The sequence below is a fragment of the Bacteroides sp. 1_1_14 genome (genome assembly GCF_000162515.1).
Taxonomy (GTDB): domain Bacteria; phylum Bacteroidota; class Bacteroidia; order Bacteroidales; family Bacteroidaceae; genus Bacteroides; species Bacteroides thetaiotaomicron.
Map to the genome: position 1 here is coordinate 57,672 of NZ_GG774708.1, position 115,343 is coordinate 173,014.

Below are 115,343 nucleotides of genomic sequence, written 5' to 3' on the forward strand. Positions count from 1 at the left end.
GTTTTTGATAATATAGGAAACAAATTGAATGCTAAGAATATTGCCGACTATTTTAAAAGTCAGCAACGGAAAGTGGATATCAATACGATTTACAATTATTTAGATGCTTTAAATAATGCTTTTGTGATACAACGTATTCCACGTTATGACATCAAGGGCAAAGAAATTTTGCAAACTAATGAAAAGTATTTTGTGAGTGACCTTTCGCTCATCTATTCTGTGATGGGGTATCGGGACCGGTTAATTGGGGGAATGCTCGAAAATTTGGTTTGCATGGAATTGAAACGCCGCGGATACGAAGTATATGTAGGTAAACAGGATGAAAAAGAAGTTGATTTTGTAGCCATTAGGCGTGAAGAGAAAATATATGTGCAGGTTACTTATCAACTTGGCTCGCAAGCAACCATCGACCGTGAGTTTGCCCCTTTACTGGCAATTGATGATCATTATCCTAAATATGTGGTTAGTATGGATGATCTATGGCAAGATAATATTGAAGGGGTTAAGCATCGGCATATAGCCGATTTTCTACTTGATGAGTGGTAAAGACGGACTAAAGCTTTAGTCCGTCTAACAAATCTAAATAAATCCCGATAGCCTCTTCTATCTCTTTCAGCATAATATACTCTTCGGCTGTATGTGAACGTGAAGAGCGTCCCGGACCGATCTTTACCGACGCAAAGGACATCAATGCCTGATCTGACAAAGTCGGGGAACCGAAAGGTATGCGTCCCATCTTCACCGCTTTCTGTACGAACGGATGTTTCTCATCAATTCGTGAAGAGTTGAGGCGGAACGAGCGGGCTTTCGCATCGCAGGCTATATGCTTCCTGATCTCTGCAAATAAATCTTCGTTGGAGTAAAGTTCATTGCTTCGGATATCGACAACAAATGTACATTTATCGGGAACTACATTGTGCTGAGTGCCCGCATTGATGACCGTAACGCTCATTTTTACCGGCCCGAGTAAAGGCGATTCTTTCTCGAAACGATAATCACGGAACCAGGCGATATCGTTCAATACCTTATAAATGGCATTATCTCCTTCATCGCGTGCGGCATGTCCGGCTTTTCCCGTAGCAGTTACATCCAATACCATCAACCCCTTTTCGGCAATGGCAGGTTGCATTTCCGTAGGTTCGCCTACGATAGCGAATGAAACAGGGGGTAACCCCGGCAATACACTTTCAATTCCATCCTTACCCGAAACTTCTTCTTCGCAGGAAGCCAGATAGATGAGATTGTAATTTTGAGAAGTGCGACATAGTTGCAGGAACACCTGTAAGAGCGAAACAACACTGGCTCCGGCGTCGTTACTGCCCAATCCGTATAATTTACCGTTTTCCTCGCGGGGTGTGAAAGGGTCTTTGCGCCAGCCATTTACGGGTTTTACCGTGTCGATATGAGAATTGAGCAGGATTGTCGGCTTTTTAAGGTCGAACATAGGACTGAGGCACCAAACATTGTTTCCCTTGCGTCCGGTCTGCATCCCTTCGGCTTCGATATAATTTTGCAGGAAATCAGCGGCTTGCGTCTCTTCCCGACTGATGGACGGAATGCTGATTAGTGATTTCAACAGGCTTACAGCTTCGGCTGTCATGGTTGGAATATCGTATTTCATATACAAACTTGTTAATTTAGAGCTTAATATTTGCACAAAGATACTCGTTTTGCGCAATAGTTTCAAATAAAACTAATACCTTTGTACCATATTTATCAATACAAAGAGTATGACTTATCATCATTTATCTGTCTTGGTCCACCGTCAGGCTGAAAAGTATGGCGACAGGGTAGCATTGAGATACCGCGACTATGAGACAGCACAATGGATTCCGATTACCTGGAATCAATTCTCCGGAACTGTACGACAGGCTGCTAATGCTTTCGTTGCGCTAGGAGTGGAGGAACAAGAGAATATCGGTATTTTTTCACAGAATAAACCTGAATGGTTCTATGTCGATTTCGGCGCATTTGCCAATCGCGGGGTTACTATTCCGTTCTATGCAACGAGTTCACCCGCACAGGCACAATACATTATCAACGATGCGCAAATCCGTTATCTTTTTGTAGGCGAACAGTATCAGTATGATTCTGCATTCAGCATCTTCGGCTTTTGTTCCTCGTTACAACAACTGATTATTTTCGATCGTTCGGTAGTAAAAGACCCGCGTGATGTCTCTTCCATCTATTTTGATGAGTTTATGGCAATGGGCGAAGGATTGCCGCATAATGAGGTGGTGGAAGAACGTACCGCACGTGCTTCTTACGATGATCTGGCTAACATCCTTTATACTTCTGGTACGACGGGAGAGCCGAAGGGAGTAATGTTGCATCATTCGTGCTATCTGGAGCAGTTCCATACGCATGACGAGCGTTTGACGACAATGACCGACAAGGACGTTTCTATGAACTTCCTTCCGTTGACACACGTATTCGAGAAGGCATGGTGCTATCTTTGTATTCATAAAGGAGTACAGATTTGCATCAACCTTCGTCCGGCAGATATCCAGACAACCATTAAAGAAATTCGCCCGACACTGATGTGCAGCGTACCCCGTTTCTGGGAAAAGGTATATGCCGGTGTACAGGAGAAGATCAATGAAACGACAGGATTGAAGAAGGCGCTGATGCTGGATGCCATCAAAGTCGGCAGAATCCATAATCTGGATTATCTTCGGTTGGGAAAGACCCCTCCGGTGATGAATCAACTGAAATATAAGTTCTACGAGAAGACCATTTATTCTTTGCTGAAGAAGACGATCGGTATTGAGAATGGAAATTTCTTCCCGACAGCCGGTGCAGCCGTGCCCGATGAAATCAATGAATTTGTTCATTCGGTAGGAATCAACATGGTGGTCGGCTATGGACTGACAGAATCTACGGCTACGGTATCATGTACTTTGCCGGTAGGTTATGATATCGGTTCGGTAGGTGTGGTATTGCCGGGACTGGAAGTGAAGATAGGCGAAGACAATGAAATCCTGCTCCGTGGAAAAAGTATAACCAAAGGATATTATAAAAAGGCGGAGGCTACTGCCGCTGCTATCGATGCTGACGGCTGGTTCCATACAGGCGATGCCGGTTATTTCAAGAATGGGCAGTTATTCCTGACAGAGCGCATTAAGGATTTGTTTAAGACATCGAATGGTAAATATATTGCTCCGCAAGCATTGGAAACCAAACTGGTGATAGACCGTTATATTGACCAAATCGCTATTATCGCAGATCAGCGGAAGTTTGTTTCTGCCTTGATCGTTCCGGTGTACGGGTTTGTCAAGGACTATGCGAAGGAGAAAGGAATCGAATACAAAGATATGGCCGAACTGTTGCAGCATCCAAAGATTGTCGGTCTGTTCCGTGCACGGATAGAGACCTTGCAACAGCAATTTGCGCATTATGAACAGATCAAACGTTTCACATTACTTCCTGAACCTTTCAGCATGGAGCGTGGAGAATTGACTAATACATTGAAGTTGAAACGCTCAGTGGTTTCTGAAAACTACAAAGAACTGATTGAGAAGATGTACGAAGAATAAGGCTTTTCTCGGTCTGGCCTGATGATAAACGATAAACGGTGAACAAGCTGCATATTTGGCAAGCTGTTCACCGTTTGTTCTTTGTGTATCAATAGGCTATGTGTCTGCTATTTTATGGAGAACACTATGCTTTAGTAACCGAAGATTTGTTCCTGAGTGAGTTCTTCGATAGGACCTACCGCTTTCAGCTTATTCATGTCAAGGTCTTTCTTGTCTCCCAAGATGCAATACACATACGTGCGTCCTTTCACCCATTCCTTTTGGAAATCAACGATATCTTTCAATGTCATAGTCTGCACGTCATTATAGAGTTTGATGCGCGGATCTACGCTTTGTCCCAAATCCTGTGCATTGATATAAGTCCAGATAATATCGCTTTTGATGATGCGGTCGGTACGCATGCGGTTGATTAATCCTTCTTTTGCCAATTTGAAGGCTGCTTCGGATTCTGGCATATTGTTGATAATATCGTTGAACGTATTGACGGCATCAATCATCTTGTCATTTTGAGTTGCAATCTGGGTACGTATCGTATATGGATACTTCAGATAGCTTGGCGGCATTATACCCGCCCATGCGGAATAAGCCAGTCCGCGTGTTTCACGCATTTCCTGGAAGACGATGGAGTTCATGCCTCCGCCGAAATATTCGTTATATAATTCGCGGGTAGGTTCGATAGCCGGATCGTATTTCTTATCAAGATTGGAAATTTGCGCCATATAGATCTGTTTGGCTTCATAAGGAGCTACCAGTACTTTGGTCGCCGGTGTTTCAAGATAAGAAAACTCGTTTCCTGCAGGAATATCTTTCAGAGTAGCCGGTACCTGGTGATATTGGTCGATGGTAGCCAGCAGGTCTTTGCTGCTGCTAGGACCATAATACAGGATACGATGTTTGTAGTTGTTCTGATTATGAATCCGGTCAACCAGTTCCTGTGGATTCATGCTGGCGAGCTCTGCTTCCGTCAGTAAATTGGTGGCGGGAGACTTCGGACCGTACATCGCATAATTCATCAGGCGGGAGAAGTTCTGTCCTTGATTCAGTTTGGCATCTGCACGGGCTTTCAGTATATCTCCGACCAGATTGTTGTAAGCTTCCTTATTTACTTGTGCGTCTGCCAGTAACTTTTCGAATAGTTGCATGGCAGCCGGCATATTCTCATTCAGACCGGAAAGAACCACGTAGGTGCGTTCGTTGCCCGGAGAAACGTAGAAAGTACACGCCAGACGATAGAACTCGCTCTTCAGTTCTTCCGGTGTCATGTCGGAAGTGCCCAGATATTCAAGGTAGTCGAAAGCCGTTCCCAATGCCTTGTCGTTGTTGTTACCCATATCGAATACGTAGATCAGTTGGAAAAGATCGTTGGTAGTATTCTGCTTATAGAGTACCGGAATATCGGATTTCGCTGTCAGCTGGCTCATATCTTTCTTGAAGTCGAGGAATACAGGTTCGATGGGCTTTACTGCATTCTCCTGTATGGAGGTAAGGAATGGACTTGCCACATCCCGGTTGGATACGATGGGAGTAATCTCCGGTTTTGTCATCTTCTTCTCGTTCGGGTCCTTGCCTTGTTTCTTGTAGACAACGGCATAATTATCCTCCTTCAGATATTTATCGGCAAAGGCCACGATATCCTCTTTGGTCAGTTTAGCCATGCGGTCGATGGCGGTTACTTCGTCCTCCCAGTTTGTTCCGTTAATGAATGAGTTGACGAATATGTCGGCACGTCCTTCATTGCTTTCCATGCTTTGGAGCTCGTAGAGCTTGAAGTTGTTGATATTGGCTTGCAGCATCTTCTCATCGAACTCTCCGGCACGAAGTTTCTTTATTTCGTTCAGCAAGAGGTCTTTGACTTCTTCCAGCGTTTGTCCCTGTTTGGGAAGTCCGCCCAATATGAAGGCTGAGTAATCTGCCAGTCCCATCGGGTAACCGTAGCTGTTCAGCACCTTCTGCTGCTGGTTCAGATCAAGGTCGATGAGTCCTGCCTTTCCATTGTATAATACTTGCGAAACAACTTGCAGAACCTCGAAATCCTTGCTGGCCAATCCGGGGAATCTCCATGCCAGTGCAACGCTTTCCGCATCAGGACCTAATACCTCTTTAACTACAGGTGCGGTGATCGGATCTTCTTTCGGCAGATTCAGTTTGGGAAGTTCCGGATTCGGCTTCAAGCCTCCGAAGTATTTATCTATCAAGGCAATGGTTTCATCTGGGTCTAAATCTCCGGACATACAGATCGCCATATTATTGGGAACGTACCATTGTTTATAGTAATTCTTGATATTGGTGATGGAAGGGTTCTTCAGATTCTCCTGTGTACCCAATACGGTTTGTGTTCCATAAGGATGCTTGGGGAAGAGAGAGGAGAAGATCGCCTCCTGCACTTTGCTGTTGTCCCGGGTCAGAGACATGTTTTTTTCTTCGTATACAGCTTCCAGTTCCGTATGGAAACCGCGGATGACATTATTCTCGAAGCGGTCTGCCTGAATCTTTGCCCAGTTCTCTATCTGATTGGAGGGGATATCTTCCTGATAGACAGTCTGGTCATACCATGTGTAGGCGTTGCTGCCGGAAGAACCGATAGCAGCCATCAGCTTGTCATATTCGTTGGGAATGGCGTATTTGGATGCTTCGTAAGAGAGGCTGTCGATGGTGTGGTAGATCGCTTTGCGCTCTGCTTCGTCCGTCGTCTGGCGGTATATCTCAAATTGCTGTTCAATTTGGTCCAATAGTGGTTTTTCGGCAGCATAATCCTGTGTGCCATACTTGTCGGTACCTTTAAACATCAGGTGTTCAAAGTAGTGTGCCAGTCCGGTCGTTTCTGCCGGGTCGTTCTTTCCGCCCACCCGCACGGCGATGAATGTTTGAATGCGGGGAGTTTCCTTGTTTACAGTGAGGTAAACTTTTAATCCGTTGTCCAGTGTGTAGATGCGGGCTTTCAGCGGGTCATTGGGCACTGTCTCGTAGCTATACTTCTTTTGTGAGCTACAACTGCTCATCACTAATGCAAGGAAGAGCGATAAGCATGAAAGTTTCAGGAGTTTGTTCATATTGTGACAACATTTTAGTGACAGAAACAAAGGTAGCGGAATTTTTCTTACCTTTGCACCGAAAAGAGAAATTTGTAAATTGTAAATGATAAAATTGTAAATCACATGATTACTATTGAACAACTTAAAGACGTGAAAGAGCGCACTGATGCGCTGAGGAGGTATCTTTGACATCGACGGGAAGAAAATTCAAGTCGAAGAAGAGCAACTAAGAACGCAGGCGCCGGGATTCTGGGATGACCAGAAGAAAGCGGAAGCCCAGATGAAACTGGTGAAAGACCTGCAAAAGTGGATTGACGGCTATAATGAAGTCAAGACGCTGGCGGACGAACTGGAACTGTCGTTCGATTTTTATAAAGAAGAATTAGTGACTGAGGGAGATGTGGACGCGGCTTATGCGAAAGCCAGTGAAGCGGTGGAAGCACTCGAACTCAAGAATATGCTGCGTGATGAAGCCGACCAGATGGCCTGTGTGTTGAAAATCAACTCCGGTGCGGGTGGTACGGAAAGTCAGGACTGGGCATCTATGTTGATGCGTATGTATCTGCGCTATGCTGAAACGAACGGTTACAAGGCTACTATCGCCAACCTTCAGGAAGGGGATGAGGCAGGAATCAAAACCTGTACCATCAATATTGAGGGAGATTTCGCTTATGGTTATCTGAAAGGAGAGAACGGCGTTCACCGTCTGGTGCGTGTTTCTCCGTACAATGCGCAAGGCAAGCGCATGACATCGTTTGCTTCCGTGTTCGTCACTCCGTTGGTGGACGACAGTATCGAAGTGAATATTCTGCCTGCCTGCATTTCATGGGATACATTCCGAAGCGGTGGTGCCGGTGGCCAGAACGTTAATAAGGTGGAATCCGGCGTTCGTCTGCGCTATCAGTACAAAGACCCTTATACGGGAGAAGAAGAGGAAATCCTTATCGAGAATACCGAAACTCGTGACCAGCCGAAGAACCGTGAGAATGCAATGCGCCAGTTGCGCTCTATCTTATACGATAAAGAATTGCAGCACCGCATGGCAGAACAAGCGAAAGTGGAAGCCGGTAAGAAGAAAATCGAATGGGGATCGCAGATTCGCAGCTATGTATTCGATGACCGTCGCGTGAAAGACCATCGTACCAACTATCAGACTTCGGATGTAAACGGAGTGATGGATGGTAAAATCGAGGAATTCATCAAAGCCTATCTGATGGAATTTTCATCGCAGGAATCATAAAAACAAAAATTAGCGAGTGTTATTTTTGGAAAGTTAAAAGATTTGTTTTTACTTTGTTAGCGTTGAACTTTAAAGCTAACATTATGGGTAAAAGTAAGAGAAAAGTAGCACATAGTAAGAAAGAGGAGGAGCAGGCCCAGCGGGTAGTCAAGATAGTATTTGTTTCACTCATTATTTTGGCGCTGATTATGCTGATCGCATATTCCTTTTTCGGCTGATTGATTCACCACAGGTTACACAGTTTTGCATGGACAGGGACACGTTGATTGTCGACGGTGAATATCCATGCTGACGAGGGTAGTCCGTGGTGAATTCTTTTTTTGTAACCCCTTTGTTATCCGTGTAACAGTATTGTAACCATTCTGTAATTTCACCGTATCTCTTTTGTAATCTCTCCGTATCTTGCTCATTGTACCTTTGCCGCGAATTAAGTAGCAAACAACTGAATGAGTAGAATTACAACAACCGTCGCCCTGCTTTTGATGGCGACAGCAGCCTGCGGACAGGCTAAAGAAGATGCCGGGGATGGCAAACAGCTGGATAAGCAGACCATGGAACTGAAAGATTATTTGCCTGAAATTCATGGGACAATCCGGGGAAAATATGAGTTTCAGACAGAAACCAACGAAAGCCGTTTTGAAGTGCGGAATGCCCGCTTCAGTGTTTCGGGAAATGTACATCCGATTGTTGCCTATAAAGCGGAGATCGATTTGTCCGACGAGGGTTCCATCAAGATGCTTGATGCGTATGCCCGTGTATTTCCTGTCAAGGACCTGAATTTTACGATTGGTCAGATGCGTGTACCTTTCACGATCGACGCCCATCGTTCTCCCCATCAGCAGTATTTTGCCAATCGTTCTTTTATAGCCAAGCAGGTGGGCAATGTGCGTGATGTCGGCTTCACCGGTTGTTATACACAAAAAGAAGGTCTTCCTTTTATCCTTGAAGGTGGATTGTTTAACGGCTCCGGACTGACTAATCAGAAGGAATGGCATAAGACCTTGAATTATTCGATAAAAGCACAGTTGCTGCCTAATAAAAATTGGAATCTCACTTTGAGCACTCAAATGATAAAGCCGGAACATACCCGTATTAATATGTATGATGCCGGCATCTACTATCAGAATAATCGTTTTCATATCGAAGCGGAGTATTTGTATAAAATGTATGGACACGAAGCGTTTAAGGACGTTCATGCGGTCAATAGCTTTGTGAATTATGATTTGCCGTTGAAAAAAGTATTCAATAAGATTTCTTTTCTGGCCCGTTATGATATGATGACTGACCACAGTAATGGGCTGGCGGACAGTGAGACAGGTGTTTTGAAGATAAACGACTATGCCCGTCATCGTGTGACAGGCGGTATCACGCTGAGCCTTTCCAAAGCTTTTATTGCCGATCTCCGTCTCAACTTTGAGAAGTATTTCTATCAGAAGTCCGGAGTTCCCAAAGAATCGGAGCGTGATAAAATCGTTATTGAGTTTATGACGAGATTTTGATTTTTAATTATCTTTGTGCTATGGCACAAGAAATAGAACGTAAATTTTTAGTTTCCGGTGATTTTAAATCCTTTGCTTTTGCGCAGAGCCGGATTATGCAGGGATATATTTGCAGCGCCCGTGGTCGGACGGTGCGGGTTCGTATTCGTGACGATAAAGGTTATCTCACTATCAAAGGTGCTTCCAACGAATCGGGTACCAGTCGCTATGAGTGGGAAAAGGAACTTCCCCTGTCCGAAGCGGAAGAACTGATGAAACTTTGCGAACCGGGAATGATTGATAAGACCCGTTATCTGGTACGTAGTGGCAATCATGTCTTCGAAGTAGACGAGTTCTACGGTGAGAATGAAGGACTTATTGTGGCTGAAGTAGAGCTGGGCACGGAAGATGAGGCGTTTGTCAAGCCCGGGTTTATTGGCGAAGAAGTGACCGGGGATGTACGCTACTATAACTCTCACCTGATGAAAAAACCGTATAAAACGTGGTGAATGTTAACAAATAAGCTGTATATTTGTTCCTAGTACTAAAAGAGCAGTATATGGAACAGTTGTACAATTATCTACCGAGAGAACTGATAACTTTCGTTCTGGTTACTTTATTTTCTTTACTTATCGGACTGTCACAACGACGGATCAGTCTGAAGCGTGAAGGGGAAACAACTCTCTTCGGGACTGACCGTACATTTACTTTCATTGGTATTCTAGGCTATTTGCTCTATATACTCGATCCTACGGATATGCGTCTGTTTATGGGTGGTGGTGCTGTGCTCGGTTTATTGCTGGGCTTGAACTATTACGTCAAGCAGTCTCAATTCCATGTTTTTGGTGTAACGACCATTATTATTGCACTGATTACTTATTGTCTGGCTCCTATTGTTTCTACCCAGCCTTCCTGGTTTTATGTGATGGTGATTGTGACGGTGCTTTTATTGACGGAGCTTAAACACACTTTTACGGAGTTTGCCCAGCGGATGAAGAACGATGAGATGATTACGCTGGCAAAGTTCTTGGCTATCAGTGGTATCATATTGCCTATGTTACCGCACAAGAACCTGATTCCGGATATTAATCTCACTCCTTATTCTATTTGGCTGGCAACGGTTGTCGTCTCCGGTATCTCGTATTTGTCTTACTTGCTGAAACGCTATGTGTTTCATGAATCGGGAGTATTGGTTTCCGGCATTATCGGTGGATTATATAGTAGTACTGCCACAATTTCGGTATTGGCCCGTAAAAGTAGAAAGGCTTCCGAGCAGGAGGCGAACGAATATGTAGCTGCTATGCTGCTTGCGGTCAGCATGATGTTTCTGCGTTTTATGATATTGATTCTGATCTTTAGCAGGGAGATATTTACATCTATCTATCCTTATCTTTTGATTATGTCTGTGGTAGCTGCCGTTGTTGCGTGGTTTATCCATTCCCGTCATCGACGCTCCAAGGATATGACCGATGAGTCGGAAGATGAGGACAGCAGTAACCCGCTCGAATTTAAAGTTGCTCTGATTTTTGCCACTCTCTTCGTTGTGTTTACAGTGCTGACGCACTATACTTTGGTTTATGCGGGTACAGGCGGATTGAATCTGCTTTCTTTTGTATCCGGACTTAGTGACATTACTCCTTTTATCTTGAACCTTTTGCAGAATACAGGGAGCGTAGCTGTACTGGTTGTTGTGGCTTGCAGTATGCAGGCTATTATCAGTAATATTCTGGTGAATATGTTTTATGCTTTGTTTTTTGCAGGGAAAGGTAGTAAGTTACGTCCCTGGATTTTGGGAGGATTCGGGACGGTGATCGGGGTAAATCTTGTGTTGCTTCTGTTCTTCTATTTGTAGAAAAGGGGGGCATCTTTTTTGTTGCCGAATACATTCAATGGAACTGGCTTATATTTTGTTTTTTTGAATAAAGAAGCTATCTTTGTATTTAGATATAATAGTATCTGAATAGTACTGTTTTTTAATTAATTGAATACAATTGTATGCCTTTATTTTATAATTTTGATGTAGAGAGACCCGAAGAGTTGCTGGCAATTCTGGCTCAGAATCTGCAGAAACGCAGGCTTGAGAAAGGACTTTCCCGAGAAGCTCTTACCGAACTTAGCGGAGTTCCGACGCCTACTATTGCCAAGTTCGAACAAAAGCATACTATTTCATTGGCATCCTATGTGGCATTAGCAAAAGCACTGGGTTACTCTAAAGCTATCAAGGAACTTTTATCTGAACCGCTGTTTAGTACAATGGAGGAGTTGGAAATGATTAATAAGAATAAAAACAGAAAGAAGGGGCGTAATGAAATCAGTAAATAAACTGATAGTAACCTATCATAGTAGAAGTGTTGGAACTCTCAGTATGACACCTGATAATCGGCTATGCGCATTTCAGTATGATAGAGAGTGGTTGGCTAATGGGTTTTCTATCTCTCCGCTTGACTTGCCTTTAAAACCTGATTTGTTTATTGCTAAACCACAACCTTTTTGGGGAAACTTTGGTATTTTTGAAGACAGTCTCCCTGATGGATATGGGCGTTATTTACTTCATCGTTTACTCAAAAAACAAGGGGTGAATGATAGCGAGCTAACTCCCTTGCAACGGTTGAGTATAGTCGGAACATCAGGGATGGGAGCTCTTTGTTATATACCGGAGACATACATTGGCGAAGAAAAATCTCTTCCGACACTAGATTGCCTTCAGCAAATGGCATTGGACATACTGTCAGAGAAATCGTATGAGGATGAAGAGGTACTTTACTTTAATAGTGGCAACTCAGGTGGATGCCGCCCTAAATGTTTACTTCACGATACAGAAGGAGCTTGGTTGGTGAAGTTCAGGCATACATATGATCTGAAAGATATGGGAGCGATGGAGTATCGTTATAATGAAGTCGCTCGTAAATGTGGCATAACAGTACCGGACTTTAAATTGATGGACGGAAAGTATTTTGCTACCAAACGTTTTGATATTGAAAATGGTATTAGGTATCATATTGCTACGGCAGGGGCACTACTTAATGAATCTATTATGCAACCCAGATTGGATTATAAGACTTTACTGCACTTGGTTGGTTATCTTACCCAAGACCCTAAACAGGTAGATGAAATGTTCCGGCGTATGGTCTTCAATGTCTTAACGGATAATAAAGATGACCATGCCAAAAACTTTAGTTTCATTTATAAAGAGGGGAACTGGGCGTTAGCTCCGGCTTATGACTTGACCCGATGCAATAACGGATATAATGGAGAACATGCTACCTCTGTTAATAATCATGGTAATCCTACTATAGAAGATATGCTGATTGTTGGAGAGAGCATTCGTATTCCTCGGAAAAAGGGAAAAGAGATGATATTGACTATTGCAGAAGGGTGTGCTGAGTTATTATCTAAGGATTATAGTGCCGCTGCTTTTTGACACCCTTCTGTTTTGCTCATATTGGGGGATGCTATAATCCCCAATCACTTTTATTGTAACTTCGTTCTACCTCATTCTCAATGTTATCGGGAAGATTGTGGAAGAAGTCGATTCCTGTCTTTTCTTCAAGTTCGTCAATTGAAAGGGCATAAGATGCATAATTATTGTTACTGTATGATTTATGTTCAAACCAAAAGCCTATTGCTTTATATTGACCATTTTTTAGTGATAAAATAGCCATATAGAAATATTTGGGAACTGGAATAGTGTTATTTGTTTTAAGATATTTGATAATATTGTTATTATCAATAGTACCTCCTTTGGCTACATAAAGGGTATCTTGATCGTTAGTTATGTTCCCCCATGTCTGTACTTTCTTTTCTAAACTTGCCCATATGCCGCCGTTGAATCCGTCTTGTATCTGTGGGTTCATATTGGACATATAAAAAGTTTGTTTGTTAGCCGTTGCAGAGTATTGTCTGTCTGACGAAGCAACCAGATGTCCTCTGCTGTAGCCTGAACCAGTATAATCACCATCGTGTGTTCGATATTGTGATGGAATGCTGGGATCATCACTAAAGTCTCCTGCACGTCCGACTTTATTGTCAGGTGTTGAGGTGCTGAAAGTAAAAGCTACCCAACGTGAACTTTTTTGAGTACAATCATATTCAAAACTGTAAGTTATTACTTCTTTACCATTATATTGCGTAGTATGGGTGATGAATAAATTATTATTTGCCTTGTTTAATGCTGGAATTTCAATTCTTCCTGCATATCCCGATGGATTAGGATCCGGATCAGGCTCTTCACCATTTCCTCCTTTTTGGGTGATCGTTATATTTTCACTCTTTCCATTAGATGTTACGGTGATAACAGTATAACGTTCATCATCATCATTAGCGGATACAGAACAGATGGTAGAGGCATTCCCGTTTCCCTCTTTGTTATTTATTGTGCACCAACTATCCTGACTAGATGCAGTCCACTTACCGTCTGTCTTTATTTGTAGAAAGAAACTGCCTCCCTTTGCGGAAACTTCATTGTTTTTAAGGTCTGTACTAACACTTAATCCGCCAATATTATCTGTTGGATCATTGTTGTCGCTACCACACGCTGCAAACAGGGTAGGGAGTAGTACTAATAGTAAGGTTTGGATGAATTTATGTTTCATAAGTTAACTGTTCGTTAGTCTTTAATCTCTTTGATTAAATAAATAATGGTTGGCAAGTGGTCGCTATATCCGTTAAGCCATACACCTCCGGCATGTGTTCTTTTGGGATATCCTTTGTACTTTCCTTCTTTTTGGAACATATAATCTCTTCTAAAGATTTCGTTTCTGTAATATTTCAGTGTACTTCTGTCATTACCTAATAAATTTCCTGTAAATACGATCTGATCAAACAGATTCCATTTACCATCATACATTAAAGTACCGTTACCCTTCTTTAAAGTGTCCCACCAGGGATTATACAAATCATGTTCCTTTGTATCTTGAGTTTTGCGTTTTGCTCCTAATGCAACAGCCATACTTTTGTCCATTGGATCGTCATTCATGTCTCCCATGATGATGACCTTTGCATTTGAATCCTCATTTAATAAAGAATCTTTTAAGGCTCGGACTTGTTCTCCTGCTCTTTCCCGAGCGGGTGATGCGGCTGCACGTGAAGGCCAGTGATTTACGATAAAGTGCACCTTTTCACCGGCAAGTGTACCGCTGGCAATAAGGAAACCACGGGTTTTATAGGTAGTATCATTATTCTCATAAATATATGGAGCGAGTTTGCTGGCAGTGAGGTGAAAGAATTTCGGATTGTAGAAAAATGCACAGTCCACACCACGCCGGTCCGGACCTTCATAATGAACAATTTCGTATCCTCTGTCGGATAAAGCAGGTTGTTTGAGTAGATCTTCCAATACTCTTCTGTTTTCAACTTCCGACATACCGATAATAGTTGGTCCTAATGGTAATTTGTCTGTCGATAGCTGACTTAATATTTCAGACATGTTTTTTAGCTTCGCTTCATATTTCATGGAGTTCCACTTATTTTTACCATTTGGTAAATATTCAAAGTCGTTTTTGCCCGCGTCATGAATTGTATCGAACAGATTCTCAAGGTTATAAAACGCTACGCTGTAAAGAGCATACTTTTTCTCCTGTGAATAGCTTGTTATCGAAATAAACAGTAACAGGCCCCATACCGTTAAAAACTTTTTCATTATTTATCTATAAATTAGGTTTCTGAATATTACATTGGTTTGACAAATATCTAAAAAGAAAACGGAAAAACAAGTATTATCACCTATTTTTTCTTTGTTTTTTCTTGTAATATCCCTTTTTTTTTGTTGTTTTGTACTCTCGCTGTAATATAACTGTGAATTTTCGTGCTACAAATTAACACTAATAATAATTTAAATTATGAAACAAAGATTAGGAATAGTGATTGCATTGTTTTGTCTTTCGCCAGCTATTTTTGCTCAGCAGAAGGCCGAAAAGAATGCACGTGAAGATAATGCTTCTTTCACATTCACTGAATCGCAATTGAATGAAGATGATGATGCAGCTCAAAGTGCATCTGCTTTTGTCTCTTCCAACAATGATGTGTACCTTTCTAATGTCGGCTACTTGTTTAGCCCGATGCGTTTTCGCGTCAGGGGCTATAATTCGCAGTACAGCGATACGTATATTAATGGTGTTCTGTTCAATGATGTAGAAACCGGTCGTTTCAGCTATGGAATGATTGGAGGATTGAACGATGCGACACGTAATAAAGAAGGTATCGGTGCTTTTGAAATTAATAATTTCACCTTTGGCCCTATCGGTGGAGCTACTAATATCAATATGCGTGCCAGTCAATATGCAGCAGGATCAAAATTAAGTCTCTCCGGCTGTAATCGTAACTATATTCTGAGAGGTATGTATACCTATTCTACAGGTTTATTGAAGAATGGCTGGGCATTTACAGGTTCTCTCGGATATCGTTGGGCTAACGAAGGTGTTATTGAAGGTACATTCTATAATGCGTTCTCTTATTTTCTGGCAGCAGAGAAAGTCTTTAATGACAAACATAGCTTGTCTATAGCTACATGGGGGGCTCCTACAGAAAGAGGACAGCAAGGTGCCTCTACAGAAGAAGCTTATTATCTGGCTAATAGTCACTATTACAATCCAAACTGGGGTTATCAGAATGGTGAAAAGCGTAACTCACGTGTTGTACGCTCTTTCGAGCCTTCTGCTATCGCATCTTGGGATTTTGATATCAATAAAGAAATGAAGCTGAAGACAAGTGCAGGATTCAAATATAGTAATTATGGTACAAGTGCACTTGGATGGTCGGGCAATGCTGCCGATCCTCGTCCGGATTATTATAAGAAGTTGCCTAGTTCTATCTTTAATGTATATGATAAGTCGACAGTGCCGAGTGAAGATGAGTTGAATCTGTTCAATGAAGTAACAGAGCGCTGGAAAACCAGTAAGTCTACTCGTCAAATTGATTGGGATCAGATGTACTTTGCCAATCAGCAGGCCAATGCATTGGGAAAAGAGACCTTGTATTATCAGGAAGAACGTCATAATGACCAGTTAGCTTTCAATTTCAGTTCGATCTTCAATCATACGATTGACCAGCATAATAGCTATGTGGTCGGTTTAGCTGTGAATACTACTAAAGGTATGCACTATAAGAAGATGAAGGATTTGTTGGGTGGTGATTTATATACAGATGTTGATAAGTTCTCTGTCCGTGATTATGGTTATAACTCTTATGTGATTCAGAATGACTTGGACAATCCTAACAGACGTATCGGTGAAGGTGATAAGTTCGGTTATGACTATAATATCTTTGTAAATAAACAAAATGTATGGGCGCGTTATCAGGGTGATAACGATGGACATTTCAATTATTTCGTATCAGGTAAGATCGGATCAGCGCAAATTAGCCGTGATGGAAAGATGCGTAATGGTCGTGCTCCTAAGAAATCTTTGGGAAGCAGTGGCACAGCTAAATTCCTGGAAGGTGCAGTGAAAGCTGGATTTACATATTCTATTAACGGTAATCATTCATTGATCCTGAACGCCGGTTATGAGAACCGTGCTCCGTTGGCATATAACTCATTCATCGCTCCTCGTATCAAGAACGATTTTGCACATGGTTTGAGAACAGAGAAGATTTATAACGGTGAATTGACTTATCGTTTCAATACTCCTATTGTTTCAGGACGTGTCACTGGATATTATACTCGTTTTAATGATCAGGTTGAAATGGATGCTTTCTACAATGATAATGAAGCTCGTTTCACTTACCTTTCTATGAGCGGAATTGATAAGGAAAATTGGGGTGTGGAAGCTGCTGCAACTTTTAAACTCATGTCCAATCTGTCATTGACAGCTATCGGTACGTGGTCTGATGCCCGTTATATGAATAATCCTACGGCTGTTCGTACTTATGAAAGTGAAAGTGAATCTAATATTGACCGCGTTTATTGTAAAGGACTTCGTGATAACGGAACACCGTTGTCTGTATATAGCCTCGGACTGGACTACAGCGTGAAAGGTTGGTTCTTTAACGTAACAGGAAATTATTATCACCGTGTTTATCTGGACTTCTCTACTTACCGTCGTTTAGGTAGTGTATTAGGAAAGTATTCTGATGGCGCTGTAGATGCTAATGGTAATCCGGTAGGCTACAATGTACCGGAGCAGGAAGAATTGAATGGTGGTTTCATGCTTGACGCTTCTATTGGTAAATATATTCGTTTGAAGAATGGAAAGAGCCTGAGCATTAACCTTAGTGTGAACAATATTCTTAATAATACGAACTTGCGTACTGGTGGATATGAGCAGAACCGTGATGATAGCTATGATGACGGAGAAGCACGTACATATGTTTTCTCTAAGAACTCTAAGTACTATTATGCTCCTGCTTGCAATGCTTTCTTGAACATTGGATATAGATTCTAAATAAATGGGCAAATTAATACAAGGAAATGATATGAAAAAGATAACATTTATTTTATCTGCCGCGTTGTTGCTGACATTAGGCGTTTCGTCATGTATGGACGACTTTGATACGCCTGTGACAGGGAACGCTTATGGTAATAACACTATAAAAGAGCAACGGACTATTTCGATTGCTAATCTGAAGGAAAAATACAGTTCAGTAATTTCGGCAAATCAGTTTCAGACAGTTACTGAAGAAACTCGGATTTCCGGTGTAGTAGTAGGTGACGACGAAAGTGGAAATATCTACAAACAGCTGATTGTGGCTGATGAAACAGGAGCTATTGTGGTAGGTATTAACTCTACTGGCATTTATGCTAATTGCCCTGTTGGACAGAAAGTGGTGATTGACTGTGAAAACTTGAATGTGGGTGGATACGGAATGCAAGCTCAGATAGGTACTACCTACAAAGGAGCCATTGGACGTATGGACCTGGCTGTATGGTTGGATCATGTCAGAGTAATCAATAAACCTCAATTGTGGTATGACGAGCTTATTCCGATGGAACTTACCGGCGCTCAGCTGAAAGCTTATGATAAAGACTTGGCGCCTGTACTTGTGATGTTCAAGGATGTTACAATTAAAGAAGCGGATGGTACTGCTACTTTTGCTCCTGAAGATTTGAAGGATGGTGGTAACGGAGTAAACCGTACATTGGTGTTGGATGATAATTCAACATTGACGTTCCGTACCAGCACTTATGCTAATTTCTCAACCGAAGTGATGCCGACAGGTAAAATTAATGTGATAGGTATTCTGAGCCGTTATAATAGTACATGGCAAATTGTAGCTAGAACATATAGTGATATTCAAAGAAATAACTAATAAAATAAATATTCAACTATTATGAAAAAGATTCTAAATGCTTTATTCTTGACTATAATAACGTTAGTCACATTTAGTTGTAGTGATGTTCCTGCTCCTTATGATATCAATGGAGGAGGAAACGGCGAAGGACCTGCCTTGACCGGAGATGGTACGAAAGAGAATCCATATGACATAGCAAGTGCTATGGCCAAGCAGGATAATTCAGAAGCTTGGGTGATGGGGTATATTGTAGGTAATATTACAGACAAAGATATTAAGACTGAATCTGTATTTGCGCCTCCTTTTACAAATCCTGCAAATATATTGATTGCTGCTGATGCTGATGAGACTGATTATAAGAAATGCATTCCGGTTCAGCTTGTAGGAGGAACAGATGTTCGTACAGCTTTGAATTTAAAAGATAATGAAGGAAATTTAGGTAAAGCTGTTGTAATTAAAGGACAGTTAACTAAATACTTTGGAGTTGCTGGTCTTAAAAATCCTACTGCTGCAGTTCTTGATGGCAAAGATATTGGTGATGGTGGTGGTACTGATCCGGAACCGCCGACTGGAACTGTTCTCTTTGAAGAAACATTTGCAGCCAGTCAGGGTGCATTTACAATAAATAATGTTCAACTTCCTGAAGGCTCTACATTTGTTTGGCAATGGTCTGCATATAATGAAAGTGGATATATGAAAGCAAGTGCTTTTGTTAACAATCAAAATAAAGCAGCCGAAAGTTGGCTTATATCTCCTTCTGTTGATTTAACTAAGTCGTCTGATGCTACACTTGTATTTGATCATGCCTATAAGTTTGCTGCCGATAAAACAAAAGATCTAACATTATGGGTAACAGAAACAGGAAAGGATGCTTGGGCACAGATAGCGATTCCGAATTATTCAGATGGAGCTAGTTGGACGTTTGTGTCATCGGGTAATATTAGTTTGAAAGATTATGTAGGCAAGAACATACAGTTTGCTTTTAAGTACGTTAGTACAACAGAGGCTGCTGGTATGTGGGAAGTTAAGAATGTTAAGGTGGTAGGTGATGGTGATGTTCCAAACCCGCCTGTTGAAGGTGATAAGATTTTTACTGAAACTCTTGGTGCGTTGGTTAGTGCAACTACTGCCTTTGCTGATTTCCAAAATTGGGATAATAAAGACTTGACTTTTAGTGCTACAGGAAAAGTTGATATTCGTGCTATAGCTCATAGAACAGAGGAAAATAAAACAGAAAAAGATAATAAAGTAAACAATATTTGGTTCCCAGCTAATGGAGATACTGAGTTTTCAATTTCTAAAATTAATGCTGCTGGTTATAAAAAATTCGTATTGCTTTATGAAGCAGCTTCTAATGTGTTTGATGCTGGTACCTCTATTGATCTAAATGTTTTGAAAGTTGCATTTAATGGTACCGAACTAACGGTTCCAAGTAAAATTGTTAGTAAGGATAATAATGATGCGAATGTATTCTATGAAATGCAAGTGGATATTAATATCGCAGGTACTGCAAACTCTACATTGAAGTTCTTTGCTGCTGGTACTGACAATACTAAGGGATTACGTCTTTATAATATAAGATTATTAGGTGTAGAGAAAGGCGGTACTGATCCGGAACCGTCAACAAATTTACTTGTTAATCCAAGTTTTGAGACGTGGACTGAAACAAATCCTGATAATTGGGGACGCACTTCAGTGACGAATGTTACTTATGAGAAAAGTGCAATTGCAAAGACTGGAACTAATGCTGTTCTTTTAAAAGGTAATGGTAAAAATGCACGTTTCGGTAGTAGTGATATTACTTTAGCAGCAGGTACATATACTCTTTCTGTTTTCTCAAAAAGGATATCTGCTGCAGAAACTGAACTTAGAATGGGTTATGTTCCGATTAAAGATGACGGTACACCTAATAGTAGTAGTTATAAGTATTTGGATCCAGCAGATAAACTTACTGATGACTGGGAACAGTATACTCATGAATTTACTTTAGATGCTGAAACTAAAGTTTCGATTTTCTTTGCGAGTTCAAAGAGCAATGTAGCAGAAAGAGATTTTTTTAATAGATGATATTTCTTTGACTAAAAAGTAGTAATTAATATAGCTAAAAAATTAAGGGGAGTAATATACTCCCCTTAATTTTCAATAATGATGAATAGATTTAATTATTTGATAATTTTTCTTTTAGGGATACATAGTTTAACTTTTATCTCTTGTGATAGTGATGAAGCGGAAAATAGATTGCTAGAAGCCTCTGGACCTATTGAATTTCCTGCTTTACGTAATGGTGCTGATGATATATTTCTATCTCCTACTACAACATTTAGTGGAGAGAAGGTTACCACCTATAGTATGGAGTATGACAAGAGTAAAAAGCACGCTCGTTGGGTAGCCTTTAAATATTATAATGTAACAGGGCAAACAAATTGGAACCGTAATGATTGGAAAAAGACAGAATGGGGTGGTGATCCCTGGCAATCTGATCCAAATATTCCCCAGGCTGATCAACGGGTACAAAGTGACTTTGGAAAGCAAGGCTATGATCGTGGGCATATTTGTGCTTCTTCAGACCGTCTTTATTCAAAAGATGCCAATGAGCAAACTTTCTATTATAGCAATATGAGTCCGCAGAAGAATTACTTTAATACAGGTGTTTGGAGTGATTTGGAAGGAAAAGTTCGTACTTGGGGACGAAGTAGTACTTTTCGTGATACTCTGTATGTCGTGAAAGGTGGGACTATAGATAAAGAAAATCAAATATGGACATATATTGGTGGAGATAAATCGAAACCTGTTCCTAAATATTATTTCATGGCATTACTTTGTAAAAAGGGGGAAACTTATAAAGCCATTGGTTTTTGGCTGGATCAAAGTACTACAGCAAAGCCTGCATTATCTGAATGTGCTAAAACAATTGACGAACTGGAAGAATTAACAGGTTTGGATTTCTTTCATAATTTACCGGACAACTTAGAGAATGCTGTAGAATCTAAGTACGCAATATCTGCTTGGACCGGACTGCAATAGAATAAAACTTGTTTGTTATAGATATAATTAGACCTTCATCTTCCACTTCTTCCTATCGATAGGAGATTAAAGTGGGGGATGAAGGTTTTGGGTTATATAGGAATATGCTCTGATAGCTTAGTGTTATTGAACTCATATTTAAATAAGACATAGATTAGTTGTATAATGGTTTTATAACTTTTGTCTATTACTGATCTTCATCCACAATTTTTCCCACCATCCACTTTCAGCTTTACTTAGCATATCAGAGGTTATCGTGATTATCTTTTCTCTTAACTTGTTCTGTTTGGTTGCCATCGCATACTGCCTTTCCAGCACTGAAATTCTATGCTTTTTGTATTGAAGGTCTTTTTCTTGTAGCTCAATGACTTCCATATACAGTTTACACACTTCAGACTGATTGATACAGAGTTGTTCTAGTGTGCGGATATATCCTGTTGTGGGAAGATTCTTGCGCAGGTATATAAATCTCTGAAGGCTCTTTTCGTCAATGATAAGAGTAGTCTCTGTGAAAGATGCGGTGATTGCTTCCATTTCTGCCCACAAACAGATGTCTTCTTCTTTGACTCCGTACTTGTGCGCCGCTTCGTCTATGCTAATCCATTTCGGCATAGTGTTTCTTTGTTTATGCGTTTAACAAAAAGAGCGAATAACTCTTGCCAAGCATGGTGCAACAAACATCCCTGCATTTTGCTTTCTAGTCGGAGGGTTATGGGGTATGGGGATTATGTAGGGGAACCGACCGGATACAAAAAAGACATGGATGCTGTTGAACCATTATCCGGTCTTGAGGTCTTAGCAAAACCCTTAGAAAGATAATGATAACAACAGACATCCACGTCAATCGTTTATATATAACACATCTATAACTGATATGTTGATATACAGCCATCCACGTGGAGTATCTGTTGTATCATCCCTCTTCTAAATGAAATTGCTAAGTTTCAAGACCGAGAGATAATACGTTATTTACTCCAATTAAGTTGTAAAAACCACTACCCGCTTATTACATCTCGCTGATGCGCAGAAAGTGTACAGCAAAGATATATGTTTTTTCGGAATAAAGTGGGAGAATGGGAATAAATAAAAGAAGTCTGGTATTTAGAATGATTTTTTGTGTTTAGATGATGTTATTTCAAGGTGTTGTTTGCCATTAGTAGCACTTAGCGCATTTATCTCCTTCGTAAAGCAACGCTTTGTATCTTCAAAAGCAATGCTTTATGGTTGCTAAAGCATTGCTTTAAATAACCATACGGTAGATGTTACGAGTGTCGTCTTCACCTTCACTTTTTCCTCTCAACCTTTTATTTATCAGTGATCTCGGGTGAAGGGTCGGCTATTCACCTAGTGAGTGGAGAAAACATTGTAAGTGTTTGAAATAAACTATCAATGGTTTGAAACAAACATTGGGAAGAAAAAAATAATCTATTAGCATCTTTTTATTAGGTTATAGCTAATACGAATATCATTATAGCAAAAACAAATTAGCTTATAGCAAAGTGAACGATGTCTTTATGATTACATATGAAAATTGGGTGAAGGATCGGTGAAGGGCGATATGCTTCACCCGTTATCACTTATGAATAAAAGGTTTCGAAGAAAAGGTGAAGGCTACCCTTCTATTTGAAAATTTATAGTATGACGTATAAAAGCATCTGGCTTTGATGGGAAGGGGGCGTTTAAGTGTAAGAATTTCTAACATTACACAGCTCATACAAGTTACTTGGTATATGGTTGATGCAAGCTCAAGAGAAGGGAAATCAAGGTGATGCCTGCATGGAAGTGGATGTGCAATAAAATGAAAAACGATTCTCTGATATATCAGGAATTACTTGATATTAATGGCAAATAAAATATGGGTTCTAAATATAATACCTTTTAGTGTACAACTTAATCTCTTTTAGTGAATGAATTAATTCGTCTGCCTATAGGCAAAGTTGCGTTTGCCTATAGGCAACCTTTCGTCCGGCTATAGGCGGACGAAAAGATGCCTATAGCCGGACGAATTAATTTATGAATGCGGTGACGTTATTTTCTACAGAGAAAACCTTTATTCAATTATGCCGTTGTTCTTAAGATTTTGAAGATGTATTTATAATGTGCAGCCAAGAAAGACCTCTGCCATTCTATGACCTAGAAATCGGTTTCTCTTTTCGTATAATCTTTTTTATCTCTTCTTTTACGATTCTTAACTCCGAAGATTTCGTAACCATAAAGAAACCATCTACTTTTACCCCGTATTTGTAAGAAATTGAAAGAAACTTCGTCTAATAAACTAAAAACTAAAACGATTCCAAACATGAAACACAGATTGTTGCTACTATTACTATTCGTGTTCACCGCAGTGATGACAGGTTGGGCACAAAACTCTGCTACGCCGTCCTATACTGTCAAAGGGGTACTTTTGGATTCACTGACTCAGGATGGAGAACCATACGCTACTATTAAGATTACTAAAAAAGGAGCACCGGACAAGGCTGTCAAGATGGCGGTGACGGGTGCCAATGGTAGGTTTCAGGAGAAACTGAATGTAGGTGCGGGAGATTACGTCATTACTATTTCTTCGATAGGCAAGGCGCCCGTCACGAAAGAGTTCACTTTGAAACCATCGGTTAGAGTCATTGATTTGGGGACAATGCTCTCCGCTGAGGCTAATAATGAATTGAAAGGAGTGGAAGTCGTGGCGCAAAAGCCTTTGGTCAAGGTGGATGTAGACAAGATAGAGTATAATATTGAGGATGACCCCGACTCGAAATCGAACAGTATATTGGAGATGCTTCGAAAAGTGCCTTTAGTGACAGTGGACGGAGAAGACAACATACAGGTGAATGGTAGCAGCAGCTTTAAAATACACGTCAACGGGAAGCCCAACAATATGATGAGCAACAACCCGAAAGAGGTGTTGAAGAGTATGCCCGCCAATTCCATTAAATATATCGAGGTGATAACATCGCCCGGAGCTAAATATGACGCTGAAGGAGTGGGAGGTATTTTGAATATCGTAACAGTAGGCGGTGGATTCGAAGGATATACGGCAACATTCCGGGCAAATGCCAGCAACTACGGTGCCGGTGCCGGCGGCTACGCAATGGTGAAGCAGGGGAAAATGACTGTCTCTGCCAATTACAACTTTAATTACAATGACCGGCCCCGTGGATATTCGGACAGCTACCGTGAGAACTATGAGTCGGATACGGAAAAATATCTTGAATCAAATAGCAGTTCCAAGTCGAAAGGCAACTTCCAGTATGGAAACCTGGAAGGCAGTTATGAGATCGACACCTTAAGGCTGCTGACGGTGGCTTTTGGAATGTATGGCAGCAATAGTAAAAATTATGGCGATGGATTTACCACCATGTATGGTGCTAACCATGAGGACATAGCCTACAGCTACCGGACCGGCAATCATGGAGATGGCTCCTGGTATTCCATCAATGGAAACATCGACTATCAGCGCACGTCCAGAAAGAACAAGCAGCGGATGATCACTTTCTCCTATAAGATCAATACGCAGCCTCAGACAAGCAATTCTAATACTGGCTATGAAGATATTCACGCCAAAGAGGAGGTGGACGACCTCGTGAAACGGTTGCTGTTGAAAAACAGCCAGTCGGACGGCAAAACGAATACCATGGAACAGACCTTCCAAGTGGACTATACGACTCCGATAGGCGAGTTGCATACCGTGGAGGCAGGTGCGAAATATATCTTCCGCCGCAATACCAGTGACAACAAACTATATGAAGCAGCCGGAGGAAGTGACGATTATTTATATAACGAAGACCGCAGTAGCGACTATCGTCATTTGAATCATATTTTAGCCGCTTATCTCGGATATACATTGAAATATAAGGATTTCACCTTCAAGCCGGGAGTGCGCTATGAACAGACTGTGCAGCGGGTGAAATATATCGTTGGACCGGGTGAGAATTTTCACACGAACTTCAGCGATCTGGTGCCATCCGTTTCTCTTGGCATGAAGCTCGGCAAGACTCAAAACATGCGTGTCGGTTATAATATGCGTATCTGGCGTCCGGGCATCTGGAATCTGAATCCTTATTTTAATAATCTGAATCCGATGTTTATCACCCAAGGTAACTCGAACCTGAAAAGTGAAAAAAGCCATGCGTTCGACTTGTCTTATAGCAATTTTAGTGCGAAGTTCAATATCAATGTGTCGCTGCGCCATTCTTTCAACAATAACAGTATTGAGAATATAAGCCGGTTGATTACGGCGCCCGAAGGGGAGATGTTTGACAATGATCCCACGCACATAGCACCGGAAGGGGCCTTGTACAGCACTTATGCCAATATAGGAAAGAGCCGGAACACCGGAATGAGCCTTTATCTGAACTGGAACGCATCTCCTAAAACGCGCCTGTACGTCAATGGCCGTGGAAACTACAGCGATTTGAAAAGCGAAGCGCAGGGATTGCACAATTATGGATGGAACGGTTCTTTCTATGGTGGCGTCCAGCATACTCTTCCGTTGAAAATACGGTTAAGTCTGAATGGTGGCGGTAGTACTCCTTATATTAATCTACAGGGAAAAGGTTCCGGCTATTATTATTATAGTTTGGGTGCGAGCCGTTCTTTCCTGAAAGATGAGCGTTTGAGCCTGAATGTGTATTGCAGTAATATATTTGAGAAATACAGAAGCTATAACAATCATACGGAAGGTGTAAACTTCCTGTCAAAGAGCAGCAGCAAGTGGCCGAGCCGTAGCTTTGGACTCAGTATCAGCTACCGGATTGGTGAACTGAAAGCTAGTGTGAAGAAAGCTGCCCGAAGCATCAATAATGACGATGTGAAAGGTGGTGGCGGCGAAGGTGGGAATACAGGTGGAGGAGGTGGTCAGTAGACCACTTCCACGCACGCTGTGATTTCTTTATTTCTGCCTTACATCCTGCTTATTGGTATTGAAACCTAACTTGGTAAGTCCTGCCTGTACATCGGGATGACTCATGAAGAGTTTCCATAACAGCCCTGTCCGGTAATTCTCGATCATGACTGCAATTGGTCCCTGGTCGATGGCAAGGTAACGTTGCGGATACCAGTTGTCTGTTTCGCTGAAAGCATCGTAGAATCCGAAAGGACCGAAGACTTTGTCCCCCATATTATACAGGTGGCGCATCACTTGCATCGAATATTCCGGTGTATAGACGATGGATGAAAGGGCGGCGGTGGGAGAGATAACCCCTTTGTCATCCTGTTCATTCGGTGAATGAGCAGCGTATCCATCGACGGAATAGCTGGCAGTCAGTCCCCAGCAGTCCGGTCCGAAACCTTTGTAGTGTTTGGGGTTGCGGATGCAGTAAGCACGGTTCACTAATGTCAGATTGCGCATTTCGTGGAAGTAGCTGGGACAGTATTCGTCTTTCAGACCGACGGGGTCGAGTCCGAGGAAGGAGTATTGTGCCCAGAAAAGCGGTCCGGCTTCCGTGCCCTGATAGCGGAGATGCAGTTCGATGCCTTCCACTTTATGCGGGGAGACGATAGCTCCGTTCTGCGCCCAGCCATCGTGATAGACGGCTGCCGGTACTCCGTGGGTAGGAGAGGCTGCGGCGAGGATATACATAATCATACATTCGTTGTACCCATGTATGGGGAAGTCCATTTCCCAGCCATAGGTGGGGCTCCAGTGCCAGTATAGCACATTTTGGTCACCGTTGCGGTACCAGTTCCAGTCAACGTCTTTCCATATTTGGTCAATGCGTGCTGCCAGTGCTTTTTCTTTCTCATTACCGTTGATGTAATACTGGTGTACGGCGAGCAGTCCTTGCATCAGGAAGGCAGTTTCTACCAAGTCACCTCCGTTATCCTTCTGTCCGAAAGGTTTCACCTTTCCTGTATCGCCATACCACCAGTGCGGATATGCTCCGTGAAAACGGTCCGCTTTTTCGAGGAAGGAGACGATGCGCTCCATTCGTGCCAGACCTTCTTCGCGGGTGACGTACCCCCGGTCTATTCCGGCAAGGATAGCCATGATGCCGAAGCCGCTGCCGCCGGAAGTGACTACATTGGCATCATTCTGCGGATATACCCCGTCTACATGATACCGTTCGGGGGCAAGTCCGCTGTTGGGCTCGGCACCTTCCCAAAAGTAGAGAAAGGTGCGGCGCTGAACGGTGTCCATCAAGGCATCGTCCGTGAGCTCGGAACTGGCGGTGGCTGCTCCGCCGGTCTTGTTTTTGCAGGCTCCTGCTGTCAGTATCAGGCAGAGGAGCGAAATATAGAGAGATAATTTTTTCATTGATTGTGGATTTAAATGAGAGAATAAAATTTAGGCACGGATTACACGGATTTCACGGTTTTAAGAGATTTCGCAGTTAAAGACCGTGTGAATCCGTGTAATCCATGCCTATTGTACGATTTTTATTTTAGCGTGAATCGTGCGGATTTCACGTCCCGGCTGTTTGTTCCGATCATTACTTCAAATTCACCCGGTTCTGCTACTAGTTGCAGGTCGTAGTTGTAATATCTCAGCATTTCCGGCGCAATCTTGAACCGTACAATTTCCGACTGTCCCGGTTCAAGGAATATCTTCTGGAAGCCTTTCAGCTCTTTCACCGGACGGGTAGTGCTGCCGACGAGGTCACGGATATAGAGTTGTACTACTTCCGATCCCGGCCATGTGCCAGTATTGGTGACCATTACTGCTGCCGTCAGTTCTCCCGTCATGTCGATGGTAGAACGGCTCAGGTCGATATCACCGTAAGAGAAGGTAGTATAAGACAGTCCGTATCCGAATGGGTAAAGCGGCTCATTGTCCACATCCAGATAATTGCTGCGGAACTTTTCGAACCACTTGCCTTGTGCCAGCGGGCGTCCCGTATTCTTATGTGCATAATACAGCGGAATCTGACCGACATTCTTCGGGAAACTCATTGTCAGTTTTCCACCCGGATTGACATATCCGAAGAGTGCGTCGCCGATGGCATAAGCAGCTTCGCTGCCTCCGAACCATACGTTCAGAATAGCAGGTACGTGTTCCTGTTCCCAAGTCAGCGTCAGCGGGCGACCTGTGAATAATACCAGTACGACAGGTTTTCCGGTTTTCAGCAACTCCTTCAGCAGGTTTTGCTGTACATCCGGAATGTTCAGGTCTGTACGGCTGCTGCTTTCTCCGCTCATCTCGGAAGATTCTCCGAGAGCCGCAATGATAATATCCGACTGATTGGCTACCGTCAATGCTTCGTTCAGCAATTGCTCGTCTGTCCGGTTGTCACGGTTTAGTGAACGTCCGAACATCGTGGCACGTTCTTCGTAAGAGGCGTCGCTGATCAGATTGCTCCCTTTGGCATATAGGATGTTTGCTTTTCCGGCAGTCATCTCTTTCAAGCCTTCTACCAGTGACGGACAGCGGTCGAGTACGGCAGCTACGCTCCATGTACCCGGCATGTTTGTCCGGCTGTCGGCCAACGGACCTATCACGGCGATGTTACCTTTCGGGTTAAAAGGAAGAAGAGGTTCGGCAGGAGTTCCCGGACGCAGGGTCACGTTGTCATTCTTTAAAAGAACAAAGCTTTCTGCGGCAATTCTGCGGGCAGCGTCTCGGTGCGCTTTCGTAAAGATATCACGTGCCGGACGTTTTAAGTCGCAGTACTTGTAGGGATTGTCAAACAATCCCAGTTTATATTTTGCTTCCAGGATACGGCGGCAGGCAGTATTCAGTGTTTCCATAGAAACTTTGCCTTCCTGAATGGATTTCTTGAGTGTGCTGACAAAGCCTTCGCTCACCATATCCATGTCTACTCCGGCATTGATGGCACGTGCGGAAACCGTTTGCAGGTCGCCGATACCGTGGTCGATCATTTCGGAGATTCCGGTATAGTCGGTTACCACAAATCCGTTGAACCCCCACTGACCACGCAGTACGTCCGTCATCAGCCACTTGTTGGCGGTAGCGGGCACACCGTCTACTTCGTTGAACGAAGCCATTACACTACCTACACCGGCTTCTACAGCCGCTTCGTAAGGCAGCATATATTCATTGAACATCCGCTGGCGGCTCATGTCTACCGTGTTGTAGTCACGTCCGCCTTCTCCTGCGCCATACAGTGCAAAGTGTTTTACGCATGCCATAATTTCGTCATTCCGTTGCATGTTCTTTCCCTGATAACCGAGTACCATCGCTTCGGCAATCATGGCTCCAAGGAAGGGATCTTCACCGCTGCCTTCGGAAACACGTCCCCAACGAGGGTCGCGTGAGATGTCCACCATCGGGCTGAATGTCCATGAGATACCGTCAGCACTGGCTTCTATGGCTGCGATACGTGCCGATTCTTCTATGGCGGTCATATCCCAGGTGCAGGATAATCCCAGCGGGATAGGGAACATGGTTTCGTATCCGTGAATGACATCCATACCGAATAGCAAGGGGATGCCCAGACGGGATTGTTCTACCGCCTGTTTCTGCACATCGCGTATTTTTTCTACTCCTTTCAGATTGAACAAGCCTCCTACTTCGCCCCGTTTGATTTTGGCGGCGATGTCGCTGCTTTTGGCTTGTCCCGTAGTGATTTCTCCGGTGACAGGTAGGTTCAACTGACCTATCTTTTCTTCCACCGTCATCTTTTTCATCAATGCGTCGATGAAGCGGTCCATGTCTTGTGGCGACTTTTGCGCTGCCGCACTCAGGAAGCCGGCAGCGAGCAGCAGAAGTGAAAAAAATATTTTCTTATTTATCATATCGTTCTATCAGTTTGATTTGAATATTAATTAATAATCCGGATTCTGTACCAGTACTCCTTTGGACTTGTCAATTTCTGACTGAGGCAAAGGCAATAATGCGTTCTTATCCTGGTAGTTTACTTTCCCGGCAGCGTGCAATACTTCCGAGGCGATCCCCCAACGTACAAGATCGTAGAAACGGTCGGGCTCCAGCCCGAGTTCCACGCGGCGTTCGTGGCGGATGGCTTCCCGCAATTCTCCCTGATCGTTGGTCGTTATTTGGGGTAGTATATTCGTATTGGTGCCTCTGGCACGTGCGCGTACCATTTCCAGATAATCCACTGCTTCTCCGGGGATATTCTTTTCGTTGGCAGCTTCGGCAGCCATCAACACTACATCCGAATACCGGATCAGGCGGATGTTGACCCAATATCCTTTGTTGGTGTATTCCTTACGCAGTGCGGGGTCGGTATAAGCTTTTTTGTTGAAGTAAGCTCCCATAGCCGGAGAGACGGGGGATTCACCATAAGGTTCGTTGGTGTTTTCCGGGGTGATCGGTTCATCGTCCGTTTTGCGGAAGTAGAGCAGGGTGGCGTTTTTACGAGGATCACCTGTCTCGTAGGCGTCTGCCATCAACTGGGTTGCCATGTGCCATCCCCAGCCTAAGTCCCACTGACCGGCTCCGCGAACGCCTTGCACTTCGCAGAATTGGCTGCCGATAACGTCACTCTGTGGAAGGGCGGCAGTGGCGGTACATTGCAGTTCGAATATAGAACCGCCGCTGTTCTCTCCGTCGTCGGTGAATATTTCGTTATACGGAGTTTTCAGATTATATAAACCTTTGTTGATAACGTCTGTAGAGGCTTTGTACATGTTGTCCCAGTCACTGCGCATCATATAGGTGCGGGCATGAAGTGAACGGGCAGCTCCCCAAGTCAGGCGTCCGGTATATTCGGTGCTCCATGTTTCGGGCAATGATTCTTCCGCAGTTTTCAGGTCGGTATCGATCTGCTCATAGATTTTATTGGCGGTAGTCTTCGGAATGTTGGCTTCCGAGGCATCGTTGATCTTGTAAGTCACTAAAGGTACTTCGCCAAAAGCTCTCACTAGATTGAAGTAACAATAAGCACGGAAGAAAGAAGCTTCCCCTTTGTTGATGATATCTTCGGTTTCTGTTTGTCCGGCAGTCTCTTTCTCGGCAATGGCGTCGAGGATATCATTACACTGGTAGATGATGGCGTAATTCTTTCCCCAGTATGAACCTAGCAAACCGTTGGTCGGGGTGTATAAGAAGTCATCGTACATTTCGGCTACATCCGATCCGTCACTCGGGATACTTCCTTTCTCGGAGTCTTCGGAGCGTAGATAATGGATAGCAATGGCGGGAGTACCGGCGGTGATGTCGAAACTTCGCATCATGGTATAGACATTGTAGATTTTACCGTTGACCAGCGCATTGGGATTATCGTCTTCGGTGAATTGTCCCTGCGGACTCCGGTCCAGAAAGTCGCTGCAACTGCTTATCAGCAGAGCGGAAGCGGCAATAAAGGTGGAAAAAAGATATTTATTTAGTTTCATACAATTATAGATTTGATTCATTAAAGTTATATTCCGCATGGAAACCTGGCTGTGGCACCTTGCCACCCGCATGGAAACCTGGCTGTGGCACCTTGTCACCCGCATGGAAACTTGGGTGTGGTACCTTGCCACGCCACTAGAAGGTCAGGTTGATGCCGAAGGTGTAGACAGCAGGTACGGGGTAGCTGCCGTCGTCTACTCCGAAGGTGGTGGCGCTACCTCCCAGTTCCGGTGTGTAGCCGGTGTTGTGCTTCCATGTCTTCAGGTTCTGTATGTTGACATAGACTTTCAGTGCCTGCAAGCGTATTTTAGCAAGGAGGGCCTTGTCGAACGAGTAAGCAAGTTGCACGTTACGGATACGGAAGAAGCTGCCGTCTTCGATATAATACTCCGAATTCAGGTTGTTGATAGAATGTTTGGAGTTCAGCAACGGCTGGCTGTTGGAGGTACCTTCTCCGTGCCAGCGGTCCATGCGCTGTGACAGATAGTTGAACTGTGCAAAGTTATAATTGTCCCAGGTACGGAAAATTTCATTACCGTGCTGTCCCATCATATCGATGCCCAATGACCAGTTCTTGTAGTTTACTCCGAGAGAAAGACCATAGGTGAAATCCGGTGTCGGGTTACCTATCATTGTACGGTCTTCCGGGGTAATCTTACCGTCTCTGTTCACGTCGGCGAATTTCAGGTCACCGGGAGTGACTGTGGCAAGGGTATTTTCGGGTGATGCATCGATGTCGGCTTGCGACTGGTATACGCCTGCCACCTTGTAACCGTAGAAGAAACCGATAGGATAGCCCGCCATCGTGTAACTTTGCTGTTTGTCTCCGGCGATAATGGAGTATCCGTCCTGAACGAGGCTCTTCACCTTATTCTTGATGGTGGTCAGGTTGGCGCTGACAGAGTATCCCCAGTCACCGATCTGGTCACGCCAGCTGGCTGCCATTTCAACACCCATGTTTTCGATTTCTCCCAAGTTGCCGATGCCGGGTACTGTTCCGGAGATACCGGGCACTTCGGCAAGCAAGTCTTTGGTCCTTTTCTTATAATATACTCCTTCGAAGTGCAGACGGTTGCGCAGCACGTTCGTTTCGAAACCTGCTTCCCAAGCTTCTACTTTTTCCCAACGCAGATTGGGGTTGGGCAGATAGGAGAGCTGGTAACCGGGATAGATAATGGACGGCTTGCCGAAAACAGCCGAGTAAGCATTTGACAACAGCGGTTCGGCGGGATAGGCCCTGTCCAGATTCTGATTGCCTAATGTACCGTAAGATGCTTTGATTTTCAACATATCGAGCCATTTGATATCCTTCATGAACTCTTCTTCGGTCATCAACCAACCGCCGCCTAGTGAGAAGAAGTTCTGCCACTCATTGCCGGTGTATGAGAAGGCGGAAGAACCATCGCGACGGAACGAACCGTTGAACAGGTATTTTCCTTTGTAGTTGTAGATCACACGTGCCAGCATGGATACCGTAGTCCGTTCCCATTGGGTACTTCCGTTGGTAGCTGTTGCGGCATCACCGATGCTGACAAACCATTTGTCCGGATCGTCAGGAATCACCAGACCGACACCTTGCTTGCGTGCTCCGTCCAGTCGGCTCAGTGAATTGTAATACGTCGTGAAACCGGCTGTAGCGGTCAGGTTATGATTGCCGTGATCAAAACTATTGGTGTAAGTCAATAGATAGTCACTCTGCACTTTCGTTTCATTTTCCTTGAACTGGCTGACTTCTGTCTTGCCGGTTCCCAATGTAACTACATCTCCTGCGGCAGTATCGTCATACACCTTCATGATAGGCAGATAAGTACGTCCGTTGTTGGAAGCATAGTCCATAGAGAACATCGCTTTGAAGTTGAAATGTTTCAGGAAGTCCACTTCGCCATAGATATTACCCGATGCCCGGTAGTTTTCGGCTTTGGTCGTATTAGCTTTCAGATCGACGTCTACCATCGGATTGTTGATCTGTGCTTTCTGAAATTCGGGCAGAACGCTGTACAGGCCATATTCCTTATTGTATACCGGTGCGATAGGGGCAGCACGAAGAGCGCCAAGCACCTGTTTGGAGTCTGCCGGAAGCGTGCGTGCTCCGTTGAACTGGAAGCCGACTTTCAGAAAGTCCGTGATCTTGTAGTCATTACTTGCATTGATAGTCACTTTGCTGAACTTCTCATGCTTAATGTTTCCCTGTTCGTGAGAGTAACCTACGCCCAGATAGAAACTGTGTTTCGGCGAAGCTCCGGTAATACTGATATTATTGTTGGTGATGAATGCAGTCTGGAAAATCTCATCTTGCCAGTTGGTGTTCGCGTTCCAGCCGCTGAAGTCGAACGGAGTGTCCTTCTGATTGGCAAGCTGTTCGCTGTATAGCTCCTGAAATTGCGGACCGTTGACCAAATCAACCTTATCTACTACTTTCTTGAAACCGAAAGAGGTATTAATGTTAACCAGTGTCTGTCCTTCTTTGGCTTTCTTGGTGGTGATGATGATGACGCCATTCGCACCGCGAACACCGAAGATAGCCAGTGATGACGGGTCTTTCAGGATCTCCATAGATTCGATGTCCTCCGGATTAAGGAAGTTGATATTGTCATTGAATAGTCCGTCTACCACGTACAACGGTTTGTAGCCATTGATGGAGTTTGTACCACGGATACGGATTTCGGGGTCGGCACCGGCACGTCCGGAGTTTACGATTTGTACACCTGCCACTTTTCCTTGTAAGGAAGATAATGGGTTCGTTGCAGGCTTGTTGGCAATTTCTTCTCCTTTGATGTTGGTGATAGAACCTGTCAAGTCTCTTTTCTTCGCGCTACCGTATCCGATAACGACTGTCTCGGCTAGTACCTGCGAATCTTCTTTCAGGGTGACGTTGATCACACTCTGTGCTCCTACCTTGACACTCTGTGTAGTCATTCCTACATAGGAGAATACCAGTACGTCTTCTGGTGTGACAGAGATTGAATACTTACCGTCCATATCGGTGATGGTTCCGGTGGAAGTTCCTTGTACGAGCACCGATGCACCGATCAGCGGTTCATTGGCGGCATCTGTTACCGTACCGGTCACTGTCTTTGTCTGTGCAAAGGCGGATACGGAGGTCAGCAACAAGCAAGTGAGCGCCACTATGCTCTTAAACCTGATGGTTTTCTTCTGAAGATCTTGTAAAAGTCTAGTCCTCATTGCATTAAATTTTTCCATTCGTTACTATTTAGGTTGAAGTTTATTCTGCCGTCTTCCGGCGAAAGTAACAAAGTGAACAAATGAAAGGCAAAAAAGATTAGGGAAAGAGAGAGAAAGGGCAATTTTAACATTGTAATTATGATGTGTGAAAAAATTATTTGTCTTTTTGTTGCTTGTTTGTTTTATTCTATTTACATTTGTAAAACGAAACGAACTATGAAGCTACTTCTTTCTTATATTATAGGGTTGTTCCTGATTTTGTCTCTCTCTGCTTGTCATGATGGAGGTAATGCAACTACTCTTTTACGTCAGGCAGACTCACTGATGCAAGAGTTCCCCGATAGTGCCCTGTCTCTCCTCGAATCCATTTCTCATCCTGAAAAGTTATCCGGCTCTGAAAGAGCTGATTATGCTATATTTTTGACACGGGCAAGGACTAAGTTGTATGTTCATGAGTCAAGTGATTCATTGATTCGGTTTGCAGTAGATTATTATAAAAGAAGTTGGAATAATGAGCGTAAGATGCAGGCCTATTATTATCGGGGTTGTGTGTATCGAGACATGCGGTGTATGGATTTGGCAGTGAAAGATTTCTTGCAAGCATTAAAGGTAATTCCTAAAGAGAGCGAGTATCTTTATTTGGGGGCCATTTATGAGAATCTGGCGGGATGTTATGCGGAACAAAATCTTTATAAGGATGCTATGCACGCCCATCATAAAGCGCATGAAATTTATATTAAGCAAAAGAAAGATGATGGTCTATTTTATGCTGTTAGAGGGATAGGGTATGTTTTTATGCTTCAACATCAATTGGATAGTGCTTTGGTCTATTATCAAAAAGCATTGGATGTTGCAGAGAATATAGGGGAAGATTATTATAAATCTATAATATTGAGTGAATTGGGAATTTTGCATAATGAAAAAGGGGAATTTCAAAAGGCTAACCAATATCTTTCTGCATCTATATCTTCTGCACCAACTGGTACTAATTTATTTTCTGAATATCTTCGAAAAGGTTGTATCTTACGTAATATCCATCAAATGGACTCTGCACGGTATTATTTGAATTTGAGTAAATCTTCTCCTTATATATTTAACCGTGGAGGAAGTTATGGAGAATTATATAAATTGGAGAAAGAAGAGAAAAATTATCCAGCAGCTATAGCGGCAGCTGATTCTTTTATTTATTATCTAGATTCAATTTATGATACAACAAAGGCAGCTGAGATAACTCGTTTGGCTGATCAATATGAAATCGAATTTTATCAGCAAAAAATTGCGGGAAGATATAAAATTGAGGTCTTATCACTTTTGCTGTTATTTATTATTGGAGGAGCGATTTCTCTTTGGATTGATAAACGTCGAAAAAAGAAGTATCTTGAGTTACAAAATCAATTAATGAAGAGTCGTACAGATATTCTATCTGGGGACTTTGAGGATCAGGGTAATGCTGAATCTGATTTTATGAGGATGTTGGAGCCGAGTTTAGAACTTTGTCTTCAGTTGTTTCGAAGGACAGAAACCCATGAGAAACTTCTTTCTTTGGAGAAAAAGATGGGCGTTGCTACCTCTTTGAGTATTCATGAAGGACAGATGATTTGTGAAAGCATTTATGAAACTTTTGGCGACATTATGCTTAAATTGAAAATTCAATATGCTGATTTAACTAAAGAAGACTTGCTCCATTGCGTATTTTTCTTATTGGGTTGCTCCAAAGAAACAATCTTATTATGTACACGTGCTTCTGAAGGAGCATTTAAAAGTCGGAAAAGTCGCATGAAGATTAAGTTAGGAGAAGAATTCTTTGAATGGATGACTATACGCCAATATCTTGTCTCATAGGTGTTTATGTTGGATTGTGACATTCCTGTAACTTTTCTGTAACTTGCAGTCGAGATCCATAGTTATCTTGTAACTTTATTGTGACCAGGCATCTGAATTTATTTAAATCTTATCCCTTACATTTGTACCATAACCAATAAAAATAAGTATTATGAAAGCAAAACTATTATTATTACTTTGTTGCTTATTTGCGATTGAAGGATGGGCAAATTCAAATGATATTCATTTACTAAAAGATAGCCGCTCTAATCCTATGGGAATACCTATTCAACCTACTTATGAGAAATGTGCTATTCTCTCTAATATTCTTAATGTAAGCTTCGGTAGAGCAAAAGATTATGCTATCATTACTGTAACGAATAAAGCTACAGGTGAAATTGTACATTCCAAAACTTATCACAACACTAGCATTGTCATGATTGATATGTCTTCTTGTGAAAAAGGAGAATATACTATTCATATAATTTTGAATGATTGTTTGTTGGAAGGTACATTTACTGTACAGTGAAACTGAACTGAATAAGGTAATGGATAAATGTACTTTTAGTCTTAGTGACAAGAAGTAACTTTTTGTGTTCCTTTTCTGTATAGTCGATATTTCTAATTGTAAAATATTAAGTTAGAGGAAGGAGGTAATTTCCTTTGGGATCTGTTATTTATTATTGTTGTAACGTATTTATCAACCTTTAAATTCAATCGGTTATGAAAGCAATTTTTTTTATGTTTTTATTATGTTGTATTTGCTGCTTATCATGTTCGGATGAGCAAAATACTCTTTCAGAAGAACAGAATGTTATTGAGAATAAGACTTTTGAAAAAGTGAGTAGTTTAGAATTGAAACAACAACTACTGGATTACTTGAATAATTCGGTAAAAACAAGAACTACTTTTAATAATGCTGAAATGAATTACGATTTAGGTATGCAAGAAATTTTGCGTCCACAAATCCAAACCTTTGGGGAGGAAATGATAGTTGTACGAAGTAAAATGGATGCTAATAATATAATGGCATTTTATAAAGAGAATGGTGTTATTGAAAACTGTCTTATAATTGAATGTGCACAAAATGCTGAAGATGCACTTGAAGAAACTATGTTCACATGTTATGATAGTAACAATATTCCTATTTTTAAAGCAATGGTTAATAAAAGAAATAATACATGTAATGTTCTTGAAATATATGATGGACTTGACGATCTGACAGCCCGTGGTGGAAATTGGGGGTGCAATGTATCTCTTGGCTTGGCTGGTGCTTTATGGTCAACCGCTTTTGGAATGGTTACGGCTGGTGCGGGATTTGTCGTGGCGGTTGGTTGGTGTGTGTTACAAACTTGGCTATGTAGCTCCCGTGTAGTCTCTCGCCCTCCAACGGAAATACAAATAGATACAATAGAATTTAAGCCGATGGAAAGAGATGATGATAGTATAGCGAGAGACACAATAGGTAAACTATTGCCCCTGCGTTGATAATTATTTAATATGTACAGTAAATGAGAAATAATATCAAATTAGCATTGTTTTATATTTTAATATTAGGTCTGTTCTCCATTCTTTTATGTACAGAAAATAGTATTTGGTTTTCTGCTTCTATTGCAATGATTTGTACATCAACGGGAGTTTGCATAGGACAACTTATTAAGAAAAGAAAACGATTTCATGCTAGTACTGACAAATTATGGGTTCTATCAGGACTGTTTTTATTATCTATCATAATTTCATTATGCATTTATTTCTTTTTTGATAATACCCCCAATAAAGTGACATATATTTTACTGATGAATCTAGTTCTAGCTTTAGGTTCTATATTGTATATCTATATCACTAGAGAAAAAACATAAAATAATTAGTCGTATGAATTGATAATTAGAATATTTCAATTCATACGACTTTTCAAATATAGTATTATGAGAAAACTTATTTTATTTTTCCTATTTGTGTTTTCTGTTACAGTAGGATTTGCACAGAGTTTTTCCGGAGATAAACTGTTTATTTCGGTAGATGGTGGAAAAGGTGTATTGTTCGGTAAGTCAAACTTGTCACCTTTTGGTGTTAATTATCGTGGGGAATACAATGGAGGCTTGATGTGTAATGTGAAGACACTCTATCGAATTGATAAATTTTGGGTTGCCGGATTAAAGTTTAATCTCTCCGGTACTTCTGCCAATTATACACTTGATGATGAAACGAATGTAGCTGACAATGTAGAACTTTGGTATTTAGGACCGCAACTTGGATTCAAAATTCCAATAACCGAAAGAACTTTAATTAGTTGCGTATTGGGAGCCGGATATCTACATTATCGGGATGAAGGTCGAAGTAATAGTGAATTTAAATGTACTTCCGGTGCATTGGCCGGGAATATGGACTTTCTGGTAGAATATAAATTGACAGACCACCTTGCGGTAAACGGAGGCTTTTCTGTTTTAAGTGGAGACTTTAAGAAGATTGAAATGACAGCCGATGAGAAAAAGGAAACACTACGTCCAAACAAATTGGATAGACTCTATATGAGACGTCTTGATTTTCAGTTAGGACTAGTTTTCTGCTATTGAACATCTTAGGTCAAAAGATTAGCTGGATAGAGTGAACCTTGAAAGATATTTATTACTTTTGAGGTAAAGCTTGGTTTAGCTGAAAGGTATACGAACAGTCTGAATAATAAATAAAAATAGAACAATGAAATTCATGAAAAAAAATAGGCCAGATGTGATGATTATTATACTGCTTATTCTTTGGGGAATATATGAGATATTCGTAGTACCCTTTGAATATGATACTTTGGTATCTATTTTTGTTGGCTTTAATTTGGTGTATCTTTTTCCTTGGTGCTGTAAAGAAACAAGTGCTGAATATTTAAAGATAAGAAATGCTGCCTTACAATATGCTTTCACATTTATCATTGCAGTACTTTGTGCTTTAAAGATTGTCGGAGTTCTGTGTGAACGTATGTTTGATGTTGATGGTCTGAAAATGATATTTATTGGCGTCTTCTTTCAAAGTGTCTATTTCCTGATTGTTAAATTTAAACGTTCGAAGATACATGAAAGGTAATATTAAATTGGCATTATTCTTTGTTCTATTATTGGGACTCTTTACCATTCTTTTATGTACGGAAAGTAGTCGTTGGTTCTCTGCTTCCATTGCAATGATTTTCACAATGAGTGGTGTTTTTCTAGGGCAACTTATTAAGAACAGGAGAAAAAAGTAGTTAATAAACAGAGCGCTGTTTCATCCTTTTTCAAGATAAAACAGCGCTCTGCTTATTGATATTAACGCCTGTATGGCTCTCTTTTAGTACATCTGCTCCGCAGTCTCCATACATCGAATAACATCTTCCTTATTTCCACAGAAAGGACCGGATTTCTCGATCTTCAGCGTAGACATGGCGGCAGCAAACCGACCTGCTTCTTCGATGCTCGCACCCGATACCCGTTGATACAAATATCCGATAGTATAAGTATCTCCACAGCCGGTTGCATCTACTACTTGTCCGGGTTTATAAGCCGGAATGCGATAAAAATCCGTACCGTCGTAAATGAGAGATCCCATACTTCCCAAAGTGACTAATACTTCTTTCACTCCCCATTCGTGCAGTTTACGTGCAGCCTCATGCGGATCGGAAAGTCCTGTGAGCACTTCCATTTCGTGCTCATTTACTTTAAGGAAATGAATATATTGCAGAGCTTCCCGCTTGTCAGTCCAGTCTACCGGGTATACGTGCGTATCACGTACTTCACGCAGGTATCCTTGCGAATCGACAGCTATCAATCCTTTCCGGGATAACTCCTTAATCACTTCTAAAGAAAAATCATCTGCTAACAGCGAACCAAGATGATAAATTTCCGCCTCTATCTCCTGAAGCTGGGAAGCGGTGAAAGGATCGGCTTTGGCCAACACACGTTGTGTACGGTCATCCGGATTTTCTCCATAGATGTTCTCGAAGTATACGGAGTGCTGGCTGGGTAATGCGGTTACGCTGATGCCTATCCCGCGCAGCTGGTCTACTACTTTCATTTCCGTAGCGCCGACTGCTGTCACTAATGCATAATCTATGTCATTGAAATGGCGGATAGCGTGTGAACAATAGAAAGCTGTGCCTCCAGGCATATAGACTGTGCTTTGAGGAGTGACTACCTTATCCAAAGTGATATGGCCGATGCAGCAAAGTTGATGTTTCTTCATATATGTAATCAATTAAAAAGCCCCCAAGATATTTCTTGAAGGCTTTCTAGTTTATATAAATGTGTGCGGATGATAGGACTCGAACCTACACGCCTCACGGCACCAGATCCTAAGTCTGGCGCGGCTACCAATTACGCCACATCCGCATGCGTCGCTTTTTGTTTAGCGGTGCAAAGATAGGAAGATTTTCTGATTTGACAAATAATTAGGCAACAAAGTTACTCACTTAAGATTTCAAAAGCCTTTTCAATCAGTGTGTCCCTATGTTTAGATTGGTCATCCTCAGTCATATCGATAGCTATATCAGGCAAAATACCTTCTTCCAGCGGCTGCATATTTTTGTCGAAATGAGGACTGGCGGAGAAGCGGATGCTCCATCCGTTCGGCAGTTCCGATGTGAAAGGAAGTCCCGAACCGCCACCTGTCTGGTCACCGACCTGTATGATGTTGCCGTTGTCTATGCTGCGCATCAGATTGACGAAATCATTGGTTGCACTGTAGCAACGGCGGTTGGTCAGTATAACGACTTTCTTCTGCCAGCGGATGCTGTTGGAAGGTTCCAGGTAGATCGGTTCCGGTTGGGAAAAGTCACTATGTCCTGTTCCCGTTTTATGCTGTATGAATCCGGTCAGGATTTTACTATTGGTAAATCGGGCGGCAATGCGGGAAGAATTAGTCAGATTACCTCCTCCGTTGTCGCGTACATCGATAATCAGTCCGTTGCAGGTTGCCAGATAGACAAGGATTTCATCCAGATTGCCATCGCCGACCCCGGAACTGAAACTTTCGTAGCGGATATATCCGATATTATTGTCGAATATTTTGTACTTCATCCCCGCCGATGTATAGTAGTCCTTGCTGGCACTGCCCAGGTAATACTGGTAAAGAATATCCTCCCGATAATTCCACGGATACCCCTGATACCATGCGTCGTAATAAGAGACACGCTTGGCAGATGAAAGATTGACATGACCGTCTTTCAGGATATAGAGCATCTCGCTGAGTTTATCGAAAAGGTCGTCATTGGACATACCCGGTACAATCAGTTTGCTGTATTTCTCATGAACCGCATCCCAGTCAATACCTTTCGAGTCCAGAAAGCAATACCGTTCGTCAATGATCTTCCATAGTTGCTCGAAGTTTCCTACGGGATCATCAGCGTAATCATCTTCTCCGATGCACCCCGTCTGTATCGGGAGGCAGCAGAGCAGTAAAAGTAGTTGTATAATTCTATTTCTCATTCTTAATCTTTCAGTTCTTGTCCATAAACTCTCAATTCTCAACTCTTCACTTTCAATTTTCAACTTCTCCTAGTACGCCCTCACCGACGGAGGCAGATTCGCTCCTTTTTTGTTGGAAACCCGATACAGGTCTTTCACAAATCCTACCATAAATACATGAGAGTAGGTATGTGTCTTGATTCCGTTAACATTGGATTGTTGCAAGTCTGCCAGATAACTGAAACGCATCTTGGTATATCCTATCGGCAGATCGACAGAAAGCATCTGACGGAGAGACGGTTGATTGTGGAGAGAGGTAAATTGGATAACTCCGCTGGAGTTGCCCAGTGAGAAGATTTCGTAATAAGACTGTCCGTAGTGCGGTGAGAACATAAGTCCGATCATCGGCACGTTGACCTGATAGCGGAGTACCATCGGATAGCGCTTGATTTTCAAATGCCAGATAGCCATTCCCGAAGCGTCCAGATTGACGTATGCCCGGGCTGAAGCCGGATTGTTCGAATTGCGGAGATTGTAGACAAATCCTCCGTTGACGTCAAACAGTCCTCCTGCCAGTAACTTGAAGTTCTCGGTGAGGCGGAACTGGTAATGGAGGCCATAGTTCCAGTTGACGAGTCCGGAGAAGGTATTGTTGTTGTCTGCGCGGTTGTGTGTATAGCCAACGTCTGCCTGAAAGAAGTTCTGCACAGAAACATTCCCGTCGAACAACTTTGTCATCCGGATCGTCTCGCGGGAAATACGGAAATCTATTCCTTTATATTCCTGAGGCGAAAGATAGGTGTCGAACACATTGGTAAATCCGACTCCGTACATGGTGGCACGTGTTACGTAGCGATGTGCTTGCAGACTGTCGGTCTGCGCTTGTAATCTTGTGCAGAGGGCGAACAGGAGGTATCCTGTCAGCCCTAAGTATAATAAGTTTTTCTTCATTGGCACATTGGGTATTTTTTTACCGCATGTATACATTAGCTAAAACAGCTTCATCTGTCCCGTAATCTCATCGATGATGTCCCCTTCGCTCTTATCGCTGTCCGGGTCCAGATTTTCCGGTTCTTCTTCCGGTTGTTCCGGTTGTTCGTTAGTCGGTTCCGGGAAACGGGTCGGTTCAAGTTCGTTGATGGTATCCACCGTATAAGTAGTGATACGCTTTCCTTTTGCCTTGAAGCCTTTGACTGCAATAAATTCTTCCGCGTCAATTACCATCGCTTCACGGAAACTGTCATGTCCGCCGAATATGACTTCCAGACGAGGATAGTACTCATCAGTCAGCAGGATCAGACGGGTATTCTTGTTATCTCCCAGATAGTTCTGCTTGCGGTTGGAACCTTCAAAACAGAAACGTTTCAGATACGGATAGTTCTGTTGGTCGGCGTCATAAAGCGCGGCAGTCCATATCTTGTTCGGGTCGAACTTCTCGACGATGCTGACATTATCTTCGTAGTGGTTGCTCAAATCGAAATTAGTGGTGTAGAACTCGCCATTGTTGAGCACTACCAGAATGGTGTCGTCGCTTTGGAATTCTCCCAGATATTCACCCCGTCCGTCGTAGTTGAGGCGCAGGATATCGCGGTCGAACCATACTTTTCGTCCTCCGAGGGTAGAGCCTCCTTTCTGTTTCAGGGTAATCTTATGCACTGGCAGTCGGGTGAGGATCACTCCCTGTGCCTGACGTCCCTTGATGCTGATTTCACTGAAATCACGTTCGAAGATGATGCGTCTTACACGCGGGTTCGGCTTTAATGTCACTTTGATGATTTCGGCTTCTCCGTTCGGATTGGCGCTGAAATAAGTGATGCGTGAGTCCGGCGTTCCTTGCGTGACATCGTATTCACGGTCGCGGACCACACCTGTCACGGCAAAACGTTTGATATACGTCGTTCCTTCTTTGCCGTCCCGGTAAGTGATATTGTAGATGGTGCGTTTGTCATTCTTCTTGAATACATTGACGTAAAGTATGTTTTTGCCCACAAACTTCTTGTCGGCTACCGGAGTGACGATATATTTACCATCCCGGAAGAAGACGATCACGTCATCGATATCCGAACAGTTGGCTACGAATTCATCCTTCTTCAGTGCTGTTCCGATAAATCCTTCATCACGGTTGATGTAGAGTTTCTCGTTGGCCTCTACCACTTTGGCGGCTTCGATGGTGTCGAAGTTGCGCAGTTCGGTGCGGCGCGGGAAGTTCTTTCCGTATTTGCTTTTCAGCATCTGATACCAGTTTACGGTATAGTCCACGATGTGAGCGAGGTGATCGTCGATTTCGGCGATCTCTTCTTTCATACGGGCGATCAGTTCATCGGCTTTGTCGGTGTTGAACTTCAGGATGCGCCCCATCTTGATTTCCATCAGTTTGAGAATATCCTCTTTGGTCACTTCACGGATAAAGCTCGGGTAGAAAGGAGTCAGGCGGTCGTCGATATGTGCGCAGGCGGCGTCCATGTCTTTGGATTGCTCGAACTCTTTGTCCTTATAGATTCGTTCTTCGATAAATATTTTTTCGAGGGAAGCGAAATGGAGTGATTCCAGTATTTCCCCTTTCTTGATTTCCAGTTCCTGTTTCAGCAGTCCCAGTGTGTTGTCTGCCGACTTTTTCAGTACCTTGCTAACGGTGAGGAAGTGAGGCTTGCTGTCATCAATCACACAGCAGTTGGGTGAGATGCTTACCTCGCAGTCGGTAAAGGCGTACAGTGCGTCGATCGTTTTGTCCGATGAAGTTCCGGGTGCCAGGTGTACCAGTATCTCTACGTTGGCGGCTGTATTATCGTCTACTTTGCGTATCTTGATTTTTCCTTTGTCAACAGCTTTCAGGATGGAGTCGATGACGGTAGAGGTGGTCTTGCCATACGGAATCTCCGTGATGGCGAGTGTCTTGTTGTCCAGCTTGTTGATCTTGGCGCGTACTTTTACCGCTCCGCCGCGTTCTCCGTCATTGTATTTGGCTACGTCGATGGAACCGCCTGTCTGAAAGTCGGGATATAGCTGGAACGATTCTCCACGCAGATAGCTGATGGAGGCGTCGCAAAGTTCATTGAAGTTGTGAGGTAATATCTTGGATGAAAGTCCGACGGCGATACCTTCCACTCCCTGTGCCAGCAATAGCGGGAACTTCACGGGGAGGGTGACCGGTTCCTTGTTTCTGCCGTCGTAAGACAGCTTCCATTCGGTCGTCTTGGGATTGAATACGATGTCCAGCGCAAACTTGGAAAGGCGTGCCTCGATGTAACGGGGAGCTGCCGCACCGTCACCGGTGAGTATATTACCCCAGTTACCCTGACAGTCTATCAGCAGGTCTTTCTGCCCCAACTGTACCAGTGCATCGCCGATAGAAGCATCACCGTGCGGATGGAACTGCATGGTGTGTCCCACAATATTTGCCACTTTGTTATACCGCCCGTCGTCCAGACGTTTCATGGAATGTAGAATACGTCGTTGTACAGGCTTCAAACCGTCATTGATGTGGGGAACGGCACGTTCCAGAATCACATAAGAAGCATAGTCCAGAAACCAATTCTGGTACATGCCTGTTAACTGATGCTTTACGTTTTCGTCCCGCGCGTCCGCCGGTTTGTAGTCTGAATGTCCTTCCGTTATCTCGTTGATTTCGTCACTCATATATCAATCTTCGCTTTGCTTTAACAACAAATTTTCTTCTATCCATCAAAAAAAAGGAGGATGTGCACGCAAAAATACGAAATAAATTCAATATGAGGACGAAAAGAACTCACGTTTTTTATGATGCTGACAGCTTCAGTAATCCTTTGTTTTCTTGTGTAAACTTCCCGAAGACTTGACAAAGCCCTTTTTATGTTGTATATTTGTAGTCGGCTATCCAGCTTTAATTAAAACCTGAACCAATGAAAAAAGAATTGTTTTTTGCTGCATCTGATAGGAAGTATATGCCTTTAATTTGGTATGATATACTGACAATATAACGAATAGAAGTCTGAGAAAACAGACTCTGTGAGACTCATTTATCATTGATGGGCTGCGAACTCTTAGCGGGTTTGCAGCCTTTTTTGTTGCATAAAATTAAAGATTAATCTTTGAAAAGGGGAATTTGAGTTTATAATAAACTGAGGGGACGTTTATAATAAACGATGCAGGAATTTATTAGAAACGTTTGTCTGGTTTATAAATAAAAGGTTGAAGTTTTTCATGGGAGCTTGGTCGGGGTGTTGCAGTATCTCTGCCACGGATGCACTTATATGGTGAAATATGATAACATAAACTCTGTTCGCTTTATGATACAAAAAAGGAGCGTGTGTCAGAGTCAATAGTAACAAAATTCTCCTCCTTCAGGAAGGAGGAGTCCCCGTAGGGGGAGGTGGTAGGTGAATACATAAACTATTGATATTCAATTGTACAGTACACCTACCACCCCGGCTTTCAGTCACCCTTCCTTCCCGAAGGAGGGGAGTTTAGTTACTTTTGACATACCCTCCAACAAAACTATAACCTAATGAAAAAACGAGGAAGAGAAGGGCGGGGTTATACCCGTATTTCCCAACCTTTTTCGTATTCTCTGCCCCAGAGCTTGTTAGCTTCCAGATCATTCAGAATACGTCCGCTCCCCGGATCAATATCTAAAGAATGACCTACACGCTGCGCGATATTGCCTAACTGTACTAACTGAGTACTGATGCAGGCATCTATAATGCCGGAATTCAGCTTACCACCTTTGCGGATGGCGTCAAACCAGTTTTCGAAGTGATAAGCATCCAGCTTTTCCGATGGATTTAGCAAATTACCAGTTTCAAACTTCAAGTTACTTTTTACATCTTTGATTACTTTCCCTTGTAAGTCTGTTATTTTGTACTCATTGCCTCCACTGATGAAAAGGGTGCCTGTTTCTCCATAGAAAGCGGTACCTACTCCGTATCCGTCTACCGGTGTGCTGTTGCAACTACGCCCTTCCCAAGAGCAGGATGCTTCGTCGCCGAACTGGAAAGTGATGAGTTGTGTATCCGGAGTTTGCCAGTCGTCTTGAAAGCGATAACGTCCTCCGACAGAATCTACCTTTGTCGGATAATCAACGCCCAGCCCCCAACGGAGGATATCAACGAAATGAGTTCCGTTATTCAATGCTTCACCGGTACCCCAGTTCCAGAACCAGTGCCAGTTATAATGGACATAATTGTCTTTAAAATTGGGCACCCGTGGTGCAGGGCCTTGCCATAAATCCCAGTCCAGATAGTCGGGTACAGGAACCACTTTTCCTGTGCCGATGGAAGGACGGTTGTTGACATACCAGGACTTGGCATATCTTACTTTCCCGATTGCCCCAGACTTAATCTCTTCTATTGCTTTGATAACGTTCGGCCACGAACGGCGCTGGTTGCCGACTTGGACAATCCGGTTATATTTAAGCGTCGCCCTGACTAACATTTCATTCTCTGCCGGATTGTGGCTGGTCGGTTTTTCCAGATAAACATGCTTTCCTGCTTGCATAGCCATAATGGCTGCTTTGGCATGCCAGTGGTCAGGCGTGGCAATGACTACCGCCTCAAAATCGTCCGATTCCAGCATTTTGCGGATATCTTTTTCTCCTTTGGGAGTGCGTCCGCTTATTTTATGAATATCTGCCTGACATCTTTCAAGTGCTCTTGAATCAACATCACAAAGGTAAGTAACTTCACAACCTTTCATCTTGGCAAATCCTTGTGCCAAGGCATTACCTCTGGAGTTTACACCAATGACTCCGATTCGTATTTTTTCGTTCGCACCCAGGATTTCCTGATAACTATTTGAACCGAAGCCGGGAATAATGCTTCCCAAGGAAAGGGCGGCCGTGCCTGCAACTGTTTTTTTGATAAAATCTCTTCTTGTTGTCATAGTGTTTATTTTTCCTCAAAGTTAAGCCGTTATTAACTGATATCAGACTTCTTTTCCGTCAATCAATCTTCAAAAAACGTAAAGCTGTTACTTCTTTTTTCGAAGGAGATGACGTAACCCGATAACGAGTATACGCGGAATCCATAGTATGAAATAGATGAAAAAACTGATAACGAGCACATACCCCAGTTGAGTGAATATTTCAATCCACGGACGTATATAGACAAGGATTGCAATAATATTGATTGCAAAAGAGAGAAGAAAGCATATCAGATAAATGTTTCTTTCCCTTTTAATTTTTTGGGAGGTGATGATGATATCTTTCATAATTTAAAATTTCATATATGGTATTTTATATTCGTCGGGGAAAAGGATATGTCGCTCTTCCTCCATTGCTTGATTGCCAAGCAGGCAAAGTACGGTGGAGCAATAGGCTTCTTCTACCACATTTTGTGCTTTTTCTCCAGTGATACATGATTGGCAGAAAGAAGAGAGAATGATATCGGAACCATCTTTGTCGGCTCCGATCATGCTCAGCCCGTTGTTGACGTTAATGTCTCCTTCAATAACAAAATGTGGCGTGTATTCCATTTTTGTTTCCGGTCTCCAACTGGGTCCGGCTGTCGGGATAGCAGCGAATACTTTATCCTTAACCTGTCCGATAAGTTGCCGGATGCCCGATGTTGAATGGTCCTCTTCCAGATAATAGATACCTTTTGCCATTTCCATAGTACCTTTGTGCCCGAGGATCTGGTCTTCCATACCGTTGAATTTATTGGAAATCAACGATTCGTAGGCAATCTTGGTTCCGTCGGAGTATCGGTAAGTCACATTTACGCTATCGTATACTTCGCGACCGTCTTTCCAGTAGACGATGTCACCCATACCGATGATGCTTACCGGCATTCTTTTAGCTGCCCAGTTGCATACTTCCAGTTGGTGACAGGCCAGTTCGGTCATTAATCCGCCTGAGCTTTCTTTGTACAATCGCCAGTTGATTTTATGTTCCAGTTCCGGTGAGGGGACGGGACGGCGCCAGTCTGCATTTCTGAACCAATGGCAGCGCATTCCTACCACATCTCCGATGAGTCCGGAATGAATCATTTGCATTCCTTTGATATACTTCTCGTCATACATGCGCTGCATACAGAAGTAGAGAACCTGGTTGGTCGTTTGATAGGCATCATATATAGCTTTGCATTCGTCTAAAGTCCGTGCCATGGCTTTTTCACAGAATACGTGTTTGCCGGCTGCCAGGGCATCCAGTACAATGGGAGCATGCCAGTTCAACGGAGTAGAGATAATTACGCCATCAATATCTGCCGATTCCAAAAGCTTCCGGTAGTCAGTGTATGCTTTGGCACCCGGACATAACTCTACTGCTTGTTGGAGGTTAGGAGCATAATTGTCACAAACGGCAACAATCCGGGCATGGGGAATCTCTTTTAGATTGTGGATATGATACTGTCCCCTGGAACCAGTACCAATTAAAGCGATCCGGGCTTTCTCGTTGCGGATTTCTTTAAGTTTTTCGGGTGTGCAGGAAGACAGCCAGGGTGTGCTTGCCAGCAGTGCAGTTCCTCCTGCGATATATCCCAGACTTTTGATGAATTGTCTGAGATTCAAATCGACTCCTTTTTCTATTTTGTTTCTCATATTTTATAGAGTATATATAGTTCCTTTTATATGTTTGAAGTTCTCGTTGATCTGTTCCCGTTGTTGGTCGTCGGCAATCATCCAGACTGTACTGAGTATTTCTGCATCCAGCGGATTGTCTGATAAGATACTCGTAACTTTTTTTTGTTCGTTGTAGATTCCTGTAAGCGGATTTATAATATGTCCGGTGTACTGTTCCGTATTCCCGGAAGTGGACAACGTATTGTCAGTAAGGCAGAATTCGTCAAGAGTTTGTTGAGTGTAAGGATTCTGCAAACTGACTTTCCAGCAGTCTCCATAAGGATGGTGTCCTATTCCCATAATCGAACTGTTGCCAAAATCGACGAAAGCATTCTCTATATTTCCCCGCAAGAGGATTTCTTGAATCTTTTTTAAGGCGTATCCCTTCGCGAAACCTCCAAAATCAAGTGTTACGGAAAAGTTGCTAAAAGAGATATGGTGATTGCCGTGAATTTGTATTTGTGAGAAATCGTTTAATGTGATGTCGAAAAGATGAAGAGTCTTTTCATAATAATATTGGCATGACCGTAGGATATCTTCCAATTCCGCACTGACAGAAACTGAATCTTGTTGTGTATGGCTGTTTAGCTTTGATACTTCACTTGTGGCATCAAATCGATTCAACATCTTATCCAACCTTTCTAACTCGTCGGTAATATGTGCCCAAAGCATGTTTAGGAGGGGAAGGTTGGAGTGAATCATCAGGATATCAAGACGTGTCCCCATAACATGAGGAATGAATCCATGAAACATGGATTCATCTGCATAATATTTTATTTCACTTCTTAACACGTGTCTGCGGTCTTTCTTATTTTTCTTTCTTTGCCAGCTCTACAGCTGTAGTGGTGATATAATATTTAGATATTGTATTCTCGTTTTCCCATTCCGGCATATTTTTATCATGCAAATAGCCAAGGAATGCTTCTGCTACTTTACTGAAGTGAGCTTCATGTCCCAGCCTGTCCGCCTGTGGTATATCAATCAGATAAAGTCCTTCATTCTTTTTTTTGACGGATAGGAATGGATAGGTCGCTTGCAGTTGTTTGATGGCCTTTTGCAACTGGCTCTCAAATTCAGAGTGATCAGACTCTGCGGCTTTTTGGATGTAGAGCTGTTTCACAAAACCACTTTCTTTGTCCTGAATTGTTTTCAATGTAGCCTTACTTCCTTTCTTAAGGGAGGTAAAAGTGTCGCCACCATCACTTGGAGGAGTGTAATTCCAGATAACCTTCATACCTATATGAATCCCCTTTACTGTGTAATTTAGGCTACCATTCGCTAAAACCTCCAGCACATTATTATTGATATATTTGTTCAAGAAGGCGGGGAAGGTGTCAGCCTGCGTCGATTGCGAAAATTCAGGTAATGTAATGCGGGTAGGCCAATGTCTGGCTTTCAATACTTCTACATCCGACTGATAACGGATGGTTTCGTTGGGGAAACATTGCCAGTTGACCAGATCGATAAGATGAGTGGTTACATCCGCAATACCTTCTCCTTGTTGCTCTGTGTCATAATACCATACCGGACGAATCAGTGGCTTGCCTGATACATTCTTAAAGAAATGATGAACACTTTCCATAGAAACTGACGGATCATTCAAAGACCCTTTTTGCAATTCACCAAAAAGATCTGGATTGTTCAGTAATGCTTTTTCGATGATATTCAGGATGTCATATCGTTCAGTCATCAAGTCGTAAAGGAGTAATTTCCTTTCCTTTGCCAATTGATATGCTTGAATCAGTAAGTCGAAATCCTTCTTGTTAATGGCCAAAGGCTTGTCGGAAAGCACATTGTATCCTGCTTTGATAGCTTCCAGAATATAGTTTGTTTTTTTCTGGTTGTTTCCGGCAAGCACAACTACGTCCCCTTGACGGTCGGAAAGCATCCTGGAAAGATAATCGCCCCCAATATATATTTCTTCTTTCCAGGATGTGGGATTCTCCGCCCGTTGATTATAGCTATTTATGTCGTTCAGATATTGTTTGACTTCCGCTCCTTCGGGAGCATATACCCGAATTGTGTCGTTCACTGAGGCCAGCGGATTCTTTTGCAACAGACTGGCATGAAAATGTCCTGGGTCGAGGACCACTATTTTTACGTTCGGATTCATATTTTTGTCATGATTGTTGTTTGCCTGCTTTTTGGAAAAGGAGCAGGAAGCAACTATTAATGAGATGGTCAGGATCCCGATGTGTCTGTATGTGTACCTCATGTACTATTTTTATTTGTAGGTTTTAATTAGCTTCTGTGCATCTTTCAGCCCTTTTCGGTATGCCTCCTCCATGGTAACGATTTTGCCGTTCTGTTCTTTGCTCATATTGGAAGCTTTCATAAAAGTGAATATCTCAATTGTTTCTTCTTTCGAAATCGGAGCTACTCCGGTCTTGAAAAAAGTGAGTATTTGATCGAGCAAAACTTTGTAACCTTCATATCCTCCTGCTGCTATTGCACCTTTGGGGGTATAAGCTGTACCGCCATAAATGGCCGGACCTTCTTTGATTCCCCTGAAAGTACCTATCCGCCCGTCTTTCCAACGGCCTACCACTACATCAGCATCTTGGGAAGACATACGGTTGACTGACTCGCAACCGGTTCCCATAAGAGTATAAAGCGTTTCTACTCCGTGAATGCCATAAAAACCGAAATCGGGGTGAGTCGGTTCTACCTTGTGAGGAGAATAACAGTCAGCTCCCAGAATTTTGCCGAACTCTCCGTTTCTCAGCTTTTGGTTCTGTGGAGAATATCTGAGTGCAGAAGAAGAAAAGATAGGTACATTGTATTTCTCCGCCATTTCGTAAATGGCAATAGCTTGTCCCAATGTCGCTCCAATAGGCTTGTCGATATAGCATATTTTTCCGGATTTGAATACTTCCATTGCTTGTTCGAGGTGGATTCTACCGTCGTTTGTTTCAAGCATGACGCAATCTACCTTGTCAAGCAATTCCGCTATGGAAGATGTAATCTCCACACCGTGTTTCTTGACCTCTTCTATATATCCGGGAATTCGTTCGTAACTGGACTGGATAGTCTTTGAACCATAAGGGTAAGCTGCTACGACTTCGAACTCTTTGACAAACTTATCGTCAGAGTCTCCGTTCAGTAGCTCGGTGAAAGCTGTAGAATGGGAAGTATCGAGCCCGATAATTCCTATTTTAATTACATCCTGCGCATATAGTCTGAAGCTGACAGACAAGAAAGCAAGGAGGATAAATAAGATATTTTTCATATGTATTTATAAGTTTATTCGTTCTGCACTTTCAGGATCCAAATATAAACAAGAATTTTCTTTTTTGCGTAATATACTGGCCGGACATTTTTCGGAAATTTCTCCATAAAGAGTGTTGTATACTGCATTGGCTTTATTTTTAAAAGGCACAATGCAGAACATCCAGTCCGCTTTTAATAAGGCTGGAATGGTAAGAGTCAGTGCTTTAGCAGGAACAAGGTCGAATGCTTCAAAGCATTTTTCATTCACTTGTTGCTGGCGACATATCGGGTCGAGTTCTACTACTTTAACTAAATGGGAGTCGTTGAAATTGGCTACATCCGGATCATTGAATGCAATATGACCGTTTTCTCCAATTCCCAGACAGACAATATCGACAGGATGACGAAGCAGCAATTCGGAATAACGTTTGCATTCTTCTTCAAGGTTTTCTGCTTGTCCGTTCAGATAGTTTACAGTCTTGAACGGGACTTTGTCGAAGATACGCTGACGGAGAAAATTTCCGAAACTTTGTGGGGCTTCCGGATGAATGCCGATGTATTCATCCATGTGGAAAGCGTTGATTCTGCTCCAGTCAATCTGTTTACTGTGAATAAGATGACTTAAGAATTCATTTTGTGAAGGAGCTGCGGCAAAAATCATATTGATTTCAGCTTTCTCTTTGAGAAGTTCGCATATTTTGTTAGTAACTTCTGTCGCAGCACATTTCCCCATCTGTTGGATAGAAGGGAACATTTTGACTGTTAATAGATCTTGTTGAAACAGGTATGTTTCATTGATTGTAGATAACATGGCCTTTTGATATAGTTGTTGTTACGTTAATTTGATTGTCGAAGATGACGATGTCGGCATCTTTACCTTCCTCCAAAGAACCCTTTTGGGAATCCACATGCAGAATGCGGGCGGGGGTAAGGGTTATCATTCGGATAGCATCGATTAGGGGTATGCCGGCTATACTTATCATGGTTCTTACCAAACGATCGGCGGTAGCTACGCTTCCGGCGAATGCCGAACGGTCGGGAAGCTTGGCTACTCCGTCTTCAATAATAACTTTCTGACCGTTGGTCAGGCTGCCTAATATGGATTCACCGTCCGGCATTCCCGCACCTCGCATGGCATCTGTGCAAAGTGCTGTTTTATCGGCCCCCTTGAACTTATATACGAATTGTAGTAAAGGTTTGGGCAGATGAATGCCGTCCGCAATGATTTCTACTGTCATACCATCAATCAGATAAGCTGCCTCTACCACACCTGCATAGCGATAGGCATTTCTACGGGTGATGGTTGACATCGCTGAATATAAATGAGTGATATGAGTATACCCTGCTTCGTATGCTTTTACCACTTCTTCATAAATGGCATCGGTATGTGCGATGGATGGGAGGATGTGACAGCTATTGAGCTTTTCCCCCAGTTCAACTGCTCCTGCCAGTTCCGGAGCAATACTCCACCGTACAATATCTTGTGAAGCTTCCAGTATTGTGTTATATTCGTCCGGATGAGGCGTTTTCAAATGATTGGGGTATTGGGCTCCACACTGCTTAGGCGAGAAGTAGGGTCCTTCCAGATGCAGCCCGATAAATTGGGCACCTTTTTTATTAAGACTTTTGGCTTTTTGATAAACGGCAAAGGTTGTCATTAGCTCTTCGTTTGTGCTGGTCAGTGTTGTAGGTACCATGGCTGTTGTTCCATATCTGGCATGAGTTTCGGCTACTCCCAGAAAGGCCTCTACGGTTCCATCCATAAAGTCATGACCTCCGCCACCGTGAACATGTATATCGATAAATCCTGGGGAGACATATTGTTGGTTGGCATCTATGATCCGGTCGTCAGCTTGAGGAATATATGCTTCGGATGATACAATCTGTTCTATCTTACCATTCCGGCAAACCATTATTTTATTGGTTTCGATGCCGGTAGGGAGTATTAGTTCCCCATTGATAATAATCAGTCTTTCCATTTTTTAATTTTTAATGTCTTACGTTCAGTTTTATCTCCAGGAGTTGATTTTATGCCCTTTGATGGCAAAGAATACCAGATAGATAAAGCAAGGAATAAGTACCCAGTAACCGATACGCAAACTGTACTGGTCGGCAAAGTGACCATATACCAAAGGTAAGATGGCATTGCCGCATAATCCCATAATCAGCAGAGAGGAACCGGTTTTGGTGAATTTGCCTAACCCATGAATGGAAAGAGGCCATATTCCTGCATAGATCAGAGCGTTGGGAAAACCTAAAGCATTCAGAAAGAAGATGGAAGCATTGGCTTGATGACCGAATAATGTCATATCGAAGTCTGCCCATACCACTCCGAATGAGAGAGCCAAACCTAGTAATGTACACCCTATCAGTGCATTTTTCTGGGAAATGTATTTAGGGATAAGGATGATACCAAGTATATATCCTATCATTGTACATCCCAGTGTGTAAGAAGGGAATACTTTTGCTTCCAGTAAATCCATCCCCATAGAGTTGGCATAATTGATTATAGTGTCAATGGCTATAACCTGTGTACCTACATGAAAGAAAATGGCCAATGCACCTAATATGAGGTATGGAAAGTCGAGAATGCTTTTTTTGTCAGTATGTTTATTGTCCTGTTCATCAGTGGCATTCTGCTCGTCAGTATTTATTTCCGGTAATACGGAGTAGCGGATACCGATACCTGTCAGCAGTAAGATGATACCCAGAATAATGTATGGGATAATGACACGTTGTATCAATTCATTGAGCATGGCGTTCTTTGTTGCTTCGTCCAGTGCACCGGATTCAATTAATGCAAAGAGTTCACTGTCGTTTGCTTTCAGAATAAGGGCAGCGAATATGAGCGGGGAGATAATTCCTGCCACTTTATTGCAGATTCCCATGATGCTGATACGTCGTGCTGCACTATCTATCGGACCGATAATGGTGACATAAGGATTGGCGGCTGTCTGCAAAATAGCCAGGCCGGTGCCAATAGAAAACAAGCCGATGAGAAATATTTCAAATTGCCGTGCCAGAGCTGCCGGGACAAAGATAAAGGCTCCCAAAGCAGTCAGCATAAAGCCATACATGATTCCTTTTTTAAATCCAACTTTCTTCAATAGAATGCCCGAAGGAATGGCCATGACAAAGTATGCTATATAGAAAGCAAAGGCTACAAAATAGGATTCAAAATGGGTAAGCTCGCAAGAAATACGGAAGTATGGAATCAGTATGGAATTGACCCATGATACGAATCCGAATATAAAGAACATACCGGCCAGAATAGCCAGAGATATATAATAAGTTTTTTTTCTTGCCGAAGGTTGATTGTTTCCCATAAATTGGTCTTTTATAGTATGTATTTATATAATTGATAAAACAAAGGTAGGACATTCGATTCCTTTCTTCTCTGTGAAAAACGAAAAGCTACATTCAAAAAACGTATCTTTTGAAGCGCCTGTTTGTCGAATGTCCGCCTTCATTATTGTGCTTTGGTAAAGTACGTATCGTATTTTAAGATAAGACTGTCTGCTATTTGAATCGGGTCTTCCTCTGAAACAATAGGGAAAGAGTCTTTCTGTAGTGTCCAGTTGTATTCAAATTGCGTAATGTCCTGGTGGAATTTGTCTTCGTCAAAAGGTTTATCTTCCGAAACGGCAGCGATGACTCCGTCTGTGAAACGTTTCCAACGTTCCCGGTAGAAGCTTCGGGTAAGTCCGCCCCAGCCTCGATTGGCATAGTCATTCAGTTGGGTGTCCTGTTGCCCCCATACGGTCAGGATACAGCGTGCATTTTCTTCATAGTAATCCTTTTCCGACACGGTTGCACCACAGTTTCTGGCGTCTTGTAACCATTTCCCGATGGATAGAGTCGCGTCACAGGAAAGGAGGCGGTCTACGTCAAGCAAGAGGTTGTCCATACGGGTACTCCATTCTCTCATGCCTGTTGTATCTTTCCGGTTATAGCAAGCGGTAAACTGATCTCTATATTTGGAGAACAAGTTTCCTAGTACTTGTCTTCCGATATTGATTACGTCAAAGCGAAAATCACTATTGTTGATGTTCCGGGCTTTTAGTAGCTCTTTCCATATTTGCCATAAGTCGTTATTTGCGTAGTGTATGCCGGGGTTTGTATTCCAACTTTTAGTTCCCGTTAGTCTGGGGCGTGCGTTCATTAATACCGATTGACCGCATGTGGCATGTTCGGTATAAATTTTCTGATGCAAGGCTCTCCACGCTTTGATGATATTGGCATCCTGATTTCCTCCTCTGCACATGGACCAGTTGGTTATCCATTGGTCGGTAGTGACAGAATAATCCCATGCCTGGTCAAAAACAAATTCGTACATAAGAGGGTTTACATCAAAGCCTTCAAGAGTTGCTCCCAAGCCATAGACATTGTCTCCTCCCTCCTTGAAGAGTCGTTTAATCTTGAAATCAATATCATTCAGATTGCCTGCTATCATCGTATTGCCGCCAAAATTACCCAGATAACACCAAATATAGGGATTCCCGTAATATTTTTCAGTATTTCGCCAGATTTCTGTATGATCGCAATAGTAATCGAGTAATATCAGTTTGTTATCCGGTACTGCTTTTAGAAAGGAACGGATACGGGGTTGAGTCCATTTCTTTTTGTCATAGAAGAACATCCAGGTCATTTGTAACCATTGGGCTGCTGAGTCTACCTGATGAATCGACTCGTAAATCTTGCTTGAGACATTGGCTAAAAAATCCTCGCTCCAGTCAGGAGAGTCGACTTCATTGAAAGGATCGATTCCATAAATATGGTCAGTACCATATACTTTGGTTTGTTCCTCCAGAAAACGGCGCTGAATGATTGAGTATAATGAGTCCATCGGATCGATAAAATGACTGCGGTATTTTTCATCGAAGCCACCCCACTGACTCATCTGATAGATTTTTGCATTCGGATAAATTGTTTTTAATTCGGCTGGTACATGACCGGCAAATGCTGGTAATACAGGAGTCATATCAAACTCACGTTCTCTTTCGAGAATACGTTTTTGTAATTCCTCCTGATCCTTTAGCCAGGATTGAGGTAGTGGACTTTGCCAGTAATCGACATTGGACATCCGATGCCAGGGAAGATGGGCTGGCCCTGTAAAGTATGAGCGAACCTGTTCGTCGCTCAAACCCATGTCTGTCCATACTTTGTACCAAATGGATTCTTGTCCGGTAATGGCAAGAGGCATGGTGACTCCGTTTAATGCCATCCAGTCTATCAGTCGTTCCCAGTCCTGCCATTTCCAATAGGGCATAGTATAACCGAATGTACAATAGTTGAGAAAAAAACGATTGTCACATTTGGAACGGATATATACTGGCTGAGGTATCTCCGGTAGTACATCAGGCATTTCCACTGTCTCTGAGGCATACCAGGAAACATGGGTATGACAGTAGTTTTTCAGATAATGATTCAAACCGGCAGCCAATGAGTTACGATTGTTTCCTTTTATCCGTATTTTTCCTTGACTCGATTCCAGTATAAAACGGTCTGTATCAATAGAATCTGTCAGTAACTCGAATAGAAACGACTGGGCATGCCGGGGAAATAATCTTTGGCACATTTCTTTTAATACAGGAGGGCCTGTTTCTACATTGCGTTGGCAACTGACTATCAAAAATAGCAGGAGTAAGTATAGGTATTTATGATTCATAGAATGGCGATGATTAAACTGTTTATACTAATGTGAACTCCGGATGGGGCGGCTGATGACAAAATTGCAGAACTCATGATAGAGTTGGGTATCGGCTGCGTTCCCTGATTTTTTTAGTGTAAGTAGGGATGCACTTCCCTGATAATAGGCAAGGCGTTTTTTCTCCCATATGCCATGTTTCTTGAATGCACTCATATAGTTCTTCAAACGATAAGCCTTTCCTCTGCTATTCAGAGCATTGTCATCAAATTCCAGTTCCATGTGCATATCATACGTGAGTGCTTTCTGGCAGGCATCTTCCAGACGAGAATCGGGGACGGATTCGTTGAAGAAATAATTAGGCTGGAAATAAGCATAATTAAATCCTAGTGATTTCCACTGATTATATCCATCTGCTCCATAATAGGGGATCCAGTTGAAACTATATTTTAGTTTATTCAGGTAGATGGCAACCGCATTTAAAATGTCACGGGTGTCGGTCGCTTTCTCGGCAAGCCAATAAAATCCCGCTAATTCTACATGTTGATAGTTCTTTTCATTGAACTTGGCACGTACCTGATCGATATACCATTTGCAGGCTTTAATTCGGTCGGCAGAGTTGGAAAAGTCAAGCGTCTGGTTATCAATTTTCCCCCAATACTTGGTTGATGAGGATGCTTGTTCCGGGTGTTGGTAGACAATGGGCTCTGGTATACTGATCACAATCTGACGTTTCTGCCGTGGGGTTCCCAAAATGGCAGAGGCCTCTTTGACTGATGCATCTAATGCTCCGATTCCTGTTTCAGATTGGAAGTAATAGTCTATAAGTTTCGTCCAGTCTGCTTGATTGGCTGATTCCAGATTGTACCCTTTGGCGAACATTTTATTAGCGCCTCCTGTACCTGTGTCCATAATTTCTAAAAAGAGGAAGCTGTCGAATAGCCAGTGGGATTGATTGTCGGTATCTACATATCTGATATAAGAACTTACACGTTCTTTATCCCATGTATAGGGAGTGCGATGATGTCCTCCGCCATAAAGTAACACCATATCTGTAGATGTCAGTAACTCGGTGCGGTTCTTTTCCCAATCATAGAATTCTACGACTGGATCGTTTATTTCCGGATCATTCTCGGATGGGAGGGTAGGGACCGTGTGGTCTTCGTCTTGGCAAGCAGCAAGACCACTACCTATACAACAGAGAAAGAGAATAAATAGAATACGTTTCATATTTGCTTTTATTTTATAGGTGTTATTTTAATACTTCTTCAGAGATTTGAAGACACTGTTGACGGCTTTATTCTTTTTGTTTATTTCGATAGCTATTTTCTTGTCGAACAGAGCATGAGCGAATACGGGATCCTCAATGAATATAATCGGAGTACGTGGATGCTTATCCCGATTTTCTGTATTCTTTGTGGCTTTACCATACAATGGAAACTCGGCAGCATCATAATATTTTAATTGAGCTTCCAGATATTCCGGTAAACACAAGAATGTAATGAGCAAAATGATGATATGTCTTTTCATAATAAATGGTTGTTTATAAAAGCAATGCAATATACATAAAAAGAAACTTACTATGTATATTGCTATAGCTTTTATGAATATCCGGATTGGGCTAATTTTTCTTGAAGAATCCAATTGTAGAAACGACTGCCCGGTTTCCTCCGGTCATGTCATTCAAGTGTTCGTCTCCTACAACCATTCCGGTAGAACCTCCGCCGTCAAGATTAATAGCTCCTACACAGCCTAAGCCTTTCATTATTTGTGCCAGTTCTGTTAAAGTAGCTCCACCACTGGCGGTAATACGTCCGTCACATATGAATATGACCACTTTTCCATCTTCACGATAACCGATTGCTGTACGGTCCGGGGTTACATTCGCTCCGAAAATGTCATACGGAATGATTTCATAGTTACTGAGATAGTAATCTGTGCCCTTTGATGTCTCTGTAAAATCGAATGGGATTTTTTTGTCTTTCAGTAATACAGGACCTGCACTTAAAGCATATTTAGGACTCCAGCTAATTGCGGCAGTCGGATTTTCATTAGTGACAATTCCATATTTATTTTCTCCTTTGACAGATGGCAAAGGACGGTCGAAATAGAAAACATTACTGGAGGCATCCGTTCCTGTCCAAACAACATTCGGTTTGCCTGAAGCATCTACGCCGAATGTTCCTCTTGTCACATTATACATACTGTTGTATTCTGTATCGCCAGTTTTTAGTGACCCCCGAACGGCTGAAACAGAGCCCGATTTAATGGAATTGATAACAGCTATTCCTGTATGGTTTCCATTATAGAAGTATCCTCCATTGACCAATAAATAACAGTCTCCATTGAATGATGCAGATTGCGTGTCGATGGTTGCGGGAGAAGATGGTATGTGGACACGTACTTCTACCTTACCGGTAGAGAGATCACCAATGGCGTACCATGCATGGAAATTACTACCATTTAAATTACTGGTGGTTTCGTACAGTTCGATTTCTGCCGGCAATGTAGACTTAGTCAGTTTATTCCATGTCAATTGGATCGCTTGTGGCTCTGTTTTCAAGGAAACAGTCGACTCTGCACTGTAATAAGTACCGGTAGAGGTTGTCAGGAAGGCACGTACTTTATAGGATTTGCCATAGTCGAGTAAGGTATTCGGAATCACTTGAAATACTTTTCCGTCTTCAGCAACTTCCGGTCCGTTTTGCTTTTGATCATTGATAGTGGGTGTGTTTTCGGTACTCCAGCATAAACCATATTTTACGTTGGTTTGTCCAGCTATGTTTGTCACTTGATAAGAGGAACTGATACAAGTTGAGTTTGCTTTGATACTTCCTATGATTGCGATGCTTGGCTCGTCACCGAGGGCTACCAACCGATAGAGCTCGTAAATGGCACGTGAAGTATTCGTAGCCGAGAATGCTCTTACTCCGAAATAGTATATGTTTCCTTCTTCCAGACCATTTTCGATTGTATATTCTGTGACATTTGCGGATACCTTGGCTATTTCTATATTTTCACTGGTATCTGCTTTTCTTAATAAGATGCTGAATCCGGTTTCATTATTACTATTGTCTTTCCAACGTAGTAATACTTTGGTTTTTCCCATTCTTTCTATGGTTATGTCTGAAGGTGCTTGTACGCTTGCAGACTGTTCGTCGCCGTCATTGTCACTTGAGCAGGCTCCGAAGGCACATGTTAATAATATTGCTATAAATATAATCTGTTTCATTTTACTGTACTATTTATTGTTTGATTACAAAGACTGTTTATTTGCTGATTCTGATCGCATCAAGTGCTTTGACGGTTATTTGTTTTTTATTAGGCAGTGTAACCTTGTGTTCTTGTTCACTCATATTTACTATAAGGTATACGTGTTCGCCTGATACACTAGCCCATTCTGCCGCTAATACTACCGAAGTTATTTCATAGTTGGGTATCTCTTGCGTTGGGTTATCACCAGTTGGAATTATTTCCTGTATAAAACGGCCTCCCAAGAATAAATCATGTTGTTGACGGCGGAAATCTGTCAGATTTTTCAGAAATTTAGCTTCCCTTTTAGCGTCCGGGCGCATCAACAGACTGGGCTCTACCCATCCTAACTGAGAACCCCATAACAGACTACGCATACTCATGAAATTCAAAGAACCGTCTGTGATACGCCAAGGGATGTAGGTGTATCCGCTATAGATGCAACGGTCAGAATAAATGAGCGGGAACAACGGAACCATTTTTGTATAGCTGTTGTGCGGAGAATTGACAACTAACATCATGTCAAACAGGTCAATATAGCACTCTGCATTTTCTTCTGTTGTCATGGCTTGGTTCTCTTTGTATAGATTTGTGCGCATTTCGGTGAGTAAACTGCGGTAGGCAAAAGGCCACCAATCACCACCGCCAGGTGCATGTCCGTGGTTGGTTGCATAGCAGGGTTCGCTGTTGGCGCAACCTATCTGATCCATATATACACCGTTCGTTTTTAGTTCAGTTAATATCTGTTTGTTGACTCCTTTCAGCACATCTCTCCAAATATAAGAAGCTGGGCAGGTTACAGTATTTAATACCTTTGAGCTATATACTTCTGTATATAATGTACCATCAGCTTTGCGACAAGAGGCATCTTTACCATTAAGCGTTTTATAGCTGTCTGTTGCTGGATCCCATAGACGACCGTTAATATATGGAGTAATAAATCCTCCAAGTTCCTGTGTTTCTTTAATCATTTCTTTGAATCCTGCTTTTTCGGGAAAGTATTCCGGATATTTAGTATCGAAACGATGATTGTGCCAATAATACCAATGCAATCCGACTCCTTTTCCATAGTATTTCATCGCTTTACGTACTGCTTCCATTGTTTCAGCATTTACTTCTCCCGGCCGTAGCCACATATCAGCGTTTTTGATCCATTCTGCTATAGGACGTTCTGAAATAGTTTTTGCACCCCACAGTGTTTCGAAAGTAAATGGACGATACCATTGTACTGCAGCGTCCTGCCATCCCTTTTTGGTAAATCCCATCACTGTTTCCCAAGGAATGCAGAACTTCTTGTTTTGAGTCCAAGCATAGGATGTTGTCACGTTCTGAATAAATACAAGACTTTTTCCTTCACTTTTCATTCTGAATACTTTGCCAGATCCCCCTTTGTCTTGTGCGGCAAAGTAGACTGTGCCTCCTTTATGATGCATCAGCACTAATTGCATTGTGCCTGTACACGAAGGATAACGTGATTGCAGTTGTCCTTCATTGCCGATTGTGTATTCGGTCCCGAATCCGACAGGAAGAATTCCTTTTGCTCCTTCCGGTCTGTTTACAGCAATACGGGGAAATTCAGATTCTGTAATCACCCATCCTTCCGGCATTTCTGCTTCAATGCGCCATTCCGGTAGTTCGGCATCTTTACCTAATGTGACTAATATGCGTACCGGACACGTCGGTCCTGCATCTATAACCATTTGCCAGGTGAATATTAATGTTGAGGCATCTTGAGTTTTTTGTATCTCGCCTCCTTTATATTCGCCCCATCGGGGCATTAAGGTCGGGTTCTCTCCGTTGGGACCCCGATAGATTAGTTGCCACGGATGTGTTGTACTTCCATCTACAGGCAATATGTTCATGCCATCCATGCGGAATTCCTTGAACCAGAATTCTTTTCCGTTGGCAAACACTAATTCAACATTCTTGTTTTTTAATACAAAGTTTCCATTTTCATTTTTAGCAGTCACTGAGGCTGATAAAGTTCCAAAACATTGTAAATAGCATAATATGCTAATAATACTGGTTATCATATTTCTCATATACAAAAGATTAGGATGAATAATTTCTATTTAATAATTTCGATGCTTTTTCTGAATAATTTTATTATTTCCTCTTGTGGAAGAGCGGTTTCCAATATGAGACGGCCTGCTGCGGGGAGGATACTTTTGCTTCCTGCTGACCGGATAGGTATTCTTTTACCACTCTCATTCATCAAAGATAGCTTGTTTTTTTCTATATCAAGAGTGAGTTGTCCTGTACCGTTCATATGCCAATAAATGATACAAGTCCTTCCTGCTTTCTGGAAAATGAATGCCCGGATTGGCTTTTCGTCATCCTTGGTTATTTGGCGATAGGGGTATAACTGATAATTTCCTTTTTTATCTTTCATCAGAAGATATTCTTGTTCGGGATTTTTGAGTAATTCTTTCTGTTTGTCTGTCAGGACACCTTGAAGTTTTGCTTCTTCCCACATTTTGATAACTCTCAGGTTATCTTCTGTACGAGGATGATTCTGTAACTCTTTTAAATTGCCAACTAATGATATGGGAGAATTCCATGCGACAGCTTTGCTGCAAATATATTCATACATGTCTGGTTGCATGCCTATTGTCTTGTCGTTGGGAGCCAAGTAATTCACCCATCCGAAATTGACAGAAGTAAAATCTTTGGCTATCTGCTCTGCACATCGAAGTGTATACTTCTTCATTGCCGGACGGATACGTTCCGGAGGGAATATATCGAAAGCATTCCCACGACTTAAAATATGCCATCCATAATGTGATTTCAATGCTCCTTCTGCAAATAATGGAGTTGGTTTCATTTCGTTGTATACTATCATCTGAGAGCGGGGGACATTATACCAATAAGGCATCGGTACATCTTCCGCACCATCAAAATAGACAAAACGAAAGCCTGCTTCGTGGTAGATTTTTCCTAAACGTTCGGCAATCTCTTTTTGGATTCCTGTATTTTGGTTGACACGGATAAACAGGGGCCAGTCATCTACATCCAATAGTCTGAAATGTTGTCCTTTGTCATGTGAGGCTGCTTTTGAGTTAAATACTCCCCGTACACATCCCGTAAATTGATATGGTGGTTCGGTGGTATAGTTCTCATAAGTGACAAGCTCGTTGTCAATTTGCAGGAGACGTCGTCCTTTCTCCATACGTACGCCTTCCGGATTACCTTCTATAGTGATGATAGTACTTGAATCATCTAATGGTTCCGAGAGAATAAATTCGCGTACATGGTTGGTGCGGGAGTCCGGTATGCCGTTGTTGATATATGGGTCATTCACTGCTACTTTGGAATAATGAATATGAATGCCGGGTATCATGCCTGCTGCTTTGATTTTATTAGTGATTTCCTGTAAATCTTTCATTCCATTCGGATATTCTTTTCTCCATTCATAATGTCCGCAAGCTTTGGCGAAATCAACATAATAGACGACAATGGATTTGAAACCACCTTTTTGAGCATATGCAATATGTTCATCTATATTTTTAGTCGTGACATCACGTAGCTCATAATAGGAGTACTGATATTCTTTACGTTGGCGACTTTCTACTCCTAAAGGCATATGATAGTCACGTTCTACTTTATCAATACAGGTTAGCAGTTTTTCTTTTGAAGTAGTAATCAGTGCTGCACCGGAATTGAAAAGTTTCACTTGAAAATCAAGTCCTGCATACATCGTAGTATATTCCTTGTTTGCAAAAGCATCGATATAGGTGGTCGGATGGGTGCCTAGCAGGCATATGGCTGTCTGTTCATCCCATGATACATTCAGCCACTCACCAAAGTTCTCACGTTTACGTACTGGTAATTGTAATAATGAGATTTCATCTATTTCAGTTTTGCGTTTTACCCCAAAATCTTCGATACGATAATCAATTTGCTTCAGAGTGAAACCTATATAATAATCTGTGATATTTAACTCTATGATGGCAATGTCATAGGTATCCTGAAATTCTATACGTAATTCATTTCCGTTACGTTCAATTTTATTGGCTGGGAAGGTGCGTGGCTTTGCAGGAAACATTAGGAAGTTTTCATTATCGTAAGGACGGTATTGGGTAATAGCGCATAAAGGTACATCTGCATTTGTTATCAGACATTCCTCTCCCGTAGCTTTGTGTATCAGGCTGCGTGCTTTTCCGTCATTGCTAATAATTAGACGCATTTCCGCGTTCTCTATGACCACATCATTGTTTTCTTTCTGTTCATTAGGCATAGCTATACAAAATTGTGGCAACAATGTCGACACAAGCCAGACTAATAAAACCGGATATGTATAATATATTCTTTTCATCATTTATTTTATGTTTTTATTACCACTTATCTGTGCGAAATGGTCTGACCGGCAGATTGCGTGTATTAATCAGATTTCCTTTCAGGAAATTCCGAAAACAGTAACGAACGGCAACGGGAGATTTGACTGTTGGGGATTTGACAATTACTGTATGATCCTTCTGATTTAAAGAGGCCTCTGCCGGATAAAAGACTTTATCTGAACCTGCAATCTCAAATCCAGAGATATTCATCCAGGGGCTTAATCCTTTTTCTGCATGGGAAAAGGAGATTTCAATTGTCTCTCCGTTGATTTTCATGCTTTTATAAGATGGATATTCGGATTCTATTCCCTGATATCCGTATGTCTTATTCAAGGACATATATGCGAGGCGTTCTCCAATCCCTTTTTTATTGTGAGGATGCACTTGAGGAGCTTCGTATGTCTCTACTAAGTCGTTTGTTCCGATCATACCACTATTGGGAATGAGTGAAAGCGCCTTTTGTTGAGCTTCCCGCAATAATGCTCCTATGTAGCCATCTTCTTTATATTCACAGGCAAATGGGACTATCTCAACATAGTAGAAAGGCAGGTCTCCTTGTTTCCATATTGATCGCCAATGTTTTACCATCGTAGCTAGGCGTTCAGCGTATGTTCTGCTACTTCTTACATTACTTTCTCCTTGATACCAGATAAAACCTTTTATTGTATATTTGTGACAGGGGTATAAAATTCCATTATACATTAACATCGATTGTAAATAGACTGGTGTCTTGTCACTTCCTATTAAAGTCAGGTCTTCATCCTTGTAGGTTTGTAGTATTTCCTTAGGTAGCCAACCTTCTACTCTTGAGCCTCCCCATGCACAGGTGATAACTCCTATAGGAATCTGCAAGGTCCGTTGTAAAGTTAATGCATAATGATAGGCGGCTGCACTAAACTTCGGAGCATTTTCCGTAGTTGGTTGCTGCCAGCTTCCTTCTGCATACTCCTGCGGAGATAGTTTTACTGTCGGCTTTATGGTTACCATTCGTATTCCCGGATGATTGGGAGCATCTGCTATGACATTATTGGAGTCGCTTATGGGACAATAATCAAATCCGTTCAAAGACATTACCATATTTGATTGTCCGGCACATAACCAGACTTCTCCGACCAGGAGGTGCTGCAAAGTGACAGATTGTTCTCCATCCGTCAGTGTTAATGTATATTCTTCGAAACTGGCAGCAGGCGTTGTGATCTGTAATTCCCAACCCCTTTTTCGTCAGCATGGGTTTTGACTTCCTTATTTGCCCATGAAGGAGTTACTACAACAGTAGAATTTGGAGTCGCTTTTCCCCAGATTCGTACATTGCTTTTTTGCTGTAAGACCATATTGTCACTAAGTAGTGGAGGCAATTTGACTTTTGCCTCCATATTGATGCTCCACAGTACAATTATTAAAAAGTAGATAAGAATCTTCATGTAGCATTTCTTTTTTAGTCACGGAAATCCATTTGTATTTTTTCTTTCTTTTTGATGACAGGACCAGCCGGTTCCGGATGGTGCTGAGGATTACGATAATCAAAGTAATAAATATTCAGCTTATCAAATAAGGTGAATGCATCTTCCATACGTGACAGGAACTTGTCGTAGTCTTTGACTGTCGGTGCGGACCAAGCTGATTCTGCCAGTGCGCAGAGGCGGGGAAAGATCATGAAATCTACCCGATCTTTAGTATGCATTAGTTCCGTCCATGTATTGGCCTGTATGCCTTTGACATGTGAGAGGTCAGAGGCTGACACTCCCCATTCGGCAAACCATTTGTCGGGGAAAGCATATACATCTTCTATTGGGCAGAATCCGTCCCAGATTCGTCCCCATTTGTGGTCTTTATATTGTACGAAGTCAAAATAAAGCGGTTTGCGCGGACACATGATAGTCGAATATCCTTTGGTCAGTGATTTGCGCAGGTAATCGGGTTTATCATGCCTCCACCACATAATGATAGTATTATCTTGCTTTACATTCAAGTCGAGAAGTTCATCCCAACCGACTAAAGTTTTACCTAGTGAGTTTACTACATCTGTCATTCTATGCATAAAGTAGCGTTCTGCTTCCTTTACAGTTTGTAACCCTTCGCGTTTCAATAGTGCTTGTACATGTGGGTCTGTTTCCCATGCCTTGATTCCGTAAGCTACTTCGTCGCCTCCGATATGTAAATATGGAGAAGGGAATAAGGCAGCTATTTCTTTTAGTATATTAGTCAGATAAGTATAAGTTTCTTCTTTGCCGACGTTAAAAGTGAATTCCGGATGTTCTTCCGTTCCTCCGCCTGAGTATTCCGGGTAAGCTTTATTGGCTGCTGTGGCATGTCCGGGCATGTCTATTTCGGGTATAATTTCAATATGACGTTCTTTGGCATATGCTATGATATCACGGATCTGCTCTTGTGTATAATATTGTGCCGGTGTATCTGGATCACTATGGCAACCTTCTCCTCCTATAGTTGCCAGTTTAGGGTATTGTTTAATTTCGATTCTCCATCCTTGTGCGTCTGTCAGATGCCAATGGAAGCGATTCATCTTATAATATGCCATCAGGTCAAGGATTTGTTTTACCCTTTTTTCGCCGGAAAAGTGACGTGCTTCATCAAGCATATATCCTCTCCATTCATAACGCGGGGCGTCTTCTATCGTTCCACATCTTAGATCTCCGTTGGTTAACTGCTGTAATAGCGTTTGAATACCATAGAAAACTCCAGCTGGACTTCCTCCTTTGATTAGGACCTGTTTGGGGGCGATAATCAGCTGATAGCCCTCTTTGTTTTGCAGTCTATTGTCTAATGATAAGTTGATTCCTTTCGCAGCTTTTTTGCCGGGGATTACTTTCATTTTATAGTTTAAATCAGCGAGTTTCTTTTCAAGGAATGCTGCTTCTTTATATAAACTGGCATCCAGATAGTGGATTTTCTGACCCGATTTGAGTTTACACGTTTCTGCTTGCATGGTGACTTCAGCAGGATAGGGGATAACCCGTACCTGTTCTTGTGCTTGCAGGCTCATGAACAAACTTAGATAGACTATTGCCAAGGTTGTAAGTAATAGTTTCATGTTTCTTGGTTTTATTAGTTATTTAATAATAATTATAGGATTTTCTCCATGTAAATCCTCTATGGACACTGTCGCAGTGATGGTACGGCTCTCATTAGGGAACAATGAAATGAAGTTATCACTCCAGAATACCGGATTTACGACTTCTTTTGTTTTTTCTCTTTGTATCATTAAGTGGTTGAAAAAGGATAATTTATCAGAGTCATTCGTTAAAGTAAGCGTGATCTGATACTCTTTTTCTTGTTTTTGAAGTTTTAAATCTTGCTTTAATGTAACTTTAGGCATATTTACCAGCCAATAGAAATTTTGATGTTGCGAGTAACGCCAATATAAGTTTTCAGAAATAAGATTTCTGTTTAAGTCTTCTAATTCCAGCTTTATATAATATATGGCAGAAAGGTCACCTCGTTGAGGTACGGTTTCTAATTCTTTATATTGGTCGGCGCCCACGGATATGGTATCTGTGTATGCCCAGCATTCTTTCATCGAATAGTCTATGATTCTGGCTTTGGCTATAACAGATTTAAATTCTTGATGAGTAGCGTTTATCACAGAAATCCGGTTCGTATTTGCATTCATTTGAATATGAATGGGTTCCATTGCTTTCTTTGAGAAATAGTAAGAAGCATTGGGTGACAGATACCAATCATAAATTTGCCAGCAGACATCGGGCCAACAAGAGTTTAGTTTCCAGATCATTATCCCTGTTGTGATATCCCACATCCGGTGGTTGACTGCCTCAAACATGGCACGATACCCTTCTGAACTTACTAGCTGGCCTTTATATGCATAATCCTCGCTACTGACTGGGTCGCTATAGAAGGTTCGGATTGCATTGTCGTATGCACGATAGCAGAAGTTATTGGTGTCCCATGCTCCGTGTTCCGCCCATATACTGTCTAATGGATAAATCGGATTTCTCCGGTCGAGTGGCTTATCAATGGTAGGTATAAACTTTTTCAAACTTTCGTATACAGGTACGGAAGGCATGCCTAATTCGTTTCTGAACATTTGCAGATAAACCTCTTCTACTTTGTCGAAGTAGTAATCGGAGGGTGCCCAGTTATAGTCGGGAGCGCCATCATCGGTAGTACCGGTTGGTAAGTCCGGTTTTAAATAAGGAGTTAGTTTGTCTACGTCCCAACTGATACTGGTAGTCGGTATGTAGGGGCGTGTCGTGTCGAGGCTTAATACGGCTTCTTTGGTCGGATGATACAATTCTTCATCTACCAACACTTCATTAACTCCGAACCATGCAATGATACAGGGATGATTACGGTATCTTTTGACCATGTCTTTCACGCAAGCGATAGCTAAGTCATTGTTGAGAGGATTATGCTGGTTGTCACGTCCCGGGAACATTCGGTAGCATTGATAAAATACATGCCAGTTCATCAGTCCGTATTTATCCCAGCTATCTAGCCAATCTTCGGAAGGGGAAGGCATATCTTCACTGCCGATCAAAGTAATGTTGGCATTTGCCATTAATCGTGCCTGGTCATAAATTCGTTTGGGTGAGTCGTCGAGAAGTACATCCGGTTGTATCCATCCCCCTTTACAGAAGATGCGTTTGCCATTGATAAAGAATACACGACCATATTCTTCCCCGTTTTTCATTAATTCCGAAGTTACTTCGCGAATTCCGAAGTTTACCTTCTCCCGATCGGACGATTTCCCATTATTCATGTCGAATGATAAATCGAGACTGTGCATATATTGCTCTCCATATCCGTTTGGGTACCATAAGTATGGGTTCTGTATAGATAAGACGGAAAACTTCTGGGGAGATAATATTATTTCTTTACTTTCATTGGGGAGCATTGTGACAGGCAGAGTTACGCTTATCGGTTTCATGCTTCCAGCCAGTTTACGTGTGTAACTCGGATAAACTAATTCGTTGATAAGGCGAATTGTTGCTTTAACTTTACCGCTTATCATCTTATCCGAATGATTGTGTACAGTCGCTTTGATTGTAATGTCAGCAACTGTTGTATCTTTTTGGGGTAGAGTAGTGATAATATATGGGTCTTCAATAGTGACCTGGCTGGTTGCTTCCAGGGTGACGGACTGATAAATACCCATATTCCGGTCACGCACTACAGGGGCGCAATCCCAACCACCTGTGAATTTTAATGTTTCATCTTTGAACAAATCGGAAGCCGTACCACGGTTAGGCCCAAAGGCTATAAATTGTGTTCCGGGGTTAGGAGTTCCGGGATGGTCCACTTGATATATTTTTATAGCAATACAGTTCTGTGTGGGCTGGATATAATCGGTTATATCGAATTTGAAGCGGCGGAACATGCCTACTACATCTTCTTTTTTCCCTATTTGATGTCCATTAATCCATACGTCTGCACGATAGTTAATTCCATTGAGGTTCAGCCATATTTTTTTGTTTTTATATTGCTTAGGCAAAGTGAAGGTCGTGCGATACCAATAAGGTTCCTGCCAAGGATTTTTTCCATTGCCCAGGTAACTGTATTTAGCTAAGTCCATTTTTTTATTAAACTCATCAGAGACATCAGGAATTAGAAAGTTGTTCATGCCGATTCTGGGATCAGGATAAACGTTCTGTTTCACTAATGCATTCAAAACAGTAGTCGGTACTGTGGCTTCATACCAGTCGGTAGCTTGGAATGAAGGCATAGATACTTTTTCCGCATTTTCGCTTATTTCGGTTGTACTTTTTATTTCCCAATTGGTTAATTTCAACTGGTTATCTGCTTTGCTTATCAAGCAAAACAATAGAAACGGATAGAGTATAAGTAATTTTTTCATAACAATTTATTCTACAAACATTAAAGCTGCTGCACCCATAAATCCGGCATTATCTTTTAAACCTGCTGGCTTTAACTGGATGCTTGCAGCAGTTTGCGGACAAATGTACTTTTTAAATAAAGATACCATTGAATCCCAAAATATATCTGATGAATGCATAACTGAGCCTCCGATAATTACGACTTCCGGATCAACGATATTAACAGTCCAGGAAAGGGCATAAGCTAATGCCTGGGTAAACTCTTTCCATGCTTTTAATGCGTTGATGTCTCCTTCCCGGGCTAATTTACTGATTTCTTCTCCTGAAATCTTTCTTTTTGTAATTCTCTGATATAAATTTGATATTCCAGTTCCCGATACATAATCTTCTATCATTCCTTCTTTGTATGGAGACAGCCAGATTTCTCCGGCACAACCGGTAGCTCCACGAATAATTTTTCTGTTTACCACTATAGCTGCTCCTAAGCCTGTGCCAAGAGTGATTCCTAGTATTGAATTTAGGTTTCTTCCGGCTCCCCATAGGGCTTCTCCTAACATCATTGCATTTGCATCATTATCCAGTTTGACCGGAAGTCCGAAAGTTGATTCTATTTTTTTGTGTAAAGGGTAATTGTGTAACGTTGGAAGGTTATTGCATTCGAGAATGATGCCTTTGTTGATATCTAATGGACCGGTAGAACCGATGCCGATGCCGATTAATTCTGCTCCATCGGCTTGTTGTATCATTCTTCGGATTAATAGAGTCAATTGCTCAATAATCATTTCACCGGGTTCGTGCGCTAAAGTCCGGATAGATTCGGGGATACCGATTATCTGTCCGTTAATATCGACAAGTCCGGCTTTTATTTTAGTCCCGCCAATATCGACTCCAATTGCAATTTTCTTTGGATACACAATTCTCATAGTTTATTCGATTGATGTTATTTTGGCACCATGTGTAAATTCTCCTGGTATTATTCCGCATTTGGTTGCCCATGTATTTATAAGAAGTTGTACAGGAACTATACAGGGGATTGTAAATAACTCAGCATTAGTGCTTGGGATAGTAATGGCACATAAATTATCATTTTCAAACACTAAGTTTGAATCGGTGATAAAGATAACTTTTCCTTCATATTTAAGGATATCTTTTACTAAAGATAGTGATTGTTCGTAGGTTTCTGATTGCGAGTGTGCAAATAGAATGGCTATGAATCCTTTCTTTACCATTTCTAACGGGCCATGCCTGAATTCACCACCTAATAAAGCTGATGCAGGCGTATGCGCTGCTTCCATGAACATCAATGCACTCTGGCTGGCAGCTGCAAAAACTGGTCCCCGTCCTATTAATTGCACAAAAGTGGAGCCGTCTATCAGTTCAATAGCTTTCGACATCCATGGAGTATTTCCATTGACCATGTTCTCAATAATTTTACTGAGTTTATGCCATTGGGTGCTGTCGATTTCTTGATTGCATAACTTCATTGCCAGTAAATATGCTACTTGATAACAGGTTATGAATGTTTTTGTTGACGTTTTTTCTTCCTTTCCAGCTTTGCACAATAGGCTATAGCGAGAGAATTTGACTAAACTGCTATCTTTTTCATTACAAATAGAAAGAACTGTGATGTTTGAAGATAACTTTTCTATTAGTTTGATTACTTCATAGCTTTCTCCTGATTGCGAAATACATATAATCAACGATTCTGGACTAATTAATGAAATTTGATAATGCAATAATTCTCCTGCGTTCAGAGCATATGCCGGGATTTTATATGAATTAAGTAGAGAAGCAGTTGCGTTAGCGATGAAGTAAGAACTGCCCATACCGGTTAACAGAATATTTCTATATTTGCCGGAACACCATAATTCTGAAATTTGTGACAAAACGGATTTTCCTTCTACGCTTTTGTAGAAGTTTGCCGTCTGCAGAAGTGCTTGCGGTTGCTCTTGTATTTCTTGGAAAAATTGTACCATCGGATTTTTTTAATTATAATCTAGTGACTTTAATAACTACTTAGCAACAGTTGTGCAATTATTCATATGTAATTGCCAACTGTTACTGAGTAGTTTATAGATGATCTTAAATGATATTTAAATTTTCATTTATAAATTGAATCTGGTAATTTCATAAGCAAATAGTCCCTGATCCGTAGTCAACATATAGACCTGAACGGCATTGCCATCAGCACTTCGACCGAATACAACATCTCCTGTTTCATCAACGTTGGTACCAAGTACCTGTTTGCCAGAAACGAACGAGGCTGAAGATGTCATACCAGTTACCGCATACCCCGTTCCGGGGATACTGCCTGTTCCTGTTGTACTTCCTTCACGTGAATCGAAGATAAAGCCATTAGCCATTGCTGAAGTTCCGGGATTATTCGTGATGTTGGATACATATAGGCGGTGGGACCAAACCCCATTGCTTGACAGACCATTTTGAACGCCTAACAAACATGTACCGTTAAATTCAACATATCCTATTCCCCGGACATTCTTATCATATGTAGCGCTACCGGACCACCAATGTGATGTTGGAAGTGAGAAATCTATGGCGCGTGCGCCTGTGCCTATAGGAGTGTAATTAATTGCTTGCCGGAAGTTGGCACTGGCCCAAATATATCCTAGTGGAGAAGTATTTGTCAATGGAATGACTTTAGTTGCGTTCCACATGGAGACTGATGCTCCTCCGCCCCATTCTACATAAGCGTTGCCTTGCATTGCACCATCTTTGAACATAAGGAAAACCGCACGTGGTACATTTTTGGTTGATGTGGCAATAATTGCATCCCCTGAAGTCAGATCACCTTTGACGCAGATTGTGCGTCCAAGCTCTAGTTTTTTGACTCCATTAATGCCTACAGGAGCATTGGCGAATGTACTCCCATTAATATTTGCATAAACGATGCTCTTAGGTGCATTCTCGATGCCGTTAGGCCAAACCCAGGCACGTACGTTTGGGTCGGTAACATTGGCGTCTAAAGTACTAGTGTATGCCATAGCTACTAAATGTCCAGCATCATCACTGGTAATAGCATGGATGGAGCGGCCTGCATCAATACCTGTAGTGTTGACTTTTACATCAAGTACTTTGCCGTTATAACGATCCATTACAATCATTTTATTGTAATCAGTGCTATTACTGATAATTAGATAGTCGTCAATAACAGCCATTGTACGGTTCGCTCCAACCTCAAATCCATGTGTGTCATCTGTATAGATTTGGAAACCAAATAATGAAGCTGTATAGCCCACTCCCTGAGGTAATAGATCCGGGAGTTCCAGACTAGTCTGATAGACTGTTTTGTCTGTTCCATTTTGTGCAATAACGGTTATAGTCGGTTGGTTACTTAAATCTATAATGCCGGTTGCCGGATCCAATGATGATGATTCGATAGTAGCCCATGGAGAGACTGTTAATGCCGCAGACTTCAAGGCTGCATCAATAGCTGAAGAGGTTTTATAGATGATGATTTTTCCTGTACCACCCGTACTCTCAGGTTCGACGATACGTATTGTTGCACGTGAATAGTCTGTCAGTTCTACTTTACTAATACTGGCTAATTTTGATTTCACATAAGCAGCCTTAAATGTATAAGTAATTTTGCTTCCATCTTCTTTGACTAATGTTGATTGGAAACCACTGACCAGATCACGAATGCCGGAAATGCTGGGGGAGAATTTTGCTCCTACAGGCAGGCTGGCTGAAACTTTCATTTGTGTCAGGTCACCTTGTATTTTTTCCGTATCTGAAATATAATAAGGAACTTGTATGGTAATTGTATTACTTGCCTCGTCTACGATAGCACTATATGTGGTACTTTCATCAGAAGCTAAGCATCCGGTTATGGTTAGTCCTGTAACATTTTCGCTGCCTGTCCTTGCCAGATCGTCCGGGTCCTCGCAGCTCATGAAGGCTAGCATTGATATTAGTACCCCGGTGAATAGATATTTTATTTTCATAATTTTTCTCTTATTAAATAATTATTATTTCCACAGTTCATTTTGTTCACAGAGTGTGTTGTCTTGAAGTTCTGTGTATGGAATAGGGAAAATTGTATATTTTTCAGGGAATAAACGGTCTTGTGTATCGCATTCTACTCGTGCGTAACTGAAACTGCCACCGGCCTGTGTTATCTTAACGCCGTGCAGACGTTTATGATCAAGTGTTCTTACGGCGATTCCCCAACGGATCAGGTCGAAATATCGGTGTCCTTCCATTCCAAGTTCACAAATACGTTCTTTAGACAGATCTTCCAGATAATCACTCCAATTATTTTGTTGGGCGAGTTCCGGCAGTCCGACGCGGTCACGGATCGTTTTCAGATCAGCATAGGCTTTTCCAAACTCGTTTTGTCGTGCATATGCTTCCGAACGAATCAAGTAAATTTCAGCTAAACGCATTTCTATCCAGTATTGTCCACTCAAAATGCTGCTAAAGTTGATATTGGTATCATCAGAAGCGAACTTACGAATCAGATAACCTGTTGTTGATTTGTGCACATTATCTTGTCCGGTTGTAGCAAAATCCATATATCCGTCATTTCCATCTACATACAACTGGAGAGTACGTCCTTTCCATGTTGCTCCATTATAAAGAATGGAGGCGTAAAAACGTGGTTCGCGATTGGTAAATGGAGCATTGTTGTAGGAACTGAGATTACTCCAGTCAAAAGATTGGTAGCTACCGTTTACTTTGATATCGAAAGAGGAAGCGTATTCATCAGATGGAGTGACTGCCGCACCTACACTTCCTTCTGTAACACCGGCTGCTTTCCAGTCGTATGGTGGACACACGTAGATGTCAAAAGAATGTTGCTTGGCGTTCTTTCCCTGTTGGAAGTAAACCGGAAGGATTAGCTCACTATTATTGACTGAGGTGAATATTTTGTAGTAATCATTGGCAGTCGTTCCTTGCAATAAACTGTAATTCAATTTTAATACTTCATTGCAGGCATCTATCGCATCCCCCCAGCGTTTAGCATAAAGGGCTGCACGTGCTTTCATTCCGTAAGCGGCTCCTTTGGTAATACGCCCCACATTGGTACCTGTCCAGTTTTCCGGAAGGTCTTGTACTGCCTGGGTGTATTCGTTGATAATGAAATCCCAGCAATCTGATTCAGATGAACGTGCTTTAGCTCTTTCGTCAGGTCCGTCTACATAATCTTCATCAGTACGCAGGATAACTCCGCCATGACGGAGCACCAGTTCCTGGTAAGCAAATGCACGTAAGAAACGAACCTCTGCTGTACGCTTTTTCATTTCATCCTGATCTAAGTTATCTCCATAACCTTTGCTTCGGTCATAGAAATATTCGTTGAGTTGACGGATACGGGTATACATACCACTCCAGTTGGAGCGGAAGTTGCTCGTTTCGGTGACATAATTCGTCTGATAAAAGAATTTATTCATGGCACCTCCGTTCACTCCATACCAAGAGTATTTTAACAGATCTGTAGCTCCATCGTCCATTAAGCAGTAAGAATCTATATTGATAGTAGCATTATCATATAGCACGCTATATAGCCCTTTGACGTAAAGGTCTACATTTTCCAGTGAGGAATATGCTACATTCTCGCTGTACCAGCCAGTAGGATCTACGTCCAGTACATCACATTGTGTCAAGCAAATGCTAGCTGCTATGCCTATAATGTATTTTTTTATATTTTTCATATTAACTATTTGTTTTAAAATCTAACATCTATACCAAAACTGAATGTACGTTGTTGTGGATAATATCCTGTTGCTACATTTGTACTTTCTGGGTCGATATACTTGAAATCGGTAAATGTCAGTAGGTTAGTCCCGTTAGCATAAACTCTGATGTTTGACAAGCCCATCTTGTTGGTCCAGGCTTTAGGAAGCGTATATCCTAAAGTCACGTTCTTCAAACGTAAATACGCACCATTTCTTTTCCAGAAATCCGATTGTTGGGCATTGTTTGAATGAGATACACTGCTGACAGTCAGGCGAGGATATTCCGCATTTGTATGATCGGGTCGCCAACTGTTTTCTACCAGATAAAGAGGAGCGTTGTCCCAATTTGCATACCAGGGTCTTGTCATAGGGGTCATATCTGTTGCGCCATTTAAGTCTTGCCATGAGTATTGAAGCATTTTATCACAAAGTGCCGCTCCTTGAAACTGAACAGATAAATCGAAGCCTTTGTAATTAGCGTCAGCCATTAGTGCAAACATCATTTCCGGGCGGATGCCACGTGATATTTTGATTCGGTCGTTGGAATCGATCTTTCCATCGCCGTTAATATCGGCATATTTAATGTCTCCTACTCGTGGTGTATTCCATGATACTTGAGGTGAATTGGCAATCTCTTCTTCACTCTGATACAACCCTAATGCTTTTAATCCCCATAATTCACCGACTGATGATCCGAGAACACTTTGCCAGGGTAATGTGTTATCCGCCTGTGTTCTGCTTAAGATACGGTTATGAGCGTAAGATAAGTTGCCATTCAAACTATAACTGAATTCTCCTATACGATTGCGATGTTTCAGTGCAATTTCAAATCCGCGGTTATCAAATGTTCCTGTATTTTCAGAACTTGGGTAGTGTCCACCTAAAGAAGGAGGATAGATATTACTAACACTTTGAAGAATGTCGTATGTATATTTGTAGAATACATCAAACTCAACTCCCAACAAACCGTTCCAGGCACTAAGATCGAAACCTAAGTTATATGATTTTGTTTTTTCCCAAGTCAGTCGTTCATTTGGATAAGCTACTGTGTTGCTAAGTGTTCCTTGAGTGTTAGGTGTACTGCCAAATACTACTCCATTATTAGTATAAGAGTAGGATTTTCTGTACAAGAAAGCACTAACGTTGTCGCTACCTAGAATACCAAACGAACCTCTGAGTTTAAAATAGTCTATTTTAGGAAGTGCGTCTTTGAAAAAGTCTTCTTCCGACATCACCCATCCTAAAGAAACTGAAGGGAAGAATCCCCAACGGTGTCCTTTGGCAAACTTATAAGAACCGTCGTAACGGAAAGATGCTTCGGCCAGGTATTTATTGGCGTAGGCATAATTTAGACGACCTACATAAGCGGCGTAAGCACTTTTCCCAGAAGAACCGCTATTAGTTGCAGTTTGGGCATCTCCCAAAGATATTTCGGGTAAATCGAATAAGTCGTAATCCGTACGACTAGCATTCAGTGCAGAGCTTTTTACCTGAGTTTGTTCGTAGAGGAAAAGGGCTCCTACATCATGAAGTCCGAATTTGTTGTTATATGAAATAGTCGGACGTAATATTACTTGTTGTGATTTTTGGTCACCCTGATATAGGTTACCATCTGCCAGCAGATTTGCACTTTGTACATAGCTGTAGCTTTTGGTGGAAGAATCATAGGCATTGACAGAATATGCATAAGCAAATGTTTTACTTGCCAGGTCTTGCCAGTCCCAACTGATGAACATATTTGCTTTCAAACCTTTCAGGAATGGGGCTGTATATTCGACATTTGCGGAACTTTCTATTCTGACTGTGCGAGATTCCTGGAATCCTGAATTTGCAGATCCATAGATCGGATTGGCTGCGCTGGTTGCGCCTCGGTATGCCGAAGTAGGATAACCTTCATACTCTTTCGGAACAAAAGGTATAGAGTAAAGCAACTGATGGAAAATACTATAGGCTTGCTGATTGCCATAAGAGTATCCTCCCGGCTGATAATAATCTTTGATTAATGCTGCGGTATTTAGTGACACTTTAATGTCTTTGGTCGCTTGTACATCAATATTTGAACGGAAATTGCTGCGTTCGTTTTTGTTGCCTTTAATAATACCATCTTGATGTAAATAGCCGCCGCTGATGAAATATCTGACCTTATTGCTACCTCCGTTTATAGACAGATTGTGTTGGTGCATAAGGGTAGTCTTATATAAGTCGGAGGTCCAGTCTGTATTTTCAAATCCATCGGTAGGGTCTCCGTTATAAGTTGCCGCAATTTCTTCGTCGGTAAAATATGGATTATCTACGCCATTATTGTCTAGTTTGCGAGCCAGATTATACCATTGCATATATTGGGTTCCGTTCATCATTTTAGGCAGAGTGGTAGCGTGCGATAGAGTCATACTGCCTCTGTAGGTGATATCTGTTTTACCTTCTTGCCCATGTTTGGTTGTTACCAGCACAACTCCGTTGGCTGCCTTCATACCATAAACGGCACAAGATGCAGCGTCTTTTAGGATGGTAACAGACTCCACGTCATTCGGGTCTACTTGTCCCATAGCTCGTTCTACTCCGTCAACTAAAACAAGTACCGTACCTGAACCGCTGAATGAAGAATAACCACGGATTAATATGGAAACATCATCCGATCCTGGTTGTCCGAGTGATTGTTGGGTAATAAGGCCGGGCAACTTACCGACTAATGTTTGTGACATATTACTGGCAGTTGTTTTCAACATATCTTTTTGAGATACCGTGGCTACAGATCCGGTTAAGTGAGCTTTCTTTTGTGTTCCATAACCTACTACTACAACTTCGTCCAAATTAGCGACATCTTCTTTTAAGATGATGTTGATCGTACTGCGTCCGTTCACTTTTATCTCTTGTTTGTTCATACCGATGTATGAGAATTCAAGAGTGGCAGTGTTGGATGCATTGATAGAGTATCTACCGTCAATATCGGTAGTGGTACCTGTGGTCGTACCTTTGACAACGACGCTGACTCCTGGCAACGGATCACCGGTCACGTCTGTGACGACTCCCCTAACCATGTTCTGGGCATAGCCATTTGTGGCATACGCAAAAAGCATCGACAATGAGAATAGTATGATTCTGATTGTTCGGAAACTACTTTTTTGCTTAAAGCATTGTTCCATCATAAGATAAAATTTAATTGGTTAATAAAAAAGTTTTTGGGTATTAGATTTATTGTAATTCTTCTAGTACTTTCCAGCATTGATATAAGCCCCTGGGGACATGGAAACAGCCTTTCCATTTGCCTCCTTTAAGTGGCAGAAGTACTTCTCCCTGGCGGTTTAAGTAACCGAACCATTCAGGATATTGAGCATCTTTGAAGTGCGTCCATACATACTCATGTATTTTCTCGAACCACTCCATACATTGTTTGTCACCTGTCAATTGGTAACCTTTTAGTAGGGAAATAAGTGTTTCAATGTGTACCCACCAAAGTTTTTGGTCCCATTCCAGTTGTTGGGGAGGGCAACCTTTGCGGTCCATAAAATAGTAGATGCCACCATATTCTTTGTCCCATCCGTAGTTAATCATCGTCAAGGTTACATTTTTTGCCTTTTCGATTAGATCAGGGCGATTCAGGCGTTTTCCTAAATCCATGATAAACCACATCGCTTCGATGTCGTGTCCGGGAGTCACTTGCCGTCCTTCAAAACAGTCTACGAGATTGCCGTCCACTCCTATGTTTTCAACAATAATTCCTCCTAGCTCCGGGCGATAGAACACTTCCATCACTTCATGGATACAAGTCTCTATTGTTTTTTTCAGATACTCTTTGTCCAACAGGTGTTCTATTTCAAGTGCCAGATTACAAAGGATCATCGGGAGGGCGAAATTTTTCAGATTACGTGTGCCCGGATGGATTTTGTTCCATTTACCTTTCGGATTATCTGCCTTTGAGAGAATAATATCGAACGTTTTCTTTGCAATGTCAGCATATTCCTGATTGCCTGTAGCCAGACTGAGTTGCCCGAAAGCCATTGTAGCAAATGTATAGGAAAAGATGTTGTATGGTTCTACCAGAGGATTACCTGCCCGATCCAAAGAAAAATACCAATGATAGTTCCCATTATGTCCGTATTTATTTAGAAATTCACCGCCTTGAATAGCGCAATCCAGCCATTCCTGTTTTTTCTCAACTTTATTGTAAAGCATTGAGAATAACCAAACTTCGCGTCCTTGCAGCCAAATAAATTTATCTGTATCGAATACGTTGCCTTCACGATCCAGACAAGTGAAATAGCCACCGAATTCGTGATCCTGAGAATGCTCTAACCAGAATGGAAGAACATTATTCAGTAGTTCGTCTTTGTATTGGTTTGCTAATTTTTTTAAATCCATAATTGTTAGTTTTTTATTTTATAAGGTCTATTTTACCGCTCCGAACGGGTCCAGTATCTTTCAATCTCCTCCAGAGACTTTCCGGTAGTTTCCGGTACGAGTTTCCAGACAATGAGCATATACGGTACACACATGATGGCGAACAGGAAGAATGTTCCGGCTGGAGTAAGATTCTGGAGCATCCAGGGGGTTAGCTGTCCGATCAGATAGGTACCGATCCAAAGAGCGAATCCGGCAATGGACATTGCTAATCCGCGTATTTTGGTAGGGTACATCTCAGAGAGAAGTACGAATATCACAGCGCAAATGGAAATGGCGCAACAAAAAACATAAGACAGAAAGAAGGCTAACAGAAACAGGCTGGAAATATTCCAGGCATTTCCGAAGAGGAAATAACTGCCAATGAGTATCAATGAAACGACCATTCCGGATACCCCATAATATATCAGTTTCTTGCGTCCTACTTTGTCAATGATGAGAAGTGCCAGGATAGTGGTCAGTGTATTCACAAGTCCTACAAGAACCTGATAGAACAGAGAATCCCCTCCTGAAAGACCGGCATTCTCAAAAATGGAAGGCCCGTAGTAAAGAACTGCATTAACCCCCATGAACTGTCCCAGAATAGCAATACATACACCGATAATGACTGCTTTCAGAATACCTGGTTTCAGAAGGATAGACCATTCTGAACGGGTCTCGGAAACAAGGACGGATTTTGTCTCGTTTAGCTGGAAATCAGCCTCTTTAAATGAATTGTAGATCTTTTCCAGAATATAAGTGGCTTTCCTTTCTTGTCCTTTTACTATCAGCCATCTGGGGCTTTCGGGTATGAAAAAGATAATAATAAAGAATATTACGGCTGGTAATGTCTCCATGCCTAACATACCTCTCCACACTTCTGTAACTACTATTTTTTCTAACCAGGCGATAGGTAAGTGGTTTCCACTCTCTGAATATGCCAATAACTGGTAGTTGACAAGGTAAGCTCCTAGAAAACCGACAGTTACGGCCAGTTGATACAGGGAGACCATCCTGCCTCTGAATTGTGCGACGGAAACTTCGGAAATGTAAAGAGGAGATACAATAGAAACAACACCAATTCCGATGCCACCTATGATTCTATAAACAACTAACTGGTTAAAGTCAATGCAAAAAGCACAGCCGATTGCTGATGTAGAAAACAGAATGGCAGAAAGTATCATTGTTCTTTTACGTCCGATGCTGTCGCTTAATATTCCGGAAAAGAGAACACCGACAATCGATCCGATCAATGCGCATCCTACATACCATCCTTGTTGCAAGGTGTCCAACTGAAACAGATGTGTCACCTGAGCTATTGTGCCGGATATGACAGCTGTGTCATAACCGAACAGAAAGCCTCCTAAAGCAGCAACGACTGAAAGGAATATGATATAACCCAGATTAATTGTTGTTTTCATATAGTTTATTTGATTTCAAAGTATTCTCTGTATCTGTCATATAAATGTCCTGCCTGCAGATAAGCTGATTGCGGACTTAAAAAGTGAGAAAACTCAAAAGTGATTGCTTTATCATATCCGGCACGTTTTGCCGCTTCTAGTTTCATGCGGAGTTTGTCGAATTTGATCGGCAGGAACCGGATGGGCATATCGCGGTCGAATGTTTCCGCGTTTGTCCAACATTGCATTCCGTATTTGTCTGCCAGTTTCTTGTTTACAGTGAAAAAAGCATCCAGTTCGTCGTAGTCAATGTGTCCGTCTTGAAAAGCACAAGCGTCTACTACATCGTGTATACCATCAAAAATTTCATTCCATTCTCTCTCATGTTGTTCTACGGATACAGCATCCTCCCTTGTCATTTTTCCGGTTCCCATGACTGCCTTTTTACCATCAATCCAAGGGGATATAAAAGTAGGGAGGCCATTCGATACATCTTTGCATTGTTTACCCATGGTATGAAATGCACCGATAGCTCCTTTGGTATTGCGGCTGATTTCCGTGCTAATATACCAGCCTCCGAAACTCTTATACTTTTCACCGTAAGTATTCCATACTTCGTCAATCACATATTTATTATATTCCACTTCCCACGACATATCACGTGTATCCCAATAATGACCGGTGTCATACAGCCCAAAATAAAACTTCATGTTATATTTTTCAGCCAGTCGTAAGTACATATCTACTAAATCCACGGAAGGCATATAGCATCCTTTTCCTAATAGATATTTGGACGGATAAGTGATGAACTTGCGATATCCGGAACGGATCATAATAACGGTATCGATACCAATCCTTTTCATGTGCTGAAAGTCGAGATCCCATTCTTTTTCTCCCCAGTTCTGGTGTGGAATATCGTGAGATATTTCATCTAGAAAAGTGCCTGTGATTTTCAGACCGTTATTCTTCGGTACAATTAATTTGCTGTCCGTCCTTTTGCTCGGAGAGAGAACGAATTCACTTCCATCTTTGCCTTCAGCGGCCAGTAGTGTGGGAGCCATTAGGGCGGAGGCTCCCGCTAATGCGGCTTTCTTTAAGAAATCTCTGCGATTATTCGCTTCCATAGTTTACTTTTTTTAGTTTCTACTCTTTTTAGTATATATTTAACCTATTGAATTTTTAATAGTTTAATATTTATTACTAACTCGGAATTATTTGCCAGCTTTATTAATTCCTTTGAGTTAGTACTTTTAATTTATTAATTATGAATTTATTATTGTGTTATTTATTAATTGGGCGATAATTTATGATTAGTTTTATTAATATGGCATTAATATTGCCCCATTCGCAGATGGGGCATTTTATGTTTTCTAGTGTATATTTTTCATAGGCTAATCATTTTAGTCAAGTAATTTAGGTTACTTGGATGAATTGATAGAACAAAGTTAGGCATCCAGAGTTGATTTTTTGCGCAAAAAAACGAAAAAGTGTATTCAAAAAACGCATCTTTCTACTCTTTGGTAGATTTATTTGCTGAATGCAAGTACCATTTAAAAAAATCATATATAATTTCGTTTGATTCAGGGGTTGGGTCATGATTGACTCTGTTGCTCATCGCGACATTATTGCGGTATCCTAAGAGCCGGTTGACCGCTATTGTATGGTTTAGCGCTATCCACCGGTCTGTTCCGTCAGAGTATCCTCCGGAAACAAGAAATGGGCGAGGTGCCATCAGCGCATGCAATTCATGCAAATCATATCCTTCTTTGCGGAGCTTCGGATAAATGCCTTTAGCATAATCATGCCCATTTTTACTCCATGTATTTTCCCATGGTGGCGGATAATATCCCAAATACCAGGGTTCCCAGTAATTGATATATCCCTCTTTTGTTTCGTCGAATACAATTCCGGGGTCTCCCCATGCCGCACAAGCGAACTTTTCGTATAGGCATGAGGCAAACATTGCCCACTTCCCACCATAAGAATGCCCTGTGATGCCTATTCTTGTAGAATCGACGTCCTGTACTTTGGCTAATACTTCCCATGCATTTGCGGCTGCATAAGCTAATGCTGAAAGTGGTTGGAGAGTTGCATTTTCAATGCTGGGGTAATAAATGGAATATGTCTGATTCTCTGTGGTCTTCGTTGTTCCTATTGATAATGTGACAAATCCTCTTTTCGTCAATTGATATGCAAAGTCTCTATAAGGTTTTCCACCCAATCCGATAGCCGTTTCGGGTTCATAAAAGGTAGTGATAACGGCAGGCTTTTTGCCTTCTTTGTCCGGAACCAGCAAATAACCTTCAGTCTGTTCGTTGGGAGTCCAGTAGAAGCGGACACGGTATTGCATGAAGTTTTCACGGTGGAGAGTATCCAGAATTTCAAATGTTTGTCCGGTAATGACAGGCGGCCATTGTCCTAACAGGCTCATCCATCTGTCCTTGATTTCAGTTCGTCGTCTTTGCCAGTCTTCAACGGTTCTGACTGTATCCCCATTATAATATAATAAAGGAGAGCGAAAATTCCCATATACATTTTCGTATTCTGCGGGCGTGCGGAAGTAGCTCGATAACTTATTCCATAGATCAGAGGAGTCATTATTTCCGCTATTTTTGTTTCCGCTGCATCCTGCTAGAAATGCTGCCAGATGAATGATCAGGATGAATAGCACGATTTTCTTTTGCTCCATAAGTTGTAGATTGACTTTGAGAGTTAACATTTACCGAACAAAGATATGCCACTTTAGTAATGCCTCCGGTACTAAAAACGAAAAGCTATATTCGAAAAACGAATAATTTATTTTTTATCTGTTCGTGATTTTTTCTCCCGATATTCCAAAGGGGAACATCCTTTGAACTTTTTGAAAATCCGGGAAATATTATTATAGTCTTTGAATCCGGCTTCCGTTGCAATGTCTGCCAATGAACGATCTGTAGTAAGAAGTAAATCGGCCAGATGGTTGACCCGGCAGTTTAAGATATACTGATAGATGGAAGTATGCATCGCATTTTTGAATTTCACTTCAAAATTTCTGCGTGAGAGCGGAATCTGTGCCAACAAAGACTCTATGGTCAGGTCGGAATTGTAATGACTCTCTATGTATTTTACAACTTCGAGAATGTAAGGGTCCTTTATATTATGTTTTTCTGTGGATTGCCGCAATTCTATGCGGATAGGGTTGATGACGATATTGAAGGTCCCTTCATGTTCCTTTTTGATTTGTTGATGAATGAGCCTGCCTATGGAATATCCTCCTCTTTCTACTTCCAGTTCTATGGAGGAGATGGGAGGATCGGAAATATTGCAGATCAAGTCATCATTGTCGACTCCTAACAGGGAGATTTCTTCCGGTATGTGTATGTTACTTATCTTGCAGGTTTCCGAAATGAATAGTGCGTGTGAGTCGTCGCAGCAGAACAACGCTATGGGTTTAGGAAGCTCTTGCAGCCATTGGCTTACTTCTATTCTGATTTCGTCTTCATGCTTATCGGATTCGAAACAATAAAAGTTGCCGCCTATCCGTTTAACTTCCTGACGGAAGCCTTCGCAACGTTCGTCAGACCAGACAACTCCGTTTATGCCGAAATAAGCAAAGTTGTGGAACATCCGCTTGGCGAAGAATTGGGCGGCCATTCTGCCCGTTCCTTTGTAGTCGCCCGTCAGATTGGAGTAAGTAGTGCTTCTATGGTGATAATTCTGCAATACAATCGGAATATTCAGTTCTTTCAGTAGATTGACGGTGTCATTGTTCCATTGTCCGATGATGGCGTCAGCTTTCCATTCTTTTGCCCATTTGAGAATACCTTTTTCTCCATACATGCCGCTGTAATAGGATGGAAGCCGATAGAAAAGCCAAGGTCCGTTTTCTTTGGAATATTGTACAAGTCCGCGGAGCAATTTTCTGTCAAATTCACTGGAATAATCGATCAGCAGTAGTATTTTTATCATAGTGTGTGCGGGTATATTAAAGTTTATGGAAACAAATATATAAATATTAGTTTGTTTTCTTTCTATAATAGTCTAACTTTGTTGCGAAGAAGATATGTATGACACCCGGGTCTCGTGCTGTACGACACCCGGGTGTTGTGATGTCTGACATCCGGGTGTCATACGTGCTGACACCCGGATGTGGTACAGAATGAAAATATAAACGAAACAAGAAAGGAGTATAAGACATGGCAATCCCTTATGTAGTAAGAAAGAAAGCGGACTTGACGTCCGGAGAAAGAAAAGAGTTATGGTATGGTGTACCAAGTAAAATACAGGATAGAGGCGGAGTACAGAACAAAGAACTAGCCCAAGTGGTGGAGCTGCGGGGAGGTTTCCACCGTGGTCAGGTTGAAGGCATATTGGTGGAAGTGGCGGATGCCATCCGCTATTTGCTTTCTATGGGACAGTCTGTGACGATTGATGGGCTGGGCACATTCCAAACGGCTCTGACCAGTCCTGGTTTTGAACGTCCCGAGCAAGTGACACCGGGACAAGTATCGGTATCCCGCGTTTATTTTGTGGCAAACAGTGCACTTCGTGACCGCATGAAGAAAACAAAGTGTATGCGCATCCCTTTTAAATATTATATGCCTGAAAGTATGTTGACTAAAGAGATGAAGAAAGCAGACCAGGAGCAGGAACAAACAGAAGAATAAGATAAATTAATACCCTCCCTGTCTTATTTATGAGATAAATGCCTATCTTTGTGGCACTTTTTACGAAAAAAGGTAATTCAAATTAATAGATATAGAAAAGAAAATGGCACAAGAAGACGTTTTTAAGAAACTTGTATCGCACTGTAAAGAGTACGGCTTCGTATTTCCTTCAAGCGATATCTACGACGGACTAGGCGCAGTATATGACTACGGTCAGATGGGCGTTGAATTGAAAAACAACATTAAAAAATATTGGTGGGACAGCATGGTGCTGTTGCACGAAAACATTGTCGGTATCGACTCTGCCATCTTTATGCACCCTACCATCTGGAAGGCTTCCGGACACGTGGACGCATTCAATGACCCTTTGATTGACAATAAGGATTCTAAAAAACGTTATCGTGCTGACGTATTGATCGAAGATCAGTTGGCTAAATATGACGATAAAATCAATAAAGAAGTAGCAAAAGCCGCCAAGAAGTTTGGTGAATCATTCGATGAGGCTCAATTCCGTTCTACCAACGGACGTGTGTTGGAACATCAGGCTAAGCGTGATGCACTTCACACTCGTTTCTCAAAAGCACTGAATGATAATAATCTGGATGAACTTCGTCAGATCATTGTTGATGAAGAGATCGTATGTCCTATTTCCGGTACTAAGAACTGGACGGAAGTTCGTCAGTTCAACCTGATGTTCTCTACAGAAATGGGATCGACTTCAGACGGTGCCATGAAGATTTATCTTCGTCCGGAAACGGCACAGGGTATCTTTGTAAACTATCTGAATGTGCAGAAAACCGGTCGTATGAAAGTTCCTTTCGGTATTGCCCAGATTGGTAAGGCTTTCCGTAATGAGATTGTTGCCCGTCAGTTCATCTTCCGTATGCGTGAGTTCGAACAGATGGAGATGCAGTTCTTTGTAAAACCGGGAACGGAACTGGATTGGTTCAAGAAATGGAAGGAGATTCGTCTGAAATGGCATAAAGCGCTGGGCTTCGGTGATGCCAGCTACCGCTATCACGACCACGATAAATTGGCTCACTATGCCAATGCTGCAACAGATATCGAGTTCCTGATGCCATTCGGTTTCAAAGAAGTGGAAGGTATCCACTCCCGTACGAACTTCGACTTGTCTCAGCATGAGAAATTCTCCGGCAAGAGCATCAAATACTTCGATCCGGAATTGAATGAATCATACACTCCGTATGTGATTGAAACTTCTATCGGTGTAGACCGTATGTTCCTGAGCATCATGAGCGCTGCTTATTGCGAAGAGCAACTGGAAAACGGAGAAAGCCGTGTTGTGCTGAAATTGCCTGCTGCCCTTGCTCCGGTGAAACTGGCTGTTATGCCGTTGATCAAGAAAGACGGTCTGCCTGAAAAGGCCCGTGAGATCATCGACGCTCTGAAGTTCCACTTCCACTGCCAGTATGACGAAAAAGACAGCATCGGCAAGCGTTATCGTCGTCAGGATGCCATCGGTACTCCGTTCTGCGTAACAGTGGATCATCAGACATTAGAAGATAACTGCGTGACATTGCGTAATCGCGACACCATGCAGCAAGAGCGTGTAGCTATCTCTGAACTGAACAATATCATTGCAGACAGAGTGAGCATCACTTCATTATTGAAAACTTTACAATAAACCATTAACGAATGAGTAAAAAAATCTATTTATTCTCCTTAGTATTACTGGCTTTGGCTTTTGTTTCTTGTAGCGAAACCGAAGAAGTTGGTAAATACGATAATTGGCGTGCGCGCAATGAGGCATTTATTGACTCTCTTGCGAATGTTTATGCTACGGCTTCTGGTAGAGGAGGCTTGGAACGCATAGAGATGTTGACTGCTCCTGGTAATTATATTTATTATAAGGAAATGGAGCCAATGACTGATCATGTAGTAAAGGCGGGAAATCCTAAATATACTGACTATGTGAAGGTATATTATAAAGGAACAAATATTTTAGGAGAATATTTTGATGGTAACTTTAAGGGAGATAATCCGGTTGTAGATGGGAAAGATCCAAGTGAAGGAGATTCTCCTACCACCATTTTCCAGGTCAGCGGGGTAATTACCGGCTGGGGTGAAGTGCTTCAGAGAATGGAAGTTGGTGATCGTTGGAAGGTTTATATCCCTTGGGATTATGCCTATGGAAGTAGCGGTACTACCGGTATTTTGGGGTATTCAGCTCTTGTCTTTGATATCACATTGCTTGATTTTGCTAATACTGAAGCGGAGTTGAAATAATAAGATAAAACTCTCTATATGTAAAAGGTGCTGTATCTATATTACGTAGATACAGCATTTTTTTTATTATTCTCCTTAATGCTACTCTCCCTTATCTGCAAATGTGTCGGAATCACCACTTGCTTGACCGTCCTGTCTCCCTTAATCTGATCAATCAGCAGTTGACAGGCTGTTTCCCCCATCTTATAAGTCTGATGCGATACGGCAGATAGCTTGGGTTCCACATAATTGGCGTGCTGCTCATCCGTGTATCCGATGATGGCGATATCGTCGGGAATACGAAGTCCGTGCCTTTTGATTACTTCCATAGCGGCAAAAGCCAATGTGTCATTCATGGCAAGGATGGCATCGGGAGGCTGGGGGAGAGATAATAATGTTTCCGTAGCAATCTGTCCTTCCTCATAATCAATTTTCCGGCAGACAACTAATTCCTTTTCAATCGGAATCCGATTATCGCGCAAGGCTTCCAGATAACCGTGCTTCCTTCTTTTTACAATATCCAGATGATTGGCACCGCCGATAAAAGCCACCCGTTTACTTCCATTGTCCAGCAGATGCTGGGTAGCCATTTGTGCGGATTGTGCTCCGTCTGCTATTACCGACGAGAATTGATCGGTCAGGCAAACACGGTCGAACAGAATCAGCGGCATATTGATCTCTTTCAATGCAGCAAAATGAGAAAAGTCAGTTGTTTCCTGAGACAGGCAGGCGATAATCCCCTCTACCCGCATATTGACCAGATTCTCTATATTCCTTTTTTCATGCTCGAAAGACTCGTGCGATGTCGTGATAATGACGAAATATCCGTTATCGATCGCCATGTTCTCTATCCCGTTCAGAATGGAGGCAAAGAAATGAGTGACAATATCCGGAACGATCACTCCGATGATGCGCGGCGCATTCTTCCGCAGACTCATAGCGAAAGGATTTGGACGATAATTCATCTCTTTGGCCAGCTTCTTGGCTTTGGCGCAAAGTTCACGGCTGATCTCCGGGCTGTCTTTCAGCGCTCGGGATACAGTAGGGATGGATACGCCTAATGCTTGGGCGAGGTCTTTGAGTGAAGTATGTTTCCGGTTTTCCATCTGAAGGTCTCCAACTTAGATTTATCTGCAAAGAAAGCATATTCCCTGATAAATCTCCGCATTTAAAGAAAGATTTTTTACGTAAACCGTTACGTAGCTTTTTCGCCCCTCTCTTGTCCGTTGAGAAGGGTTCACCCCTTACTTTTGTCGCATACAAAATAATTTAAAACCCTATACGTATGCAATACCATGAAATCGGAAAGACAGGGATGAAAGTATCGTCTCTCAGCTTCGGAGCTTCCTCTCTGGGAGGAGTTTTCCATGATTTAAAAGAAAAAGAAGGCATTCAGGCTGTGTTTACAGCCATCGAAGCCGGAATGAACTTTATCGATGTTTCCCCTTATTACGGACATTATAAGGCAGAGACTGTTCTAGGCAAAGCGCTGAAGGATATTCCTCGCGACCGTTATTATCTTTCTACGAAAGTCGGACGCTATGGCAAAGACGGAGTCAATACATGGGACTACTCGGCAAAGCGTGCGACGGAGAGTGTATATGAAAGTATGGAACGTCTGAATATTGACTTCATCGATTTGATCAATGTGCATGATATTGAGTTTGCCGACCTGAATCAGGTGGTTAATGAGACATTGCCTGCTTTGGTCGAACTGCGTGAGAAAGGAGTGGTAGGACATGTTGGAATCACTGATTTGCAGCTCGAAAACTTGAAATGGGTGATAGACCGTTCGCCAAGCGGTACCATTGAATCTGTTCTTAGCTTCTGTCACTATTGCCTGTGTGATGATAAATTGGCTGACTTCCTTGACTATTTCGAATCGAAAGAAATCGGTGTCATCAATGCTTCTCCTCTCTCGATGGGCTTGCTGAGCGAACGTGGTGTTCCGGTCTGGCATCCGGCTCCCAAGCCATTGGTAGATGCCTGTCGCAAAGCGATGGAGCATTGTAAAGCAAAGAATTATCCGATAGAAAAGCTCGCTATGCAATTCTCGGTGAGTAATCCAAAGATTGCGACTACCCTGTTCAGCACCACTAATCCGGAGAATGTGAAGAAAAATATCGGCTTTATTGAAGAACCAGTCGATTGGGAACTCGTGCGTGAAGTGCGGGAAATTATCGGAGAACAGCAGCGTGTAAGTTGGGCAAACTCTTAAAAAAACGGTCGATTCTATGGATTATACGATTATTGATGCGCATGCCCATCTGTGGCTTCGCCAAGATACGGTGGTCGATGGTTTTCCTATCCGTACTTTAGAGAACGGACGCTCCCTGTTTATGGGGGAGATTCGGCAGATGGTTCCTCCTTTTATGATTGACGGGGTGAATAGTGCGGAAGTTTTTCTGTCCAATATGGATTATGCCCAAGTCTCGGCTGCGGTTATTACACAAGAATTTATAGACGGCATTCAGAACGATTATCTGATGGAGGTTGTTTCACGCTATCCGGACCGTTTCTTTGTTTGCGGAATGTGTGAGTTTCGCAAGCCGGGCTATCTGGAACAGGCGAAAGAACTGATCGGGAAGGGATTTAAAGCGATTAAGATTCCTGCCCAGCGCTTACTTCTGAAAGAGGGACGGGTAATGTTGAACTGTCCTGAAATGATGCAGATGTTCCGGTGGATGGAAGAGCGGGGAGTGATCTTGTCAGTCGACTTGGCAGAGGGGGCGATACAGGTTCCGGAGATGGAAGAGATTATTCAGGAATGTCCTCGATTGAAGATTGCTGTCGGCCATTTCGGGATGGTTACTCTTCCGGATTGGAAGGAGCAGATTAAGTTGGCACGTCATCCGAATGTGATGATTGAGTCCGGTGGTATCACATGGCTGTTCAATGATGAGTTTTATCCGTTTAAAGGTGCCATAAAGGCTATTCGTGAAGCCGCAGAACTGGTTGGCATGGAGAAACTGATGTGGGGCTCGGATTATCCGCGCACGATAACAGCCATTACTTATAAGATGTCTTATGACTTTGTGGTGAAATCCCTGGAATTGTCGGAAGTGGAGAAAACGTTATTCCTGGGCGGGAATGCGCGGAAATTCTACGGGTTTACAGAACTTCCGGAACTCCCATACATTAAAAATATGTCGGAATAGAAAGGAAACAGCCACTATACCGCTAAACAATCACTGTACACATGAAAAAGAATACATATACCATTCCTCTCGCACTGGTTTTCAGCCTTTTCTTCTTGTGGGCGATCAGCAGCAATCTGCTTCCCACAATGATCCGGCAGTTGATGAAAACCTGTGAACTGAACACCTTCGAGGCCTCTTTTACGGAGACCGCTTATTGGCTGGCTTACTTTATTTTCCCTATCCCGATAGCTATGTTCATGAAGCGTTATAGCTATAAGGCGGGAATCATCTTCGGGCTGTTGCTGGCAGCTGTCGGCGGATTGCTGTTCTTTCCTGCTGCCATGCTGAAAGAATATTGGGCTTATCTCTGCATCTTCTTCATTATCGCTACCGGAATGTGTTTTCTGGAGACAGCCGCCAATCCCTATGTAACCGTGTTGGGAGCTCCCGAAACGGCTCCGCGCCGATTGAATCTGGCGCAATCCTTCAATGGTCTGGGCGCTTTTATCGCAGCGATGTTTCTGAGCAAGCTGATTCTAAGCGGCACCCATTATACACGCGAAACGCTTCCTGTTGATTATCCGGGAGGCTGGCAGGCTTATATACAACTGGAAACGGATGCGATGAAACTTCCTTATCTGATATTGGCTCTGTTGCTTCTTGCGATAGCGGTCGTATTTGTTTTCTCAAAATTGCCGAAGATTGGAGATGAAGGAGCGGAACCTGCATCCGGAAAGAAAGAAAAACTGATTGATTTCGATGTGCTGAAACGCTCGCATTTATGTTGGGGAGTCATCGCACAGTTTTTTTATAATGGTGGGCAAACAGCTATCAACAGTCTGTTTCTCGTTTACTGCTGCACCTATGCCGGTTTGCCGGAAGATACGGCTACCACTTTCTTTGGACTGTACATGCTGGCCTTCTTGCTAGGGCGCTGGATTGGTACGGGATTGATGGTCAAGTTCCGTCCGCAGGATATGTTGCTGGTGTATGCTTTGATGAATATCCTTTTGTGTGGTGTCGTGATGCTATGGGGAGGAATGATCGGACTGTATGCGATGCTCGCCATCTCTTTCTTTATGTCTATCATGTATCCTACACAGTTCTCTTTGGCACTGAAAGGACTCGGAAATCAGACAAAGAGCGGTTCGGCCTTTCTGGTAATGGCAATTGTCGGTAATGCCTGTCTTCCTCAGTTGACAGCGTACTTCATGCACGTTAATGAACATATTTATTATGTCGCTTATGGCATACCGATGATTTGTTTTGCGTTTTGTGCCTATTACGGTTGGAAGGGCTATAAAGTAATTGATTAATAAATTTATCTCAAACAAATAAAATGAAAGCAGTTCAAATTGTCAACCCCTCCGAAATGAAGGTGGTTGAACTGGAAAAGCCGGCCGTCGGTGCCGGTGAAGTATTGGTAAGAATCAAGTATGTCGGCTTCTGTGGCTCCGATTTAAACACTTTTCTGGGGCGTAACCCGATGGTGAAACTCCCTGTAATACCGGGGCATGAAGTAGGAGCAGTGATTGAAGAGATCGGTCCGGATGTTCCGGCTGGCTTTGAGAAAGGGATGAATGTAACATTGAACCCATATACCAATTGTGGTAAATGTGCTTCGTGCCGTAACGGGCGTGTCAATGCCTGCGAGCATAATGAGACATTAGGCGTACAACGGAATGGAGTGATGTGCGAATACGCCGTGCTTCCTTGGACGAAGATTATCCCGGCAGGTAATATCTCATCCCGTGACTGTGCTCTGATTGAGCCGATGAGTGTAGGGTTTCATGCTGTTTCCCGTGCTCAGGTCATCGATAATGAGTATGTGATGGTGATTGGCTGTGGTATGATTGGGATTGGCGCTATTGTACGTGCTGCCTTGAGAGGAGCGACGGTGATTGCGGTCGATCTGGATGATGAAAAACTGGTACTGGCCAAAAGAGTGGGAGCGTCTTACGCAGTAAACTCTAAAACAGAGAATGTACATGAGCGGATACAGGAAATCACCGCAGGGTTTGGAGCTGATGTCGTGATTGAAGCTGTCGGCAGTCCTGTGACTTATGTAATGGCTGTGGATGAAGTTGGCTTTACCGGTCGTGTGGTTTGTATTGGCTACGCCAAAAAAGAAGTCGCTTTTCAGACCAAGTATTTCGTCCAGAAAGAACTGGATATTCGTGGTTCCAGAAATGCATTGCCTGCTGATTTCCGTGCGGTAATCAACTATATGAAAGAAGGTAAGTGTCCGGTAGAAGAACTGATCTCAAAGATTGCAAAACCGGAAGATGCTTTGGAGGCAATGAAAGAATGGGCAGCTGATCCGGGAAAGGTATTCCGTATCTTGGTAGAAATGTAGATAATTTATTTTACAGAATCAACCGCTTAGCCCATTGTATTGAGAATATGAAGAAAGAATGATCCCGTTGGTTTTAAACCAACGGGTCGTTCCTTTAAAACCAAGACACCGTTCCTTTAAAACCAACAGATCTTTTCTTTTAAAGAAATTCTAGATGTTTTTTATCTGTTGAGAATCAGTGTTTTACGGGATGGGCCTAAACACGGGTCAATAAATGGTTATCATTCTTTACATAACTGCGTGGCATTAAAAGATTGAAGTATAATTTGTGCTTTTAGTCTTTAGAATGTTCTTCTATTATTAAGGATGGAATGATAATTGGCTATGATATTGAATCAATCCTTCCATCGGACTTTGGAGAATCTTACCTATCTGAATACCTGTTTGTCGGGCAGCATCCTGTAGAATCTCTTTGTAACAGTAGGCTATCGATCCGATGAAGTGTACCGGATATTGCTTGTAATCATACTGCATCACATTCCTGCGAAAGAAAGCTATAAAGCTGTTCATAACTAATTGGCGGATAGCCGGTTCTTCCAAATGCTGTGCGATAAAAGGAGAGAGACTGGCCAAAAACGATTGGGAAAGGGCTGGCGATAAACCCGGTCGATGATTTCGGGAGGCGTCAGATCGAACTGCTTCAGAAACTCTTCTTTCAAGGTGGCAGGAAGTTGATTTTTCAGAATATCTCCTACCAGCAGTTTTCCAAGTACGGCACCGCTACCTTCATCTCCCAAAATAAATCCGAGAGGAGAGATGTTACTGACGATCTCTTTTCCATTGTAAAAACAAGAATTGGACCCCGTCCCCAAAATACAGGCGATACCAGCCTTCTGGCCACATAGCCCGTGGGCGGCAGCCAGCATATCCGAATTTGCTTTAATATTTCCGATAACGGGCAGACTGTCTGCAATAGCCCGTCGGAGGACGGGAGCTTTCTCGGGTGTACAACCTGCTCCGTAGAAGTAAACTGCATTGAATTTCCCTTCCGGCAGTTGAGGCAGAAGGGAAGCTGTCAGCTTCTGTTGGATTTCTTCTTCCGACTGGAAGAAAGGGTTGATCCCTTTCGTTCCAAGTCGCTTGATAACTGCGCCGTTCAGTACGACACACCAGTCTGTTTTGGTAGAACCACTGTCTGCAATGAGTATCATATCTTAATGTATATTTTCTTTTTATATAGAATGTAGCCTATTGCCCAGTTGAGAAGGACAAAAAGCAGGGCAAATACAAGCGAGCCTCCTTTATCTCCGAAGACAGGTTGTAGGAGTGCGCTGTAAATATAGCCATGTAAAGAAGTCGCTTCACCTTGGTAGGTCATAGGAATGACTGCCAGCGTAATCGCCAGAATATCTGCCAATACATAAATAAATAGCGGATTTACTCCAAACGATTCGAAGAAACGGCTCCAGTTTTTATAACCTTTAATGTCAATGATCCATACGAGTAATGCTAGAAAACTGGAACCCAGACCGCAGGTTACGAGTACGAAGGAAGGAGACCATACTTTCTTGCAGATAGGGGAACCATAACTCAGTAAGAAACCTGCGAAAGTAAGGATAGTACCTATCAGGAACAAACGTTCCAGCTTCTCATGAATATCTTTCACTTCCATCAATAGCTTTCCGGCACAGAAGCCGATTAGGACGTGGGCGATGGCTGAAATAGTACTAAGCAGTCCTTCCGGATCAAGTATCTGACCGCCATAGATATGAGCTTGTCCTAATACTGCACGGTCGACGATGGAAAGAATATTTGTTTCGTCGTAGACATATCCATTGCCGAGGGCAAGGATTGCAAAATAACTAATGAGAAGTACAGCAATTAAATAAGGTATATATTTATGCTTCATGAGTAAAGCGACTATGGCAGTAACTCCATATCCCAAAGCAAGCCGTTGCATGACTCCGAGAATGCGAATCTGGTCGATAGGGAAGGGATCGTGCTGGAAGCAGAGAATGGAAAGCCAGCTGATGCCAATTCCAATCAGGAAAATGATCACGGTCCGTTTGAGAATTTTTAAACCCGCGGGAACACTGAAGGTGAAATTGTACTTTCTCAAAGAGATGTACGTGGAGATTCCCATAATGAACATAAAGAATGGGAATACCAGATCGGTAGGAGTTAATCCAATCCACTCGGCATGTTTGAGGGGAGCATACGCATGTTGCCAGGAACCGGGCGTATTTACTAAGATCATACCCGCGATGGTGATGCCCCGCATCACATCGAGTGCCAATAGGCGTTTGTTACTTGTTGTTACATTCATGACTGTTACTTTTTAATGTGTTAAGTTATAAGTAATTCAATTTTATCTCTTTTTTCCGAAGGAACTGTCCAGTCGATTGCGGATCATCCATGAAGCAAGGATGCCGGGAATGGTGCATACGCATACCCAGATAAAGAAGTTGGTGTATCCAAGATGTTCCTGTATCCATCCTGCCGGCATTCCCGGAAGCATCATGCCAAGTGCCATAAAACCTGTTCCAATGGCATAATGAGCTGTTTTGTGTTCACCATCTGCAATATAAATCAGATAAAGCATATAGGCAGTAAAGCCGAAGCCATATCCCAGCTGTTCGATGGCTACACAAATGGAGATTAGCAGGAGGTTGTCCGGAGTAGCTGCTGCCATCCAGACATATAAAAGGTCGGGGAGGTTGATAGCCAGCGCCATGGGAATGATCCATTTCTTAAAACCGTCACGGGAAACGAGGAAACCGCTGATGATGCCGCCTATCAGTAGGGCGGCTACGCCGATGGTGCCATAAATGACTCCGACGGATGCGGTTGATAATCCCAATCCGCCTTGTTCGGCACCATCCAATAAGAATGGAGAGGCTATTTTAGCAAGTTGGGATTCTCCCAACCGATAGGTGAGCAGGAAGAAAAACATAAGTCCCAGGTTTTTCTTCTCAAAGAAAGTGACGAATGTCTTAAAGAAATCTTCCAGTAACTTACCCGGTGTTAACCCCGGTCTTTTGACATCTGAAGCAGGGTGGGGGAGAATAAAGCGATGGTATAGTGTCAGTCCGAGGAATAATCCTGCCATCAGATAGAAAGTGATACTCCAGGCCATTGGAACATTGCCATGCGATGTTTCCAACCAGCCTGCCAACATAACCAGGATTCCCTGCCCGAAGATATTGGCGAAACGATAGCAAGTGTTTCTGATGCCTACGAAGAAGGATTGTTCTTTGTTGTTGAGGCCAAGCATATAAAAGCCGTCAGCCGCAATGTCATGCGTGGCAGAACTGAATGCCATCAGCCAAAAGAATGCCAGAGTGAGTTGCACATAGTGTGGAGTCGGGATAAAAAAGGCAATACCGGCGAAACCGGCAGCAATCAAACCCTGCATGGCAATAATCCAGGAACGCTTTGTCTTGACCAGATCTACGAAAGGACTCCATAATGGTTTGATCGTCCAAGGCAGATATAACCAGGAAGTATAAAGCGCTATTTCTGTATTCGACAATCCCAGGCGCTTGTACATGATAACGGCAATTGTCATCACAGCCACATAAGGCAGTCCTTCCGCAAAATAAAGAGTCGGAATCCAGCTCCACGGATTTCGATTGTTTCTTGGTATTATGTTCTTGGCATTTCTTGTTGATATCATGGCATTAGTCTCAGATGTTATTCATATTGTTTTTCAAGTCTGCTTCCGGGATAATAGTGAGCTAAAATATCTTTGTAATAATAACCTCGCTCTCCCATTACTGCCGCACCGATCTGACAAAGTCCTACTCCGTGTCCCCAACCGGCTCCCGTCAGTGTAAAGCGGGTTGGAACATTTCCCTCTTCTCCTTTTTCCTTATCCACAAGGAATGCTGAACTATAAAGATGGGAAGGCGACAATGTACGTCGGATCTCTAATTCTTTTCCGATGGTCAGTGTCCGTAAAGTACCTACTATCTTTAATCGTATCAGGCGTCCGGAAGTTCCTCGCTCTACAGGGATTAAATCTATGATTTCCCCGAAATCAATTCCCGAACGTTGATGGATTAACTCAGCTAGTTCCTGTTGGCTATAACTGATTTTCCAACGGTAGAAATCAGTCGTTTCCTGATCGTAGTTATTAAGAACCTGACTCAGAATCTTTTTATCCTGCGTATTACAGAAAGCATCCGGAGAAGTTCGTATCCATCGGTCCGCTTCTTCTTCCTGCGTCAGATCGGGAAGCTGTATTGCCGGACCTGTTATTTGTTTCTCAGAATCAGAAGCATGGGATTCTGGTATGTAATCTTGTTTACCGGTCAGATAAGGATGCCTCACATTCTCCCAACAATTCTGAAACTCTTCCATTGCACCGCCACAACATTTGGAGAATCGTGCATCGCAAATCTTTCCTTCATACATCAGCACCTCTCCACGGGTAGCTGAAACAGCTTCGATAGCTTGTGGAGTAGAAGCACGGGTAATTCCCTGATAGCGTTGGCAATGATCATCCGCACAAACATCAAAGTGCGTATGCGCTTCATGATCATACCATTTGATAAGTTGAGAGTGGAGAGTGGAATGTGGAGAGTTGGCTGCGCTGTCCGGCTGTATAGTAGCTTTCCATTTTTCATTCTCCACTCTCAATTTATTGATCAGCCAGCTTCTGGAAATGACTGCATGCGCTTTCAGTAGTTCCAAAGAGGCGGTGGCACTCATTTCTGATGAGATGACACTTGTCAGGTAATCTTCTATAGAGATTACATTGATGGCGGTCAGTGTCTCTCCTTCGACAATGATTTTCAAAGCTCCCTGGAAGCGTTGTACTTCTTTGCGTTCCCAATGAAAATTGATGCCGATGGTGACATCCTTTAGCTCAAAGAAGATCCCGGCATTTGGCTGAGGGTAGAATATCAATTCATCGTATTCTTTCCCTGACCAGTATATCTTTTCTTTTTGATAAACAGCCTTTTGTGCCCCTGAAACCTTTGTGCCGTCAGGAGTAGTGAAGCTTTCGGGAAAAGAAAATTCAATTTCTTTTCCCGAAAGGATACCGACTGTAATCTGAGGTTCTTCCATTTCTTCTTTACTAGGATGTTTGATCGGTGAGTGCTTTTAACTGTTCCTGTGACAAACTGACCTCCTTGTAAATCTGAGTGATTTTTTTAGCTGTTATCTTATCCAAATCTTCTTCTCTTACAATGGGGAATACGCCACACATCTCCGCAATAGCCGGGCTTATCAACAAGCCTTTTTTCCCTTGGGCATAATAACATTCCGGCCGATGTTTAGAACGTAGGAAAATAATACAGTTCCACTGTTTTATTTCATCGCCTCCAGTGCGGTTTACTGTTTCGAGTCCATACCAGGCAATCACATTGATTAAAGGTTCTTTGTCATGATAAATAGAAACTATCTTATCGTAAAGATACTCAAACATTTCAATGATCCCTCTTCTGTTTGGAGATGAAATGCCAATGCTCGTGGTGAACCCGTTTTCTAGATGACTATGTACGCTATCTTCAGAACTAAGCATGTCCGATATGAAAGTCATCCCAAAAGGATTGGCAATCTTTTCCTCTTTTCCTGCTGCCTGAAAGTGCATATGGTCAGGGGCGGAAGCTCCGCATTCCGGTCCGTTATATAAGATGAGGAACTCGTTCATGTTTTCGGCAAGGAAAAGCATATCCTCAAAACGGTTTTTGATGGTTTGCGGGGTATGTTCCTCTTCAATTATGGTCAGATGCCGGCGGAAAATCGGATAGGGATTGAGGCATACCTCATAATGTCCGAGTGACAAAGACGTTTGTTCTGCCGGGCGATTGTCATTGCACAGAAAACAAGGTCTTTCTTGTATGGACTGAGAGTCGGTCTGGGCCATTGTAGAGATTGCCCGTTGTGGATTTGGGAAGAATCTGACTCTCTTGGTGTCCCCTCCTAGTTTGAGTTCCAGCGTCTTTTCTTTTTTAAGATTCTGTTCTAATTCCTTATAATTCTTTTTTGCCAGCTTCCAGTCTTTTTTCTGTTTTTCTATCATCTCGTTGACGAGACGCTGAAAACTTTCATCGATGCTGTGCATCCGGATTCTTGCCTGTAACTCCCAGGTTCGGATACTGTCTTTGTAGAAATTGTTCCGGTTAATTTTTTCGATATCTAATGCTGCGTCAGAGTTGCCTTCCCAACGGCGGCAAAGATAGATTACATCATAAATACGACCGATCGTATATTCACGAGAAATACTCAGACCTATGGCATAATCTTCTCCATAACTGGTATTGGGGAATTTGATCTTGCGAAGGATGGGAGTGTAGAAGGCCCGTGGGGCACCCAACCCATTGATACGTAAAGCATTGTTGGGACCGTCCTCTACTGTCCACTCTTTATGGTCAATGACACCGGGAGCTATCTCGTTCATCTGAAAATCCGTCATTAGGTAAGTCCCTATCACCATTGCACAGTTCTGCTGATAGAAGGTATCGACGATTTTCTGTAAGGTATGCTCATCCTTATACAGGTCATCGCTATCCAGTTGCACGGCAAATTTACCGCATTTCTCATGGTGTACTCCTACATTCCAGCAACCTCCTATACCGAGATCATTCTCCTGGGGAATGATATGTATTAGTCTATTGTCCGCACTAAATTCCTGGAGGGCTTCGGTGGTACCGTCCGTTGAGTGATTGTCGATCACAATCACATTAAAGGGAAAAGTCGTTTGCTGGCTCAAAGCAGAATTTACGGCGTCACGAATGGTCCGGATACGATTACGGACAGGTATGATGACAGATGCTTCAAACTCAAAAGCTTCTCTGTCCAGGTTTACTGTTCGGGAAGAAGGTCTTACATAGGCATTGATTTCTTTCAGATGCTTGATACAAACTTTCTCCATTTCGATCTGTACTTCCCGATTTTTAGGATTTACGTAGTCGAATTGTTTTTCTCCGCTTTTCCGGGTATCTGTTTCTATTTCTGTGTAAAGGAACTCATTGATATGGATGATTTGAAATAGATTACCTAGCATCAGACGCATTTCATAAAATGCAGCATATTGGAAAACTGTTTCCTCCAGAATACTTGAAGCAAGGGTGAAAATTTCGGAATTGAATAAAAGCACCGAACCGAAATCAAAATCATCCCGGAGGCTTCCTTGTTGATAATCAATAACGGGAGCTTGTTTGAGAACTCCGTCAACCAGTTGGTAATGATCTGCGTATACCATTGCATTTTCTGAGGAACTCTGTATAATCTGTGTCATGCGTTCCAGTGCGTACAATCCTAGTTTTAGCGGGGTCTGTTTCGTGTAAAGCAAAAGATAGCTGGCATCATCTGCGTTGTCAGCAATTGTTTTAATCGTACTTGTAGAGTAGAGACCGTTAATGAGGAGACATTCACACCCCGGTAAGCACTCTTTGTTGGTATCAGCGCTTAGCAGGTAGATTTTGTTCACTAATTCTGAAGCTTGCAATTCTTTTACAGTTTGTATCGTATCTTTCGGATTGCCAAAAGGTATGAAGCAATTGATTTTCTTTTTCATTTTAATGTTTTTTTATTAAAGAGCTGTTGATAGGGGCTGCTGACGATTTCCTTTTGATGAGCAGGCAAAGCCCCAGAAAAGTAAACGCGGCATTCAATATCAGTAACTCGTAGCTAATTTGATATCCATCGAACCAGGCTTCCGAATTTCTTTGCAATACGTAGCAAAGTGCAGGAGAAAGAATGGCTACTAACGGAATATATGGATCATAAACTTGTTTTTTAGTAAAAATGCCGAAAGCGAATAGTCCGAGAATTGGACCATACGTATAGCTGGCCAGCGTATAAATCGCATCAATCACACTTGTATTATTCAGCAAATTGAATACGAAGATGACGATTCCCATCACGAACGCCATCCCGATGTGCACGTGTTTCCGTATTTTGCAGAGTGCCGCTTCGTCTTTCTTGTGCGCATTCAGAATATCTACGGTGAAAGAAGTCGTCAGGGCTGTCAAGGCCGATCCGGCAGCGGAGTACGCCGAAGCTATCAATCCGATAATGAACAGGATACCGACTATTCCCGGAAAGTAATTGCCTGTGGCGATCATTGGGAACAATTCATCGCTCTTGCCGGGATTCTCGATTCCCTGTCGGGCGGTGAAAGTATAGAGCAATACACCCAGCATCAGGAAGAGCAGGATCACGAAGAACTGTGAAATCCCGCTTGTAATCATATTCTTCTGTGAGTCACGGAAGTTCTTGCAACTGAGATTCCGTTGCATCATATCCTGATCCAGCCCGTTCATGGCGATAACGGTAAAGACTCCTGCCAGGAATTGCTTGAAGAAATATCGCTTGTCGTTGACATCGTCAAAAAAGAACATTTTGGAGAGATCGTTGTCTGAAATCGTTGAGACCAATCCGCTGAAATTCAGATGCAGGCTGGAAGCTATATAGTAGATACAAAGTACGACGGAGACTACCAGACAGAATGTTTTCAGTACATCAGTCCATATCAATGATTTCACTCCTCCCCGGAAAGTATAGAGCCAGACAATGAGTACTGTCAGTATGACATTGATTATAAAGGGAATATGGAAAGGCTCGAAGATGAGTAATTGCAAGGTCAGACATACTAAAAAGAGCCGCACGGCAGCTCCGAGCATTTTGGAAATAAAGAAAAACCAGGCTCCTGTCTTATAGGAAGAAGCTCCGAAGCGATTTTCAAGATATTCATAGATAGAAACCAGATTCATCCGGTAGAAAAGCGGAACGAGTACGAATGCGATAATGAACTGTCCGACGATAAACCCCAGTACCATCTGCAGGTAGGAGAAGCCGCTGGCTTGTACCATACCCGGTACGGATACAAACGTAACTCCGGAGATAGTGGAACCAATCATGGCAAAGGCGACAATATACCATGCCGATTTGCGGTTGCCGACGAAGAAGCCTTCGTTATCTGCTTTATGTCCTGCTATATAGGAGATAGCGAAAAGGATCATAAAGTATGCTATGATAGTAATAGATAAGATAATTGGACTCATATCTGTTGCTTAAAATTCGTTCGCGGGTGAATATATTCAAATATGCTTTTCCTACAAATTGTACAAATGTAGGGAATTTATCAAATAAATGCATCCTTCTTATGAGTTTTTTATTCCGGGTGTGCCACCTGTATCATTTCTCGATGAGTGCCAGTTTTTGTTGAGAGAAGGAAGTTCAGGAGATATCTTCTCTAATGAAATGCCTGTAGTGACTGAAGTGTCGTGCATCCAGTCTATGAAACGGCAGGTATCAATCGTGCGGGGATGTTCTTCATCAGTTGCCAAGGCAAGGTAACCTCCGTCGTTGCTCAGTTGCGGAAATTTGGATATTTCGGTTATACTTTTGCCGTCAACCTTATGCTTTCTGATCAGTGTAGTTGCGGAGTGAGTAAAACAAATATATCCTTTGCCGGGAATAACAAGGTTTGTATTTTCATCTTCCTGTTTGAGTATTGTGGTACTGAATATTTCTCCCGTTGCTCTCATTTTAAACAGACGCAGAGACTTTACAGTGATATCCTGATCAACAGGATTATAGAATTCGATGTATTCGGCACCGTCTTTGTCATTGTCATACATCACTTCGTTGAATAGTAACATATTTCTCACATTGTCAGGATATTCCGGCGATTCCGGTGTGTCAGGCTTGTCCGGTTCATCCGGAACGTCCGGTATGTCGTCTGGTTCAGTACTTGTTATCACATCATCAGACAACTGTATATGATGGAAAGTGAAACCGTCACAGCGGCTTTTTGTATAAACGCAGTATATGCCGCAGCAGATTGACTTTGTGATACTTGCGTCTTTTATTTGTTTCTCCTTCGTATATTCGGTTTCCGATTCCATGCGTGTCCAGAAAGTCCAGTAGCCGTTGGCGTCGCATTCTACTTTGATAAATAATTTCGGAGAATTATTTCCTTTCATGAGTTCTCTTCCCGAAGCCAGTAATTTGGATTGATTCCCATTTTGCCGGTAAAGTGCTACATTGTCTTTTGTTCCTCCTATCTGAATGTAATAGCCGTTCAGATCTCCGGAAAGTATTTCCGATGAAGAGGCTAAATAGAAACGGGCGTAATTATTGGCGGAAGGATTAAAGGTGAGCCGTACCCCGAATTCCCATCGGGTGCTTCTTACAGAAGAAGAGGGGATCGTGACATATGCTGTTCCTGCATCTTCCTGCGGATCATTCAAGTGTACGCCTTCTTTGGTATTAATCGTGAATTTCTCGGTTTCTCCTGTCCAGGGAAGTTCTGATGTTGAACTGTCTGGTTCAAGGCTCTCTTTTTCATCCTCAGGCGGAAGCGCACAACTGTATAATAATATAATGAGGATACTCAGAAATGTACATGCCTTGCAAATTTTCATACGGCTTTAAATTAGTGTTGTTATCTACCGTATTTGTTTGTGTTCAACGCAGAGGCAATTGCGGATCGGATAATGTTCATGCTTGCAAAGGTACAGTTTCTTGTTGAATAAATGCGAAAGGTTCTTTATTGTTTTCTGTGAATGTTAGAAATAAAAGATACGGATTATACGGATTAACACGATAGCTTTATGCTTTCACAACGCTAAAACCGTGTTAATCTGTGTAATCCGTGCCTAAAAGTTATTATTCCTGCTATTACTCAAAGCGCGGCATCACATACTTGTCCGTATAAGAAGTGAAACTGATGCCGGGCATATAATGAGTATTCGAATTATTTTCCAGCTTCTTTATCAGTGAATAATCATCCGCGTTCAAAGCATAGTAATTATCGGAAGACGGACTCGTCACCCGTACCGTCCAGTCGAACATATTTCCAATGATGGTCAGCGCGTCCGTTTCGGGATTGAATGCAGGAACTCCTGTTTTCACCACATCATACGTGCGGCTTTTCAGCACATATAAAGCATTGTTGATATCTGTCAGGAAAGCAAGCGTCTTTTTATTTCTGAATTCCGTCAGATAAAGGTGCTCTAATGTTAATCCTTCCGGCAAAGTGATAGCACGAACGTAGGGACGCCCTTTCACCTGTTTCAGATGGAACAGACGACGGTCGGCATCCAACAGAAGGTATCCTTCGTCATACTCCTTCTTCACCGTCGGGTTTCCTGCGATCTCAATGGCCGGAAAGCGGAAATCCTTCTTGGTCATAGCTTCTGTAAACAAGAGGCTTTTTTCTGCATTCACGCTATTGGAAGCCATATCGATAAACTCAATGCCTTGCGAAGTAATGCGGAAAACATCATCCGGCATCTTCAGGTCTACACGCCCGGACATCGACTCCAACAGAGGATAAAGACCGATGGAAGGAGCGTTGATATCCGTAGGTACGCTGCGGAAATTGAAATTCTCCGTCTGCACGATCTTCGGAGTGACAGCTATCCCGTTAATCGTATCCGGAAAACGTTCGTCGGACATCAACTGGCGGAAATAAAACATAGGCAGAATACTGTCGAAAGCTGCTTCGGAATAAATGTTTCCGGCAGCGTCGCGACGTACGGTTCCTTTTCCCTCTTCCTGTCCCATCAAGGCGAAATCGCCGATCACGAAACTATATAGAGTGAAAGGAGTCTTCTCCGGCTTTACGACAAAGAAGTTGTAACACCAAGGCAACTGCCAGAGAAGCAGGAAGGCGATGGTGACATATAATAGTAGGGTACTGAAACGTTTCATCTTTATTTAATTCTTCATTTTTAGTTCTTCATTCTTCATTATCCTAGTCCTGCTTTCCCGCTTTGAACCGTACGATGGAGAGCCAGGAGAAAGACGCGGTCAGCAACGTATAGACCAGCAGATACGGGAGGAATTTGTTATAAGCTTCCGGCGTGGGCGACAGGAAGAAGATTCGCAGTAACAATACGGCGATAATGAGATTGATGATTCTGCGTTTCCATGCCGGTTCGAGGCAGATCCATGCGATGAGCAGGTAGCCGGAAATACCGGCAAGATACCACGTGAGGGCGGTCAGCAGTATATGATTCTTCAGTTCGTGAGCCAGTACTCCGCTCAGATAGACCTCCATCAGAAGGAAGTTGGAAGCGAAGCAGACAAGCAACAGTACCAAACCGGAGAACAACATATTGCCGGTCATTTTCAGTTCGGGATAGGGCAGGTGCAAAGTCAGTTTCAGACATTTGCGCTGCATCTCGGGAACAAACTGCACGATGGCCATCAGCACTCCGGCAATCAGGGGGATGTATTGTAACATATCGATGAATATGGCATCCCGCTGCATCATGACTTCCCATACATGCGCGGCGCCTTTCATTTCTATCACCCGGTTGATGCGAAGCATACAGTAGCCTGTAAAACCGAGTGTGGTGACTACGGCAAGCAGAAAATACCACCGTGTCTTGATCCATTCTTTATAAAATATAGCGTACATGAGACTTCTAATTTACTTTTTAATCTTTAATTATTTTATTGAATCAGTATTTGCCGGTCAGACCGATGAAGGCATCTTCCAGATTCACATGTTCGCTATGCAGGTCCGTATAGGGTACTGACATGGATTTCAGTTTTGCTTCCGCCTCTGTGGGGGGGAGGAAGGAGAATGTTTCCAGTGTATTCCGCATCACGGAAGGATGATAGAAATCATCGGATGCGGGCAGTTCGTAACCTTCGGGAACAGTACAGGTATAGCGGCGTCCTTCTTTCAGTAATTCGTCAATTGGCTTCTGAATCAGTATCTTTCCGTAGTCCATTATGATACAGTCGTCTACCAGTCGTTCCATATCCTGAATGATATGCGAAGTCAGAAAGACAGTCTTGCCTTCGGAACGTGCATAATCGCGGAGATAGTCTACAAACAGGCGGCGATAACCGGGGTCGAGACCGAGGGAGAAGTCGTCTAATACAAGAAGCTCGGGATTCTGTGCCAGAATCAGTCCGAGTGCTACTTGTGAACGTTGTCCGCAAGACATACGGGAGATGCGCTGTCCGGTAGCTACTTTCAGTTTGTTCATCAGTTCATAATAAGCCTCTTTTTTCCATTGATTGGGGTAAAAGGCTGCGTAGAACTTCTCAATCTGGGTGATGGTCATGAATTGATACTGTACGTGCCCTTCTATCAGCAGCCCGATGTTGCGGCGCAATGCCGGAGCCATCGTCTGTATCTCTTGTCCGAAGATACGGCATTCTCCGGAACGTGGTTTCAGATATCCGCTCAGGATGTTGATGGTTGTGGTCTTGCCCGTACCATTCTTGCCCAGTAGTCCGAGGATGCGGCCTTTGGGGACTGTGAAACTAAGATTTTCGTAAATCAACCGTTTGCCGTAGTAGTGCGTCAGGTTGTTACATTCTATGATTTGTTCCATTTTATTTTATCAGTTATTCTGTTCAAAAGAAGAGAAGAAAAAGGATGGGAATCACGATTCCGACAATCATTTCTATTCCTCCTCTGCCGATAATACCTTTGCTGCCTTTCAGCATGATGACTCCGGAAAGGGTGATAATGATGAGGCCGACTGCGAAAATATCCGCAAAGTAAGTCCACCATTGTCCGGGGTTGTAGTGCAGGCGTGCCATTGCTCCGATGAGCGGGCGGCGGGTGACAGATTCGTAGACTGCCTCTCCCGTACGGACGTTTACCTGCAAGTTGGACCCGCCTTTCAAGAATACTTTCATGATGTCCGTTTTCGGGAAATAGTGCTTGGTATAGTTACCTTCCTCTCCCAATGGTTGCAGCAGAGTCAGTACATTTTCCCTTTTCATTCCCTCTTTGCCCGGCAGTTTTTCGGCAATCTTATATTCTTTCCGTTCGATGGAGAAGTTCGGGTTGATGGTGTCACGGTGATTCATCACAATGCCGGAAATGGCATAAATCAAGACCATTCCGGCAAAGAAAAAGGATAAATCACGGTGTATCAGCCTGCTCCATTTACGGATGCTGCTACTCCACTTCATACGAATTAGCTTCCATGAAATAGAAAGACAGATACTCTTTGCCGCTGCTTGCTTTTCGGTCGGCTATCTTCGCGCGGAAGTCGGCGATACGGGCTTCGGGCGTGTTGGCTGTCTCGCCGCGTGCTTTCTTCTCTGTGTCACAGCCGGCTTCACCGGTTCCGTGTTTTTCGGCAGCTTGCGCTTTGAGTTGTGCTTCCCAGTTTTGGAGGTAGGCTTCGTCAATGCGTTGTTCTTTTAGTGTTCCGGTGACGCGGACGATGGAGTTCACACATTTCGGGTCGAATGCTCCCAGTGTGCCGGCTTCTACGCGGATCACTTGTGTGTCGTCACTGCCCATCAGGAAGATTTTCTTGGCGCCATGCTTGCAGGTATGTGTGCAAACGCCTTCGATGGTTACTTCTTTTCCTGCAAGGTTTTCTGCATTTGCAAGAAGAGAGTCAATTTCTAAAGCAGACGAAGTGGTCTGTTCTGTTGTTGTGTCCGAGGAACTTTTCTGCTGTTTGTTTCCACAAGAGGTTCCGATAACGGCAACCGCCAGTAGAGCGATTGCGATGCTTAGCTTTTTTGTTTTCATTGTTACTTTTTGTTTTTATGTAGTTTATATTCTTTTTTATGAACTTGCAAATGGCTTTTAGTTCTGGTTCTTTACACAACGAACTGTTTGACCGCTAAGTACACTGATATAACTCAGAGACAATCTGCCTTCCGGATACTTCGCCATTGAGAATGTGCTCATTAGTCCGAAGAACTGAATATTGGTCAGGTCGCCGGTGCTTGTACTATAAATAGGCTTATATGCAGTTGAAGTCATGTAATAACTCATACTGGGTTTTCCAAACCATTCGGTTACCGTACTGTTGCTGCTGGTTATTGCCGTTGCCTGATATTTGGGGACGGTTGAATAATCGGTTGACATACGTACTCCCGAGAATTGATAATTAAATTTAGCCTCGTTGAGTGTCGGGATTTTACCACCGTCATATGCTGTGTCATAGAAAAGAGCGTCTTTTCCGTTTTCCAGACTATTGCCGTCCGCATCTTTGGTCGAATTACCTACAAGGCTGAAATATTCGGCGCGAGTCGGGATGTGCCATCCCTTCGGACAGATGCCCTGTGCTCCTTCAAAGTCGTAGCAGTTTTCCGGAGTAACTGCTTTGCCGCTAAGTGCGGCATGAATGTCGTAGAGATAACCGTACTGCTTGATAGAGGCTTCGTCCTGCAATGCTTTAGCGGTAAGTGTACCGTCAACTGTAACCAATTCGTACGGATACCAGATGTGAGAATCTGCAGCCGGATCACTTGACGGAGTATATCCATCCGGTACATAGCGTAATGGTTCCGCCATCCATGTTGTTCCGTTGGAGAGAGTTACCGTATTGTAGGTAATGCCGTCGTAGATGAAATATCCGTCATGCTCTTCAAAAGGAACTTCCGAATCATCTCCCTTGATCTCTCCCTCGTCTGTCCAGTTCTCGATTTCACCACTGAGTGTAACGATGATATTATCGGGTAATACACGTATATTGACACTGTATTGTCCGCCTTGAACTAAATCTGTGGATACGAGCTTTTGCATCAATGTATTGTTATCTGAAGTTGTTACTGCAAGAGTGAACGCAGCCGTCTGTGGGACTACAATGGCACGAAAAGTCGTATTCTTCGTCACTTGTTGTGCTGTGATGTCTGTTGCGGCGGCGCTCTCGCTTACGGTTGTCTTCATGGTTGCCCAATCGATATTGGCAGTAGGAACAGAACCTTTGAGCACTATAGATGAAATATCCAAATTCGTTTCGTTTGTCACATTAATAACCAGTTTGGTCAGCATGTGCTTGAAGATCATGCTGATGGAGTTCACCGAAGGAAGTACGTCGGATTTGCTTGCCGCCATAAAGTCGGAGATTCCGTAGTTGGTGGTCTGGTCGGCATGCACGGTGAATGAAGTCGGTACACCGGCTGCGCTGTAAGGATAGTAAGCCACGAATGAAGACTTGTCTGCTCCTTCGGGATACCATTTCAGACTTCCGGCGAAAGCTCCGTCATTGAAAGTCATAAGCTCGTTGGTGGCATATACGGTGCCGTCTTCTTTAGTGACTCTCAATCCGATCTGATCCTGATCTTCGAAATTAACCTCTGTGGCACGTGTGATAATAGGAGTGATGGTCACCCGGTCCACAGATGCTACTCCCTCGTTTTCCTCCTGCTGGCAAGATGCCAGAAATGCTGCTGCCAGCACAAATAATATCCCCTTTTTCATCATTTGATAGTTTTATATTATGTAAATGAATAATTTTAAAATGTATAACCTAACTTAATCGTCTCATTCCAACGGCTCGAACCTGCTATATATTCAAGGTTGAAACCGTGCGTATATCCGCCCTGAATTTCGGCATAAATTCCCCGATGAAAGTGATAGCGTAATCCGACGTTCACTGTCGCCCGTGGGGCAGTTGCATACTCATTCTGCAGATGGTAATAATCTGTCAGGCGGTATGGAGGATCGCCCGGTTCGGCTGTCGTTTCAGTAGTCCTGCTCTTCTCCGTGAAGTCTCCTATGGATAAACTTGCAGCAGCTTTCATATCGAACCTTCCGGCATGAAGTACGCCGGATGCGTAAACCCGTCCACAAGTCATTGTCTGTGACGCGACATAAGGGTACATTTGGGTAGTCATGCTTTTAAAAGACGAAATCTCGGCTCCGACACGCAATTCTCCTTTAGGAGCGATCAACTCATATTCGGGCTGAACGGATAAAGCCTTTCTTTCGAAAATCCGGTTGGAACCGTAAACATGGGTAGTCGTGATTCCGTTGGATATCTCCTGTCCCAATACATTCTCGTCATTTGTCTGGCGTGACCATGAGAGGTTGATCCGCAGGAAATGTTCGGTACTGCCTTTGGCGAAACGGTATCTCAGATGCGATGTAATCCGGTGTGCCGGAAACTTAAACCAGATAACCTCTTTCTCTCCGGCGGTACCGGAAGAATGCAGATACTCCAAATCTCCGTAAAGCGATCCCCATTGAGCCTGAACTGCTGCTCCGTGAGACAGTTCCTTGATGGGGAATCCGTTGATACCCGATTCGCTCAGATGGACTCCGCTTCCCGACCATGCTTCGTAGGCACCGTACATCAGTCCTTTATCAAGGAATGCGTAATAAGGTGTAGCGGCTGTTCCGATCTCTTCTGCTGAAACGGATTCGCTGTTTTTGCTGAAAATATAAGAGAATCCGATCGCATAATGGTCCGAATGATACATGATGCCGGGAGCGACTTTTAAGTCCAGTCTGTAGTTGGTATGCCGCAAGTCCTTGCGTTTGGAGTAATTGGCAGAGGTGAAATCGATCTTTCCGCCGATGCGCCAGTTGGTGCCGGCATCTGCTGCTATACCTCCCATAAACGCATAAGTTTGCAAATCCTTTCGGCCGGGGGTAAACTCCAGCAGGTCTACCGGATAAAAACCGGGATGAATGAACATGGAGCCGCTCATATCCTTGCCGGAAGTGTGGTCGAATGAGAACGAGCCGATCAGAGAATACTTCTTTAAGTGTGTGATGGACTTGGCTACTGCACCGGCACTCCATAATTTACCGGCTTCGTAGTAGTTGCGGAAGTCACCATGATTGTTCTTGCCGTACAGCTCGGCGTAGGAGACGGTGACGCTGTCCATCATGATTCCCGTTACGTTTGTTCCGGCATTCCATGAATTTCGTCGTTCGATAACATCGTAAGTCTGTGCCGAGCTTACGGCTGCTATACACAGCAGCATACATCCTATATATATTCCTTTCATATTACTCATGCAGGGATTGTTGTTCTCTTTCATAAAAATCGGCGGAAGAGTTGTTCGTATCTTCCAGTATTTCATAACCGGCCTCCTTCGATGCTTCCTCGTCTACCCGACGGTGCAGGCTGCGTCCGTCATACAGTGCGCTTTGGCTGACATATCCGGCATCGATGGAAGGTGAAATGCGTTTTTTGTTGCTCGACGAACCGCCATAGTACACCTCTACCCCGTCAATCACCCAGTCGAGCGGAATCTTGATGACTTGATCCACCGTGCTGCCGGGCTTTTGTATCACACTGCCTGTTTGCTGTACATACTCCTGTATCGTAGTGTCCTGAGCCTTGAAGATGACAGTGGCGGGAGAAAATATGGAGAATGTATATGCATTCGCCTGTCCCAGTTTGATGACCACGTCCAGATAATGGTCGTGGCTGATCTGGTCGCCCGGAGCAGGATGATACATCGTATTCCAGTAATAAACATTGTAGCAGGCAAAATATCCCGGTTTGTTCAGATTGACCGACAGCGGGTATTGGGCGGCATGATCTATGGCGCCGTTGACGGCGATGACTGCATCTGCACCGGGTGCCAGCGGGAAGGAAGTGCCGTTACCGCGGAATTGCCAGATGCACTGGACGATAGGAGCGAAATCGGGGAAAATGGTTGCTCCGGTTGCTTCGTCCTGCGTCACCCATACGTTGGTGGACTGGGAGTTGTAAGGATCGAGTGTACCTAAGCATAAATGGTCGAGATACTGCGTCTGGGAATCATTGTTGTGCAGGATAATGTATTTATCAGCCTGATAAGTACCTTCCTGCGGCAGCTTGGTACATCCTCCGCAATAGATTTCCTTGATAATGATGGCACCGGCTTTGGAGTGTGTGAGCGGAACGTTGAGTGTGACATCCCCGTTTACGAGTTTTACCTTGTCTGCCAGTCCGTTGAATATATGCTGATCGGCTTTATCGCTGATTTGTATGCGGTATATGCCGTTGGTCAGGGCGAATTGCGCTGTACCGTTCTGGTCGGTTACCGTCTTGTAGGAATTGCCGCGGTCGATGTCTTCGATTTGGACGGTGATGCCTTCCCGAAGGTATTCCGCATAATCGTCCGGATAGACGGCAGTCACCTGCAAGGTGTGCAGCTGGTCTTCGTAAGGATTGCCTTTGTCGATGTCTGTACATCCTCCGAGTAAGGATGTGACGAAAAGCAGTATGATATAGATTGACTGTTGTTTCATATTTCTAAAGTTTAATGCGGCAGGTTAGTCCATAATAAAAGTTCGGGGTAAAGATTGCACTGGTTCCGGTTGCGTATGATTTCACATACGCCCGTGAGTTCGTGAAATTAATCGCGTTGAACGACAGCGAAACATGATCGCCTATCTCCTTGGTAATGCTGATATTGGCAGAGAAATACGGATCATATCCGTCGGCTGCGAAAGTATAGGCATTGCCCGATTTACGTATCAGATGTGCGAAGTCCGGATTTTCGGCTTCGGCGGCGGTGAACGGATGTACCTCGTTGTTCAGGTCGAGGTAGGCAACCGGATAAATGGCCGTATAAGAATTTCCGTCGTAGATGCTGCCTCCTGTTTTCTCGTTGCTGTTCTCGCTGACGTTGAACGCGTAGGACGTACCGTTATATTCGGAGAGATTCTGCGACCGCTTGATGAGCGAGGCTTCCAGTTTGCAGGATATGATCAGCCTTGCTTTCGGGATACGGGTGATCGCTGTGATATTGGCATCCAGCGAGTGAGTGCGCTTGCCGTTGGCAGTCGTGGATGAGTTGTCGCCGTTGGCATATATACCTACATATTGGTAGGAACGGTTGGCGAGACTGGTGTGCGACCATCCGTTCTGGTAGTA

At 42.7% G+C, this 115,343-nt stretch carries 82 protein-coding genes, 1 tRNA gene and 2 pseudogenes (2 of these 85 cut by a window edge); 26 read left to right on the forward strand and 59 right to left on the reverse strand.

Translation table 11 applies throughout. From position 1 onward, the window contains the following. Window positions 1-546: the 3' end of an ATP-binding protein gene (locus HMPREF9007_RS07970; RefSeq protein ID WP_008762500.1), read on the forward strand. The gene continues 669 nt to the left of window position 1, outside the view; only the last 546 of its 1,215 coding nucleotides appear in the window; the start codon falls outside the window, past its left edge; it ends in the stop codon at window positions 544-546. Window positions 547-553: 7 nt separating this feature from the next. On the opposite strand, the gene HMPREF9007_RS07965 is transcribed toward HMPREF9007_RS07970, so the two are convergent. Further along, window positions 554-1,621: a M20 family metallo-hydrolase gene (locus HMPREF9007_RS07965; protein WP_008762501.1), complete on the reverse strand. Its 1,068-nt coding sequence runs from the start codon at window positions 1,619-1,621 to the stop codon at window positions 554-556. A gap of 109 nt (window positions 1,622-1,730) precedes the next feature. Between HMPREF9007_RS07965 and HMPREF9007_RS07960 the strand changes: the two genes are divergently transcribed. Further along, window positions 1,731-3,536 (forward strand): AMP-dependent synthetase/ligase, encoded by a 1,806-nt coding sequence (locus HMPREF9007_RS07960; protein WP_008762502.1) that lies wholly within the window; start codon window positions 1,731-1,733, stop codon window positions 3,534-3,536. Window positions 3,537-3,667: 131 nt separating this feature from the next. Here HMPREF9007_RS07960 and HMPREF9007_RS07955 read toward each other — a convergent pair whose 3' ends face one another. Continuing rightward, complete coding sequence (locus HMPREF9007_RS07955) at window positions 3,668-6,586, reverse strand: M16 family metallopeptidase (protein WP_032850572.1); 2,919 nt, start codon at window positions 6,584-6,586, stop codon at window positions 3,668-3,670. 105 nt (window positions 6,587-6,691) lie between these two features. Between HMPREF9007_RS07955 and prfB the strand changes: the two genes are divergently transcribed. The 7 genes from prfB (at window position 6,692) to HMPREF9007_RS07925 (ending at window position 12,707) form a co-directional block, all read left to right on the forward strand. Then, a protein-coding gene (gene prfB, locus HMPREF9007_RS07950) for a peptide chain release factor 2 (RefSeq protein ID WP_161800204.1) occupies window positions 6,692-7,808 on the forward strand; the annotation gives its coding sequence in 2 pieces (ribosomal slippage) (window positions 6,692-6,754 and window positions 6,756-7,808; 1,116 coding nt in all). Between the two features lie 83 nt (window positions 7,809-7,891). Continuing rightward, the gene (locus tag HMPREF9007_RS27815) at window positions 7,892-8,026 is read left to right on the forward strand and encodes a hypothetical protein (protein WP_010536260.1); all 135 of its coding nucleotides are present in this window, start codon (window positions 7,892-7,894) and stop codon (window positions 8,024-8,026) included. 228 nt (window positions 8,027-8,254) lie between these two features. Then, window positions 8,255-9,307 (forward strand): porin, encoded by a 1,053-nt coding sequence (locus HMPREF9007_RS07945; RefSeq protein ID WP_008762504.1) that lies wholly within the window; start codon window positions 8,255-8,257, stop codon window positions 9,305-9,307. A gap of 20 nt (window positions 9,308-9,327) precedes the next feature. After that, window positions 9,328-9,795: a CYTH domain-containing protein gene (locus HMPREF9007_RS07940; protein WP_008767136.1), complete on the forward strand. Its 468-nt coding sequence runs from the start codon at window positions 9,328-9,330 to the stop codon at window positions 9,793-9,795. 50 nt (window positions 9,796-9,845) lie between these two features. Further along, a complete protein-coding gene (locus HMPREF9007_RS07935; RefSeq protein WP_008762506.1) occupies window positions 9,846-11,138 on the forward strand; it encodes a DUF4010 domain-containing protein in 1,293 nt (430 codons plus the stop codon). 143 nt (window positions 11,139-11,281) lie between these two features. Next, window positions 11,282-11,608 (forward strand): helix-turn-helix transcriptional regulator, encoded by a 327-nt coding sequence (locus tag HMPREF9007_RS07930; protein WP_008762507.1) that lies wholly within the window; start codon window positions 11,282-11,284, stop codon window positions 11,606-11,608. Further along, the gene (locus HMPREF9007_RS07925) at window positions 11,592-12,707 is read left to right on the forward strand and encodes a type II toxin-antitoxin system HipA family toxin (RefSeq protein ID WP_008762508.1); all 1,116 of its coding nucleotides are present in this window, start codon (window positions 11,592-11,594) and stop codon (window positions 12,705-12,707) included. The genes HMPREF9007_RS07930 and HMPREF9007_RS07925 overlap by 17 nt, the downstream gene beginning before the upstream one ends. Window positions 12,708-12,738: 31 nt before the next feature. Here HMPREF9007_RS07925 and HMPREF9007_RS07920 read toward each other — a convergent pair whose 3' ends face one another. Together HMPREF9007_RS07920 and HMPREF9007_RS07915 are read right to left on the reverse strand one after the other, a co-directional pair. Then, window positions 12,739-13,878, reverse strand: a complete 1,140-nt coding sequence (locus HMPREF9007_RS07920) for a DNA/RNA non-specific endonuclease (protein WP_008762509.1) — start codon at window positions 13,876-13,878, stop codon at window positions 12,739-12,741. 14 nt (window positions 13,879-13,892) lie between these two features. Next, on the reverse strand, window positions 13,893-14,924 hold the full coding sequence (locus HMPREF9007_RS07915) for an endonuclease/exonuclease/phosphatase family protein (protein ID WP_008762510.1): 1,032 nt from the start codon (window positions 14,922-14,924) through the stop codon (window positions 13,893-13,895). A 199-nt stretch (window positions 14,925-15,123) separates the two neighbouring features. Between HMPREF9007_RS07915 and HMPREF9007_RS07910 the strand changes: the two genes are divergently transcribed. From HMPREF9007_RS07910 to HMPREF9007_RS07900, 4 genes are all read left to right on the forward strand, one after another. Next, on the forward strand, window positions 15,124-17,664 hold the full coding sequence (locus HMPREF9007_RS07910; RefSeq protein WP_008762511.1) for a TonB-dependent receptor: 2,541 nt from the start codon (window positions 15,124-15,126) through the stop codon (window positions 17,662-17,664). A 31-nt stretch (window positions 17,665-17,695) separates the two neighbouring features. Beyond that, window positions 17,696-18,529 carry a DUF5689 domain-containing protein gene (locus tag HMPREF9007_RS07905; protein WP_008767130.1) on the forward strand — a complete coding sequence of 278 codons (834 nt, stop codon included), beginning with the start codon at window positions 17,696-17,698 and terminating at the stop codon, window positions 18,527-18,529. Window positions 18,530-18,550: 21 nt separating this feature from the next. Continuing rightward, entirely contained in the window at window positions 18,551-20,578 is a 2,028-nt protein-coding gene (locus HMPREF9007_RS26425) for a DUF6359 domain-containing protein (RefSeq protein WP_008762513.1), read from the forward strand. A gap of 81 nt (window positions 20,579-20,659) precedes the next feature. Continuing rightward, a complete protein-coding gene (locus HMPREF9007_RS07900) occupies window positions 20,660-21,535 on the forward strand; it encodes a DNA/RNA non-specific endonuclease (RefSeq protein ID WP_032850573.1) in 876 nt (291 codons plus the stop codon). A gap of 171 nt (window positions 21,536-21,706) precedes the next feature. Here the strand turns inward: HMPREF9007_RS07900 and HMPREF9007_RS07895 are convergent, their stop codons facing one another. After that, a complete protein-coding gene (locus tag HMPREF9007_RS07895) occupies window positions 21,707-22,147 on the reverse strand; it encodes a hypothetical protein (RefSeq protein WP_008762515.1) in 441 nt (146 codons plus the stop codon). A gap of 1,687 nt (window positions 22,148-23,834) precedes the next feature. Here HMPREF9007_RS07895 and HMPREF9007_RS07890 point away from each other — a divergent pair. Then, window positions 23,835-26,396, forward strand: coding sequence for an outer membrane beta-barrel family protein (locus HMPREF9007_RS07890; RefSeq protein WP_008762516.1), 2,562 nt, complete (start codon window positions 23,835-23,837; stop codon window positions 26,394-26,396). A 27-nt stretch (window positions 26,397-26,423) separates the two neighbouring features. Here HMPREF9007_RS07890 and HMPREF9007_RS07885 read toward each other — a convergent pair whose 3' ends face one another. The 4 genes from HMPREF9007_RS07885 to HMPREF9007_RS07870 all read right to left on the reverse strand — a co-directional run bounded on the left by HMPREF9007_RS07885 (window position 26,424) and on the right by HMPREF9007_RS07870 (window position 34,988). Beyond that, on the reverse strand, window positions 26,424-27,788 hold the full coding sequence (locus HMPREF9007_RS07885) for a glucoamylase family protein (RefSeq protein WP_008762517.1): 1,365 nt from the start codon (window positions 27,786-27,788) through the stop codon (window positions 26,424-26,426). A gap of 122 nt (window positions 27,789-27,910) precedes the next feature. Then, entirely contained in the window at window positions 27,911-30,226 is a 2,316-nt protein-coding gene (gene bglX / locus HMPREF9007_RS07880) for a beta-glucosidase BglX (RefSeq protein WP_008762518.1), read from the reverse strand. 30 nt (window positions 30,227-30,256) lie between these two features. Next, window positions 30,257-31,786, reverse strand: a complete 1,530-nt coding sequence (locus tag HMPREF9007_RS07875) for a RagB/SusD family nutrient uptake outer membrane protein (protein ID WP_008762519.1) — start codon at window positions 31,784-31,786, stop codon at window positions 30,257-30,259. Window positions 31,787-31,922: 136 nt separating this feature from the next. Continuing rightward, on the reverse strand, window positions 31,923-34,988 hold the full coding sequence (locus HMPREF9007_RS07870; protein WP_008762520.1) for a TonB-dependent receptor: 3,066 nt from the start codon (window positions 34,986-34,988) through the stop codon (window positions 31,923-31,925). A gap of 198 nt (window positions 34,989-35,186) precedes the next feature. On the opposite strand from HMPREF9007_RS07870, the gene HMPREF9007_RS07865 reads away from it, so the two are divergent. From HMPREF9007_RS07865 to HMPREF9007_RS07840, 5 genes are all read left to right on the forward strand, one after another. Beyond that, complete coding sequence (locus tag HMPREF9007_RS07865) at window positions 35,187-36,812, forward strand: tetratricopeptide repeat protein (RefSeq protein WP_008762521.1); 1,626 nt, start codon at window positions 35,187-35,189, stop codon at window positions 36,810-36,812. A 151-nt stretch (window positions 36,813-36,963) separates the two neighbouring features. Beyond that, on the forward strand, window positions 36,964-37,320 hold the full coding sequence (locus tag HMPREF9007_RS07860; protein ID WP_008762522.1) for a DUF3244 domain-containing protein: 357 nt from the start codon (window positions 36,964-36,966) through the stop codon (window positions 37,318-37,320). Between the two features lie 194 nt (window positions 37,321-37,514). Further along, complete coding sequence (locus HMPREF9007_RS07855) at window positions 37,515-38,279, forward strand: hypothetical protein (RefSeq protein WP_008762523.1); 765 nt, start codon at window positions 37,515-37,517, stop codon at window positions 38,277-38,279. Between the two features lie 437 nt (window positions 38,280-38,716). Continuing rightward, entirely contained in the window at window positions 38,717-39,364 is a 648-nt protein-coding gene (locus HMPREF9007_RS07845) for a hypothetical protein (protein WP_008762525.1), read from the forward strand. Between the two features lie 124 nt (window positions 39,365-39,488). After that, the gene (locus HMPREF9007_RS07840; RefSeq protein ID WP_008762526.1) at window positions 39,489-39,863 is read left to right on the forward strand and encodes a hypothetical protein; all 375 of its coding nucleotides are present in this window, start codon (window positions 39,489-39,491) and stop codon (window positions 39,861-39,863) included. 240 nt (window positions 39,864-40,103) lie between these two features. On the opposite strand, the gene HMPREF9007_RS07835 is transcribed toward HMPREF9007_RS07840, so the two are convergent. The 33 genes and pseudogenes from HMPREF9007_RS07835 to HMPREF9007_RS07680 all read right to left on the reverse strand — a co-directional run bounded on the left by HMPREF9007_RS07835 (window position 40,104) and on the right by HMPREF9007_RS07680 (window position 87,427). Next, window positions 40,104-40,994: a PfkB family carbohydrate kinase gene (locus HMPREF9007_RS07835; RefSeq protein ID WP_008762527.1), complete on the reverse strand. Its 891-nt coding sequence runs from the start codon at window positions 40,992-40,994 to the stop codon at window positions 40,104-40,106. A 64-nt stretch (window positions 40,995-41,058) separates the two neighbouring features. Then, window positions 41,059-41,140: transfer RNA gene (locus tag HMPREF9007_RS07830), tRNA-Leu, on the reverse strand. Between the two features lie 72 nt (window positions 41,141-41,212). Continuing rightward, on the reverse strand, window positions 41,213-42,235 hold the full coding sequence (locus tag HMPREF9007_RS07825) for a S41 family peptidase (RefSeq protein ID WP_032850575.1): 1,023 nt from the start codon (window positions 42,233-42,235) through the stop codon (window positions 41,213-41,215). A gap of 69 nt (window positions 42,236-42,304) precedes the next feature. After that, complete coding sequence (locus tag HMPREF9007_RS07820; protein WP_008762529.1) at window positions 42,305-43,165, reverse strand: DUF3316 domain-containing protein; 861 nt, start codon at window positions 43,163-43,165, stop codon at window positions 42,305-42,307. Between the two features lie 39 nt (window positions 43,166-43,204). Beyond that, window positions 43,205-45,850, reverse strand: a complete 2,646-nt coding sequence (locus HMPREF9007_RS07815; RefSeq protein ID WP_008762530.1) for a DNA gyrase/topoisomerase IV subunit A — start codon at window positions 45,848-45,850, stop codon at window positions 43,205-43,207. A gap of 876 nt (window positions 45,851-46,726) precedes the next feature. After that, a complete protein-coding gene (locus tag HMPREF9007_RS07810) occupies window positions 46,727-48,070 on the reverse strand; it encodes a Gfo/Idh/MocA family oxidoreductase (protein ID WP_008762531.1) in 1,344 nt (447 codons plus the stop codon). An 87-nt stretch (window positions 48,071-48,157) separates the two neighbouring features. Further along, window positions 48,158-48,397 carry a hypothetical protein gene (locus HMPREF9007_RS28090; protein WP_008762532.1) on the reverse strand — a complete coding sequence of 80 codons (240 nt, stop codon included), beginning with the start codon at window positions 48,395-48,397 and terminating at the stop codon, window positions 48,158-48,160. Between the two features lie 3 nt (window positions 48,398-48,400). Continuing rightward, a complete protein-coding gene (locus HMPREF9007_RS07800; protein WP_008762533.1) occupies window positions 48,401-49,726 on the reverse strand; it encodes a Gfo/Idh/MocA family oxidoreductase in 1,326 nt (441 codons plus the stop codon). 3 nt (window positions 49,727-49,729) lie between these two features. Then, window positions 49,730-50,500 carry an FAD:protein FMN transferase gene (locus HMPREF9007_RS07795; RefSeq protein ID WP_008767111.1) on the reverse strand — a complete coding sequence of 257 codons (771 nt, stop codon included), beginning with the start codon at window positions 50,498-50,500 and terminating at the stop codon, window positions 49,730-49,732. Between the two features lie 55 nt (window positions 50,501-50,555). Beyond that, on the reverse strand, window positions 50,556-51,962 hold the full coding sequence (locus tag HMPREF9007_RS07790; RefSeq protein ID WP_008762535.1) for a putative oxidoreductase C-terminal domain-containing protein: 1,407 nt from the start codon (window positions 51,960-51,962) through the stop codon (window positions 50,556-50,558). A 9-nt stretch (window positions 51,963-51,971) separates the two neighbouring features. Further along, window positions 51,972-52,976 (reverse strand): Gfo/Idh/MocA family oxidoreductase, encoded by a 1,005-nt coding sequence (locus HMPREF9007_RS07785; RefSeq protein ID WP_008762536.1) that lies wholly within the window; start codon window positions 52,974-52,976, stop codon window positions 51,972-51,974. Window positions 52,977-52,982: 6 nt separating this feature from the next. Beyond that, entirely contained in the window at window positions 52,983-53,768 is a 786-nt protein-coding gene (locus tag HMPREF9007_RS07780; RefSeq protein ID WP_008762537.1) for a glucosamine-6-phosphate deaminase, read from the reverse strand. Further along, window positions 53,749-54,936, reverse strand: a complete 1,188-nt coding sequence (gene nagA, locus HMPREF9007_RS07775) for an N-acetylglucosamine-6-phosphate deacetylase (RefSeq protein ID WP_008762538.1) — start codon at window positions 54,934-54,936, stop codon at window positions 53,749-53,751. Before nagA ends, HMPREF9007_RS07780 begins: the two co-directional genes overlap by 20 nt. A gap of 30 nt (window positions 54,937-54,966) precedes the next feature. Further along, complete coding sequence (locus tag HMPREF9007_RS07770; protein ID WP_008762539.1) at window positions 54,967-56,283, reverse strand: sugar MFS transporter; 1,317 nt, start codon at window positions 56,281-56,283, stop codon at window positions 54,967-54,969. Between the two features lie 143 nt (window positions 56,284-56,426). Then, window positions 56,427-58,625 carry an alpha-N-acetylglucosaminidase gene (locus HMPREF9007_RS07765; protein WP_008762540.1) on the reverse strand — a complete coding sequence of 733 codons (2,199 nt, stop codon included), beginning with the start codon at window positions 58,623-58,625 and terminating at the stop codon, window positions 56,427-56,429. Between the two features lie 27 nt (window positions 58,626-58,652). Beyond that, window positions 58,653-59,834, reverse strand: a complete 1,182-nt coding sequence (locus tag HMPREF9007_RS07760) for a DUF4855 domain-containing protein (RefSeq protein WP_008762541.1) — start codon at window positions 59,832-59,834, stop codon at window positions 58,653-58,655. Between the two features lie 27 nt (window positions 59,835-59,861). Then, window positions 59,862-60,134, reverse strand: coding sequence for an SGNH/GDSL hydrolase family protein (locus HMPREF9007_RS07755; RefSeq protein WP_008762542.1), 273 nt, complete (start codon window positions 60,132-60,134; stop codon window positions 59,862-59,864). A 91-nt stretch (window positions 60,135-60,225) separates the two neighbouring features. Continuing rightward, entirely contained in the window at window positions 60,226-61,836 is a 1,611-nt protein-coding gene (locus HMPREF9007_RS0125290) for a phosphodiester glycosidase family protein (protein ID WP_032850576.1), read from the reverse strand. A 37-nt stretch (window positions 61,837-61,873) separates the two neighbouring features. Continuing rightward, window positions 61,874-63,898 carry a DUF6259 domain-containing protein gene (locus tag HMPREF9007_RS07750; RefSeq protein WP_225651468.1) on the reverse strand — a complete coding sequence of 675 codons (2,025 nt, stop codon included), beginning with the start codon at window positions 63,896-63,898 and terminating at the stop codon, window positions 61,874-61,876. Window positions 63,899-63,924: 26 nt separating this feature from the next. Continuing rightward, a complete protein-coding gene (locus tag HMPREF9007_RS07745) occupies window positions 63,925-66,174 on the reverse strand; it encodes a hypothetical protein (RefSeq protein ID WP_008762545.1) in 2,250 nt (749 codons plus the stop codon). A gap of 16 nt (window positions 66,175-66,190) precedes the next feature. Continuing rightward, a pseudogene (locus HMPREF9007_RS07740) lies at window positions 66,191-67,614 on the reverse strand (sialate O-acetylesterase). Between the two features lie 14 nt (window positions 67,615-67,628). Beyond that, a complete protein-coding gene (locus HMPREF9007_RS07735; protein WP_008762546.1) occupies window positions 67,629-69,242 on the reverse strand; it encodes a beta-N-acetylhexosaminidase in 1,614 nt (537 codons plus the stop codon). 18 nt (window positions 69,243-69,260) lie between these two features. After that, the gene (locus HMPREF9007_RS07730; protein ID WP_008762547.1) at window positions 69,261-72,023 is read right to left on the reverse strand and encodes a sugar-binding domain-containing protein; all 2,763 of its coding nucleotides are present in this window, start codon (window positions 72,021-72,023) and stop codon (window positions 69,261-69,263) included. Window positions 72,024-72,029: 6 nt separating this feature from the next. After that, window positions 72,030-72,926: an ROK family protein gene (locus tag HMPREF9007_RS07725; RefSeq protein WP_008767097.1), complete on the reverse strand. Its 897-nt coding sequence runs from the start codon at window positions 72,924-72,926 to the stop codon at window positions 72,030-72,032. Between the two features lie 3 nt (window positions 72,927-72,929). Further along, window positions 72,930-73,979: an SIS domain-containing protein gene (locus HMPREF9007_RS07720; RefSeq protein ID WP_008762549.1), complete on the reverse strand. Its 1,050-nt coding sequence runs from the start codon at window positions 73,977-73,979 to the stop codon at window positions 72,930-72,932. A 129-nt stretch (window positions 73,980-74,108) separates the two neighbouring features. Beyond that, entirely contained in the window at window positions 74,109-75,968 is a 1,860-nt protein-coding gene (locus HMPREF9007_RS07715; RefSeq protein WP_008762550.1) for a DUF5018 domain-containing protein, read from the reverse strand. 24 nt (window positions 75,969-75,992) lie between these two features. Beyond that, complete coding sequence (locus HMPREF9007_RS07710) at window positions 75,993-77,678, reverse strand: RagB/SusD family nutrient uptake outer membrane protein (protein ID WP_008762551.1); 1,686 nt, start codon at window positions 77,676-77,678, stop codon at window positions 75,993-75,995. Window positions 77,679-77,692: 14 nt separating this feature from the next. Continuing rightward, on the reverse strand, window positions 77,693-80,848 hold the full coding sequence (locus tag HMPREF9007_RS07705) for a TonB-dependent receptor (RefSeq protein WP_008762552.1): 3,156 nt from the start codon (window positions 80,846-80,848) through the stop codon (window positions 77,693-77,695). 46 nt (window positions 80,849-80,894) lie between these two features. Beyond that, entirely contained in the window at window positions 80,895-82,061 is a 1,167-nt protein-coding gene (locus HMPREF9007_RS07700; protein WP_008762553.1) for an AGE family epimerase/isomerase, read from the reverse strand. 32 nt (window positions 82,062-82,093) lie between these two features. Further along, window positions 82,094-83,500: a sugar porter family MFS transporter gene (locus tag HMPREF9007_RS07695; protein ID WP_008762554.1), complete on the reverse strand. Its 1,407-nt coding sequence runs from the start codon at window positions 83,498-83,500 to the stop codon at window positions 82,094-82,096. Between the two features lie 5 nt (window positions 83,501-83,505). Then, the gene (locus tag HMPREF9007_RS07690) at window positions 83,506-84,603 is read right to left on the reverse strand and encodes a DUF4434 domain-containing protein (protein WP_008762555.1); all 1,098 of its coding nucleotides are present in this window, start codon (window positions 84,601-84,603) and stop codon (window positions 83,506-83,508) included. Between the two features lie 386 nt (window positions 84,604-84,989). Next, complete coding sequence (locus HMPREF9007_RS07685; RefSeq protein WP_008762556.1) at window positions 84,990-86,168, reverse strand: prolyl oligopeptidase family serine peptidase; 1,179 nt, start codon at window positions 86,166-86,168, stop codon at window positions 84,990-84,992. A gap of 107 nt (window positions 86,169-86,275) precedes the next feature. After that, complete coding sequence (locus HMPREF9007_RS07680; RefSeq protein ID WP_008762557.1) at window positions 86,276-87,427, reverse strand: DNA-binding transcriptional regulator; 1,152 nt, start codon at window positions 87,425-87,427, stop codon at window positions 86,276-86,278. Between the two features lie 227 nt (window positions 87,428-87,654). On the opposite strand from HMPREF9007_RS07680, the gene HMPREF9007_RS07675 reads away from it, so the two are divergent. The 3 genes from HMPREF9007_RS07675 (at window position 87,655) to HMPREF9007_RS07665 (ending at window position 90,372) form a co-directional block, all read left to right on the forward strand. Next, complete coding sequence (locus HMPREF9007_RS07675; protein ID WP_008762558.1) at window positions 87,655-88,125, forward strand: HU family DNA-binding protein; 471 nt, start codon at window positions 87,655-87,657, stop codon at window positions 88,123-88,125. A 103-nt stretch (window positions 88,126-88,228) separates the two neighbouring features. Continuing rightward, on the forward strand, window positions 88,229-89,770 hold the full coding sequence (locus tag HMPREF9007_RS07670; RefSeq protein WP_008762559.1) for a glycine--tRNA ligase: 1,542 nt from the start codon (window positions 88,229-88,231) through the stop codon (window positions 89,768-89,770). 11 nt (window positions 89,771-89,781) lie between these two features. Further along, complete coding sequence (locus tag HMPREF9007_RS07665; RefSeq protein WP_008762560.1) at window positions 89,782-90,372, forward strand: FKBP-type peptidyl-prolyl cis-trans isomerase; 591 nt, start codon at window positions 89,782-89,784, stop codon at window positions 90,370-90,372. A 41-nt stretch (window positions 90,373-90,413) separates the two neighbouring features. Here HMPREF9007_RS07665 and HMPREF9007_RS07660 read toward each other — a convergent pair whose 3' ends face one another. Then, a complete protein-coding gene (locus tag HMPREF9007_RS07660; protein ID WP_008762561.1) occupies window positions 90,414-91,457 on the reverse strand; it encodes a LacI family DNA-binding transcriptional regulator in 1,044 nt (347 codons plus the stop codon). Between the two features lie 179 nt (window positions 91,458-91,636). Between HMPREF9007_RS07660 and HMPREF9007_RS07655 the strand changes: the two genes are divergently transcribed. Genes HMPREF9007_RS07655 through HMPREF9007_RS07640 form a run of 4 tightly spaced genes read left to right on the forward strand, consistent with a single transcriptional unit; the run spans window position 91,637 to window position 95,847 of the window. After that, on the forward strand, window positions 91,637-92,569 hold the full coding sequence (locus HMPREF9007_RS07655; RefSeq protein ID WP_008762562.1) for an aldo/keto reductase: 933 nt from the start codon (window positions 91,637-91,639) through the stop codon (window positions 92,567-92,569). Window positions 92,570-92,585: 16 nt separating this feature from the next. Next, window positions 92,586-93,509 (forward strand): amidohydrolase family protein, encoded by a 924-nt coding sequence (locus HMPREF9007_RS07650; protein ID WP_008762563.1) that lies wholly within the window; start codon window positions 92,586-92,588, stop codon window positions 93,507-93,509. Window positions 93,510-93,550: 41 nt separating this feature from the next. Next, window positions 93,551-94,807, forward strand: coding sequence for an L-fucose:H+ symporter permease (gene fucP, locus HMPREF9007_RS07645; protein ID WP_008762564.1), 1,257 nt, complete (start codon window positions 93,551-93,553; stop codon window positions 94,805-94,807). A 23-nt stretch (window positions 94,808-94,830) separates the two neighbouring features. Continuing rightward, the gene (locus HMPREF9007_RS07640) at window positions 94,831-95,847 is read left to right on the forward strand and encodes a zinc-binding alcohol dehydrogenase family protein (protein WP_008762565.1); all 1,017 of its coding nucleotides are present in this window, start codon (window positions 94,831-94,833) and stop codon (window positions 95,845-95,847) included. A gap of 300 nt (window positions 95,848-96,147) precedes the next feature. Here the strand turns inward: HMPREF9007_RS07640 and HMPREF9007_RS07635 are convergent. The 16 genes and pseudogenes from HMPREF9007_RS07635 to HMPREF9007_RS07560 form a co-directional block, all read right to left on the reverse strand. After that, window positions 96,148-96,998 (reverse strand): annotated as a pseudogene (locus tag HMPREF9007_RS07635) (ATPase). Next, the gene (locus HMPREF9007_RS07630) at window positions 96,995-98,113 is read right to left on the reverse strand and encodes a heparan-alpha-glucosaminide N-acetyltransferase domain-containing protein (protein ID WP_008762566.1); all 1,119 of its coding nucleotides are present in this window, start codon (window positions 98,111-98,113) and stop codon (window positions 96,995-96,997) included. The pseudogene HMPREF9007_RS07635 and the gene HMPREF9007_RS07630 overlap by 4 nt, the downstream one beginning before the upstream one ends. Before the next feature lie 42 nt (window positions 98,114-98,155). Further along, window positions 98,156-99,463 (reverse strand): AmpG family muropeptide MFS transporter, encoded by a 1,308-nt coding sequence (locus tag HMPREF9007_RS07625; RefSeq protein ID WP_008762567.1) that lies wholly within the window; start codon window positions 99,461-99,463, stop codon window positions 98,156-98,158. Between the two features lie 17 nt (window positions 99,464-99,480). After that, window positions 99,481-100,860 carry a SpoIID/LytB domain-containing protein gene (locus tag HMPREF9007_RS07620; protein ID WP_008762568.1) on the reverse strand — a complete coding sequence of 460 codons (1,380 nt, stop codon included), beginning with the start codon at window positions 100,858-100,860 and terminating at the stop codon, window positions 99,481-99,483. A 10-nt stretch (window positions 100,861-100,870) separates the two neighbouring features. Beyond that, window positions 100,871-103,315 (reverse strand): DUF4922 domain-containing protein, encoded by a 2,445-nt coding sequence (locus HMPREF9007_RS07615; RefSeq protein WP_008762569.1) that lies wholly within the window; start codon window positions 103,313-103,315, stop codon window positions 100,871-100,873. A gap of 1 nt (window position 103,316) precedes the next feature. Continuing rightward, window positions 103,317-104,804: a sodium:solute symporter gene (locus HMPREF9007_RS07610; RefSeq protein ID WP_008762570.1), complete on the reverse strand. Its 1,488-nt coding sequence runs from the start codon at window positions 104,802-104,804 to the stop codon at window positions 103,317-103,319. Between the two features lie 99 nt (window positions 104,805-104,903). Further along, window positions 104,904-106,169: a hypothetical protein gene (locus HMPREF9007_RS07605; protein ID WP_008762571.1), complete on the reverse strand. Its 1,266-nt coding sequence runs from the start codon at window positions 106,167-106,169 to the stop codon at window positions 104,904-104,906. Window positions 106,170-106,425: 256 nt separating this feature from the next. Beyond that, a complete protein-coding gene (locus tag HMPREF9007_RS07600) occupies window positions 106,426-107,460 on the reverse strand; it encodes a DUF4857 domain-containing protein (protein ID WP_008762572.1) in 1,035 nt (344 codons plus the stop codon). A gap of 43 nt (window positions 107,461-107,503) precedes the next feature. Beyond that, complete coding sequence (locus HMPREF9007_RS07595; RefSeq protein WP_008762573.1) at window positions 107,504-108,172, reverse strand: hypothetical protein; 669 nt, start codon at window positions 108,170-108,172, stop codon at window positions 107,504-107,506. A 43-nt stretch (window positions 108,173-108,215) separates the two neighbouring features. Beyond that, window positions 108,216-109,103 carry an ABC transporter ATP-binding protein gene (locus HMPREF9007_RS07590; protein WP_008762574.1) on the reverse strand — a complete coding sequence of 296 codons (888 nt, stop codon included), beginning with the start codon at window positions 109,101-109,103 and terminating at the stop codon, window positions 108,216-108,218. A 22-nt stretch (window positions 109,104-109,125) separates the two neighbouring features. Continuing rightward, window positions 109,126-109,692, reverse strand: coding sequence for a PepSY-associated TM helix domain-containing protein (locus HMPREF9007_RS07585; protein WP_008762575.1), 567 nt, complete (start codon window positions 109,690-109,692; stop codon window positions 109,126-109,128). Beyond that, entirely contained in the window at window positions 109,679-110,266 is a 588-nt protein-coding gene (locus tag HMPREF9007_RS07580; protein WP_008762576.1) for a hypothetical protein, read from the reverse strand. The genes HMPREF9007_RS07585 and HMPREF9007_RS07580 overlap by 14 nt, the downstream gene beginning before the upstream one ends. Window positions 110,267-110,323: 57 nt before the next feature. Continuing rightward, entirely contained in the window at window positions 110,324-111,949 is a 1,626-nt protein-coding gene (locus HMPREF9007_RS07575) for a fimbrillin family protein (RefSeq protein WP_128567870.1), read from the reverse strand. Window positions 111,950-111,981: 32 nt separating this feature from the next. Continuing rightward, window positions 111,982-113,490, reverse strand: a complete 1,509-nt coding sequence (locus tag HMPREF9007_RS07570) for a DUF6850 family outer membrane beta-barrel protein (RefSeq protein ID WP_008762578.1) — start codon at window positions 113,488-113,490, stop codon at window positions 111,982-111,984. Continuing rightward, window positions 113,483-114,715 (reverse strand): DUF4876 domain-containing protein, encoded by a 1,233-nt coding sequence (locus HMPREF9007_RS07565; RefSeq protein WP_008762579.1) that lies wholly within the window; start codon window positions 114,713-114,715, stop codon window positions 113,483-113,485. The genes HMPREF9007_RS07570 and HMPREF9007_RS07565 overlap by 8 nt, the downstream gene beginning before the upstream one ends. A gap of 4 nt (window positions 114,716-114,719) precedes the next feature. After that, window positions 114,720-115,343, reverse strand: the end of a protein-coding gene (locus HMPREF9007_RS07560) for a TonB-dependent receptor (RefSeq protein WP_225651385.1). Its footprint extends 2,190 nt past the window's final position; only the last 624 of its 2,814 coding nucleotides appear in the window; its start codon lies off the right edge, out of view — the gene reads right to left on this strand; its stop codon occupies window positions 114,720-114,722.

Bases quoted from the DNA above. Each gene is read 5' to 3' on its own strand.
- HMPREF9007_RS07965 (WP_008762501.1), bottom strand. From the start codon at position 1,621: ATGAAATACGATATTCCAACCATGACAGCCGAAGCTGTAAGCCTGTTG.
- HMPREF9007_RS07960 (WP_008762502.1), top strand. From the start codon at position 1,731: ATGACTTATCATCATTTATCTGTCTTGGTCCACCGTCAGGCTGAAAAG.
- HMPREF9007_RS07955 (WP_032850572.1), bottom strand. From the start codon at position 6,586: ATGAACAAACTCCTGAAACTTTCATGCTTATCGCTCTTCCTTGCATTA.
- HMPREF9007_RS27815 (WP_010536260.1), top strand. From the start codon at position 7,892: ATGGGTAAAAGTAAGAGAAAAGTAGCACATAGTAAGAAAGAGGAGGAG.
- HMPREF9007_RS07945 (WP_008762504.1), top strand. From the start codon at position 8,255: ATGAGTAGAATTACAACAACCGTCGCCCTGCTTTTGATGGCGACAGCA.
- HMPREF9007_RS07940 (WP_008767136.1), top strand. From the start codon at position 9,328: ATGGCACAAGAAATAGAACGTAAATTTTTAGTTTCCGGTGATTTTAAA.
- HMPREF9007_RS07935 (WP_008762506.1), top strand. From the start codon at position 9,846: ATGGAACAGTTGTACAATTATCTACCGAGAGAACTGATAACTTTCGTT.
- HMPREF9007_RS07930 (WP_008762507.1), top strand. From the start codon at position 11,282: ATGCCTTTATTTTATAATTTTGATGTAGAGAGACCCGAAGAGTTGCTG.
- HMPREF9007_RS07925 (WP_008762508.1), top strand. From the start codon at position 11,592: ATGAAATCAGTAAATAAACTGATAGTAACCTATCATAGTAGAAGTGTT.
- HMPREF9007_RS07920 (WP_008762509.1), bottom strand. From the start codon at position 13,878: ATGAAACATAAATTCATCCAAACCTTACTATTAGTACTACTCCCTACC.
- HMPREF9007_RS07915 (WP_008762510.1), bottom strand. From the start codon at position 14,924: ATGAAAAAGTTTTTAACGGTATGGGGCCTGTTACTGTTTATTTCGATA.
- HMPREF9007_RS07910 (WP_008762511.1), top strand. From the start codon at position 15,124: ATGAAACAAAGATTAGGAATAGTGATTGCATTGTTTTGTCTTTCGCCA.
- HMPREF9007_RS07905 (WP_008767130.1), top strand. From the start codon at position 17,696: ATGAAAAAGATAACATTTATTTTATCTGCCGCGTTGTTGCTGACATTA.
- HMPREF9007_RS26425 (WP_008762513.1), top strand. From the start codon at position 18,551: ATGAAAAAGATTCTAAATGCTTTATTCTTGACTATAATAACGTTAGTC.
- HMPREF9007_RS07900 (WP_032850573.1), top strand. From the start codon at position 20,660: ATGAATAGATTTAATTATTTGATAATTTTTCTTTTAGGGATACATAGT.
- HMPREF9007_RS07895 (WP_008762515.1), bottom strand. From the start codon at position 22,147: ATGCCGAAATGGATTAGCATAGACGAAGCGGCGCACAAGTACGGAGTC.
- HMPREF9007_RS07890 (WP_008762516.1), top strand. From the start codon at position 23,835: ATGAAACACAGATTGTTGCTACTATTACTATTCGTGTTCACCGCAGTG.
- HMPREF9007_RS07885 (WP_008762517.1), bottom strand. From the start codon at position 27,788: ATGAAAAAATTATCTCTCTATATTTCGCTCCTCTGCCTGATACTGACA.
- bglX (WP_008762518.1), bottom strand. From the start codon at position 30,226: ATGATAAATAAGAAAATATTTTTTTCACTTCTGCTGCTCGCTGCCGGC.
- HMPREF9007_RS07875 (WP_008762519.1), bottom strand. From the start codon at position 31,786: ATGAAACTAAATAAATATCTTTTTTCCACCTTTATTGCCGCTTCCGCT.
- HMPREF9007_RS07870 (WP_008762520.1), bottom strand. From the start codon at position 34,988: ATGGAAAAATTTAATGCAATGAGGACTAGACTTTTACAAGATCTTCAG.
- HMPREF9007_RS07865 (WP_008762521.1), top strand. From the start codon at position 35,187: ATGAAGCTACTTCTTTCTTATATTATAGGGTTGTTCCTGATTTTGTCT.
- HMPREF9007_RS07860 (WP_008762522.1), top strand. From the start codon at position 36,964: ATGAAAGCAAAACTATTATTATTACTTTGTTGCTTATTTGCGATTGAA.
- HMPREF9007_RS07855 (WP_008762523.1), top strand. From the start codon at position 37,515: ATGAAAGCAATTTTTTTTATGTTTTTATTATGTTGTATTTGCTGCTTA.
- HMPREF9007_RS07845 (WP_008762525.1), top strand. From the start codon at position 38,717: ATGAGAAAACTTATTTTATTTTTCCTATTTGTGTTTTCTGTTACAGTA.
- HMPREF9007_RS07840 (WP_008762526.1), top strand. From the start codon at position 39,489: ATGAAATTCATGAAAAAAAATAGGCCAGATGTGATGATTATTATACTG.
- HMPREF9007_RS07835 (WP_008762527.1), bottom strand. From the start codon at position 40,994: ATGAAGAAACATCAACTTTGCTGCATCGGCCATATCACTTTGGATAAG.
- HMPREF9007_RS07825 (WP_032850575.1), bottom strand. From the start codon at position 42,235: ATGAGAAATAGAATTATACAACTACTTTTACTGCTCTGCTGCCTCCCG.
- HMPREF9007_RS07820 (WP_008762529.1), bottom strand. From the start codon at position 43,165: ATGAAGAAAAACTTATTATACTTAGGGCTGACAGGATACCTCCTGTTC.
- HMPREF9007_RS07815 (WP_008762530.1), bottom strand. From the start codon at position 45,850: ATGAGTGACGAAATCAACGAGATAACGGAAGGACATTCAGACTACAAA.
- HMPREF9007_RS07810 (WP_008762531.1), bottom strand. From the start codon at position 48,070: ATGACAACAAGAAGAGATTTTATCAAAAAAACAGTTGCAGGCACGGCC.
- HMPREF9007_RS28090 (WP_008762532.1), bottom strand. From the start codon at position 48,397: ATGAAAGATATCATCATCACCTCCCAAAAAATTAAAAGGGAAAGAAAC.
- HMPREF9007_RS07800 (WP_008762533.1), bottom strand. From the start codon at position 49,726: ATGAGAAACAAAATAGAAAAAGGAGTCGATTTGAATCTCAGACAATTC.
- HMPREF9007_RS07795 (WP_008767111.1), bottom strand. From the start codon at position 50,500: ATGTTTCATGGATTCATTCCTCATGTTATGGGGACACGTCTTGATATC.
- HMPREF9007_RS07790 (WP_008762535.1), bottom strand. From the start codon at position 51,962: ATGAGGTACACATACAGACACATCGGGATCCTGACCATCTCATTAATA.
- HMPREF9007_RS07785 (WP_008762536.1), bottom strand. From the start codon at position 52,976: ATGAAAAATATCTTATTTATCCTCCTTGCTTTCTTGTCTGTCAGCTTC.
- HMPREF9007_RS07780 (WP_008762537.1), bottom strand. From the start codon at position 53,768: ATGTTATCTACAATCAATGAAACATACCTGTTTCAACAAGATCTATTA.
- nagA (WP_008762538.1), bottom strand. From the start codon at position 54,936: ATGGAAAGACTGATTATTATCAATGGGGAACTAATACTCCCTACCGGC.
- HMPREF9007_RS07770 (WP_008762539.1), bottom strand. From the start codon at position 56,283: ATGGGAAACAATCAACCTTCGGCAAGAAAAAAAACTTATTATATATCT.
- HMPREF9007_RS07765 (WP_008762540.1), bottom strand. From the start codon at position 58,625: ATGAATCATAAATACCTATACTTACTCCTGCTATTTTTGATAGTCAGT.
- HMPREF9007_RS07760 (WP_008762541.1), bottom strand. From the start codon at position 59,834: ATGAAACGTATTCTATTTATTCTCTTTCTCTGTTGTATAGGTAGTGGT.
- HMPREF9007_RS07755 (WP_008762542.1), bottom strand. From the start codon at position 60,134: ATGAAAAGACATATCATCATTTTGCTCATTACATTCTTGTGTTTACCG.
- HMPREF9007_RS0125290 (WP_032850576.1), bottom strand. From the start codon at position 61,836: ATGAAACAGATTATATTTATAGCAATATTATTAACATGTGCCTTCGGA.
- HMPREF9007_RS07750 (WP_225651468.1), bottom strand. From the start codon at position 63,898: ATGAGAAATATGATAACCAGTATTATTAGCATATTATGCTATTTACAA.
- HMPREF9007_RS07745 (WP_008762545.1), bottom strand. From the start codon at position 66,174: ATGATGAAAAGAATATATTATACATATCCGGTTTTATTAGTCTGGCTT.
- HMPREF9007_RS07735 (WP_008762546.1), bottom strand. From the start codon at position 69,242: ATGAAACTATTACTTACAACCTTGGCAATAGTCTATCTAAGTTTGTTC.
- HMPREF9007_RS07730 (WP_008762547.1), bottom strand. From the start codon at position 72,023: ATGAAAAAATTACTTATACTCTATCCGTTTCTATTGTTTTGCTTGATA.
- HMPREF9007_RS07725 (WP_008767097.1), bottom strand. From the start codon at position 72,926: ATGAGAATTGTGTATCCAAAGAAAATTGCAATTGGAGTCGATATTGGC.
- HMPREF9007_RS07720 (WP_008762549.1), bottom strand. From the start codon at position 73,979: ATGGTACAATTTTTCCAAGAAATACAAGAGCAACCGCAAGCACTTCTG.
- HMPREF9007_RS07715 (WP_008762550.1), bottom strand. From the start codon at position 75,968: ATGAAAATAAAATATCTATTCACCGGGGTACTAATATCAATGCTAGCC.
- HMPREF9007_RS07710 (WP_008762551.1), bottom strand. From the start codon at position 77,678: ATGAAAAATATAAAAAAATACATTATAGGCATAGCAGCTAGCATTTGC.
- HMPREF9007_RS07705 (WP_008762552.1), bottom strand. From the start codon at position 80,848: ATGATGGAACAATGCTTTAAGCAAAAAAGTAGTTTCCGAACAATCAGA.
- HMPREF9007_RS07700 (WP_008762553.1), bottom strand. From the start codon at position 82,061: ATGGATTTAAAAAAATTAGCAAACCAATACAAAGACGAACTACTGAAT.
- HMPREF9007_RS07695 (WP_008762554.1), bottom strand. From the start codon at position 83,500: ATGAAAACAACAATTAATCTGGGTTATATCATATTCCTTTCAGTCGTT.
- HMPREF9007_RS07690 (WP_008762555.1), bottom strand. From the start codon at position 84,603: ATGGAAGCGAATAATCGCAGAGATTTCTTAAAGAAAGCCGCATTAGCG.
- HMPREF9007_RS07685 (WP_008762556.1), bottom strand. From the start codon at position 86,168: ATGGAGCAAAAGAAAATCGTGCTATTCATCCTGATCATTCATCTGGCA.
- HMPREF9007_RS07680 (WP_008762557.1), bottom strand. From the start codon at position 87,427: ATGATAAAAATACTACTGCTGATCGATTATTCCAGTGAATTTGACAGA.
- HMPREF9007_RS07675 (WP_008762558.1), top strand. From the start codon at position 87,655: ATGGCAATCCCTTATGTAGTAAGAAAGAAAGCGGACTTGACGTCCGGA.
- HMPREF9007_RS07670 (WP_008762559.1), top strand. From the start codon at position 88,229: ATGGCACAAGAAGACGTTTTTAAGAAACTTGTATCGCACTGTAAAGAG.
- HMPREF9007_RS07665 (WP_008762560.1), top strand. From the start codon at position 89,782: ATGAGTAAAAAAATCTATTTATTCTCCTTAGTATTACTGGCTTTGGCT.
- HMPREF9007_RS07660 (WP_008762561.1), bottom strand. From the start codon at position 91,457: ATGGAAAACCGGAAACATACTTCACTCAAAGACCTCGCCCAAGCATTA.
- HMPREF9007_RS07655 (WP_008762562.1), top strand. From the start codon at position 91,637: ATGCAATACCATGAAATCGGAAAGACAGGGATGAAAGTATCGTCTCTC.
- HMPREF9007_RS07650 (WP_008762563.1), top strand. From the start codon at position 92,586: ATGGATTATACGATTATTGATGCGCATGCCCATCTGTGGCTTCGCCAA.
- fucP (WP_008762564.1), top strand. From the start codon at position 93,551: ATGAAAAAGAATACATATACCATTCCTCTCGCACTGGTTTTCAGCCTT.
- HMPREF9007_RS07640 (WP_008762565.1), top strand. From the start codon at position 94,831: ATGAAAGCAGTTCAAATTGTCAACCCCTCCGAAATGAAGGTGGTTGAA.
- HMPREF9007_RS07630 (WP_008762566.1), bottom strand. From the start codon at position 98,113: ATGAATGTAACAACAAGTAACAAACGCCTATTGGCACTCGATGTGATG.
- HMPREF9007_RS07625 (WP_008762567.1), bottom strand. From the start codon at position 99,463: ATGATATCAACAAGAAATGCCAAGAACATAATACCAAGAAACAATCGA.
- HMPREF9007_RS07620 (WP_008762568.1), bottom strand. From the start codon at position 100,860: ATGGAAGAACCTCAGATTACAGTCGGTATCCTTTCGGGAAAAGAAATT.
- HMPREF9007_RS07615 (WP_008762569.1), bottom strand. From the start codon at position 103,315: ATGAAAAAGAAAATCAATTGCTTCATACCTTTTGGCAATCCGAAAGAT.
- HMPREF9007_RS07610 (WP_008762570.1), bottom strand. From the start codon at position 104,804: ATGAGTCCAATTATCTTATCTATTACTATCATAGCATACTTTATGATC.
- HMPREF9007_RS07605 (WP_008762571.1), bottom strand. From the start codon at position 106,169: ATGAAAATTTGCAAGGCATGTACATTTCTGAGTATCCTCATTATATTA.
- HMPREF9007_RS07600 (WP_008762572.1), bottom strand. From the start codon at position 107,460: ATGAAACGTTTCAGTACCCTACTATTATATGTCACCATCGCCTTCCTG.
- HMPREF9007_RS07595 (WP_008762573.1), bottom strand. From the start codon at position 108,172: ATGTACGCTATATTTTATAAAGAATGGATCAAGACACGGTGGTATTTT.
- HMPREF9007_RS07590 (WP_008762574.1), bottom strand. From the start codon at position 109,103: ATGGAACAAATCATAGAATGTAACAACCTGACGCACTACTACGGCAAA.
- HMPREF9007_RS07585 (WP_008762575.1), bottom strand. From the start codon at position 109,692: ATGAAGTGGAGTAGCAGCATCCGTAAATGGAGCAGGCTGATACACCGT.
- HMPREF9007_RS07580 (WP_008762576.1), bottom strand. From the start codon at position 110,266: ATGAAAACAAAAAAGCTAAGCATCGCAATCGCTCTACTGGCGGTTGCC.
- HMPREF9007_RS07575 (WP_128567870.1), bottom strand. From the start codon at position 111,949: ATGATGAAAAAGGGGATATTATTTGTGCTGGCAGCAGCATTTCTGGCA.
- HMPREF9007_RS07570 (WP_008762578.1), bottom strand. From the start codon at position 113,490: ATGAGTAATATGAAAGGAATATATATAGGATGTATGCTGCTGTGTATA.
- HMPREF9007_RS07565 (WP_008762579.1), bottom strand. From the start codon at position 114,715: ATGAAACAACAGTCAATCTATATCATACTGCTTTTCGTCACATCCTTA.